General features: G+C 58.3%; 106 protein-coding genes and 3 pseudogenes (1 of these 109 only partly in view). 54 read left to right on the top strand and 55 right to left on the bottom strand.

Going from position 1 to position 115047, the window contains the following annotated elements; genetic code table 11:
- Window positions 1-206 precede the first annotated feature (206 nt).
- Both AC1DWM_RS10950 and AC1DWM_RS10955 read left to right on the top strand, forming a co-directional pair.
- Window positions 207-1181 carry a 2-hydroxyacid dehydrogenase gene (locus AC1DWM_RS10950; RefSeq protein WP_477795188.1) on the top strand — a complete coding sequence of 325 codons (975 nt, stop codon included), beginning with the start codon at window positions 207-209 and terminating at the stop codon, window positions 1179-1181.
- Window positions 1182-1325: 144 nt separating this feature from the next.
- Window positions 1326-1835 carry a DUF2165 family protein gene (locus AC1DWM_RS10955; RefSeq protein WP_223516634.1) on the top strand — a complete coding sequence of 170 codons (510 nt, stop codon included), beginning with the start codon at window positions 1326-1328 and terminating at the stop codon, window positions 1833-1835.
- Between the two features lie 27 nt (window positions 1836-1862).
- On the opposite strand, the gene AC1DWM_RS10960 is transcribed toward AC1DWM_RS10955, so the two are convergent.
- Together AC1DWM_RS10960 and AC1DWM_RS10965 are read right to left on the bottom strand one after the other, a co-directional pair.
- Window positions 1863-2765 (bottom strand): DMT family transporter, encoded by a 903-nt coding sequence (locus tag AC1DWM_RS10960; RefSeq protein WP_223516632.1) that lies wholly within the window; start codon window positions 2763-2765, stop codon window positions 1863-1865.
- A 182-nt stretch (window positions 2766-2947) separates the two neighbouring features.
- The gene (locus tag AC1DWM_RS10965) at window positions 2948-3460 is read right to left on the bottom strand and encodes a hypothetical protein (RefSeq protein WP_223516630.1); all 513 of its coding nucleotides are present in this window, start codon (window positions 3458-3460) and stop codon (window positions 2948-2950) included.
- 222 nt (window positions 3461-3682) lie between these two features.
- Between AC1DWM_RS10965 and AC1DWM_RS10970 the strand changes: the two genes are divergently transcribed.
- The gene (locus AC1DWM_RS10970) at window positions 3683-4558 is read left to right on the top strand and encodes a helix-turn-helix domain-containing protein (RefSeq protein WP_223516628.1); all 876 of its coding nucleotides are present in this window, start codon (window positions 3683-3685) and stop codon (window positions 4556-4558) included.
- A gap of 161 nt (window positions 4559-4719) precedes the next feature.
- Here the strand turns inward: AC1DWM_RS10970 and AC1DWM_RS10975 are convergent, their stop codons facing one another.
- Window positions 4720-5127 carry an HPF/RaiA family ribosome-associated protein gene (locus AC1DWM_RS10975; protein WP_223516626.1) on the bottom strand — a complete coding sequence of 136 codons (408 nt, stop codon included), beginning with the start codon at window positions 5125-5127 and terminating at the stop codon, window positions 4720-4722.
- Window positions 5128-5341: 214 nt separating this feature from the next.
- Window positions 5342-6289: a LysR substrate-binding domain-containing protein gene (locus tag AC1DWM_RS10980; RefSeq protein ID WP_223516624.1), complete on the bottom strand. Its 948-nt coding sequence runs from the start codon at window positions 6287-6289 to the stop codon at window positions 5342-5344.
- A 135-nt stretch (window positions 6290-6424) separates the two neighbouring features.
- On the opposite strand from AC1DWM_RS10980, the gene AC1DWM_RS10985 reads away from it, so the two are divergent.
- Window positions 6425-7801: an L-serine ammonia-lyase gene (locus tag AC1DWM_RS10985; protein ID WP_477795189.1), complete on the top strand. Its 1377-nt coding sequence runs from the start codon at window positions 6425-6427 to the stop codon at window positions 7799-7801.
- 42 nt (window positions 7802-7843) lie between these two features.
- Here AC1DWM_RS10985 and AC1DWM_RS10990 read toward each other — a convergent pair whose 3' ends face one another.
- Complete coding sequence (locus AC1DWM_RS10990) at window positions 7844-8035, bottom strand: hypothetical protein (protein WP_477795190.1); 192 nt, start codon at window positions 8033-8035, stop codon at window positions 7844-7846.
- Between the two features lie 42 nt (window positions 8036-8077).
- On the opposite strand from AC1DWM_RS10990, the gene AC1DWM_RS10995 reads away from it, so the two are divergent.
- Complete coding sequence (locus AC1DWM_RS10995; RefSeq protein ID WP_477795191.1) at window positions 8078-8395, top strand: DUF3509 domain-containing protein; 318 nt, start codon at window positions 8078-8080, stop codon at window positions 8393-8395.
- Here AC1DWM_RS10995 and AC1DWM_RS11000 read toward each other — a convergent pair.
- Window positions 8392-8892 (bottom strand): phosphate-starvation-inducible protein PsiE, encoded by a 501-nt coding sequence (locus tag AC1DWM_RS11000; RefSeq protein ID WP_223516618.1) that lies wholly within the window; start codon window positions 8890-8892, stop codon window positions 8392-8394. The genes AC1DWM_RS10995 and AC1DWM_RS11000 overlap by 4 nt on opposite strands.
- A 372-nt stretch (window positions 8893-9264) precedes the next feature.
- On the opposite strand from AC1DWM_RS11000, the pseudogene AC1DWM_RS11005 reads away from it, so the two are divergent.
- A pseudogene (locus tag AC1DWM_RS11005) lies at window positions 9265-9504 on the top strand (YebG family protein); the annotation flags it as partial.
- Window positions 9505-9679: 175 nt separating this feature from the next.
- Here the strand turns inward: AC1DWM_RS11005 and AC1DWM_RS11010 are convergent.
- Window positions 9680-10699 carry a Glu/Leu/Phe/Val dehydrogenase family protein gene (locus AC1DWM_RS11010; RefSeq protein WP_223516616.1) on the bottom strand — a complete coding sequence of 340 codons (1020 nt, stop codon included), beginning with the start codon at window positions 10697-10699 and terminating at the stop codon, window positions 9680-9682.
- 183 nt (window positions 10700-10882) lie between these two features.
- On the opposite strand from AC1DWM_RS11010, the gene AC1DWM_RS11015 reads away from it, so the two are divergent.
- Window positions 10883-11686: a SirB1 family protein gene (locus AC1DWM_RS11015; RefSeq protein ID WP_223516614.1), complete on the top strand. Its 804-nt coding sequence runs from the start codon at window positions 10883-10885 to the stop codon at window positions 11684-11686.
- A gap of 181 nt (window positions 11687-11867) precedes the next feature.
- On the opposite strand, the pseudogene maiA reads toward AC1DWM_RS11015, so the two are convergent.
- The 3 genes and pseudogenes from maiA to hmgA form a co-directional block, all read right to left on the bottom strand.
- Window positions 11868-12455 (bottom strand): annotated as a pseudogene (gene maiA, locus AC1DWM_RS11020) (maleylacetoacetate isomerase); the annotation flags it as partial.
- Between the two features lie 12 nt (window positions 12456-12467).
- Window positions 12468-13772 (bottom strand): fumarylacetoacetase, encoded by a 1305-nt coding sequence (gene fahA, locus AC1DWM_RS11025; protein WP_223516610.1) that lies wholly within the window; start codon window positions 13770-13772, stop codon window positions 12468-12470.
- Window positions 13773-13775: 3 nt separating this feature from the next.
- Entirely contained in the window at window positions 13776-15080 is a 1305-nt protein-coding gene (gene hmgA / locus AC1DWM_RS11030; protein ID WP_477795192.1) for a homogentisate 1,2-dioxygenase, read from the bottom strand.
- Between the two features lie 164 nt (window positions 15081-15244).
- Between hmgA and AC1DWM_RS11035 the strand changes: the two genes are divergently transcribed.
- Window positions 15245-16039: an IclR family transcriptional regulator gene (locus AC1DWM_RS11035; protein WP_477795193.1), complete on the top strand. Its 795-nt coding sequence runs from the start codon at window positions 15245-15247 to the stop codon at window positions 16037-16039.
- A 33-nt stretch (window positions 16040-16072) separates the two neighbouring features.
- Here AC1DWM_RS11035 and AC1DWM_RS11040 read toward each other — a convergent pair whose 3' ends face one another.
- The 4 genes from AC1DWM_RS11040 to AC1DWM_RS11055 form a co-directional block, all read right to left on the bottom strand.
- The gene (locus tag AC1DWM_RS11040; protein ID WP_477795194.1) at window positions 16073-18466 is read right to left on the bottom strand and encodes a dermonecrotic toxin domain-containing protein; all 2394 of its coding nucleotides are present in this window, start codon (window positions 18464-18466) and stop codon (window positions 16073-16075) included.
- A 172-nt stretch (window positions 18467-18638) separates the two neighbouring features.
- Window positions 18639-21200 carry a LuxR C-terminal-related transcriptional regulator gene (locus tag AC1DWM_RS11045; RefSeq protein ID WP_223516602.1) on the bottom strand — a complete coding sequence of 854 codons (2562 nt, stop codon included), beginning with the start codon at window positions 21198-21200 and terminating at the stop codon, window positions 18639-18641.
- Window positions 21201-21507: 307 nt separating this feature from the next.
- Window positions 21508-22875 (bottom strand): DUF1329 domain-containing protein, encoded by a 1368-nt coding sequence (locus AC1DWM_RS11050; RefSeq protein WP_477795195.1) that lies wholly within the window; start codon window positions 22873-22875, stop codon window positions 21508-21510.
- 23 nt (window positions 22876-22898) lie between these two features.
- A complete protein-coding gene (locus AC1DWM_RS11055; protein WP_477795196.1) occupies window positions 22899-24692 on the bottom strand; it encodes a DUF1302 domain-containing protein in 1794 nt (597 codons plus the stop codon).
- A 794-nt stretch (window positions 24693-25486) separates the two neighbouring features.
- Here AC1DWM_RS11055 and AC1DWM_RS11060 point away from each other — a divergent pair.
- From AC1DWM_RS11060 to AC1DWM_RS11070, 3 genes are all read left to right on the top strand, one after another.
- Window positions 25487-27781, top strand: a complete 2295-nt coding sequence (locus AC1DWM_RS11060) for an S-type pyocin domain-containing protein (RefSeq protein ID WP_477795197.1) — start codon at window positions 25487-25489, stop codon at window positions 27779-27781.
- Window positions 27782-27784: 3 nt separating this feature from the next.
- Window positions 27785-28048, top strand: a complete 264-nt coding sequence (locus AC1DWM_RS11065) for a bacteriocin immunity protein (protein WP_477795198.1) — start codon at window positions 27785-27787, stop codon at window positions 28046-28048.
- A 212-nt stretch (window positions 28049-28260) separates the two neighbouring features.
- A complete protein-coding gene (locus AC1DWM_RS11070; protein WP_477795199.1) occupies window positions 28261-29028 on the top strand; it encodes an N-acetylmuramoyl-L-alanine amidase in 768 nt (255 codons plus the stop codon).
- A gap of 73 nt (window positions 29029-29101) precedes the next feature.
- Here the strand turns inward: AC1DWM_RS11070 and AC1DWM_RS11075 are convergent, their stop codons facing one another.
- The 4 genes from AC1DWM_RS11075 to AC1DWM_RS11090 all read right to left on the bottom strand — a co-directional run bounded on the left by AC1DWM_RS11075 (window position 29102) and on the right by AC1DWM_RS11090 (window position 32456).
- Window positions 29102-30013, bottom strand: a complete 912-nt coding sequence (locus AC1DWM_RS11075; RefSeq protein WP_477795200.1) for an SDR family oxidoreductase — start codon at window positions 30011-30013, stop codon at window positions 29102-29104.
- Window positions 30014-30124: 111 nt separating this feature from the next.
- Window positions 30125-31027: an alpha/beta fold hydrolase gene (locus AC1DWM_RS11080; protein WP_223516559.1), complete on the bottom strand. Its 903-nt coding sequence runs from the start codon at window positions 31025-31027 to the stop codon at window positions 30125-30127.
- Window positions 31027-31809: a class II aldolase/adducin family protein gene (locus AC1DWM_RS11085; protein ID WP_477795201.1), complete on the bottom strand. Its 783-nt coding sequence runs from the start codon at window positions 31807-31809 to the stop codon at window positions 31027-31029. Before AC1DWM_RS11085 ends, AC1DWM_RS11080 begins: the two co-directional genes overlap by 1 nt.
- Before the next feature lie 194 nt (window positions 31810-32003).
- Entirely contained in the window at window positions 32004-32456 is a 453-nt protein-coding gene (locus AC1DWM_RS11090) for a flavodoxin (RefSeq protein ID WP_223516555.1), read from the bottom strand.
- A gap of 100 nt (window positions 32457-32556) precedes the next feature.
- On the opposite strand from AC1DWM_RS11090, the pseudogene AC1DWM_RS11095 reads away from it, so the two are divergent.
- Together AC1DWM_RS11095 and AC1DWM_RS11100 are read left to right on the top strand one after the other, a co-directional pair.
- A pseudogene (locus AC1DWM_RS11095) lies at window positions 32557-33032 on the top strand (PAS domain S-box protein).
- 54 nt (window positions 33033-33086) lie between these two features.
- Window positions 33087-33692 (top strand): hypothetical protein, encoded by a 606-nt coding sequence (locus AC1DWM_RS11100; RefSeq protein ID WP_223516554.1) that lies wholly within the window; start codon window positions 33087-33089, stop codon window positions 33690-33692.
- Between the two features lie 3 nt (window positions 33693-33695).
- Here AC1DWM_RS11100 and AC1DWM_RS11105 read toward each other — a convergent pair whose 3' ends face one another.
- Window positions 33696-34655, bottom strand: a complete 960-nt coding sequence (locus AC1DWM_RS11105) for a MerR family transcriptional regulator (protein ID WP_477795202.1) — start codon at window positions 34653-34655, stop codon at window positions 33696-33698.
- 207 nt (window positions 34656-34862) lie between these two features.
- On the opposite strand from AC1DWM_RS11105, the gene AC1DWM_RS11110 reads away from it, so the two are divergent.
- The 11 genes from AC1DWM_RS11110 to AC1DWM_RS11160 all read left to right on the top strand — a co-directional run bounded on the left by AC1DWM_RS11110 (window position 34863) and on the right by AC1DWM_RS11160 (window position 43577).
- On the top strand, window positions 34863-35432 hold the full coding sequence (locus AC1DWM_RS11110; RefSeq protein ID WP_477795203.1) for an antibiotic biosynthesis monooxygenase: 570 nt from the start codon (window positions 34863-34865) through the stop codon (window positions 35430-35432).
- A gap of 84 nt (window positions 35433-35516) precedes the next feature.
- On the top strand, window positions 35517-36227 hold the full coding sequence (gene folM / locus AC1DWM_RS11115; RefSeq protein WP_223516549.1) for a dihydromonapterin reductase: 711 nt from the start codon (window positions 35517-35519) through the stop codon (window positions 36225-36227).
- A gap of 21 nt (window positions 36228-36248) precedes the next feature.
- Window positions 36249-36827, top strand: a complete 579-nt coding sequence (gene folE / locus AC1DWM_RS11120) for a GTP cyclohydrolase I FolE (protein WP_477795204.1) — start codon at window positions 36249-36251, stop codon at window positions 36825-36827.
- Entirely contained in the window at window positions 36827-37198 is a 372-nt protein-coding gene (folX, locus tag AC1DWM_RS11125; RefSeq protein ID WP_008054404.1) for a dihydroneopterin triphosphate 2'-epimerase, read from the top strand. Before folE ends, folX begins: the two co-directional genes overlap by 1 nt.
- A gap of 68 nt (window positions 37199-37266) precedes the next feature.
- The gene (locus AC1DWM_RS11130) at window positions 37267-37563 is read left to right on the top strand and encodes a DUF1244 domain-containing protein (protein WP_007944633.1); all 297 of its coding nucleotides are present in this window, start codon (window positions 37267-37269) and stop codon (window positions 37561-37563) included.
- Window positions 37556-37894: a HopJ type III effector protein gene (locus AC1DWM_RS11135; RefSeq protein WP_223516545.1), complete on the top strand. Its 339-nt coding sequence runs from the start codon at window positions 37556-37558 to the stop codon at window positions 37892-37894. Before AC1DWM_RS11130 ends, AC1DWM_RS11135 begins: the two co-directional genes overlap by 8 nt.
- Window positions 37895-38101: 207 nt before the next feature.
- A complete protein-coding gene (locus tag AC1DWM_RS11140) occupies window positions 38102-39352 on the top strand; it encodes a 2-aminoadipate transaminase (RefSeq protein WP_477795205.1) in 1251 nt (416 codons plus the stop codon).
- Window positions 39353-39479: 127 nt separating this feature from the next.
- A complete protein-coding gene (locus AC1DWM_RS11145; protein WP_223516541.1) occupies window positions 39480-40454 on the top strand; it encodes an amino acid ABC transporter permease in 975 nt (324 codons plus the stop codon).
- Window positions 40455-40460: 6 nt separating this feature from the next.
- Window positions 40461-41252 (top strand): amino acid ABC transporter ATP-binding protein, encoded by a 792-nt coding sequence (locus tag AC1DWM_RS11150; RefSeq protein WP_477795206.1) that lies wholly within the window; start codon window positions 40461-40463, stop codon window positions 41250-41252.
- A 46-nt stretch (window positions 41253-41298) separates the two neighbouring features.
- The gene (locus AC1DWM_RS11155; protein ID WP_477795207.1) at window positions 41299-42132 is read left to right on the top strand and encodes a transporter substrate-binding domain-containing protein; all 834 of its coding nucleotides are present in this window, start codon (window positions 41299-41301) and stop codon (window positions 42130-42132) included.
- Window positions 42133-42293: 161 nt separating this feature from the next.
- Window positions 42294-43577 (top strand): NAD(P)/FAD-dependent oxidoreductase, encoded by a 1284-nt coding sequence (locus tag AC1DWM_RS11160; protein ID WP_477795208.1) that lies wholly within the window; start codon window positions 42294-42296, stop codon window positions 43575-43577.
- A gap of 150 nt (window positions 43578-43727) precedes the next feature.
- On the opposite strand, the gene trxB is transcribed toward AC1DWM_RS11160, so the two are convergent.
- Window positions 43728-44690 carry a thioredoxin-disulfide reductase gene (trxB, locus tag AC1DWM_RS11165; protein ID WP_223516535.1) on the bottom strand — a complete coding sequence of 321 codons (963 nt, stop codon included), beginning with the start codon at window positions 44688-44690 and terminating at the stop codon, window positions 43728-43730.
- A 313-nt stretch (window positions 44691-45003) separates the two neighbouring features.
- Between trxB and cysZ the strand changes: the two genes are divergently transcribed.
- From cysZ to AC1DWM_RS11180, 3 genes are all read left to right on the top strand, one after another.
- A complete protein-coding gene (gene cysZ, locus AC1DWM_RS11170; protein WP_223516533.1) occupies window positions 45004-45750 on the top strand; it encodes a sulfate transporter CysZ in 747 nt (248 codons plus the stop codon).
- Window positions 45751-45966: 216 nt separating this feature from the next.
- Window positions 45967-47556, top strand: coding sequence for a family 20 glycosylhydrolase (locus AC1DWM_RS11175; RefSeq protein WP_477795209.1), 1590 nt, complete (start codon window positions 45967-45969; stop codon window positions 47554-47556).
- A 47-nt stretch (window positions 47557-47603) separates the two neighbouring features.
- Entirely contained in the window at window positions 47604-48803 is a 1200-nt protein-coding gene (locus AC1DWM_RS11180) for a glycosyltransferase family 4 protein (protein WP_223516529.1), read from the top strand.
- A gap of 119 nt (window positions 48804-48922) precedes the next feature.
- Here the strand turns inward: AC1DWM_RS11180 and AC1DWM_RS11185 are convergent, their stop codons facing one another.
- From AC1DWM_RS11185 to AC1DWM_RS11195, 3 genes are all read right to left on the bottom strand, one after another.
- Window positions 48923-50026 carry an NADH:flavin oxidoreductase gene (locus tag AC1DWM_RS11185; RefSeq protein ID WP_223516528.1) on the bottom strand — a complete coding sequence of 368 codons (1104 nt, stop codon included), beginning with the start codon at window positions 50024-50026 and terminating at the stop codon, window positions 48923-48925.
- A gap of 195 nt (window positions 50027-50221) precedes the next feature.
- Window positions 50222-50704, bottom strand: a complete 483-nt coding sequence (locus tag AC1DWM_RS11190; protein WP_223516526.1) for a glutathione peroxidase — start codon at window positions 50702-50704, stop codon at window positions 50222-50224.
- A gap of 121 nt (window positions 50705-50825) precedes the next feature.
- Entirely contained in the window at window positions 50826-51311 is a 486-nt protein-coding gene (locus AC1DWM_RS11195; RefSeq protein WP_223516524.1) for an FKBP-type peptidyl-prolyl cis-trans isomerase, read from the bottom strand.
- On the opposite strand from AC1DWM_RS11195, the gene AC1DWM_RS11200 reads away from it, so the two are divergent.
- The 3 genes from AC1DWM_RS11200 to AC1DWM_RS11210 are packed head-to-tail and all read left to right on the top strand — an operon-like array spanning window position 51280 to window position 54684.
- Window positions 51280-51618, top strand: coding sequence for a DUF3565 domain-containing protein (locus tag AC1DWM_RS11200; protein ID WP_452624971.1), 339 nt, complete (start codon window positions 51280-51282; stop codon window positions 51616-51618). The two genes, AC1DWM_RS11195 and AC1DWM_RS11200, sit on opposite strands and share 32 nt — an antisense overlap.
- A gap of 60 nt (window positions 51619-51678) precedes the next feature.
- Complete coding sequence (gene pta, locus AC1DWM_RS11205; RefSeq protein WP_477795210.1) at window positions 51679-53778, top strand: phosphate acetyltransferase; 2100 nt, start codon at window positions 51679-51681, stop codon at window positions 53776-53778.
- On the top strand, window positions 53779-54684 hold the full coding sequence (locus AC1DWM_RS11210; RefSeq protein ID WP_223516519.1) for an acyltransferase: 906 nt from the start codon (window positions 53779-53781) through the stop codon (window positions 54682-54684).
- A 154-nt stretch (window positions 54685-54838) separates the two neighbouring features.
- On the opposite strand, the gene cysN is transcribed toward AC1DWM_RS11210, so the two are convergent.
- From cysN to AC1DWM_RS11225, 3 genes are all read right to left on the bottom strand, one after another.
- Window positions 54839-56737 carry a sulfate adenylyltransferase subunit CysN gene (gene cysN, locus AC1DWM_RS11215; protein WP_223516518.1) on the bottom strand — a complete coding sequence of 633 codons (1899 nt, stop codon included), beginning with the start codon at window positions 56735-56737 and terminating at the stop codon, window positions 54839-54841.
- 9 nt (window positions 56738-56746) lie between these two features.
- Window positions 56747-57664, bottom strand: coding sequence for a sulfate adenylyltransferase subunit CysD (cysD, locus tag AC1DWM_RS11220; RefSeq protein ID WP_007942729.1), 918 nt, complete (start codon window positions 57662-57664; stop codon window positions 56747-56749).
- 234 nt (window positions 57665-57898) lie between these two features.
- Entirely contained in the window at window positions 57899-58657 is a 759-nt protein-coding gene (locus AC1DWM_RS11225) for a Nif3-like dinuclear metal center hexameric protein (protein WP_477795211.1), read from the bottom strand.
- Window positions 58658-58759: 102 nt separating this feature from the next.
- On the opposite strand from AC1DWM_RS11225, the gene algW reads away from it, so the two are divergent.
- Entirely contained in the window at window positions 58760-59920 is a 1161-nt protein-coding gene (algW, locus tag AC1DWM_RS11230) for a Do family serine endopeptidase AlgW (RefSeq protein WP_223516516.1), read from the top strand.
- A 120-nt stretch (window positions 59921-60040) separates the two neighbouring features.
- On the opposite strand, the gene hisC is transcribed toward algW, so the two are convergent.
- The 10 genes from hisC to AC1DWM_RS11280 all read right to left on the bottom strand — a co-directional run bounded on the left by hisC (window position 60041) and on the right by AC1DWM_RS11280 (window position 68005).
- Entirely contained in the window at window positions 60041-61093 is a 1053-nt protein-coding gene (hisC, locus tag AC1DWM_RS11235; protein ID WP_477795212.1) for a histidinol-phosphate transaminase, read from the bottom strand.
- A 2-nt stretch (window positions 61094-61095) separates the two neighbouring features.
- The gene (gene hisD / locus AC1DWM_RS11240; RefSeq protein WP_477795213.1) at window positions 61096-62421 is read right to left on the bottom strand and encodes a histidinol dehydrogenase; all 1326 of its coding nucleotides are present in this window, start codon (window positions 62419-62421) and stop codon (window positions 61096-61098) included.
- Window positions 62422-62545: 124 nt separating this feature from the next.
- Window positions 62546-63181 (bottom strand): ATP phosphoribosyltransferase, encoded by a 636-nt coding sequence (gene hisG / locus AC1DWM_RS11245; RefSeq protein ID WP_007942738.1) that lies wholly within the window; start codon window positions 63179-63181, stop codon window positions 62546-62548.
- Window positions 63182-63323: 142 nt separating this feature from the next.
- Window positions 63324-64589 carry a UDP-N-acetylglucosamine 1-carboxyvinyltransferase gene (gene murA / locus AC1DWM_RS11250; protein WP_150782105.1) on the bottom strand — a complete coding sequence of 422 codons (1266 nt, stop codon included), beginning with the start codon at window positions 64587-64589 and terminating at the stop codon, window positions 63324-63326.
- Window positions 64590-64611: 22 nt separating this feature from the next.
- Complete coding sequence (locus AC1DWM_RS11255; RefSeq protein WP_007912386.1) at window positions 64612-64851, bottom strand: BolA family protein; 240 nt, start codon at window positions 64849-64851, stop codon at window positions 64612-64614.
- Between the two features lie 113 nt (window positions 64852-64964).
- Window positions 64965-65270: an STAS domain-containing protein gene (locus tag AC1DWM_RS11260; protein WP_223516512.1), complete on the bottom strand. Its 306-nt coding sequence runs from the start codon at window positions 65268-65270 to the stop codon at window positions 64965-64967.
- Window positions 65267-65920, bottom strand: coding sequence for an MlaC/ttg2D family ABC transporter substrate-binding protein (locus tag AC1DWM_RS11265; RefSeq protein WP_223516511.1), 654 nt, complete (start codon window positions 65918-65920; stop codon window positions 65267-65269). Before AC1DWM_RS11265 ends, AC1DWM_RS11260 begins: the two co-directional genes overlap by 4 nt.
- Before the next feature lie 11 nt (window positions 65921-65931).
- A complete protein-coding gene (mlaD, locus tag AC1DWM_RS11270) occupies window positions 65932-66399 on the bottom strand; it encodes an outer membrane lipid asymmetry maintenance protein MlaD (RefSeq protein ID WP_223516510.1) in 468 nt (155 codons plus the stop codon).
- The gene (gene mlaE, locus AC1DWM_RS11275; RefSeq protein ID WP_007942748.1) at window positions 66399-67196 is read right to left on the bottom strand and encodes a lipid asymmetry maintenance ABC transporter permease subunit MlaE; all 798 of its coding nucleotides are present in this window, start codon (window positions 67194-67196) and stop codon (window positions 66399-66401) included. Before mlaE ends, mlaD begins: the two co-directional genes overlap by 1 nt.
- Window positions 67196-68005: an ATP-binding cassette domain-containing protein gene (locus tag AC1DWM_RS11280; protein ID WP_007942749.1), complete on the bottom strand. Its 810-nt coding sequence runs from the start codon at window positions 68003-68005 to the stop codon at window positions 67196-67198. Before AC1DWM_RS11280 ends, mlaE begins: the two co-directional genes overlap by 1 nt.
- 276 nt (window positions 68006-68281) lie before the next feature.
- Between AC1DWM_RS11280 and AC1DWM_RS11285 the strand changes: the two genes are divergently transcribed.
- The 10 genes from AC1DWM_RS11285 to AC1DWM_RS11330 all read left to right on the top strand — a co-directional run bounded on the left by AC1DWM_RS11285 (window position 68282) and on the right by AC1DWM_RS11330 (window position 75305).
- Entirely contained in the window at window positions 68282-69256 is a 975-nt protein-coding gene (locus tag AC1DWM_RS11285; protein ID WP_223516509.1) for a KpsF/GutQ family sugar-phosphate isomerase, read from the top strand.
- Window positions 69256-69780: a KdsC family phosphatase gene (locus AC1DWM_RS11290; protein ID WP_452624958.1), complete on the top strand. Its 525-nt coding sequence runs from the start codon at window positions 69256-69258 to the stop codon at window positions 69778-69780. The genes AC1DWM_RS11285 and AC1DWM_RS11290 overlap by 1 nt, the downstream gene beginning before the upstream one ends.
- Before the next feature lie 7 nt (window positions 69781-69787).
- The gene (gene lptC / locus AC1DWM_RS11295; RefSeq protein WP_223516507.1) at window positions 69788-70360 is read left to right on the top strand and encodes an LPS export ABC transporter periplasmic protein LptC; all 573 of its coding nucleotides are present in this window, start codon (window positions 69788-69790) and stop codon (window positions 70358-70360) included.
- Window positions 70347-70895, top strand: a complete 549-nt coding sequence (gene lptA / locus AC1DWM_RS11300; RefSeq protein ID WP_477795214.1) for a lipopolysaccharide transport periplasmic protein LptA — start codon at window positions 70347-70349, stop codon at window positions 70893-70895. Before lptC ends, lptA begins: the two co-directional genes overlap by 14 nt.
- Window positions 70895-71620, top strand: coding sequence for an LPS export ABC transporter ATP-binding protein (lptB, locus tag AC1DWM_RS11305; protein WP_007942755.1), 726 nt, complete (start codon window positions 70895-70897; stop codon window positions 71618-71620). The genes lptA and lptB overlap by 1 nt, the downstream gene beginning before the upstream one ends.
- A gap of 183 nt (window positions 71621-71803) precedes the next feature.
- The gene (locus AC1DWM_RS11310) at window positions 71804-73297 is read left to right on the top strand and encodes an RNA polymerase factor sigma-54 (RefSeq protein ID WP_223516505.1); all 1494 of its coding nucleotides are present in this window, start codon (window positions 71804-71806) and stop codon (window positions 73295-73297) included.
- Window positions 73298-73371: 74 nt separating this feature from the next.
- The gene (gene hpf, locus AC1DWM_RS11315) at window positions 73372-73680 is read left to right on the top strand and encodes a ribosome hibernation-promoting factor, HPF/YfiA family (RefSeq protein ID WP_046026821.1); all 309 of its coding nucleotides are present in this window, start codon (window positions 73372-73374) and stop codon (window positions 73678-73680) included.
- 12 nt (window positions 73681-73692) lie between these two features.
- Window positions 73693-74157: a PTS IIA-like nitrogen regulatory protein PtsN gene (ptsN, locus tag AC1DWM_RS11320; protein ID WP_223516504.1), complete on the top strand. Its 465-nt coding sequence runs from the start codon at window positions 73693-73695 to the stop codon at window positions 74155-74157.
- A 2-nt stretch (window positions 74158-74159) separates the two neighbouring features.
- Window positions 74160-75017 carry an RNase adapter RapZ gene (gene rapZ, locus AC1DWM_RS11325; RefSeq protein ID WP_223516503.1) on the top strand — a complete coding sequence of 286 codons (858 nt, stop codon included), beginning with the start codon at window positions 74160-74162 and terminating at the stop codon, window positions 75015-75017.
- Between the two features lie 15 nt (window positions 75018-75032).
- Window positions 75033-75305: an HPr family phosphocarrier protein gene (locus AC1DWM_RS11330; protein ID WP_223516502.1), complete on the top strand. Its 273-nt coding sequence runs from the start codon at window positions 75033-75035 to the stop codon at window positions 75303-75305.
- A gap of 156 nt (window positions 75306-75461) precedes the next feature.
- On the opposite strand, the gene pmbA is transcribed toward AC1DWM_RS11330, so the two are convergent.
- A complete protein-coding gene (pmbA, locus tag AC1DWM_RS11335; RefSeq protein ID WP_027924526.1) occupies window positions 75462-76808 on the bottom strand; it encodes a metalloprotease PmbA in 1347 nt (448 codons plus the stop codon).
- Window positions 76809-76915: 107 nt separating this feature from the next.
- On the opposite strand from pmbA, the gene yjgA reads away from it, so the two are divergent.
- The gene (yjgA, locus tag AC1DWM_RS11340) at window positions 76916-77440 is read left to right on the top strand and encodes a ribosome biogenesis factor YjgA (RefSeq protein ID WP_007901505.1); all 525 of its coding nucleotides are present in this window, start codon (window positions 76916-76918) and stop codon (window positions 77438-77440) included.
- Between the two features lie 60 nt (window positions 77441-77500).
- On the opposite strand, the gene tldD is transcribed toward yjgA, so the two are convergent.
- From tldD to mreB, 8 genes are all read right to left on the bottom strand, one after another.
- The gene (gene tldD / locus AC1DWM_RS11345) at window positions 77501-78943 is read right to left on the bottom strand and encodes a metalloprotease TldD (RefSeq protein WP_223516501.1); all 1443 of its coding nucleotides are present in this window, start codon (window positions 78941-78943) and stop codon (window positions 77501-77503) included.
- Between the two features lie 18 nt (window positions 78944-78961).
- A complete protein-coding gene (locus AC1DWM_RS11350) occupies window positions 78962-79810 on the bottom strand; it encodes a carbon-nitrogen hydrolase family protein (RefSeq protein ID WP_477795215.1) in 849 nt (282 codons plus the stop codon).
- A gap of 221 nt (window positions 79811-80031) precedes the next feature.
- A complete protein-coding gene (locus AC1DWM_RS11355; RefSeq protein ID WP_477795216.1) occupies window positions 80032-83835 on the bottom strand; it encodes a YhdP family protein in 3804 nt (1267 codons plus the stop codon).
- 75 nt (window positions 83836-83910) lie between these two features.
- A complete protein-coding gene (gene rng, locus AC1DWM_RS11360; protein ID WP_223516498.1) occupies window positions 83911-85368 on the bottom strand; it encodes a ribonuclease G in 1458 nt (485 codons plus the stop codon).
- 57 nt (window positions 85369-85425) lie between these two features.
- Window positions 85426-86022 carry a Maf family protein gene (locus tag AC1DWM_RS11365; RefSeq protein WP_223516497.1) on the bottom strand — a complete coding sequence of 199 codons (597 nt, stop codon included), beginning with the start codon at window positions 86020-86022 and terminating at the stop codon, window positions 85426-85428.
- Between the two features lie 48 nt (window positions 86023-86070).
- Window positions 86071-86562 carry a rod shape-determining protein MreD gene (gene mreD / locus AC1DWM_RS11370; RefSeq protein WP_223516488.1) on the bottom strand — a complete coding sequence of 164 codons (492 nt, stop codon included), beginning with the start codon at window positions 86560-86562 and terminating at the stop codon, window positions 86071-86073.
- Window positions 86562-87716, bottom strand: a complete 1155-nt coding sequence (gene mreC, locus AC1DWM_RS11375; RefSeq protein ID WP_223516697.1) for a rod shape-determining protein MreC — start codon at window positions 87714-87716, stop codon at window positions 86562-86564. The genes mreD and mreC overlap by 1 nt, the downstream gene beginning before the upstream one ends.
- A gap of 142 nt (window positions 87717-87858) precedes the next feature.
- Window positions 87859-88896, bottom strand: a complete 1038-nt coding sequence (gene mreB, locus AC1DWM_RS11380; RefSeq protein WP_002555108.1) for a rod shape-determining protein MreB — start codon at window positions 88894-88896, stop codon at window positions 87859-87861.
- Window positions 88897-89107: 211 nt separating this feature from the next.
- Here mreB and gatC point away from each other — a divergent pair, with 211 nt between their 5' ends.
- From gatC to AC1DWM_RS11410, 6 genes are all read left to right on the top strand, one after another.
- Window positions 89108-89395, top strand: a complete 288-nt coding sequence (gatC, locus tag AC1DWM_RS11385; RefSeq protein ID WP_046026838.1) for an Asp-tRNA(Asn)/Glu-tRNA(Gln) amidotransferase subunit GatC — start codon at window positions 89108-89110, stop codon at window positions 89393-89395.
- 16 nt (window positions 89396-89411) lie between these two features.
- A complete protein-coding gene (gatA, locus tag AC1DWM_RS11390; RefSeq protein ID WP_223516486.1) occupies window positions 89412-90863 on the top strand; it encodes an Asp-tRNA(Asn)/Glu-tRNA(Gln) amidotransferase subunit GatA in 1452 nt (483 codons plus the stop codon).
- Window positions 90864-90873: 10 nt separating this feature from the next.
- Window positions 90874-92319 carry an Asp-tRNA(Asn)/Glu-tRNA(Gln) amidotransferase subunit GatB gene (gene gatB / locus AC1DWM_RS11395; RefSeq protein ID WP_150782085.1) on the top strand — a complete coding sequence of 482 codons (1446 nt, stop codon included), beginning with the start codon at window positions 90874-90876 and terminating at the stop codon, window positions 92317-92319.
- Between the two features lie 150 nt (window positions 92320-92469).
- Entirely contained in the window at window positions 92470-92844 is a 375-nt protein-coding gene (locus AC1DWM_RS11400) for a septal ring lytic transglycosylase RlpA family protein (protein ID WP_452624946.1), read from the top strand.
- A 50-nt stretch (window positions 92845-92894) separates the two neighbouring features.
- Complete coding sequence (locus AC1DWM_RS11405; RefSeq protein ID WP_223516482.1) at window positions 92895-93956, top strand: calcium/sodium antiporter; 1062 nt, start codon at window positions 92895-92897, stop codon at window positions 93954-93956.
- Window positions 93953-94333, top strand: coding sequence for a carboxymuconolactone decarboxylase family protein (locus AC1DWM_RS11410; protein ID WP_452624944.1), 381 nt, complete (start codon window positions 93953-93955; stop codon window positions 94331-94333). Before AC1DWM_RS11405 ends, AC1DWM_RS11410 begins: the two co-directional genes overlap by 4 nt.
- A gap of 158 nt (window positions 94334-94491) precedes the next feature.
- Here AC1DWM_RS11410 and AC1DWM_RS11415 read toward each other — a convergent pair whose 3' ends face one another.
- From AC1DWM_RS11415 to kdgD, 5 genes are all read right to left on the bottom strand, one after another.
- Complete coding sequence (locus tag AC1DWM_RS11415; protein WP_223516478.1) at window positions 94492-95433, bottom strand: AEC family transporter; 942 nt, start codon at window positions 95431-95433, stop codon at window positions 94492-94494.
- Between the two features lie 160 nt (window positions 95434-95593).
- Window positions 95594-97147 (bottom strand): galactarate dehydratase, encoded by a 1554-nt coding sequence (garD, locus tag AC1DWM_RS11420; protein ID WP_223516476.1) that lies wholly within the window; start codon window positions 97145-97147, stop codon window positions 95594-95596.
- 11 nt (window positions 97148-97158) lie between these two features.
- Window positions 97159-98538: an MFS transporter gene (locus AC1DWM_RS11425; RefSeq protein ID WP_223516467.1), complete on the bottom strand. Its 1380-nt coding sequence runs from the start codon at window positions 98536-98538 to the stop codon at window positions 97159-97161.
- 182 nt (window positions 98539-98720) lie between these two features.
- A complete protein-coding gene (locus AC1DWM_RS11430) occupies window positions 98721-100166 on the bottom strand; it encodes an aldehyde dehydrogenase family protein (RefSeq protein ID WP_223516465.1) in 1446 nt (481 codons plus the stop codon).
- Between the two features lie 61 nt (window positions 100167-100227).
- A complete protein-coding gene (gene kdgD, locus AC1DWM_RS11435) occupies window positions 100228-101139 on the bottom strand; it encodes a 5-dehydro-4-deoxyglucarate dehydratase (protein WP_223516463.1) in 912 nt (303 codons plus the stop codon).
- Window positions 101140-101375: 236 nt separating this feature from the next.
- Here kdgD and AC1DWM_RS11440 point away from each other — a divergent pair, with 236 nt between their 5' ends.
- Together AC1DWM_RS11440 and AC1DWM_RS11445 are read left to right on the top strand one after the other, a co-directional pair.
- Window positions 101376-102680 carry a phospholipase gene (locus AC1DWM_RS11440; protein WP_223516461.1) on the top strand — a complete coding sequence of 435 codons (1305 nt, stop codon included), beginning with the start codon at window positions 101376-101378 and terminating at the stop codon, window positions 102678-102680.
- A 14-nt stretch (window positions 102681-102694) separates the two neighbouring features.
- Window positions 102695-102886, top strand: a complete 192-nt coding sequence (locus AC1DWM_RS11445; protein ID WP_477795217.1) for a hypothetical protein — start codon at window positions 102695-102697, stop codon at window positions 102884-102886.
- A 631-nt stretch (window positions 102887-103517) separates the two neighbouring features.
- On the opposite strand, the gene AC1DWM_RS11450 is transcribed toward AC1DWM_RS11445, so the two are convergent.
- The 4 genes from AC1DWM_RS11450 to AC1DWM_RS11465 all read right to left on the bottom strand — a co-directional run bounded on the left by AC1DWM_RS11450 (window position 103518) and on the right by AC1DWM_RS11465 (window position 108081).
- The gene (locus tag AC1DWM_RS11450; protein WP_223516457.1) at window positions 103518-104267 is read right to left on the bottom strand and encodes a FadR/GntR family transcriptional regulator; all 750 of its coding nucleotides are present in this window, start codon (window positions 104265-104267) and stop codon (window positions 103518-103520) included.
- 174 nt (window positions 104268-104441) lie between these two features.
- The gene (locus tag AC1DWM_RS11455) at window positions 104442-106169 is read right to left on the bottom strand and encodes an ABC transporter ATP-binding protein/permease (protein WP_223516456.1); all 1728 of its coding nucleotides are present in this window, start codon (window positions 106167-106169) and stop codon (window positions 104442-104444) included.
- A gap of 96 nt (window positions 106170-106265) precedes the next feature.
- A complete protein-coding gene (locus AC1DWM_RS11460; RefSeq protein WP_007942792.1) occupies window positions 106266-106826 on the bottom strand; it encodes a response regulator transcription factor in 561 nt (186 codons plus the stop codon).
- Entirely contained in the window at window positions 106819-108081 is a 1263-nt protein-coding gene (locus AC1DWM_RS11465; RefSeq protein WP_223516454.1) for an ATP-binding protein, read from the bottom strand. The genes AC1DWM_RS11460 and AC1DWM_RS11465 overlap by 8 nt, the downstream gene beginning before the upstream one ends.
- Before the next feature lie 317 nt (window positions 108082-108398).
- Here AC1DWM_RS11465 and AC1DWM_RS11470 point away from each other — a divergent pair, with 317 nt between their 5' ends.
- Complete coding sequence (locus AC1DWM_RS11470; protein ID WP_223516452.1) at window positions 108399-109115, top strand: SIMPL domain-containing protein; 717 nt, start codon at window positions 108399-108401, stop codon at window positions 109113-109115.
- Window positions 109116-109339: 224 nt separating this feature from the next.
- On the opposite strand, the gene AC1DWM_RS11475 is transcribed toward AC1DWM_RS11470, so the two are convergent.
- The gene (locus tag AC1DWM_RS11475) at window positions 109340-109708 is read right to left on the bottom strand and encodes a DUF6124 family protein (RefSeq protein WP_223516450.1); all 369 of its coding nucleotides are present in this window, start codon (window positions 109706-109708) and stop codon (window positions 109340-109342) included.
- A 1348-nt stretch (window positions 109709-111056) separates the two neighbouring features.
- Between AC1DWM_RS11475 and AC1DWM_RS11480 the strand changes: the two genes are divergently transcribed.
- The 3 genes from AC1DWM_RS11480 to AC1DWM_RS11490 form a co-directional block, all read left to right on the top strand.
- Window positions 111057-112682 carry an ABC transporter substrate-binding protein gene (locus AC1DWM_RS11480; RefSeq protein WP_452624931.1) on the top strand — a complete coding sequence of 542 codons (1626 nt, stop codon included), beginning with the start codon at window positions 111057-111059 and terminating at the stop codon, window positions 112680-112682.
- 305 nt (window positions 112683-112987) lie between these two features.
- Complete coding sequence (locus AC1DWM_RS11485) at window positions 112988-114589, top strand: ABC transporter substrate-binding protein (RefSeq protein ID WP_223516446.1); 1602 nt, start codon at window positions 112988-112990, stop codon at window positions 114587-114589.
- Window positions 114590-114765: 176 nt separating this feature from the next.
- A protein-coding gene (locus AC1DWM_RS11490; RefSeq protein ID WP_223516444.1) for an OprD family outer membrane porin crosses the window boundary here: on the top strand, window positions 114766-115047 show its 5' end (the start). 1131 nt of this gene lie beyond the right edge of the window; the window shows 282 of its 1413 coding nt (coding positions 1-282); its start codon is at window positions 114766-114768; its stop codon lies off the right edge, out of view.

Genomic DNA, 115047 nt, shown 5'->3' on the forward strand with positions numbered 1-115047 from the left:
GGCGGAGTGTCAGTCGACATCAATATGAATGTCAGACCGCTATCGCGAGCAGGCTCACTCCTACAGTTTTGGACGGCGTACACCCCGGCAGAAGCTCACTCCCAAAGTTTTGAATGGGGTATGCCCGGTAATCCGGGGACTCGCACAATGTCGGGGAAGAATGTTAGCGTGCTTGGCATTCTCCACGCCCGACGAGCCCTCCTCCCATGAAAAAGACCGTCCTCGCCTTCAGCCGCGTCACCCCTGAAATGGTTGAGCGCCTGCAACAAGACTTCGACGTCATCGTGCCGAACCCGAAAAACGGCGACATCAATGCCCAATTCAACGAAGCCCTGCCCCACGCCCACGGCTTGATCGGTGTCGGTCGCAAACTCGGTCGCGCGCAACTGGAAAACGCCGCCAAACTGGAAGTGGTCTCCAGCGTCTCGGTCGGCTACGACAACTACGATGTTGCCTACTTCAACGAACGCGGGATCATGCTCACCAACACTCCCGACGTACTCACCGAAAGCACCGCCGACCTGGCTTTCTCCCTGCTGATGAGCAGCGCCCGACGCGTTGCCGAACTGGACGCCTGGACCAAGGCCGGCCAATGGCAAGCCACCGTCGGCGCACCGCTGTTCGGCACCGATGTGCATGGCAAAACCCTGGGCATTGTCGGCATGGGCAACATCGGCGCGGCCATTGCCCGTCGCGGTCGTTTGGGCTTCAACATGCCGATCATTTACAGCGGTAACAGCCACAAGACCGAGCTGGAACAAGAACTCGGCGCCCAGTTCCGCACGCTGGATCAACTGCTGGCCGAAGCCGACTTCGTCTGTCTGGTCGTGCCGCTCAGTGAAAAAACCAAACACCTGATCAGCCACCGCGAACTGGCGCTGATGAAGCCGAGCGCAATCCTGATCAACATTGCCCGCGGCCCGGTCGTCGACGAACCGGCCCTGATTGAAGCGCTGCAAAACAACCGCATTCGCGGCGCCGGCCTGGACGTCTACGAAAAAGAACCGCTGGCCGAGTCGCCGCTGTTCCAACTGAAAAACGCGGTGACATTGCCGCATATCGGTTCTGCCACTCACGAAACCCGTGAAGCCATGGCCAATCGCGCGTTGGCCAACCTGCGCAGCGCCTTGCTGGGCGAGCGACCGCAAGATCTGGTCAACCCGCAAGTCTGGAAAGGCTAACTAAAACGGGCAGATACTTTTAACGTATCTGCCCGTTTGTTACACAACTTGCAATTCAGTCCAGCGACGAAAAAAAGTTAAGCGCTATACACTCCAGACTTCTTATCCGACCCTACGGAAAAACAGCAATGGAGTACATAGATCTTGAACAACCTCACCACCGACAAAACCATCAGATACTGCAAGTTTTCACTAATGGCTTATATAAGCTTTTTTGGTCTTTTGGTTATGTACAGCAACTTCACCGACTACTCATCCAACTATGAATATGTCGGTCATATCCTGAGCATGGACACCACTCGGGAAAACCTGAACCTGAGCTACAGGGCTATCACCTCGCCCATGCTCCACCACCGGATCTACTGGTTCATTATTACCCTGGAAGTTATCTACACGGCTTTTTGTCTGGTAGGTGCCTATCACCTTTACCGAAACATAAGCGCCCCTGCCGAGGTTTTCCATGAGGCCAAAAAGTTTTCAATCATCGGATTACTGATCGCCATATTTGTCTATTACGTCTGTTTGCAAGTGATCGGTGTCGAATGGTTCAACATGGACGAATCACAAGTCTGGAACGCCAAGGACTGGGCTCGGCATATTGTCGATTTCATACTTCCGCTGATGATATTCGTAGCCCTCAGGACCGAGCGCTGAGTGGCCTCAACGCTCGTCCCAAGCCTTTCAAGCGAGCTTGCCAGTGCCTTGCGCCATCGGCGCCTTGGGCTTACGAAACACCAGCACGTTGCCCAACATCACCAACACCAAACCGACCAGTGCCGGTGCGGTCCATTGATAGCCTTCGACAAACGCCGAGACGTTCAGCGCCACCACCGGGAACAACACGGTGCAATACGCCGCGCGCTCTGGCCCCATGCGACCGACCAGTGTCAGGTAAGCGGTGAAACCAATCACTGAGCCCGGAATGACCAGGTACAGCAGTGAGCCGATGTAACGCGAACTCCATTCGATGTCGAACGGAATGCCTTTGACCAGGCACCACACCGACAACATTGCCGCACCATAGGCCATGCCCCAGGCGTTGGTGGTCAGCGGCTTCAGCCCGGCTTTCTGTTGCAGGCTCGACAACATGTTGCCCGCCGAGAAGCACAGGGTTCCGAGCAGCGCCAGGCCCAGGCCGAGCAAGGTTTGCGGGCTGGCGGTGTGTCCGGCCAGTTCAGGCCAGAACAACAAGCCAAGCCCGAACAAGCCCAGAGCGCCACCCATCAGCACGTTGCGGGCGATTTTCTGGCCGAAGAACACCCGCGCATTCAGTGCGTTCCACAGGGTGGCGGTAGAAAACACCACGGCGACCAAACCGCTGGGAATCCACTGGCTGGCGGTCAGGAAGCACATGAAGTTGACGCAGAACAGGCACAACCCTTGCGCCAGGCAGATCAAATGCCCGCGACGGTTCATCACTTGCAGGCGCCGACTCAACAGCAGCAGGGCAAACAGCACCAACGCCGCGAGACCGAAGCGATAGACAATCGATACCGGAATCGCCACTACGCCCAGCTGCCATTTCAAGGCAATCCAAGTGGTGCCCCAGATCAGCACAGTCAGCAAGTACAACGACAGGTTCATGGCAAACACTCCTCAATAGAGGTTCAGTGTCCTGCGCTGGCTTGTATCGCACTTGCATAAACTTGCGCTTTTTAGATTGGGGGGGGGCAGCGACATCGGAACGTCGTGTGGCGGTCAATGCCACAAATGAATGCCGTCAACAGTGAGCATCAAACGGCATCCATAGATTCCAGTGCCCAGACTCAATCCGTTGGGTCCCAGCCAAATCCTTCAACAGTATCCAAAAGCGGCCCTCCAAAGCTGGCTGTGTAATATATCGACACTCGCCCGATTTCATGTCTGGTAATATCAGGCACTGTAAAATCAACTATACCCGGCGTCGCATTGACCTCCCCCAGAAAACGATCATCTGTTTGAGAGAAAAACTGAACCACGGCCGTGTCCTTCAAGTAAAACCTAACTCGCAAGATACGCGACTTTAATTCTTTACGCTTTAGAGTAATCCGGAGCTCCAAATCCAGCCCTTCAGTAACAGGATCACCGGAAAAATCAATAACATTTCCCTTTACCCAGCCAGCGACAACTTCCTCCGACCTGGCTTCTCTGCATAAAAACGTACTTGTAATATTTTCCAATGTGGGACTTGCTTCGATCTTAAAATACTCCAACTCTTGTGAGTGATGAGATCCGGGTTCAATCCGATCAAAGCGCTCTGTCCAGAAACTAACAATTTCATTCACTGAGTCAGTCGACATTGTGCACACCCGATAAGTTATTAATAGAGCAGGCAAAATAAGTATTTCAGCCTCTTGAAACAACTGACACTTCTGACAGTTTTTAGATTAAAAAAAACAAATTACTCGAGGTACTGAAGAATCTGACATATCTGCGCACTTGCATAATCTTGCGCTTTTGTCAGCGCAGAGGCTGGCAGGCCAACGTCTACAGAGTAGGATGCAAGGCGTTGGAGAGCGATCATGCCCGCACTGGAAACCCTGCAAGTCTTTCAAGCCCTTAACCGTTCGCCCAATGCTCGCCTGGAGCACAGCGCCGAACTCGGTGACGGCATGGCTGCAGCCTTGTGGAGCAACCACCACGACGCCCAGGACTACGAAGCGCCGAGCCACCACACGCTGTCGTGTTACATCGCTGGCGGCACCGGCACCTTTCGCCGCGATCAGCCCGGCACCAAGGGCGGCCCGGACAAGCTGTGCATCCTGCCCGCCGAGCATCAATCGGGCTGGGTGATCAACGGCGACATTCGCCTGGCCCACCTGTATTTCAGCCCCGAACAATTCGCCCTCGGCTGCGTCACGCTGCTGGACCGCGAACCCCGCGAACTGCAATTGCGCGAAGGGACCTTTCTCGACGATCCGGCGCAGGCGCGACGCTTTCGGCACATGCTCACCCTCAACTGGGACGAACCCGGCGAACGCCTGCTCACGAGCAGCCTGGCCCACGAAATGCTCAGCCACGTTTTACTTGGCCAAGTGGGCATGCGCGAGGGATTGCGGCTCAAGGGTGGATTGGCGGCGCATCAACGGCGGCAGTTGGTGGACTTCATCGATAACCAGTTGGCCGAGGCCATCAGCCTTGGGCAACTAGCCGCGCTGTGCGCGTTGTCGGAATACCACTTTGCGCGGATGTTCAGGGAGAGTTTTGGCTTGCCGCCGCATCAATATGTACTGGCACGCAGACTGAGCCGGGCGCAGGAGTTATTGCGTTTGACGTCGCAGCCGTTGGGGGAGATTGCATTGGCGTGCGGGTTTGCCAGTGCCAGCCATTTCACCAATCGGTTTCGGCAGGCGTTGGGTGGGACGCCAGGGGAGTATCGGCAGGCGTTTTTGCGGTAATCCTGAAGATAGTCGGTGCCTGTCATGCCGCCATCGCGAGCAGGCTCGCTCCCACATTGAAATTCCTGCTCGCGATGAACGATGACGCTCCTCCTGAAACAAGAACGGGCCTGCATCAGCAGGCCCGTTGTCAGTGGTGGAAAGATAAAAGTGAATCGGCGTCAGCCGTTCTGTGCAGCCTGTTCGTTTTCGAGAAACTCGTCTTCCAGCAGCGCATCGGCTGCGGCTCGCTCGAACGGCACCACCGCGGCACGTGGTTTGCCCCGCAGTTTGCCGAACAGGTGTTCCAGTGCATGTTCGAGTTTTTCGGCCGCACCGTCGATCGCCAGTTCCAGATTGGCGGCTTTATGGGTGACAGAAATCGGTTGGTGGCCTTTTGGCCTCGCTTCCAATTGGCAGCGGATGTCATGCGGTCCGGGCTTGTCGCCGTTTTCGTCCCGCAGGTGAACCTCGACGCGGGTCAGGTCCTCTTCATAACGTTCGAGCGTGCTCTCAATGGTAGTACGTACCCACTCCTCCAGTCGGATGCTGCTTTGAATATGGTTATCGCTGTTGACTTGGATTTGCATAGTTCATCCCTTATTTCAGCTAGCTCGCGAGAGGCCGGTCAGCTAAGCCCTTGGGCGTCATCACCGTGACCTCTTAACTACACAATCGGTCTGTACGCTGAACAATTCAACCCCTTAAAAAAGATAAATATCTAATCGCAAAAAAAGCCGGACAACGGCTAAAAGCGCTGCTAAGGTCGGGAGTTGGGTCGCTTCACTTCTTTGTCACAATTACTCACATCTGCTGCTCTGCCAGCGGATGCAAACTTCGAAAGATCACCGCTTCCTCCACCAGCCAGTCATGCACCGCGCGCACGCCCGGATGGCTCAAAGCCCCCGGCGCATACAGCAACATGTAGCGCTTGTGATTGGGCACCGCCAACCCGAACGGCACGATCAATGCCCCCCGTTCCAGCTCATCGTTGAGCAACGTGCGGCGTGCAATCGCCACGCCCATCCCGGCAATGGCCGCTTCGATGGTCAGGTGATTGCGATTGAAGGTATGCCCGCGTCGCACGTCAGCACCCTCGAAGCCAATGGCATCGAGATAGAACTCCCATTCCGCGTATTCATAGCTGCCGCGCCAGGCGGTGATGTCGTGCAACAACGGGAAATGCATCAGGTCCGCCGGGCCATGTAGCGGCGGTCGGCCTCGTAGCAGGCTTGGGGCACAGACCGGGAAGATCTGCTCGTCGAGCAAGGCTGTGGATAACAGGCCGGGGTAACTGCCATCGTTCAGGTCAATGGCCAAATCGAAGTCGCCCTCGTGCAGCGGCACGCTGCTGTCCTCGGCCACCAGGCGCAACTGAATGTCCGGAAAGCGCTGCTGCAAGCGTGGCAGGCGCGGGGTCAGCCATTTGCTCAGGAATGACGGAATCGAGCGTACTCGCAAAATTCCGCTGATCATTCCGGCGTCCAGACGGCGCAACTCTGCATCGATACTGCCGTAAGCCTCGTTGACCGTAATGGCCAGGCGCTGGCCTTCAGCGCTCAGTTCCACACCCCGGGCACGACGGTGAAACAAGCGAAAGCCCAAACGCTCTTCCAGCTGCCGAATTTGCTGACTGACCGCCCCCGGCGTGATGTGCAGTTCTTCGGCGCAACGGGTGAACGACAAGTGCCGCGCGGCACAGGAAAACACGTGCAGCCAGACATAGGTCTGGGCATGCAATTGACGGCTCATCGTTTAGTCCTGCTAAAGGCTGTCTTAGGAAGTTTCGTTGGTCACGTAGGACCGAGGTTGTCAGTATCGCCGACATTGCGCTTGTCCTACAAAAATGGCAGCGATTTCTCTCCCATTGCGTGTATAGGCTTTAGCATGGCTATCAGTGTTTTCGATCTCTTCAAAGTTGGCATCGGTCCGTCTAGTTCCCACACCGTCGGCCCGATGCGCGCGGCTGCGACCTTCGCCCAGGCATTGATGGACCAAGGTTTGCTGGACGCCGTACGCCGGGTGGAAATCCGCTTGTATGGCTCGCTTTCCGCCACCGGCGTCGGCCACGCGACCGACCGTGCCTGTGTCATGGGCCTGATGGGCGAATGGCCGGACAGCATCGACCCCACGTCTATCGACAGCCGCATCCAGACCCTGCGTGAAACCGGCGAATTGTCCCTGGCCGGCAAAACGACCATCGCCTTCAACTGGCAGCGCGATCTCCTGCTGCTGGACGAGAGCCTGCCCTACCACCCCAACGCGATGTCTCTGACCGCCTTTGGCGAAACCGGCGAACTCTACGAGCAAACGTACTACTCGATCGGCGGCGGTTTCATCGTCGAAGCGGCGCAAGCCGAGTCCGGCATTGCGCCCAGCAGTGATGTGGTGCTGCCGTACGATTTCTCCAGCGCTGCCGAATTGCTGCGACTCTGCAATCAGCACGGCCTGCGGGTTTCTGAATTGATGATGGCCAACGAATTGGCCTGGCGCAGCGAAGCCGAGATCCGCCAGGGCTTGCTGCACATCTGGTCGGTGATGCGCGAGTGTGTCGAACAAGGTCTGCGCCACGAAGGCATCCTGCCGGGCGGCCTGAACGTTCCGCGTCGCGCCGCAAAACTGCACCGCAGCCTGTTGGAAATCGGCAAGCCGAATGTCATCACATCCACCCTGTCGGCCATGGAGTGGGTCAACCTGTTCGCCCTCGCGGTGAACGAGGAAAACGCGGCGGGCGGGCGTATGGTCACGGCACCGACCAACGGTGCGGCGGGGATCATTCCGGCGGTGCTGCATTACTACATGAAATTCAATCCGGACGCGTCGGACGATGACGTGGTTGCGTTCTTTCTGGGTGCGGCGGCGGTCGGCATTCTGTGCAAGAAAAACGCCTCGATCTCTGGCGCTGAAGTCGGTTGCCAGGGCGAAGTCGGTTCGGCCTGCGCGATGGCCGCCGCCGGTCTGGCCGACGTGCTCGGCGCTACCCCAGAGCAATTGGAAAACGCTGCCGAAATCGGCCTGGAGCACAACCTCGGCCTGACCTGCGACCCGGTCGGCGGCCTGGTGCAAGTGCCTTGCATCGAGCGTAATGCGATTGCCGCTGTGAAGGCGATCAACGCCACGCAAATGGCCCTGCGCGGCGACGGTAAACACTTCATTTCCCTGGACCGGGTGATCCGCACCATGCGCGATACCGGCGCCGACATGCATGACAAATACAAAGAGACTTCACGGGGCGGCCTGGCGGTGAGCTGGGTGGAGTGCTGATGTTTCGACGTTGATCGGTCTGATTGCACTGTCTGCGATCATCTATTCATTCATGCCCTGAAACGGGCCGGCAAAAAGAAGGCGGACCATCGTGCCCGCCGCTTTTTTGCCGTGATTATTGTTCGACAATTTTTCCGGCATGCCCCTTGCTACGTCACCGGTGAGGCAAAAGGACCGTTGAAACCTCAGCGAGCGATCTGCCGATGGTCTGGAGTTGCGAACCAACTCGATCATGGCCGGTCAATAACTGCACGTTCAATCAGGCGGTGACGCATCATGGACAACCCCTTCCAGGTTATTACCGATGCCTTTGCACCGGAATACCAGATCAACCTGAGCATTCAAGGTCTGGATGGCAGCATCATGCTGACCCTCTCCAACGGCGGCCGCGTGGTCGCCAAACGCATGATCAGCGCCGAGCAGCGCAATGACCCCAAACGCCTCAATCGGCTGGTGCAAAGCATTCAATTCGGCATCGCTATCGAGCAAGGCCGCTGCGCCATGGCCATCCTCGAAACCATGACCGACGGCGACAATCGCTCCCTGCCGCCGCCCCCGCTCAAAGGCCAGCACCGACCTGCCATCAGGCTTTAAAGCTCGCCTTTCTCCACTTCGGGATGTTCACTGGAACCCGCACCAACCTTGCGTTGCGGGTGTTCGATCTTCACCGAAGGAAATTGCGACGAGGCGTAACGCACCACCAGAATCGAAAACGCCAGCAGCAAAATCCCGCCGCACAGGTAGATGATCCCGACATCCGGCGGGTTGTGGTGCGAGACATTCGAGATCAGCAGCCGCGTCAATGCGGTGATCGCCACGTAAATCAGGAATCGCACCGGCATGTGATTGGTCTTGAAATAAATTCCGACCATCGCCCCCAATTCCAGGTAGATGAACAGCAGCAAGATGTCGTCGATCTTGATGTGTCCTGCCTCGATCATCCCCAGAAACTCCATCACCGCAGCCCACGCGGTCACTGCACCAATGGCGAACAGCGCCAGGTAGTGGAAAGTCTCGACGAACAGGTTGCCCAGGGACTCGGCCAGTTGATGCACGTTCTGCCGCAGGTTCTCGGCCCAGTTGATTTTCACGATGATGCTTCCTTAGCTCGGTTTGAGCGGATGATGCGGGATGGACGTGACGGTTGTTCTGCATGCAGAAAAAAGGCCAGAGGCTTTGGGTGAGATGGTGATGAGTTGTTGCTGGACACTTTTGTAGTGCTTTCACTGACGCCATCACGGGCAAGTCGAATCGTCGCACCGCCGGCTCCTACAGGTTATCGGTGATCCTTGTGGGAGCGAACCTGCTCGCGAAGGGAGCGCCGCGGTTTAGCTGACAAACGCCAATTTCGGTCTACATTAAAAAGCCACTACCCAAAACGCAGGGATTCGCTTATCCTTTTCGCTGTATATAAATACAGTAGTCGAAACAGACAACCAATGTGAAGGCATGTGAGGTGGTGAATGGCCGTCGAAGTGGTATACCGCAGCAGCCGAGATCTGGAGCGCTTGTTCATGGATAAAGCCGAAGCTGACCGTCATGACAAAATGCTCGAACTGGCCGAGTTGCTGGCTGAAGTGTTACAAAAAGCCGTTCCGTCCCTGACCGAGCAGCAAGTGGAAGAAGCCGGGATCTATATGGCGAAAAATCGCGATGTGTTCGCCAAGGCATTCAAGAGCCAGCCGGATGCGTTGTCCGAACTGCTGAATGCGCCGGTTGAAGTGGTTGAGCAGGCTGAACCTGTCGAGGCCATTGAAGCCGCTGAGCCGACCAAGCCAGCCAAAGCGGCCAAGACGCCGAAGTAAGCAGCGCCCGAATTGAATAGGCCCTGAGTCGACTGACTCAGGGCCTTTTTCATGTCTGGGATAACAGAACGACTCAGCGGTACAAGACCTTCTCTGCCAATTCGTCCGCCACCCGCGCAGGCGAACGTTTTTCCGCTTGGGCATGGGCGAAGACTTCGGTCAGGCGTGAGGCGATTTTCGACAGGTGAGCAGTGATGGTCGTGAGCTCTTCGCCGCGGTGTTTAAGCGAAACGTAGATCAGCCCGCCCGAATTGATCACGTAATCCGGTGCATACAGAATGCCCCGCCGTTCCAGTTGATCGGCGACTTCAAGGTGTGTCAGTTGATTGTTCGCCGAGCCGGCCACCGCCGAGCAGCGCAGCTGCGTCACGCTGTGGCTGTTGAGCACGCCCCCCAGTCCGCACGGCGCGAGGATGTCGCATGGAGTGCTGAGCAGTGCCTCGTTGGCAATCGGGTGAGCGCCCAGCTGCTCCATCGCCAGTTGCACTTTGCCGTGGTCAATATCGCTGACCAGCAGTTCCGCGCCCGCCGCGTGCAGTTGTTCGGCGAGTGCATAACCGACATTGCCCAAACCTTGAATAGCCACACGCAGGCCTTCCAGATTATCGCTACCCAGACGGGCCATCGCGGTCGCTCGAATGCCGGTGAACACGCCCATGGCGGCATGCGGCGCAGGGTCGCCCGCCGATGTGGTGCTGGTGACGTGTTGGGTCTGTTGGGCGATGCAATCCATATCGGCCACAGAAGTGCCGCTGTCGATGGCGGTGATATAGCGACCGTCGAGCTGGTTAATACAGCGCCCGAAGGCTTCGAACAGCGCGGCACGATTTTCCACATGAACCGGGCGAACAATCACCGCCACACCGCCGCCCTGGGCCAGCCCGGCGAGAGCAGCCTTGTAACTCATGCCTTGCGCAAGGCGTATGGCATCCTCGACCGCCGATTCGTCGCTGGGGTAGGCAAGGTAACGACAACCGCCCAGGGCAGGCCCAAGCCGGCTGTTATGAATGGCAATGACCGCCTTCAACCCGGTGACCGAGTCGACGCTTAGATGTAGCGATTCAAGGCGAGTGCTTTGCATGAGAGCGAACATCGTGGGGCTCCCGAATCACTTCTTGTAGTCGCCAGTATAGGCTTGCGCCTAAAAATTGCAGAAGCGCACCGGAATAAGCGACGTTAATTTGCAGCCTTTCGGACATAACCTGAAACCGCATGTGTGCAGCACTGGACGAATGCCGGAGACGGGGCTAAAACGAGGCATTCGCCGGAGATTTTGATGACGCCCCGCCAATGCTTCTTCGATTGCCTGCAACGTTCACCGCCCGCGCTGTTCGAAGCGGCGCTGTGGATGGCGGCCGAGCACGATACCAAGCTGAATCCCGAGGTGGTGCTGGCCGACTTCAACGACCTGACACAGAAGGTCAGCTTTGGCTTGCCGATGTTACCGGTCAGCGAACTGGCTCAGCCATTGTTGCGACGGATGAATGATCTGGGGTTCGCCCAGGACGACTTCACACCGCTACGCCCACAAGTGGCCTTGCTCAATAAAGTGCTGGAACTGCGACGCGGCCAGCCGCTGTCTCTTGGGCTGATTGCGCTGGAGTTGGCCAAGCGCCTGGAAATCCCGATGGTCGGGGTCAATTTCCCCGGGCATTTCCTGCTGCGGGTTCCGGGCGCCGACCACTTGCTCGACCCCTGTGGCGGGCGTCGGTTGTACCCCAACGACTGCCGGGAACTGCTGCAACGCCAGTACGGCCCGAACATGAAACTCAGCGCAGACCATTTACTGACGGCTGATCCGGTGCAGATGCTGCAACGCCTGTCGCGAAACTTGCGTCAACTGCACCTCTCCCACGATGACTACATTGGCGCCCTGATCGACGCCGAACGTGTGCTGGAACTGGGCAACGCCAACGCCGCCGATTACCTGGCCCGGGCCAGCCTTTATCAACGACTGGACTGCCCGAATGCCGAACGCTTCGACCTGGAGCATGCGCTGTTACTCAGCGACGACCCGATCCAGCGGATTCGCCTGACTGAGCGCCTGGGACACCTGCCACCCAACGCCATCGTTCACTGAAACCTGTGGGAGCGAGCCTGCTCGCGATGACGGCAGGACAGACATCTTTAAAGTGACAGTCAGACCGCTATCGCGAGCAGGCTCGCTCCCACATTTTGATTTCGGCATGCCCCGTATTTATGTCTGCCATCGCACCTTGTGGGAGCCGGGCTTGCCCGCGATTCAGGCGACGCGGTTTATCATGTGTGGCCGCCAGCGCCGCCACCCGGCGAATCCGTGGATACGCCTCAAGGGAGATGTTGAATCGCTCGGCCGCGTACAGCTGCGGGATCAGGTAGACATCCGCCAATCCCGGTTCGTCGCCAAAGCAATAACCGCACTCCCCGATCAACTGTTCCACCGTCGCCAGCCCCTGGCTGATCCAGTGCCCGATCCACTCGACCACTTGCGCTTCGTCATGACCCAGTTGGCGCAGCTTGTTGAGCACGCTGACGTTGTGCAGCGGATGCACGTCGCAACCAATCACCGCCGCCGCGCCGCGCTCGTGAGCGCGGGCGACAAGGTCTTTGGAGAGCAGCGGCACCTGTGGATAACGTTCTTCCAGGTACTCGATGATCGCCGGCGACTGAATCAACAGATCGCCTTCATCCGTGCGCAAGGCCGGCACTCGGCCTTGCGGGTTGATGCCCAGGTACGCCGGCTGGCGGTGTTCGCCACCTGGCGGCGCAATCAAGTTGACCGGCAGGGCCTGGTAATCCAGGCCTTTGAGCGCCAACGCGATACGCACCCGATAAGACGAGGTCGAACGGTAGTAGGTATAGAGTTCCATCACCCAATCCTCTTAACGCGCCGGCAGTACTTTGCCGCGGCATTCACCAAAGCCGATGGAGGCAAAACCCTCGCGGCTGCAACGGGCACGCAGGATGATTTCATCGCCGTCTTCCAGGAATTTACGCACCTCGCCCGACGCCAGCTCAATCGGCTTTTTACCGCCCTCGGTGATTTCCAGCAGGCTGCCGAACTGACCGTTTTCCGGCCCCGACAAGGTGCCCGAACCGAACAGGTCGCCGGCCTGCAACTGGCAGCCGTTGACGCTGTGGTGCGCAACCATTTGCGCCACGGTCCAGTACATGTGCTGGGTGTTGCTGAGCGTCAGGCGATGGGCCGGCAGGTTTTGCTCGCGCAGGCCTTCGGTAAGCAGCAGCACTTCCAGTTCGATGTCGAAACCGCCAGCGGCTTGATCGCGCTTGTCGAACAGGTACGGCAGCGGCTGCGGATCGCCTTCAGGACGTGCCGGTTGCGCACGACGGAACGGTTCCAGCGCTTCGGCGGTGACGACCCATGGCGAGATGCTGGTGATGAAACTTTTCGACAGGAACGGGCCAAGCGGCTGGTACTCCCAAGCCTGGATATCCCGCGCCGACCAGTCATTGAGCAGGCAGAAACCGGCGATGTGATCGGCGGCGTCACCGATGGCGATCGAGTCGCCCATCTCGTTGCCCTGACCTATCCAGATGCCCAGTTCCAGTTCGTAATCCAGACGTGCGCACGGACCAAATGTCGGCTCGGTCTGACCGGCCGGCAAGGTCTGCCCTTTAGGACGGCGAACGTCGGTGCCGGACGGACGGATGGTCGAGGCGCGACCGTGGTAACCGATGGGCACGTACTTGTAGTTCGGCAGCAGCGGGTTGTCGGGGCGGAACAGTTTGCCGACGTTTTGCGCGTGTTCGATGCCCACATAGAAGTCGGTGTAATCGTTGATTTTCGCTGGCAGATGCATCGCGCAATGGGCCGCCAACGGCAGCAGTTTTGCGCCCTGGGCTTCAATCTTGCCGTGCAGGGTGCTGCCTTCTTTGAACAGTTCGATCAAGCGCTCACGCAGGGCAACACGAGCATCGCGGCCCAACTCGAAGAACGCATTCAACTGACCGCCACGGGTCGCTTCAACAGCGGTACGAGCGGCGCCATCGAACAGGCCCGCTTCCAGCGCCGCTTCCAGATCAAAAATATGCTCGCCAATCGCCACGCCGCTGCGCGGGGCAGAGCCGTTTACGCTGAATACACCCAATGGCAGGTTTTGCAGCGGGAAATCGGCATGGCCGTTGGCGGAGGCAACCCAGCTACGAGTGATGGTTGTCTGAGTCATGGGTTATCTCCGGGTCGGGTCGAAAGTGGCGGGCAACGTGGCCCAGCAGGCATCGTAATTAGTTTGCAGTTGCAGGCAATCCAGTGCGAAACGGCTCGGGCGCAATACCTGGCTGGTCTCGAACATGAAAGCCATGGTGTTGTCGATTTTCGCCGGTGCCAGTTCCGCGTTGATCGCCTTGGTGCAGGTTTCGCCATCAGGGCCATGAGCGCTCATGCAACTGTGCAAGGACGCACCGCCGGGCACGAAGCCTTCGGCCTTGGCGTCGTACTCGCCTTTGATCAGCCCCATGAATTCGTTCATCAGGTTGCGGTGGAACCAAGGTGGACGGAAGGTTTTCTCGGCGACCATCCAGCGTGGCGGGAAGATCACGAAATCCAGATTGGCCAGGCCATGCACACTGGTTGGCGACGTGAGGACGGTGAAAATCGACGGGTCCGGATGATCGAAACTGACCGTGCCGATGGTGTTGAAACGGCGCAGGTCATATTTGTACGGCACGTTATTGCCGTGCCAGGCGACCACGTTGAGCGGTGAATGATCCAGCTCGCAGCCCCACAACTGGCCAAGGAATTTCTGCACCAGCGTGGTCGGTTGTTTGAGGTTTTCGTAGCGCGCAACCGGCGTCAGGAAGTCTCGCGGGTTGGCCAGGCCATTGCTGCCGATCGGCCCCAGGTCTGGCAGACGCAGCGGTGCACCGTGGTTCTCGGCGATGTAACCGCGGGCTTGCGGGTCGAGCAGTTCGACGCGAAATTTCAGCCCGCGCGGCAGCACGGCGATTTCCAGCGGCGCAAGCTCCAGCACACCGAGTTCGGTGGCGATGCGCAAACGGCCGAGCTCCGGCACCAGCAGCAGTTCGCCGTCGGCATTGAAGAACACACGCTCCATGGAGCGGTTGGCGCGATAGCTATGGATGCTGATTCCCGCCGGTTTTTCCGCACCCGAGTTGGCGGCCATACTTACCAGACCATCGATGAAATCGGTGGGCTCGCTCGGGATCTCCAACGGATTCCAGCGCAGACGGTTGGGGGTCACTTCACCCAAGGGGCCGCCGGCCAGTTGCCGATCCAGTTTGACGAACGCCGGGTGATTGGCCGATGGCTGAATGCGGTACATCCAGGTACGCCGCGCTTCACTGCGGGCCATGGTGAACGCAGTGCCGGAGAACAATTCGGTGTAGAGGCCATACGGGGCTTTTTGCGGGGAGTTCTGGCCGACGGGCAATGCGCCAGGCAACGCTTCACTGCTGAACTCGTTGCCGAAGCCAGACTGATAAGCCAGCGCTGACGCGGTTGAATCAGGGTTCATGGAGCCTCCTGAACAGGGAGAAGGCGATGACCTGTCACTCTGTTGCAGAGGTTCGGCACGCCCGGGTTATTTTTATCGTAATCTGATTACGCATAACGTAATTTGATTGGTATTGACCGTCAAGCTATAAAGACGCCCATTCGTCCCGGGATCAGACCGCCTCCATGGAAACGCCGCGCAACAACGACAAACAAAAAGTCCGCTCGGCCGAGGTCGGCACCGATATTCTCAAGGCTTTGGCCGAGTTGTCGCCCTCGACCTCGCTTTCGCGCCTGGCCGAACACGTGCAGATGCCGGCGAGCAAGGTTCACCGCTATTTGCAGGCGCTGATCGCCAGCGGTTTTGCCGAACAAAACACCGCCACCAACCATTACGGCCTGGGCCGTGAAGCGTTGCGCGTGGGGCTGGCGGCACTCAACAGTATGGACGTGCTGAAAGTCGGCGCCCTGCCCTTGGCCGAGTTGCGCGATGAACTGAACGAAACCTGCTTTCTGGCGGTGTGGGGCAATCAGGGTGCGACCGTGGTGCACATCGAACCCGCCGTGCGCGCGGTGACGGTGGTGACGCAATTGGGGTCGGTGTTGCCGTTGCTCAGTTCATCTACCGGTCTGGTGTTTGGTGCTTTTCTGCCGAAACGGGAAACCGTGGACTTGCGCGATCAGGAACTGCAAACCGCAACCGCCCATGCGCTGGCGGACGATCAAGCCTATTCGGCGTTATGCGAACAGATCCGCGAACGCGGTCTGCATCATGTGCATGGCTTGCTGATGCCGGGGGTCGACGCGTTGTCGGCACCGGTCTTCAATGCGGTCGGGAACGTGGCAGCGGTGATGACCATTGTCGGCCCGACCTCGTTGTTTCACGCCGACGAAAACGGCCCGGCGGCGCAACGACTGCTGGCGGCGACGCGGGCCGTGAGTTGGCGGATGGGGTATCAAGCCGACGATGTCAGTCGTTGAGTCAGACGCGACATCGGCGATCAGTCATTGCCACTAGCTGATGGTGGTTTTACTGGTGATGCTCTCAGGGTCGTCGAGAATTTCCTGAATGACCTCCAGCGCCCGCTCATGCAATCGCGGTTGCCCGGTTATATCAGAGAACAGTTTCTCGACGGTATACACATCACCCAGCAATCCGATCAGGTCTTTCTGCAATTTGGTAGCCTTCGACAGCCCATAACCTGCCTTGCCCAGGGTCGCCAACTCAATCACCGCCTTCGCGAAATGACTCAGGGCCTTGGACCGATTGCCCTCGGTATAGGCGTGAACACCTTGCACCAGATTCTGAGTCAGCAAGGCGACACTCAATGCGATACCGACGGGGGCGTAGACAATGGCGATGACGCTCACCGCCGATACCACGGCGTTGTACACCAGGCCGGTGATGATCTCTTCAAGGCTTTGCGTTTTCTCGTCGACATCAGAAATGACTTTGGTCAACACGTCGTAATAGCACCAGTACAAATCCGTGATCCGACTGTTACGCCCCAGTGTCGGCGCCTCGATAAAATTGGCAACCTGCTCGAGATCCGTCAGATAAGTACCAACCTGCGGCTGATATTTCCCAAACACCCGATCGTAGAAGTAGTCGCCGAGGCCGTGGGTTTTCACCGCTCCCACGAAGTCCTCGAACGGCCTCAGCTCGCGTCCATCCGGAGCATCCGGGGTATACAGATATTCCACAATCTTCCCGGCAACATGCAGCCTGAAGACGAATACCCCTACGACTAAACGTCCCCTCAGATGAAGTTTGTACAGCGCACTGTGGCGCACCTCGTCAGGCGCCTCGCCCTCCGGGCTGGTCGCTTGCGGATGATCGAACGCCGCAACAACCTTCATCAGTTCATCGACGTGTTCCTTCACCAACCGACCGGTGAACAGCGCCTGCGTGACTGCCACACGCATCTGGCGCTGCATGATCCCCATGTATAACTGCTGCTTGAAATAGCCATTGGAGCGGTCGATGTAGGTTGCACGCAACATGTCGATGTACTTCTCGCCCGGACGCAGCGTTCTCGACCATCCGGCAACTTGGTGAATAGAGAGTTGGTTAATGGGTGGATGGTCAGTCGCTACCGTGAAACGCGGGTAGCCGTCTCTATCGGCGTTATTAGAGTAAAAATGCACCTCGTCGGCAATCAGCCGGGTCAGTGTCATCTGTTGACCCCGTTCGATTTCCACAAAAATCCGGTGAGGGTCGACAGCGACTTGTTCACCTCTGGACAAGAGCACTTCTTCAATCTGTCGTTTGATCAACTGGTGGCAAAAACGCTCGTAGCTGACAAATCCGCCCTCACGCACTTCAATTGTTTTCAGTGCCCGAAGTTCGCAAGTCATCCGGGTAAAGTTCTGGCGCTGCTGGTCTGTAGCGGTCCGATAACCATAGGGCGTGTGGTGTTCTTCTTGAGCCACCAGCCAGGCCCGATGATTATAAACAAGGGTGTTCAGCACTTCGTCCCCCGTGTAAGGGGTAGGCGCGAGTGCCACGCCACGCCATAGATTGGGCAGTTTCAAGACTTGTTTCAGATAACCGCCGATTGCCTCGCGATCCAGTGAGTGGGAGCGCCACAACAAGTAGTCTCGCCCCTCGGATGTTTGCGTCCAACCGCCAATATCAACACTCACTTGTCTTAGCGTCGATAGCTTGTACCAGTCCTGCCCGCCAGGCGAATCCGGAGCATACAGAAGCCAGTCGTCCTGGCTGGGGCTGCGGCTGCCGACGGCAACCAGCCCCAGGAGTGGCCGGCTATCGTCACGCAACTGCAATGGCGCGATGATCAAGTTCGCATCCCCGTCCACAGCACGTTGAACCCGTTGGAGACTGTTGTCGTCGAGATGACCCTGGAGCTTCGCGGCAAATGCACTCAGCAGCAATTGATCCCGGGTGACACTGTTCATGGCGGTGAGCACCCCATTGCGCTGGAACAGATCCCGGAATGCGGCACCGTAGGCGGCGCGCACATCCTCGGCCAACGTCTGCTCCAGCCATTGCTGGTTCAATCCCGGAGGAAGGCCTTCACCCTCAAATGTGATGCTTCCCCGCTCACCTTCCTCGTGCAGCCCGCACGGGAGCAAATCCGTCAGGGAGCGTTTGTCCTCCTGCATGACTCGACGCCCGGCCACATTGAAGCTGTAACGGCTGGAGGTCATCAGGTCGTCGGGATCCAGCGTGCTGCCAAACTCCAGTTGCAGTACCTGACTGGCAATACTTTTTGCGTAGGTCTGCAGACTGGCGTGTGTTCCCAGTTGTTTATCCAGTTCGGCCTGACTTGTAATCAGCTGTTGTTCCAGTTCGACATAATTAAGTTGCTCGCTAACATCGGCACGTTCAAGCCACTGCGGACGACTGCCATTAGTTACGGGTATGTATTTGTTCATGACGTTCATATTGCTGCCCTTGGTTAATAAAAATGACGGAACGAAAAAATCGCACCGCCCAAATTAACCCAAGACCAAAAAACACCAAAACCACTTAGCAATACCAACTATTTACAATTCAAACCACATGTAAAAATCCAGATCTTGAACATCAAGCCCGGGACTTGATTGATCACCTGAATCAATCCCACAACCCCAACAACTTTGCCTTCGCCACCGCTTGCGTCCTGCGTTCAACCCGTAACTTTCCATGTATGCGCCGGCTATGGGTTTTAACGGTATGCAACGATATAAACAGTGCATCGGCAATTTCTTGATTTGAATGACCAAGCGCAATCAGCTTTAGAACTTGCAGCTCACGCTGACTTAATGTTTCCGTTGCATCTGCACGACTGCAAAGTTCATTGCAAGACAACAGCGAAGTCTGCTCATCGTGCAACCACAAGGGCTGACGCAGGTTTAACTCATTTAACGCCTGGAATGTTTGATACCGGGCCACGTTACGTACGCCCTCCTGCAACACGTCACTGGCCTTCGTGGTTTGACCGCCAAGCCAAAACACTTCGGCCAAAGCCAGTTCTAATTCGGTAGCGAGCGCCCACATTCCACGCGTCTGCGCTTGTCTCATCAATGATTCAATCTGTGCTGCTGCATCGATTGCATCCAGCTCTGAGCGAGTTCGGGCGAGGATCAACAAATACTCGATGCGCGGGATCAGCTCAAGTGTGGCCGGTGGCGCCTGCCGCGCCTGCGGCCCGCGATAGTGCTTGAGTACCCGGCTCAAGGCTTCGCACGCCAGTTCGGCGCGCCCCTGTTGCAACCAGAAATGGCTACTGACTTGCAGCAGCACGCCTCGATAAACCGTGTCTGGAACATGCCGTTGCTGCATCAGTCTCTCTGCGTCGCGCAGCAGGACGAACGCCTGGGCATAATCGCGCTGATTTGCCGCCACTTGTGCCAGACCAAGAAAGCCGTACAGCACGCGCTTGTCGTGACTGCGTAAGCACTGCTGCAGACCGACCTGAAAAAATGCCTCGGCGCGCTCATCGTGCCCTTGGCACAATGCAAGCCGGCCCCGACGTAACGCGATTCGACCGAGCAATGGCACCGGTCGCTCGACTGGCTGACTCAGTAATTCATGGATGATGGCGAGCAGGCTTTCCGCGCGCTGGGGAGCGCCGCGCTGTTCAAGCAATTGCGCATGATCGAGCTCCAGGAGCCCTTCGAACACCAGCGAGTCCTGCGCACGCGCCAGGCACAACGCCTCACGATTCAACGCTTGCGCCACATCAAGCTCGCCCCGCAACAATGCCTGCTGAGTCAACCCCGACAAGCACATCACGCGCACCGTCCAGAGCTCGGGGCCGAGGTCGTTCAACGCATCGAGAAAATGTGCGCGCGAACCGTCCATCCGCCCCTGCAAATGCAGGAGCCACCCCTGTTGCGCCTGCCACCGTGCAACCAGTTGCCGCTGCAGAATCGCCGAAGGCTGCGGAGTGAATCGCGACAACTGTTCGATGCATTCGGCAGCTTGCTCGAATCGCCCGGCAAACAACGAGGCCGCCGTGATCAAGCCGACCAGTTGCGGTGAGCCGAACATAAGCTCTTCGCCTTGATGCTCATACAAACGCAATAACAGCACGACGGTCTGTTCCTCGAACAAGTGCTCGAAACTGAAGTGCTGCAACAAGCTCACGGCGACTTCGAATTCTTCAGCCAGCAATGCCTGTTCAAACGCTGCTTTCCAGTCAAGTTCAGTGGCGAACCACTGGCAGGCACGACGATGCCAGGAGCGCCCGGCAGGCCATTGTTCATCGCGCATCAATTGCGTAAGCGGCGGGAAAACCCGTAGCCAGTCGGTGGAATCTTGCCAGGGTTCGATAAAGCACCCCAGTTCCTGCAAGGTCTTGAGGCATTGCGCGCCCTCACCCGCGCCAAACAGGTGATCGCACAGCCGTGCATTAAATCGTGGCAAATGCGCGAGCACCCGCCAGACCTCGGTCAATTCCGGGGTCAGGGAGGTGAACAGTTCATGTTCAAGGTAATCGAGCAACGTGTCCGGTCGACCGTGCAGTGAGTCGTTGCGTGACCAGTCGCACTTTTGCAGCAGCGCCACGCGAACCCCGGCGCACCAGCCGCCGCTGCGCTGGATGATCTTGCTGGCGGCGGTATTGGCATCGGCTGGCGTCAGGTGGTGCAACAGCGAGGCGATTTCAGCCTGATTGAAGGCCAGCGCGGAGCACTCACATTCGAACAGTTCGTCATCGAGCAACAATCGTGGCCAATTGCATTGCGGGCGACGGCGGGTCCCCATCCACCAGCTCAACATCGGGTTGCTGACGGCCAGCATGCGATCGAGCAGTTGATCGAGTCCCGGGTTCGGCACGCGGCAATAATCGTCAAGAAACAGCCAGGTCGGCGATTGCAAACGAGCCAGCGCGCGGAGCATCGCGGCCTCTTCCGATGACGCCAGCCCCAGTGACTCCGCCAGACGCTGACGAAAGTCCTCCACGCTCATGGCGACACCCGACAGTGGCAACCAGCACACCCGGCACTGCGGAGGTGCCTGCAACAGGCAGTCGGCGAGCAGCGCCGACTTGCCACTGCCGGCGGGAGCGCAAATTAATTTCACCCGCGCGGACGACGCCAGCAACGGCTCGCTCAAGCGATCACGCGACAGGTGATGCGAAGACAGACGGGGCAAAAATCCAGATCGGTCCAGACACGGAGTCATGGCGGTCATTACGGCGTGCCTTTTTATAATTGTGGGGCAACCCTAGACCTGTCTAACCCGCTTGTTGAGAAGTATTCAGCACGCTGATTGGTGCCCATAAAAAAAGGCGACCGTGCGGTCACTGTCGATCAGTCAAGGCGTTGAACGCCGCAATCCTTGTGGGAGTGAGCCTGCTCGCGATGACGGCGGTACAGTCAACACTTACGTTGCCTGACAGTCCGCCATCGCGAGCAGGCTCGCTCCCACAGGTTTTGCTCCTTGACTGATCGACATCGCCGCAGCGGTCGCCTTTTGCCCTGCGTCTGTATCAACCGTTTTACCGGACACCCTCGGCACGCAACGCCGATGGCGTGTAGTCGGCAGCCTTGGCTACGAAGCCAAACTCGAAACTGTGTTTCTCTTCGTTCTTCATTCCCAGCGCGATGTATCGGCCGGCAATAATGTCGTAGAGCGCTTCCAGCGTATAAGCCTGGGCCTGGTGATCGTAATAGTACTGAGCATGCCCCTCAGCCACTCGCCACAGTTGACCGCGACCGTCGTAGTGATCCACCAGCGCTGCTTGCCAGCTGTCTTCGTCGATGTACATGTGGCGCTTGGCGTAGATGTGGCGCTCGCTCGGCTTGACCGTGCCGATCACTTCCCAGACGCGGTGCAGTTCATAACGGGTCAGGTCCTGGTTGATGTGGCCGGCCTTGACGATGTCGTCGTATTTGAGGCTCGGCGAGTCGAGTTTGTAGCTGTTGTAGGGGATGTACATTTCCTTCTTGCCAACCAGTTTCCAGTCGTAGCGATCCGGTGCACCGGAGAACAGGTCAAAGTTGTCAGACGTGCGCAGACCGTCAGCGGCGGTGCCCGGTCCGTCATAGGCCACTTGCGGGGCGCGACGCACACGACGCTGACCGGCATTGTAGATCCACGCCAGACGCGGTTCCGTCACCTGATCGAGGGTTTCGTGCACCAGCAGCACGTTACCCGCCAGGCGCGCTGGCGCGGTGACCGACTGTTTGAAAAAGGTCAACACGTTGCCGGCTTTGTCCCCGTCCAGATCCTTGATCAGTTGCGGGACGGCAATTTCTTCCTCGAAGCGGATCGGCGTGTAGCTGCCGTTCGTTTGCGGGGTCACCTGGGTGATGATGCGTTTGACGTTGCCACCGTGGTAACGGGTGATGTGGTTCCACAGCACTTCGACACCGTTCTTGGGAATCGGGAACGCGTAGTAACGATTACCGGTAAAGCCAGCCAGGCCGTTACCGTCGTTGATGGTGGTCACATTCAGCGCACTGCGCTTGGCCGACTCGAAAATTTCCGGCGGCACAGCCACGGTGCGATGGGTCGGGTAAACCGGAATCCTGTAGGTTTCCGGATAACGCTTGAACATCGCCACCTGGCCTTCTGACAACTTGTCCTTGTACTTGTCGACGGTCGCGGCGGTGATGACAAACAGCGGTTTTTCGCTGGCGAACGGGTCAGACAGGAAGCCTTTGCTGTCAACGGCGCCAGCGTTTTTCGGGATGCCGCCGGTCCAGGCAGGGATCGAGCCGTCGGCGTTGCCAGCCTTCTCGGCGCCCAGCGGCGTAAGGCTGGTACCCAGTTTGTTGGCTTCTTCCGGCGAGACTGCCGCCATCACGTTGGCAGCCAGCAAGCTCAGGGCCAGGGCGCCGCATTGCAGAATCATCTTGTGCATTGAAATCATCCTTCTCAGCCAGATCAGAAGTTCACGCCGAAGCTCAGCGCCACGAAGTCGCGGTCTTCGAGGACGTTGAAGTCACCGCCAAAGAAGTCGGTGTAACTCAGGCTCGCGGTATAGGTGTTGCGGTAGTCGGCATCGACACCGACGCTGACCGCCTTGACGCCTTTGTTGAACAGCCCGTTGGGGCCATAGCCAGCGACGTCGTGCGCCCAAGACAAGTTGGGTTTGAGGTTGATCCCGCCGATCACGTTGGCGTAGTCAAGGATTGCCCGGGCGCGGTAGCCCCAAGAGGTCGAGGTCACGAAACCTTCGGTTTCACCGGCGAAGCCGTACTGGCCGTAGACCGAGTCGCGGCCATAACGCAGTTCGCTGCGCCGCTCCAGACCACCGACGAATACCGCTGCCGCTTCACCGACCACGGTCAGTCGTTGCGCACCCAGTACCTGGTCGAAGAACTGCGTCATGGTGCTCTGGATTTGCGTGACTTCCTTGCGGCGGTAGCCTTTGTTGTCGCCGCCAGGCGTCGTGGCGATGGGCGATGCAGCACCGCCGGCAATCGGGTTAAGCAAGGCCAGGGTCAGGTCGTTGGTGTTGACCTGTACCGGAGCGTTCGGGCGATAGCTGATCTCGCCGCTCCATGCGGTGCCGGTCGGTAATGTCGTAGCGAAGCTCGCGCCATAGAGACGAATGTCTTCCGGGTAATCGAGGTAATACTGACCGCGACCCAGCATCACACTTTGGGCCAGACCCGCGCCGCTCCCCGGTGCCAGACGGTTGGCGACGGCGACCATGCCCGGCAGGCTGGCCAGTGTCGATGCGCCGGCCGTGACGGTACCGACCGTTGGTGTGCGGCTGTGGTAGTTGATGAAATACAGGCCGTACTCGGTGTCATCGCCGAGCCAGCGCAAGGCCATGCCCCACTGCCCGGAATCCCTCGCATCGCGGTCGCCGCCACGGGGAACGACCACACCTTCGCGGGTCACTAGAATCGGCTGGCCAAACGCGGCTGCCACCGGCGCCAACGGCGCAATCGCGGGGCTGCCGACGGTGTAGTTGTTGTTGCAACCATCCGCCGCTACGTCGACAGCGAAGAACGTGCCGCAGTTGTCGAGAACGGTCTGGTCCCACTCCAGTTGGTAGAACCCGTCGACCGAGAGCTGATCCGTCAGGCCTTGGGAGACGTACAGCATGTTCACCGGAATCAGGCCTTCCTTGATCTCGGCACCCGGACGACGAAACGCAGAAACGTCAACCGGGTTGATGCTGTTGATCGAGTTGCCGATGAAGGTACTTTCACCCCAGCTCACCACTTGCTTACCGGCGCGCACGCTGCCCGGAAGTTCGGCGATGGAGTAGTTGTGATAAACGAAGGCGTCGAGGATTTGCGAGCCTGCGGACTTGGCGCCTTCCTTGCGGCCGTGGTCGCTGATTGGCTTGAACGGGCGAGTTTCGTCCTCCAACTCGAAGTCGTACCAGTACTTGCCACGGACGAATACACCGGTGTCGCCATACTTCAGTTCGAGGTCGTGAATGCCTTTGAAGATTTTGGAAAAGGTTTCGCCTTTCGAGAAGTTCTGCCGCCCGTCATCACCGGTCGATGACTGTCCGGTCCCGCCGTTGACAATGCCCACCAAAGAATCATCGGCATCGCGCATGCCCCAACTCGCGCCGACGGACAGTGAGGAGTCAAACGTCCCCTCGATCTCCCCGATATTGAATGAAACAGCCTGCGCCTGGGCACAGCAACCCAAGGCAACCGTAGCGGCCAGCGCTTGCGGTGTGAAGATGGCGCGCATTGTTGTTTTTGTCATGCGTCTTCCCCGGTGAGTGACAGAAGGCCCCACCCTACTGCCGCAACCCGGGAGCGATAAGCGCACCAAGGAGGTATTCGTGGTGTACCTCTAAAGGATGAATGGCCAGACGGGACGCGGGTTTGCGCGGGGCATGGATGGGCTGGATGGAGGGTTATCAGCCAGATGCATGGGTGAGGTGAATGCCGACTTGTAGCAGCTGCCGAGCAACGCGAGGCTGCGTCCGGCTGCGCAGCAGTCGTCAATTGACCCTTGCGAATCTCAGGTGATTTCATAGGGAATGTTTACGACTGCTACGCAGGCGGACGTCCGAACGCGGCCCGAACCTTCGGCAGCTGCTACAGGTCATGACAACACGGGACTGTTGCTCAGACTGCAACACTGCATGTCGCGAATCGCTATTTTTCCTTTGGGCTCAGCGACTTATTCTTGCCGGGCTTTCACGGTGAACAGCCGGATAGCACGAAGCGATGGTGTGAGATCAGTCCACTCCATTGGTGACAGATTTCAGATGAATCGACGCTCTATCGATTGATCGCCCTGTGTTCACTGACGTTGATTTGTAGCTCCTGATCCAACGTCTTACTTTGGCCGCTGCGTTTGCAGCGGCCTTTTTTATGGGCAAGACACAAAAATTTCTGAATTTAACGCGGGAAAAATCTTTCGATCTGGATAGAAGCAGCAACTACTTACTATCCAAAAAGAAAACGCCTACACGTTTCACAGACCCAACATTTTCACCCCTGACATAAGCTTTTTCTTCAGCGAGCGACAACCACTCATGGAAGAACGATATGTCAGAGAAACAAGCTCCCCCGCCGACCTCACATGTTGCCGGAGAACATGGGAAAATTGAATTACCGACAACTTATGTTGGTAAACAACCAAAGCCTGGAACAAACCCAATAGGAGGTGGATTTCGCGTCCCGCCGACTCGCCCCGGAGGAATTGGCTCCGGCCTCACACTAAACGAACAACTTCGGCGCGAAACCCGGGATAATATTAAAGTTACGGAGAGCTCCGTAAAAGCCGAACACAGTGCAAAACTTCAGAACTTACCAGGATCGACAGAAATTGATCTGGCAAACCTGAGAGCTCAACATCCGATATCAATAACGAGCCCAACACAAGCGTATCAACACGAACTCAACATCAGAAATCTATTAATCCAACAAAAAACAGCTGAACTACACACTCAAATCTCAGTAGCTAATTCCTTCTATGGACACAGCCCAATCGGCAAAACAATTGGTGATTATTTAGCCAAAGCTCAAACGCTTGAAAGACCTGTAACACCTTACGGGCCCGTTTATGCAAGGTGGGTGGCCTCCTATAAAGCCGCTTACTCTGCAAACTTCCTAACAGAGCAGATTCAACTTTTACATACCCAACAAATACATGTGCAGAACCTTCTTGTCGCTACTCAAGCGCAAGAACAACGACAACTAGAAGCGGAGCGCGAAGCTCATCGAGTGGCGGCTGAACTGGCGCGCATAAACGAGGAGGCTGCGGCAAGAGCTCGTGAGCAAGCGCGACTTGCTGCGCTGGAAAGTGCGCGCCGAGTGGCAGAGGAACAGGCTCAAGAGCAAGCACGACTTGCCGCATTGGAAAGCGCACGGCAATTGGCAGCCGAACAGGCTCGAGAGCAAGCAAGACTTGCCGCTTTGGAAAGCGCACGGCAATTGGCGGTTGAGCAGGCGCGGATTGCAGCAGAAGCGGCAGCTCGGCAGGTCGCTGCGGAACGGGCTCTTCTCGAAGCACAAGCCGAGGTCAAACGGCAGGAAGAAAAGGCGCGCGAAGAACAGGAGGAAAAAGAAAGGAAGGAGGCCGAAGCCAAAAAACATGCGCAAGAGCTCGCACGATTCAGAGCGATGGTTGCGATGTTCAAAGCGTGGGAAGCCGCCAAAGCCAGTCGGCCGTTTCCCATATCAGGACAGTCTGCCGCAGCGGGTCCGGTATTCACCTTGGCAGCGGGTCGTCTCGCCATTGGTGTAGCGACAACCCAAGCCGTCAGGTCCGCACTGCACACCGCAGTTGCCGCAGTAACAACAGCGAGCACCGCAGCGGCAAGCGCTGTACTAGTCGGATTTGCGGCGCTTCTGTTTCCTTCTCCGCTGGCTGACGGTGAAAGCCGTCAACTGAGCACCCCGCTTTCGGATCTCGTCCCGGACGACTTCCATGCCTGGAGCCTTGCGCTTTCGGAGTACCAGCCCAACGACCTCCAAGCCTTGAGTATCCCGCTCTCGGATTTCGTACAGGGCAATCTTGACGACTTGTATGCAATTGCCCAAGTCAATGGAGAAGTCAGGCTGCCGGTAGCAATTGGCTCCAAAACAGTGGGGAACACAACCGAGTTCTTTGTTGCTGCCACTAACGACACAACGATACCTGGCAACGTCCCGGTGCGACTCGCCACTTTCGATCCAGCCGTTAATACATATAGGTCTTACGACCCGGACGCCCCGTCCATAGGCATGACCTGGACGCCAATCGTCAAGCCGAACAACCGGTCAACCACCCTCCCCGCAAGCGAGCCGAACATTGCCGTTTATGACGGCACAACCCTAACCGCCTTGGAAGGAAGGCTCGATGAATTTCCAGAGCTGGATTTGTACAGCTTTGGTGGCTTTATCACCGTCTTCCCGGCTGAATCGGGTATCCCCCCGATTTTTACAATGTTCAGGGATCGACGGAACGAACCGGGTGTTGCAGGTGGTTCCGGACAGTCGGTTTCGGGAAATTGGATAGGGACGGCCTCGACGCAGGAAGGAGCACCGATTCCTATGCAGGTCGCGGATAAACTTCGAGGGAGGGAGTTTTCAAGTTTCAAAGCATTTCGCAGAGAATTCTGGAAGGCTGTCGCAAACGAACAACTTCTATTTGATCAATTCACACAACTCAACAAAACTGATGTGAGAGATGGTTTATCGCCGAGTGCATTGCCCTCAGAACAAGTGGGCGGACGGAAAAAATTTGAGATACATCATGTCAAACCGATCAGTGAGGGCGGCGCGGTCTACGATCTAGATAATCTGCGTGTGCTGACACCAAAGCAACACATCGAAACCCACTCGAAAAAGGAGAAATAAAGCATGATACTTAAAAGCAAATTTGAAGACTATTCAGAATCCGAATACGCAACCCTTATTAATCGCCTTTTCCAAGGAGGGTTTTCTTCGGAAGAAGAACATGACGCAATTGTTGACAACATCGTAAGCACTTCAGAACATCCAAACGGAACAGGCATCCTGTACTACCCCGAACCGGGTGTCGAAGACAGCCCTGCCGGCGTATTAGAAGCTATAAAGCAATGGCGAGCCGCCAACGGAAAACCTGGCTTTAAAATAGAAGAATAGCGATAAAACAGTGGAGCAGGCAGACGTGCCTGGCTCCACTTTCAAAGCTGCCACTCCTCAACCCAGACTTCTACTGCCTACGCATTCTTCGGAAAGCGACTACAGGCTTCTGTAAACACGCGAAGCGCCCCCGCCATTAATGTTAATTACAGGTCATTCATCCACGCCTAGGGTGCGCTGACTTTAACTTAACTATTAACGAGCAATCTTTCATGAAACCTATCATCTACAACAAACTTCATTCTACTCAGAGTTCCAACAGCCGCGTACGCTTTCTGATTTTCCACTACACGGCCGGTAACTTCTCCAGTTCAGTCAATGCATTGACCGGCCCGAATGTCAGCGCACACTATCTGGTTCCGGACATCACCGATCCGAGCTACTTGAACGCAGGCCACACCACGCAGGAAGTCTTCAGTCTTGTCGACGAAACCCGGCGCGCCTGGCATGCGGGCGTCAGTCAGTGGGGTAACCGAAGCAATCTGAACGATACGTCTATTGGCGTTGAAATCGTTAACCTGGCGACGTTCAGCCAAGGGGTATTCAATTTCCCGCCGTATCAGCCAGACCAAATTGCCGCCATTGAGGAGTTGGCGCTGAACATTCTTCAACGCTACCCGGATATCAGCCCGACCCAAGTCCTGGGCCACTCTGATGTTGCGGTCGGTCGCAAGAGTGACCCAGGGCCGAAATTCCCTTGGCATGCACTTTATTTGAAAGGCGTTGGCGCCTGGTTCGACGATGCCACCCGCGACACCTATTTGCAGCAATACAACGAAACCGGCATTCCTGCCCGAGCCGAATTGCTGAAACTGTTCAGAACCTATGGCTATGACGTTTCAAATGCATCAACCGATCAAGGTTTCGCACAACTTGTTCGAGCCTTTCAGTTGCACTTCCGCCCTGAAAATTACGACGGGATCATGGATGCGCAAACGGCAGCAAGTCTGGCGGCATTGGTTCGCAAATATTTTCCTTGATAGCCACAGCAAACTAAAACGCTCTGAACATTAACAACCAGCAAGGTCAGAACGGTGACCTTGCTGGCTTCCATTAAAGCGAATACTTCTGCAGATTCCCCATCATTTCCTTCAGCGCTTCAATATTGTCCTTCGGATGCGCTGCCCCCTCAAAATCACAAATCTGCTCCCACTGCGCCGCCACGTCTTCCGGTGAGAACCCCACCCGCGGATCAAACCCGGCACCCAGGCTGCGCTCCCAACGCACCTTGCCCATCCAGCCGCCGCCAACTTCAAACAACCCGGAAGTCTCTTTGCAATTTTCACTGGCCAAATACACCACCAGCGGGCTGACCAGTTCCGGTTTGAGTTGCTCGAATACTTGCGGCGGGATCAGGCCTTCGGTCATGCGAGTGCCGCCGGTAGGCGCGATGGCGTTGACCTGGATGTTGTTCTTGCGGCCTTCGATGGCGAGTGTGCGAGTCAGGCCGTAGAGGCCGAGTTTGGCCATACCATAGTTGGACTGGCCGAAGTTGCCGTAAATGCCCGATGTCGACGCAGTGAAGATCACGCGGCCGTAGTTTTGCTCACGCATGTGCGGCCAGGCGGCACGGGTGACTTTGTAGGCGCCTTCGACGTGGACGCGGTAAACCAGATCCCAGTCGGCATCCTCCATTTTGTGGAAAGTCTTGTCGCGCAGGATCCCGGCGTTGTTGACCACTACATCGATACGACCGAAAACATCGAGCGCGTGCTGGACGATTTTATCGCCGTCAGTGACGGAGTCGTGGTTGGCCTCGGCAGTCCCGCCGGCCTCGCGAATTTCGGCCACTACGCGGTCTGCTGCCGACGCGTTGGCGCCCTCACCTTGCGCTGAGCCGCCGAGGTCGTTGACCAACACTTTGGCGCCCTGTTTGGCGAACAGCAGCGCATGTGCCCGCCCCAGGCCGCCGCCTGCACCGGTGACGATCACGACTTTATCTTCGAAGCGCACAGACTCATTCATGGGGGAACTCCAGCAGGCCAAGGGACGATGAACCCGAGTGTCAGGCACGGCGCTGCTGGTCACAATGAACAAGGGTCGGGCTGAATGGTGCCCGATAAGGCTGGGGGATAATCAGGAACAGGCAGCCCTGCGCGGGGGTAATGCCTGCCGATCACGAAACTCCAGATAGTGCTTGAGTACCTGCCCCGGCGCTTCGATCTGGGGGTAATGGCCAATTTCGGCCAGCAGGATCGTGTCCGGATTGGGGATCAGTTCGCGATAGCGCGCGACCATATGTGCACCGGAAATCGGATCGACCTCGCCATCAATGACGCGCAGCGGCACTTCACCGCGCTGCATGGCGCCGACCCAACGCTCGCGCTGGACACGCCGCTCTGGAATATACGTGATGAGCTTGTGCATGATCCGCGAACCTTGATTGCTGTTGATCAGCCCCCAGAAATCATCCATCTCACTTTCGGTCGGCCGGGTCATCCGCCCGAAAATCCGCCGAAAACTCTTCACCAGCGCGTCACGCGTGAAAGCGCGGCCAATCATCCAGCCCAAGGGGCTGAGCAACAATTTTTGCGCCAGCAGCGGACGATGGGTTTCCGGAAACAGGCCACCATTGAGGAACACACAACTGGCGATGTGAATGCAGGTTTCGTAATGTCGGGCCAACAGTTCCTGCGCCACGCTGTCGCCATAATCGTGGGCCAATACGTGCACCGGTTGCGTGACACTCAAATGCGCCAGCAACGCCTGTTGCAAGTCGGCCTGTTCGATCAGGCTGTATTCATGGTTCACCGGTTTGGCCGAATCGCCGAAGCCAAGCATGTCGCAAGCAATTACTCGATAGCGCTGGGCCAGTGGTTGCCACAGGTAATGCCAATCCCAACTGGCGGTCGGGAAGCCGTGGATGAGCAACAGCGGCTCACCCTGCCCGGCCGTCCAATAGCGGATAGTCTGGCCATGGAATACAAACGTCTGGCCGCGTTTGCGCCAGACACACAGGGGGATCTCGGCGAGTGGCATTAGAGTTTATAACCCGGGTTTTGTTGATCGAGTTTACGTAGCAGCGCTGGCCAGGCCAACGCGCCACCCATCCCTTGAGTACTTTTGGTCACGCCGGCGATCATCGCCTTGGCGCCGTCCAGAATCTGCGGTTCGATAGCGATCAGTTCGGCGCCGCCGTTCTGTGCCAGCACCTGAATATCGCAGGCGCGCTGGAAGGTGAACATCATCAGGAACGTGTCGGCGATGGTGCTGCCACAGGTCAGCAAACCGTGGTTGTGCAGCATCAGGAAATTGTTTTCACCGAGGTCGGCTTGCAGGCGCGCCTTCTCTTCATGGTTCAGCGCAACGCCTTCATACGCGTGGTAAGCCAGGCTGGACAGGACAAACAAGGATTGCTGACTGATTGGCAGAATGCCCTGCTTTTGCGCCGAGACCGCAACGCCGGCAGCAGTATGAGTGTGCAGCACGCAAACCACATCGTGGCGAACTTCATGCACGGCGCTGTGAATGGTGTAACCCGCCGGGTTGATGTCGTATGGACTGTCCATCAACTTGTTGCCGGCCTGATCAACCTTGACCAGGCTCGATGCCGTGATCTCATGAAACATCAGCCCAAACGGGTTGATCAGAAAATCTTCGGTACCGGGCACTTTGGCCGAGATGTGCGTAAAGATCAGATCGTCCCAGCCATGCGCGGCGACCAGACGATAGCAGGCCGCCAAATCGACTCGGGTCTGCCACTCGGCGGCACTGACTTTACCTTTGACACTGTGGGGCGACTGGACGGGGGCAACATTCACGGCATGACCTCCTATTCTTATTGTTCTGCTGTCGTCACAGCAGTCTAGTCAGCCCCCGGTCTTCGTGTAGTTGCATTGGCAGCCAGCTTGATGGCCTAGCGAGTCAGTGGCGCAATGAGTCTGGATCCATGTCAAAGGACCGACGCCAATAACCATATTCAGCAATTTCATCAGAACCATGACGAACCCGATTTTCACTGCAATGCGCTGACCAAATCTGCCAGCCAGGGCTCGGCATCGGTTTCGGGGGTCACAGTTTCGCTGGCGTCCAGGCGCAGCATGGGCAGCACTTCACGCAGACCCAGTTCACTGAACAATTCACGCATCTGCTCGCCGCCGCCACAGAAGGTATCGCCATAGCTCGCATCGCCCAGGCCGATGACCGCTCCCGGCAGACCGCGCCAGGCAGCGGGCAACTGATCACGAATCATCGAATACAAGGGTTGCAGGTTGTCCGGCAATTCACCCATGCCGGTGGTCGACGTCACCGCCAGAAACGCTTGCGGTTCGAAAGCCAGGACATCGGCCAGCGACGCGCGTGGGTTGTGCATTGTTTCGAAACCGGCGGTCTTCAAAATACTCGCGGCGTGACGGGCGACTTCTTCGGCCGTGCCGTAAACCGAGCCGGAAAGGATGGCGACTTTCATCTATCTGATCCTGAAACTGAGTGAAAACCGGATATTAACAGCAGGACCTGCATTGTTCTTTTAGAATGCAGCACTCAATCACTGCGGAAAGGATTCTCCGATGATCAATGCTCAGCTGCTGCAAATGGTGATCAATGCTTCTAACGACGGCATCGTGATTGCCGAAAAGGAAGGCGAGCAGGACAACATCCTGATTTACGTCAACCCGGCATTCGAACGTCTGACGGGGTACACCAATGAAGAAATCCTCTATCAGGATTGCCGCTTCTTACAGGCCGGCGACCGGGATCAGGCAGCGCTTGCCACCATTCGCGAAGCGTTGAACAGGGAAGGATACTGCAGGGAAATCCTCAGGAACTACCGCAAGGACGGCACCCCATTCTGGAATGAACTCTCGCTGTCGACGGTGAAAAACCCGAACGACGGGCAGACTTACTTCGTCGGTGTACAGAAGGACGTCACGGCCCAAGTCAAAGCGCAACAACGTGTGGTGCAACTGGAAGCCCAGTTGGCCGAAGCACACGCCGAACTTTCTGCGCTGAAGCGACGAACGGCAAAAACAAAACGGTGAATTAATGGTCATTAACTACAATCACCAATGACTTTGTATCTATACCTTTCGAGCATGCCATGCAGCGCGACGCACTCCTGACTCAGGACGAACTGGATTTCATCCAGACAATGCAACATAACCCACAGCTCAATGTGCGGGATGCGACGTCGAGCCTGCTCGTTAATAGTGGTTCGCAGATACGTGATTTGCTCACGCGCCTCGCGGCTCATGAGCAAGTCACCATTCATGCCAACTTCGAAAATCAGCAAATGACCTTTCCGCTGCACCTGGTGGAAGACGAGTTTCATGCGCTGCATTTGCGTTTGGGCGTGCCAAGCATTTACGAGGACGGGCCAATGGTTCGTCCTTGGCGCCTGGCACTTGAAGAACCGGTGGCGCTGGAGAATGCCAAAGGCCAGCCAGGCACAATGTATGTGCACGAAATCTCGTTCAAAGGAGTTTTGCTGGAAGTCCGCAACAAGACCAAGCCACCCAAACACTTCGCCTTGTGGTTCAGCCCGTCAGGCTACGAACGGATTGCTTTGCGCGGTACCTTTGAGCGTGAAACCGAGCAAGGTTTCTTCGCCTACGAATTGAGTCAGTCTGACAAGGACGAAACCGAGCGTCTGCGCCAGTACATCCTTCAGCAACATCGCCTGACACACCCCGCGCTGCACATCTGAATTTCAGGTTTCAAGGTTTCCCGCCAGGAACTGTTTCAGACGCTGGCGCATTACCCTTCCGTCGTTCCCCAGACACCCGATCGATGATCCGGCCAGGCTTTCCTGAGCCAGTTCCGACTTATCCCCGGCAAGCATCAACTGACAATCCAGGCTCATCGCCAGACGATTGAGCCGTCGTGGTAATTCAGGGGCCGGCGAATTATTGGACACCAAAACCAAAGCATTGGGTTTGACCCGCTCGCAGACCAGGGTCAACTCGTCGAAAGGCTGTCCAATCGCCAATAACTGAATAGCCGAGTCAACACTGCTCAGGAACAGCGCCGTGAGCAGCACGTCGAGTTCACGGCATTGATCGGCCATCGCACAGACAATGATCCGACGCGGTTGCATGACCCGCGCCATCATCAGCCGTTGCAACACGCGAGAACGTAGAAAGGCGTCCAGAAACAGCCACTCGCTGGTCTGGCCGAATGCTTCATGGCGATGCAACAGTTGTTTCCAGAGCGGAAGAAAAATGTCCTGAAACACTACCGACAGCGGATAACTGGAGAAAATCTGCCCATAGATTTGATCCAGTTGAACTTCATCAAAGGCCTTCACCGCAACCTGGACCTGTTGCTGCCACTGAGCGTAGTCGGCGTGCACGAGTTCGGTGGGAATGATCTGCGCCAGCACTTTGAGTGGCTCGGTCTTGGCCAGGATCTTGCCGACTTTGCTGACCGCAACGCCGCGGTCGATCCAGTCGAGGATGCTACGAACCTTCTCGATATCGTGCATTGAGTACAGACGATGCCCACTTTCGGTGCGAGTAGGCTGGATCAAACCATGACGCCGCTCCCAGGCGCGCAGCGTAACCGGGTTGATGCCCGTCAGACGCGCTACCTCACGAATAGGAAAGAGCTCTTCCCGATCCAGGGACAGATCCGATTGCGGGGTAGAAGTAACGTCAGTCAGGACAGGCATCGGATAGTCGACGTCCACGGATGAAATTGGATCCCATTCTAACTCTCCCGCCGACTATTCAACACCTTGATAATCGACGCTCATGCTGGTGTATTGGCCAAAATCAGGAATAATCCTTGCTTGTCTCAAAGCGCAGCCCACCACCCCGGTGTTGCGCCTGGCGAAACTCCTACCCGGAGTAACGCAACTGTCATATGGAGATACACAATGTCTACCTCACCCGTCACGCTGATGGTTGCGCGTCGCGTTGCCGAAGGGCGCTATCAGGACCTGATGGTCTGGTTGCGCGAAGGCGAACAATTGGCCACCGATTTTCCCGGCTATCTCGGCTCTGGCGTGCTCGCTCCGCCGCCGGACGATGACGAATTTCAGATTATTTTCCGCTTTGCCGACGAGCAGACCCTGCACGCTTGGGAACACTCTGCGTCGCGCACGGCCTGGCTGGCGCGCGGCAGCGACCTGTTTGGCCACAACACGGAACATCGCGTCAGCGGAATTGAGGGCTGGTTCGGCGCGGTCGGTCAGCGCCCGCCACGCTGGAAACAGGCGGTGGCAATCTGGTTGGCATTCTTTCCGGTGTCCCTGTTGTTCAATTTTGTCCTCGGGCCTTTGCTGAGCGAAATGAGCCTGCTGCCACGGGTGTTCATCAGCACGCTGTGCCTGACGCCGTTGATGGTCTACTTCTTCATTCCATTGTCGACCCGTCTGCTGGCCAACTGGCTGAACAGCGCGGTACCACGGCCGCTGCCCTCCGAGCCCCTCCCACGAAATCAATGATCCCAATGTTGGGGTGAGCCCCACGGTAGGTGAATGCCGCCGCGCGCTGGTATAGTTTTGCTCTTACCGCGACGCGAGCCATTCATGACTTCTTCCGCAGCCCCCATCCTCATCACCGGTGCCGGCCAGCGTGTTGGCCTGCATTGTGCGCAGCGTTTGATTGAAGACGGCCAGCGGGTAATCTTCAGCTACCGCAGCGAACGTCCCGGTGTCCAGACGTTGCGCGATCTGGGCGCCACCGCGGTGTTTGCCGACTTCTCCACTGAAGCCGGGATCCTCGCATTCATCACCGCCCTGAAAACCCACACTAATAGCCTGCGGGCGATTGTCCATAACGCCTCCGAATGGCTGACCGAAACGCCGGACACCGACGCCGCCGCCTTCACCCGCATGTTCAGCGTGCACATGCTTGCGCCTTACCTGATCAACCTGCACTGTGGGGACTTGCTGCAACGCTCACACCCTGCGGACATTGTGCACATCAGCGATGACGTGACCCGCAAAGGCAGCAGCCAGCACATTGGCTACTGCGCCAGCAAAGCCGGGCTCGACAGCCTCACCCTATCCTTCGCTGCGAAATACGCGCCAACAATCAAGGTCAACGGAATCGCGCCCGCCCTGCTAATGTTCAACCCCGAGGATGACGCGGTTTACCGCGCCAAGGCGCTGGCCAAATCCGCGCTGGGCATCGAACCCGGCAGCGAAGTGATCTACCAGAGCCTGCGCTATTTGCTCGACAACCCTTATGTCACCGGCACCACCCTGACCGTCAACGGCGGACGGCACATCAAATAAGATGCCCCGCGAGGATGCTCCATGACGCTAACCCTGCCCCAGAACGCCCTGTCCCAGAGCTACCGCGAGATTCTCATCGGTCTCGGTGAGAACCCGGATCGCGAAGGCCTGATCGACACCCCGGTGCGGGCGGCCAAAGCCATGCAGTACCTCTGTCATGGCTACGAACAAAGTGTCGAAGAGATCGTCAACGGCGCGCTGTTCGCCTCCGACAACGATGAAATGATCATTGTCGACAACATCGAGTTGTACTCGCTCTGTGAACATCACCTGCTGCCCTTCATCGGCAAGGCCCATGTGGCTTATATTCCAACGGGCAAGGTGCTGGGCCTGTCGAAAATTGCGCGGCTGGTGGACATGTTCGCCCGTCGCCTGCAAATCCAGGAAAACCTCACCCGGCAAATCGCCGAGGCGGTGCAACAGGTGACCAATGCCGCCGGCGTCGCGGTGGTCATCGAAGCCCGGCACATGTGCATGATGATGCGCGGTGTCGAGAAACAGAATTCGACCATGAACACCTCGGTGATGCTCGGCGCCTTCCGCGAGTCTAGCAACACCCGCCAGGAGTTCCTGCAATTGATTGGACGGAGCACGTCGTAATGCCACAACTTCAACCAGGAATGGCACGCATCCGGGTCAAGGACCTGTGCCTGCGGACCTACATCGGAATCAACGAGGATGAAATCCTCAACAAACAGGATGTGCTGATCAACCTGACCATCCTGTATGCGGCCCAGGAAGCGGTGCGTGACAACGACATTGATCACGCGCTGAACTACCGCACCATCACCAAGGCAATCATCGCCCACGTAGAGGGCAATCGTTTCGCCCTGCTCGAACGGTTGACTCAGGAGTTGCTGGACTTGGTGATGGCCAACGAGTCGGTGCTGTACGCCGAGGTTGAGGTCGACAAACCTCACGCGCTGCGATTCGCCGAATCGGTGTCGATTACGCTCGCGGCAAGCCGCTGACCGCGTCTGGCGCATTGTTCGCCAGACTTTTATCATCCGCGCCACGAAATGACCGAACAGAGGCCCCCATGACCGATCAACAACGCCTGGAACTTGAAGCCGCCGCCTTTCGCCGGCTGGTGGCCCACCTGGACAGCCGCAAGGATGTACAGAACATCGACCTGATGAACCTCTCCGGTTTCTGCCGCAACTGCCTGTCCAAGTGGTACAAGGCCGCCGCAGACGAACGCCAGATCGACGTCAGCCTCGATGACGCCCGCGAAGTGGTTTACGGCATGCCGTACGCCGAATGGAAAGCCCAATACCAGCAAGAAGCCAGCGCCGAACAACAAGCGGCGTTTGCCAAAGGAAAACCCAATGAGTGATTTGAATACCCTGCGCGCCAGCCTCAAGAGCGGCGAACACGTCTTTGCCGATACCCTGGCCTTCATCGCCGCCGGTTACGACTATCAACCGCAGGCTTTCAACAACGGTGGCGTGGAAAACGCGGCCGGTCAGAACGAAGGTTCGTGCAAGACCCTGGGTCTGGCGCTGCTGGAAGGTCTGAGCGATGAAGAAGCGCTGCTGGCGTTTGGCGAGCATTACCGTTCGGTGGTCGCAACGCCTGATGGCAGCGACCACGGCAATATCCGCGCTTTGATTGCCAATGGCCTGGCCGGGGTGAAGTTCACTCAGAAACCACTGACTCACCGCTGAATAAAATGCAGGAGCACGGCTTGCCGGCGATAACGATCTCAAGGACGCCATCGCCGGCAAGTCGGAACGCCGCCCGCGTGCTCCTACAGTCGCGGCACACCACATCCCGACTTTTAAGATTGACCCGGCAACTTTATTTCGTTTGCCGGGTAACGCTGCTCACGGCTTAGATAAAAAGAAGCATCCCTTCTTCAGAGTCGGTCATCCATGAGCAGCGAATCCATCAGCCAGTCGATCAACATCGTTCATCCTGTCACGCTCAGCCACGGCAAAAATGCCGAGGTCTGGGACACCGATGGCAAGCGTTACATCGACTTCGTCGGCGGCATCGGCGTACTGAACCTCGGCCATTGCCACCCGCGCATCGTCGAAGCCATTCGCGAACAAGCCACGCGACTGACCCACTACGCATTCAACGCCGCCCCGCATGTGCCTTACATCGAGCTGATGGATCGCCTGACTGCGTTCATTCCGGTGGACTACCCGGTCAGCGGCATACTCACCAACAGCGGCGCGGAAGCGGCGGAAAATGCCCTGAAGATCGTCCGTGGTGCAACCGGCCGCACCGCCGTGATCGCCTTCGACGGTGCCTTCCACGGCCGTACCCTCGCCACCCTCAACCTCAACGGCAAGGTCGCCCCCTACAAACAGAAAGTCGGCGTGCTGCCGGGCCCGGTGTTTCACTTGCCGTATCCGAGCAAAGACAACGGCGTAACTTGCGCCGACGCCTTGAAGGCCATGGACCGACTGTTCAGCGTCGAGATCGACGTCGATGACGTGGCGTGTTTTATCGTCGAACCGGTGCAAGGCGAAGCGGGCTTCCTGACGATGGACGTGGAATTTGCCCAAGCGCTGCGAAAGTTCTGCGATGAAAAGAACATCCTGTTGATCGCTGATGAAATCCAGTCCGGTTTCGGCCGCACCGGCCAGCGTTTTGCGTTCTCGCGACTGGGCATCGAGCCAGACTTGATCCTGCTGGGCAAAAGCATTGCCGGCGGCGTGCCACTCGGTGCGGTGGTCGGGCGTAAAGCGTTGCTCGACACCTTGCCCAAGGGCGGTCTGGGCGGGACTTATTCGGGCAATCCCATCGCCTGCGCCGCCGCGCTGGCGACGCTGGATGAAATGACGGATGCCAACTTGCAAGCCTGGGGCGCGCAGCAGGAAGAAGCGATTGTCAGCCGTTACGAAGCCTGGCGCGACAGCAAACTTTCACCGTATCTGGGTCGTTTGACCGGCGTGGGTGCGATGCGCGGCATCGAGCTGATCAATGCCGATGGCACGCCGGCGTCGGCCCAGTTGACGCAACTATTGGCATTGGCACGAGACGCCGGTTTGCTGTTGATGCCCAGCGGCAAGTCGCGCCACATCATCCGACTGTTGGCGCCATTGACCACCGAAGCGGCGGTGCTGGAGGAAGGGATGGACATCCTTGAGGCATGCCTCGCCAAACTGTCTTGATAGCAAATGAGTTCAGGGACTGACATAGCGAATTAAGTTCGCTTGTTGTCCCCGAATCCGCACCGCAATACTGACTAAAACCCCCTTTACTTAGCGAGATCATCACCACCTACACATTGAGGCAGTCATGTATCACGACAATATAATTTATAAGAAAAAGTCCAACGATCCTCAATTCCTGCTCGCCGTCGCCGTGGTGCTGTTCCTCGGCTCCTACCTGATGAACCTGGGCAACAGCGCCCTAAGCCATTTTCTGCAACCGCTGCTAGGCAATGCCCCGGACAGCCTCACCGCTCGCAACATCGCCATCGGCCTTGGTATTGCGGCACTGGGCACGCTGAACTTCCATGTCCTCGGGCGCTTGAAGTTCAAGGTGCAAACCACCGTGGTGTGGGTCGAGCTGCTGATCCTGTTTCTCGCTTTCTTCGATACCTTCGACCTCTCCTACAGTTTCATTCTCGACAAAGTCGGCTTCCTGATCCTCCAGGGCGCTGCCACCACCTTGTACATCTCCGCCTTGGCCATTGTGATCGCGTTTGTGCTGGCGTTGATCGGCGCAGTGGCCAAGTTGTCGAACAATGGCTTGGCCAATGCCCTCGCCTCGTTCTACACCTCGTTCTTTCGCGGCGTGCCGCTGCTGATTCAGATCTACCTGATTTACCTGGGCCTGCCGCAACTCGGCTATGTGGTTGACGCGGTGCCGGCCGGCATCCTTGCGCTGTCGCTGTGCTATGGCGCCTACATGACCGAAATTTTCCGTGCCGGTATCCAGAGCATTCCGGTCGGCCAGTGGGAAGCTTCGCGTGCCCTGAACATCAGCCCGTTCAAAACCCTCAGCCGCGTGATCATGCCCCAGGCCTTGCGGGTGATTATTCCGCCGACCGGCAATCAGTTTATCGCCATGCTAAAGGACAGTTCGCTGGTGTCGGTGATCGGCGTCTGGGAACTGATGTACCTGGCCAAGACCCAGGGTCGGGCAGACTTCCGCCACCTGGAGATGTTGATCACTGCGGCGATGATCTACTGGGCGCTGTCGTTCATTCTCGAACGGGTGCAGGCGCGAATCGAAAAACGGGTCAACCGTTCCACGGCAAGGGGCTGATACGCGATGACTCGAACCAATACCGCTGAACAACTCGACCTGGTCGCGGCTGTAAAACCTGGCCCCGCGATGATTTCGATCACTGGCCTGAACAAGTGGTACGGCAATTTTCACGCCTTGCGCGATGTCGACCTGAACGTCGCCACCGGCGAAATTCTGGTGGTGTGCGGGCCGTCAGGCTCGGGTAAATCGACGATGATTCGTTGCATCAATCACCTGGAAAATTTTCAGAAAGGCCACATACAAGTCAACGGCATCACCCTCACCAGCGAAGCGGAAAGTGTCAGCGCCGTACGCAGCGAAATCGGCATGGTGTTTCAGAGCTTCAACCTGTTCCCGCACTTGAGTGTGATGGACAACCTGACGCTGGCCCCGCAACTGGTACAGGGCGTGGCATCCGCCGAAGCAAAAAAACGCGCGCAGGTTTATCTCGAACGCGTACGAATTGCCGAGCATGCCGACAAGTACCCCTCGCAACTGTCCGGCGGTCAGCAGCAGCGCGTGGCGATTGCCCGGGCGCTGTGCATGAATCCCAAAGTGATGCTGTTCGACGAACCGACCTCCGCGCTGGACCCGGAAATGGTCCACGAAGTGCTGGACGTCATGAGCGAGTTGGCCACCGACGGCATGACCATGATCTGCGTGACCCACGAAATGGGTTTTGCCAGCAAGGTAGCCGACCGGGTGCTGTTCATGGATCAGGGACAGGTCATCGAACAAGCCACCCCTGCCGAGTTTTTCAACAACCCGCAGACCGAACGCGCGCAGAAATTTCTGTCGCAAATCATCGGTCACTGAGAAGCGCTTTACCCCCGCATAACAATAACGAGAAGTGGAGATGGACATGCTCAGTAAGAAACACGCAATCACCCTCGCAGCCTCCTTGTCACTGTTGTTTGTCGGCGTCGCCAATGCCGGTGCCGTGCTAGACAAAATCCAGAGCAGCAAGACGTTGACCGTTGCCACGTCGGCGACCTGGCCACCGCAGGGATTCATCAACGACAAGAATGAAATCGACGGTTTTGATATCGATGTGTCCAAGGAAATTGCCAAGCGTCTCGGCGTCGAGGCCAAATTCATCACACCCGACTGGGATGTGATTACCGCAGGCAAGTGGAATGGCCGCTGGGATGTTTCTGTGGGCTCGATGACCGCGACGAAGAGTCGTGCGCGGATTCTCGATTTCCCCGGGACTTATTACTACGTGCCTTATGTGTTTGCGGTGCACAACAAATCCACGGTCTCCGACCACAAAGCACTCAATGGCAAAACCATCGGCGTCGAAGGCGGCACTACGTCAGAAGACTATTTCAGCCAGGCGCTGGCCATCGAAACCACTGACGTACCGCCAGTTGTCTACGACGTAAAAACCGAAAAAATGAAGACCTACGCCGGCTCCGTCGGCCCGCTCGACGATCTGCGCCTGGGCGATGGCACCCGGCTGGACGCAATCCTCACGCAACGCAGCACCCTGGATGCCGCTGTCAAGAAAGGCTACCCACTGCGCGCCGTCGACAACTCGGTGGTGTTTTTCGAACCGCTGGCCGTTGCCACCGACAAGGGTGACCCGGAGCTAAAAGCCAAGCTGGGTGAAATCATCGGCGACATGCACAAGGACGGCACGCTGACCAAGCTGTCGGACAAGTGGTACGGCGTGGATTACTCGACTCTCAAGTAGTACGCCTGTCCACTGTGGGAGCGAGCCTGCTCGCGATGGACGTCAACGATGACACGGCTTTGCTGAATGCCCGCGTCGCCCTTGCGTTTTTTCGCGAGCAGGCTCGCTCCCACAATGTTTGACGTACGCATAATTTACTGGCCATTTCTCAAGGATTGACTATGTCCTTCCCCAACACCTGGTATTCCCAAACCTCGCTGCCACGCGCAGCCAGGCCAGAATTGAACACCAACGAAACCTGCGATGTGTGCATCATCGGTGCCGGTATCGCCGGTCTCACTGCTGCCCTAGAGCTGACCCGTCGCGGCAAGCACGTGATCATCCTTGAAGCCAATCAGGTGGCCTGGGGCGCGTCCGGCCGCAATGGCGGCGTGGTCTCACCGGGTTGGGCTGAGGGGTCTGGAGCGATTCGCAAGAAACTTGGGCTGGAACACGCCAGGGCGCTATTCCAGATGTCGGCCGAAGGTGTGGAGATCGTCCGCCGCAATATTATCGAACTGGCTTTGCCCGGTTGCGCGCCATCCGCTGGCACGATTCGGGTCAAGCGCTACGACGACGGCGCTGGTGTGAAAAACCACATCGAAACCATGCGCCGCGACTTCGGTTATGAACTCAACTACCTCGATACCGCCCAGGTCCGCGAACGGGCTCACACCTTGCGCTATTTCCAAGGCGTCGAAGATCCGAACGCCATGCACTTCCACCCGCTCAATTATTGCCTGGGCCTGGCCCATGCCATTGAAACGGCTGGTGGCAGAATTTTCGAGCAATCGAAAATGCTCGCCTGGCATCGGGAAGGTAACGACAAAATCGTCAAGACCGCGCGTGGCACCGTAAGCTGCAAAGATCTGGTGTTTTGCGCGGGCGGTTATGGCGGCCCTGAGCTGCAAAAACTCAGCCGCGCTTACCTGCCCATCGCCACCTACGTGGTGTTGACCGAACACTTGGGCGACTCGATCAAAAACGTCCTCGACTCCGGTGCGGCCTTCTCCGATGACCGTCGAGCTTCGGACTACTATCGCATCGTCGAAGGTGATCGCCTGCTTTGGGGCGGACGCATTACCACCCGCAACGAACAGAATGAGCAAGCCCTGGCAGCGATGCTCAAGGCCGACATGGTGTCGGTTTATCCGCAACTGGCTCCGGCAAAAATCGAATTGGCCTGGTCCGGCCTGATGGGTTACTCCACCAATAAAATGCCCAACCTCGGGCTACTGGAACCGGGCGTCTGGGCCTGCACTTCTTTTGGTGGTCACGGTTTGAATACCGGCTCAATCGGCGGCAGGGTGATTGCCGAAGCCGTGTGCGGAGAAAGTACGCGCCATGAGTTGTTCAAGCCTTACCTGTTGGACTGGAATGGCGGGCCGTTTGGTCGAGTGGCGGCCAATGCGATCTATAAATCGCTGAAGGTGATGGACTATGTCCAAGAGCGGCTCAAGGGCTGAAGGTCCCACACTTCCCCTGTGGGAGCGAGCCGGCTCCGGGCGGCGTTCCGACGATGGCAATTTATCATTCAACATTGATGTCGATTGATACACCGCTATCGCGAGCACAAAAAAACCGGCTGAAAGCCGGTTTTTTTCATTTCAACGATCTCAGAACTTGGCGTTCTGCAGGTCGTCCAGGTAACGCTCAGTGTCCAGTGCTGCCATGCAACCAGCGCCAGCCGAGGTGATGGCTTGACGGTAAACGTGGTCAGCCACGTCACCGGCGGCAAAGATACCTTCGACGCTGGTCGCCGTCGCATTGCCTTCACGGCCGCCTTGCACCACCAGGTAGCCGTCTTTCAACGTCAGCTGACCTTCGAACAACGAGGTGTTCGGGGTGTGGCCGATGGCGATGAACACGCCGTCGACTTTCAGCTCGTCGAAGCTGCCGTCGTTGTTCTTCAGGCGAGCACCGGTCACGCCCATGTTGTCGCCCAGTACTTCGTCCAGGTTCGAGTTCAATTTCAGCTCGATCTTGCCTTCGGCAACCCGGGCATTGAGCTTGTCGATCAGGATCTTCTCGGCGCGGAAGGTTTCGCGACGGTGGATCAGGGTCACCTTGCTGGCGATGTTGGCCAGGTACAGGGCTTCTTCAACAGCGGTGTTGCCGCCGCCGACCACAGCCACAGGCTTGTTGCGATAGAAGAAACCGTCGCAGGTCGCGCAGGCCGAAACGCCTTTGCCCATGAACGCTTCTTCGGACGGCAGGCCCAGGTAACGAGCGCTGGCGCCGGTCGCGATGATCAGAGCATCGCAGGTGTACGTCGCGCTGTCGCCGACCAGGGTGTACGGCTTGGAAGCGAAGTCCACGGCATTGATGTGATCGAAAACGATCTCGGTTTCAAAGCGCTCGGCGTGTTCTTTCATGCGCTCCATCAACGCCGGGCCGGTCAGACCGTGGACGTCGCCCGGCCAGTTGTCGACTTCGGTGGTGGTGGTCAGTTGACCGCCGGCTTGCATGCCGGTGATCAGCAGTGGCTTGAGGTTGGCACGGGCGGCATAGACCGCAGCGCTGTAACCGGCAGGGCCGGAACCGAGAATAATCACTCGCGAATGACGGGCTTCAGACATGACCTGCTCCTGTTGACCGGCCCTGAACACCGGGCGCGGAACGCCGGGTTGCCGGCGGGAATAAAAAAGGACCGTGGTTGACCTTGGGGAAGGTTTGAGAACGACAGTCCTGCAAAAAGATTGGGTGCAGCGTATCGAGGGGGCGAAGATTAAGGAAATACGGTTTAACAATCCAGCTCATAGGTGGTCTCTATCCCACTGCCGAGACTATAAAGACGTCTTTGTTACAGTGAATGTCGATTCCACTGCCGCGCTTTCCCCCTTCTGGCAAAGCCGGTAAGGTCGGCGCGATTACCTCTGCCCGGAGCACGTTATGCCCGCACCTGTCCTGTCCGGACCGCAATACCTGCGCGAAGGCCTCAAGCTGGTTCTGAGCCCCAGCCTGCGTTTATTCGTGTTATTGCCGCTGGCAATCAACCTGGTGCTGTTCGTCGGATTGATTTATCTGGCCGGCCATCAATTCAGCCTGTGGGTCGATACGCTGATGCCGACCCTGCCCGACTGGCTGAGTTTTCTCAACTACATCCTCTGGCCGATTTTTGTGGTGCTGGTGGTGTTGATGGTGTTTTTTACCTTCACCATGCTCGCCAACGTCATCGCCGCGCCTTTCAACGGCTTCCTCGCGGAAAAAGTCGAAGTGGTGGTGCGTGGCACCGACGATTTCCCGGCCTTCAGCTGGGGCGAGCTGACCGCCATGATCCCGCGCACCCTGGCCCGGGAGATGCGCAAACTCGGCTATTTCCTGCCACGGGCAATCGGGCTGTTCATCCTGTCCTTTATCCCGGTGGTGAACATCATTGCCGCACCGCTGTGGCTGCTGTTCGGGGTGTGGATGATGGCGATCCAGTACATCGACTATCCGGCGGACAACCACAAGCTGGGCTGGAACGAAATGCTCGCCTGGCTGCGGCAGAAACGCTGGCAGAGCATGAGCTTTGGCGGCAGCGTGTATCTGGTGCTGCTGATCCCGGTGGTGAACATCCTGATGATGCCGGCCGCCGTGGCCGGGGCGACGTTGTTCTGGGTGCGTGAGCGCGGCGCGGAAGCGTTGGAAAAGTGACCGATCGCCATTGCAGCATTGAAAATTGCACCAGTTCTCTCGGGGCCGTTTGATGGGTCACTGCCATGTTTTTTCATGAGTGAGTCTTCCGACCTGTTATTTCTGACAGTAGTCAGCAAACTGATTTCTATAGCTAATAGAACGTTGGCTCACCCGCGTTGAGAATATCCAAGTTGTCCGGGTCGAATCCTTCCTTGTCACTTGGAGATCAGACCAATGAATAACAAATCAAGACGACTTCCCCCCACCCTCGACGATAAGCGCTTTCCATGGACCAGCTTCAGCCCTGCTGTCCTGAATGCTGCGGACGAAGTAAACGGCGTTCCATTTACTATCAGTGCGAGCACGATAATTTTTATCCAAAGCGAAAACCTGCGGCCCTTGGCAACGCGTTTAGCTTTCGGGTTCGCAGGGGCAGCCGGACTTGAAAAACCGCCCACCATTCTTCTCAAGTCCGAAAGAACTCAGCATGCTGGTGATGTAGACCTGACACTGACGGCGCCAATCACGGGGAGCGTACCGATCCCTCCCAATGGGCAAAGTGAGTGTTACCGGATCGATATCCTGGAAACTGTTCAAGTCTACGCAGCAACGCTAAAGGCCATGGCCCGGGCATTGACGACCCTGACTAAAGCAGCCTGGGTTTCTTCGACACTCACTGCAGCGGTAATCATCGATGCCCCGGTCTACGCCGAACGCTCGGTAATGATTGATGTGGGACGCAAGTATTACAGTGTCGAATGGATGAAAAACCTGTTACGCGAGATGGCCTGGAACCAACTCAATACGCTGCATTTGCACCTGACGGATAACGAGGGGGTACGGGTAAACTTCCCTTCCTTCTGCGACATCGCCAGCCCCGAAGCCTGGACTGCAGCGCAACTCACGGACATTCTCGACACCGCTGCCTCTTATCACATTGACGTCATCCCTGAGATTGAAACACCCGGGCATATGAATTGGATTCTGCGTAACAGGCCAGAGTTTCAACTTGAGCTCTCGAACGGCACGATTGTTTCGAAGGCGCTCGACTTCAGCATCCAAGCTGCTCGAGACTTTCTCAAAACTCTGGTCAGCGATCTGCTCAACATGTTCCCGAACAGCCGCTATCTGCATTTGGGGGCTGACGAGTATTTTCTCAGTCCAATCAGCCACAACAACACGCCACAATTAGCGCAGTATGCGCGTCAAGAATCCGGCAATCCCAACGCGACCTCAGAGGATGCCGTGAGATTCTTCGTCAACGACCTTGCCAAGCTTGTCCAGGAAAACGGCAAAATCGCGCGGGTCTGGAACGACGGAGCCGTCAATCGAAATGCGGCTATCAATCTGGACAAAACAGTAGAAATCGAATGCTGGAGCCTGTGGGGTTCGATTGGCGGTCGTAACGAGATGAGTGCGAAGGAATTAGTTGATGCCGGCTACACCGTGAAGAACTCTCACGGCGACTTTTACTTCATCATTCGCAAGGATTGGGAGAATGTAATCCACCCCAAACATTCGCCTCATGGAATCTATGATGTTTGGCGTCCCAACTACTTCATCGCCGAGGCAGGAAGGGAAATAACGGTGATTCCTCCGAATATTCCAACTATGGCGGGTGCGGGCATTCAGGTCTGGGCAGACGAACCTGACTACCTCCCTCCTGAAGCGGTCTGGTCAGATCTGATTAAGTGGATACTGCCTCTGGGTCAGCGAACCTGGGACTCGCCGCATGCAGCTCCTGATTATAAATCTCTGTCGGAAATCGCGCGTTCTGTTGCTCATCCTCCACCTGAACCAGCCGACAAAAATACGTCGACGTAAAGCCGGCGATCGTCACAAATCCATCATCGCTCTGAAATAACCAAGACATGGCCTCAGCCGACACTGAGGTCATGACGACAGCTCTGCATATCACCCTGATCACTGAAACATTCCCACCGGAAATCAACGGCGTGGCCAATACCCTTGGTCGCTTGTGCGATGGCTTGCGCGCGCGTGGGCATCAGGTGGAATTGGTGCGGCCACGTCAGGTGTGTGATCAGCTGTTGAGCAGTGACGATGATTTGCTGTTGTGTCGCGGCTGGCCGCTGCCAGGTTATCCCGGTTTGCAATGGGGCCAGTCGTCTATGCACAAGCTGCTAAGGCGCTGGACGCGGCATCGCCCGGACGTGCTGTACATCGCCACCGAAGGGCCACTGGGCTTGTCGGCGTTACGCGCAGCACGGCGGCTGGGGATCTCGGTGGTCAGCGGTTTTCACACCAACTTTCAGCAATACTCCAGCCAATACGGGCTGGGGGTCCTGACCCGATTGCTGACTCACTACCTGCGCTGGTTCCACAACCGCTCGACCCTGACACTGGTGCCGAGCCCCAGCCAGCGGATGGAGCTTGAGCGTCGGCAATTCGAGCGTTTGGCATTGCTCTCTCGGGGTGTCGACAGCCAATTGTTTCATCCGAGCAAAAGGCTGATATCGCTGCGCGAACAGTGGGGATTGGCCGAAGATGACATTGCAGTCATTCATGTCGGGCGCTTGGCACCCGAGAAAAACCTGGGCTTGCTCAAGCGCAGTTTCGACGTGCTGAAATCCACTTATCCACAGCGCAACCTACGCTTGATCGTGATCGGCGACGGCCCGCAACGAACGGCGCTGGAGCAGGAACTGCCCGAGGCGGTTTTCTGCGGTTCACAACGGGGCGAAGCGTTGGCCAGTCACTATGCGTCAGGCGATGTATTTTTGTTTCCGAGCATGACCGAAACCTTTGGCAACGTGGTGCTTGAAGCACTGGCGTCGGGATTGGGTGTGGTCGCGTACGACCAGGCGGCTGCGGCCCAGCATATTCGCCATGGCTACAGCGGCGTGCTGGCAATGCCGGGGGATGAAGAGGCGTTCTGCGAGGCGGCAGTGTGGCTGCTGGAAGAGCGCGAGACGTTGCGTTGCGTGCGGTTGAATGCGCGCCAACATGCGAGCAGGCAGGGTTGGGCGGCGATTATCGAGCAGTTTGAGGGGCAGTTGCGGGGGGCTTGTGTCCGGGAAGTGGTGGTACCTGAGGCACAGACCTTATCCTGACTCTTCGGTGACATTGTGTCCGTCTTCGCGAGCAGGCTCGCTCCCACATTGGATTTGTGAACGACACAGAACCACTGTGGGAGCGAGCCTGCTCGCGAAGAGGCCCTTCCAGGCGCCGCTTAAACCAAGCTCATCAATGCCTCGCGGCTGAATGGCAGGATGTCTTCTTCACGCCCGTCGCGCACTTTCTGCGCCCAGTCCGGATCGACCAACAACGCACGACCCACAGCCACCAGGTCAAACTCCTCGTTGTTCAAACGCTCCAGCAGTTTTTCCAGGCTGGCCGGTTGGGCGATCTTGTCGGTGTTGACCATGAATTGCAGGAACTCGCCATCCAGGCCAACGCTGCCCACGGTGATGGTCGGTTTGCCAGTGAGTTTGCGGGTCCAGCCCGCCAGATTCAGCTCGGAGCCGTCGAATTCAGGCTCCCAGAAACGGCGTGTCGAGCAGTGGAAAATGTCCACGCCGGCATCGGACAACGGCTTGAGGAATTCACCCAGTGCTTGCGGGGTTTGCACCAGACGCGCGGTGTAATCCTGCTGCTTCCATTGGGAGAAGCGGAAGATGATCGGGAAACCTTCGCCGACCGCCGCGCGCACGGCTTGAATCAGCTCGATCGCGAACCGTGAACGGTTCGCCAGATCGCCACCGTACTCGTCGGTGCGCTGGTTGCTGCCTTCCCAGAAGAACTGGTCGACCAGATAACCGTGGGCGCCGTGGATTTCCACGCCGTCCATGCCAATGCTCTGGGCATCTTTGGCGGCTTGGGCGAACGCGGCGATCACGTCCTGGATGTCTTGCCTGGTCATGCCGTGAACCACGACCTGACCGTCTTTCAATTTTTCCGACGGGCCGTAACCCGGAACGCTGGCGTCCGGTTCGGTGCCGATACGGCGCACACTGCCGACATGCCACAGTTGTGGAACGATCTTGCCGCCTTCGGCATGTACGGCGTCGACGACTTTCTTCCAGCCGGCCAGCGCCGCTTCTCCGTAGAAGTGCGGTACGTTCGGGTAGCCGTTCGAGGCCTTGTGACCGACGGTCGTGCCTTCGGTGATGATCAAACCCACACCGGCAGCAGCGCGACGACGGTAGTACTCGATCACTTTGGAGTTGGGCACGCCACCCGGCGAAAACGAACGGGTCATCGGCGCCATGACGACACGGGTCGGCAGTTCAAGGGTGCCGAGATGGAACGGTTTGAACAGGGCTTTGACGGGCATGGGACGCTCCACGGGGAATGATTTTATGACGACGATAATATGGGGAGCGCAGCGTATTGAATAGCACTATTGATTGCAGTGATTAAGGCCTAAAAGTTCGTAAATATTGTAGGAGCCGGCTTGCTGGCGAATCAGGCGATGCGGTGTGTCAGATACGCCGCGTTCGCTGGCAAGCCAGCTCCTACAAGGAGGATGTCAGCTCAGTGCTTTTTCGATGGCATGAACGACGGTCGGATCATCCGGCGACGTTCGAGGCGAGAACCGCGCCAGCACACGACCGTCCTTGCCCAGCAGGAATTTTTCGAAGTTCCAGGTAATGTCACCCGGGAATTCCGCACCCTCGCCCGCCAGCAGGCGATACAACTGATGACGCTCATGACCGTTGACTTCCAGCTTGCTGGACAACGGAAAGGTCACGCCATAGTTGAGGCTGCAAAACTCCTGAATCTCCTTCTCGGAACCTGGCTCCTGCCCGGCAAACTGGTTGCAAGGCAAGCCCAGCACGCTGAAACCTTTACCTTTGTATTGCTGGTAAAGGTTCTCCAGCGCCGCGTACTGTGGGGTCAAGCCACATTTGGAGGCGACATTGACCACCAGCACGACTTGCCCCTTGAAGGGCGCCAGCGGTAGTTCCTGTCCATCCAAGGCTGTCAACTTAAGGTCGTGAAAAGCACTCATGACGAACTCCAAATTCCCGTGTTCTTCTCGAAACAGCCACTTGGTATGCCACCAAGGACAGCCGCGGACTAAAAAGGCGCCCTCGGGCGCCTCTCCAGTTCTCTGAGCTTAGCGCAGAAAATCAGTGGTGATGGCCACCTTCGCCATGGACGTGACCATGAGCGATTTCTTCCTGGCTAGCATCACGGATGTCGATGATCTTGACCTGGAAATTCAGGCGCTGACCGGCCAATGGGTGGTTGCCGTCAACGGTGACTTCGTCGCCGTCCAGATCGCGAATGGTGACGATCTGCATCTGGCCGTCCGGAGCGGAAGCGTGGAACTGCATGCCCACTTCCAGTTCATCGACGCCTTCGAACATGCTGCGGCTCAGGGTGCTGACCAGTTCGGCAGCGTATTCGCCGTAGGCATCTTCAGGTTCAACGGCTACGGTCAACTCGTCGCCGACGGTTTTGCCTTCCAGTGCCTTTTCCAGGCCCGGGATGATGTTACCTGCGCCTTGCAGGTAGACCAGCGGCGCGCCACCGGCGGAGCTGTCGATGACCTCACCAGCGTCGTTGGTCAGGGTATAGTCGATGGAGACAGCCTTATTGGCGGCGATCAGCATGGGGCGAGACCTTTTGCATAAGAATGAAGAAAGGCCAAGTTTAGCGAAGCAATCGTCCGAAAGCGAACACAACCCGGACAGAAGGTTCGAGGCGCCTGGCGTAACGGTCACCGGATTCCATCAGGATGAGGACGGGCATTGGGTGGCCGAGCTTTCCTGCGGCCACACCCAGCACCTGCGCCACCAGCCACCGTGGCAATCGCGCGCCTGGGTCCTGGACCCCGCGCAACGTATTGAAAAAATAGGCCAGCCCTTTGAATGCGGTTGGTGCGCACAAGGCCCGGTTAGCGATAACCTTGACGACTGAATTTCGGTAGACGACCAGACATAGATCGTCACCATTGCCATGCACCTTTAGAGAATCCGCATGCAAACTTTTTTTATTGCACCCACCGACTTTGGTGTGGGTCTGACCTCCATCAGCCTCGGGCTGGTACGCACGCTTGAGCGTGCGGGCCTCAAGGTCGGTTTTTTCAAACCGATTGCCCAGCCACATCCGGGTGACACCGGACCGGAACGCTCCACCGAACTGGTGGCCCGCACCCACGGCTTGAAGCCGCCTCAGCCGCTGGGCCTGGCACATGTCGAGCGCATGCTCGGCGATGGTCAGCTGGATGAGCTGCTCGAAGAAATCATCACGCTTTATCAGCAAGCCGCCGTCGGCAAGGATGTGCTGGTCGTCGAAGGCATGGTCCCGACCCGCAGCGCCAGCTACGCCGCGCGGGTCAATCTGCATTTGGCCAAGAGCCTGGATGCCGACGTGATTCTGGTCTCCGCACCGGAAAGCGAAGCCCTGACCGAACTCTCCGGTCGCGTGGAATTGCAGGCGCAATTGTTCGGCGGGCCGAAAGACCCGAAAGTCCTCGGCGTGATCCTTAACAAGGTCAAGACCGACGAAAGCATGGACGTCTTCGCCACGCGCTTGAAGGAACACTCGCCATTGCTGCGCAGCGGTGATTTCCGACTGCTGGGCTGCATTCCGTTCCGGCCGGAATTGAACGCCCCGCGCACTCGCGATGTTGCGGATTTGATGGGCGCACAAATCCTTAATGCCGGAGATTACGAAACCCGGCGCATGACCAACATCATCATATGCGCCCGCACCATGCGTAACACCGTGGAGCTGCTCAAGCCCGGCGTGCTGGTGGTGACGCCCGGTGATCGCGACGACATCATCCTCGCCGTCAGCCTCGCCGCCATGAACGGCGTACCCCTGGCCGGGCTGCTGCTGACCAGCGACACCCTGCCCGACCCGCGCATCATGGACCTGTGCCGTGGCGCGTTGCAGGCGGGTTTGCCGGTGCTGTCGGTGAGCACCGGCTCCTACGACACCGCCAATCAGTTGAACGGTTTGAACAAGGAAATCCCGATCGACGACCGCGAACGCGCGGAGATCATCACCGATTTCGTCGCCAGCCACCTCGATGCCAACTGGCTGCACCAGCGCTGCGGCACCCCGCGTGAGATGCGCCTGTCGCCCGCCGTATTCCGCTACCAATTGATCCAGCGCGCCCAGGCGGCCAACAAACGCATTGTGCTGCCAGAAGGCAGCGAGCCGCTGACCGTGCAAGCGGCGGCGATTTGTCAGGCGCGTGGCATTGCCCGTTGCGTGCTGCTGGCCAAACCGGCGGACGTCGAAGCCGTGGCTCGCGCTCAGGGTATCGAGTTGCCACCGGGGCTGGAGATTCTTGACCCGGACTTGGTCCGCGAACGCTACATCGAGCCGATGGTTGCGCTACGCAAGAGCAAAAGCCTCAACGCGCCAATGGCTGAGCAGCAACTGGAAGACACCGTGGTGATCGGCACCATGATGCTGGCGCTGGATGAAGTCGACGGCCTCGTGTCCGGCGTCATTCACTCCACCGCCAACACCATTCGCCCGGCCCTGCAATTGATCAAGACCGCGCCGGGCTGCACCCTGGTGTCGTCCGTGTTCTTCATGCTGTTTCCGGAAGAAGTACTGGTCTACGGCGACTGCGTGATGAACCCGCATCCGAGTGCCAGCGAACTGGCCGAAATCGCCCTGCAAAGCGCCGACTCGGCCGCCGCGTTCGGCATCACCCCGCGTGTGGCGATGATCAGCTATTCCAGCGGTGAGTCCGCCAGTGGCGAAGAAGTCGAGAAAGTGCGCGAAGCAACGTTGCTCGCCCACGAACAGCAAAACTCGCTGTTGATTGACGGCCCGTTGCAATACGACGCCGCTGCCAACGAAACCGTGGCCCGGCAATTGGCACCCAACAGCCAGGTCGCCGGTCGCGCCACGGTGTTCGTGTTCCCCGATCTGAACACCGGCAACACCACCCACAAAGCCGTGCAGCGCAGTGCCGATTGCGTGAGCCTCGGCCCGATGCTGCAAGGCCTGCGCAAACCGGTGAACGACTTGCCGCGCGGTGCGCAAGTCGATGACATCGTCTACACGATCGCATTGACCGCGATCCAGGCAGCCAACCGACCTATGGATGTTTAAATGCTGGATCTCCTGCCTGCCGCCGCGCGCGGCGTGATTGCATCGTTGTTGCTGGTCCTCAATACCATTGTGCTGTGCTCGTTTCTGTTCTGCGTGGCGATTTTCAAGGCGCTGCCGTTCGCCATTACCCAACGCTTCACACTCTGGCTGATGAACCACACCCATGAGGCCTGGATCAGCAACAACAAAGCCTGGATGAACCTGGTTTGCCGCACCCGCTGGCACCTCAGCGGCCTGGAAGGTCTGGACTATCAGCACTCGTACCTGATCACCAGCAACCACCAGAGCTGGGTCGACATCATGGTGCTGCAATACGTGCTCAACCGACGCATCCAGCCGCTGAAGTTTTTCCTCAAGCAAGAACTGATCTGGGTGCCGGTGATTGGTCTGGCGTGGTGGACGCTGGGCTTTCCGTTCATGAAGCGCTACTCCAAGGCGTATCTGGAAAAGCACCCGGAGAAAAAAGGCAAAGACCTGGAAACCACCCGCAAGACCTGCGCAAAGTTTCGCAACAACCCGGTGGGGATTTTCAACTTCGTTGAGGGCACCCGCTTCACCGAAGGCAAACATGCGCAGCAGAAATCACCGTTCAAGTATTTGCTCAAACCCAAGGCTGGCGGCATTGCGTTTGTGCTGGATGCGATGGGTGAGCAGCTGGAGTCCATCGTCAACGTAACGATTCACTATCCGGGCGGGCGTCCGGGGTATTGGGATTTGCTCTGCGGGAATGTGAAGGATGTTGTCGTGCATTTTCAGGAACTGAAGATTCCGCCGCAGTTTATAGGCAAGAACTACGACCAGGATGGGGAGTATCGATTGCAGTTTCAGGGGTGGATCAACCAGTTGTGGCTGGACAAGGATGCGTTGCTGGAGCAGATGCATCGCGAGTATCCACCTAAGCAATAGAGTGCCTGTTCGGGCCTCTTCGCTGGCAAGCCAGCTCCTACAAGGGAAATACGCTCAACTGTAGGAGCTGGCTTGCCAGCGAAAACGATTCCAAGGGCACAAAAAAACCCGCCGATGATCACTCATCGGCGGGTTTTTTATGACCGGCTAACGCTTAGATCGCGCCGCGACTACGCAGCAGATCCAGCACCTGCTTGACGCTTTCTTCCAGCGACAGCGATTGGGTGTCGACCACAAGGTCAGCGTCCAGCGGCACATCGTACGGGAAGGAGTCGCCCGGGATGTTGTCGCCACCAGCGGCGTACAACCCTTGCGGATCACGTTCAGCACAAACGGTCGGCGAGGCCTGGACGTAAACAGTCAGCAAACGCTCCTTGCCGATCAGCTCCCTGGCCTGCTCACGACCTTCAGCATTTGGCGCAACGAATGCAGCCAGGGTCAACAGACCGGCTTCGTTGAACTGACGCGCAACGTGCGCCGCACGACGCCAGTTCTCGGTACGCCCGGCGCGATCCTGTGGCAGACCTTTGTTCAGGTCATGACGCAGGTTCTGGCCATCCAGCACAAACACCGCACGGCCCATGTCGAACAGTTTGCGTTCAACCGCGTAAGCCAGGGTGCTTTTGCCAGCGCCCGACAGGCCGCTGAACAACACGGTGGCCGGTTGCTGGCCGAAGCGCTGCGCGCGTTCTTCGGTGGCGACGTGAGCGAGTTTGCCATGGTGCGTGCTGCTGCCATGCGCCACTGGCTGAGCGATGATCATCCCGGCGGCGACGGTGCCATTGGTCAAACGATCAATGACGATGAACGAACCGGTGGTGCGGTTACTCGCGTAACCATCCAGCGCGATGGCCGCATCGAGGCTGATCTTGACCCGACCGATCTCGTTCAGCTGCAAGGCGCTGGCCGGACCTTCTTCCAGGGTGTTCACGTCAACGCGGTTGACGATGCTGGTGATCGAACCCGGCACGTACGTCGTGGCGCGTTTGATGTCGTATTTCTTGCCCGGTAGCATCGGTTCTTCGGCCATCCACACCAGCATGGCGTCGAAGGCGTCAGTCACTTGCGGCTGGTTGTCGGCGTGCACCAACAGATCGCCGCGGGAGATGTCGATTTCGTCTTCCATGGTCAGTGTCACTGCCTGACCCGGACCTGCATGCTCCAGCTCACCTTCGAAGGTGACGATGGATTTCACGCGGCTGCTCTTGCCCGACGGCAGCACAACGACTTCGTCGCCCTTGTGCACGACGCCGCTGGCCAGGGTGCCTGCAAAGCCACGGAAGTTCAGGTTCGGACGGTTGACGTACTGCACTGGGAAACGCAGGTCGGTGTAGTTGCGGTCGCTGGCGATTTCGACGGTTTCAAGAATTTCCATCAACGACTGGCCGGTGTACCACGGCGAGCGCTCGGACTTGTTCACCACGTTGTCGCCCTTGAGCGCCGACATCGGCACGAAGGCCATGGTGGTCGGCTTGAAGGCGATGCCTTCGGCGAACTTCAGGTAATCGGCCTTGATCGACTCGAAGACTTTTTCGTCGAAGCCATTGAGGTCCATCTTGTTGATGGCAACCACGATGTGTTTGATGCCCAGCAACGAAGCAATAAAGCTGTGGCGACGGGTCTGGGTCTGCACGCCGTAACGGGCGTCGACCAGGATGATCGCCAGGTCACAGGTGGACGCACCGGTTGCCATGTTGCGGGTGTACTGCTCATGGCCGGGGGTGTCGGCGATGATGAATTTGCGTTTGGCGGTGGAGAAGTAACGGTAAGCGACATCGATGGTGATGCCCTGCTCACGCTCGGCCTGCAGGCCGTCGACCAGCAAGGCCAGGTCGATGTCATCGCCGGTGGTGCCGACTTTTTTCGAGTCGCGGGTAATGGCTTCCAGGTGATCTTCGTAGATCATCTTGGAGTCGTGCAGCAGGCGCCCGATCAGGGTGCTCTTGCCGTCATCGACGTTGCCACAGGTCAGAAAGCGCAGCATTTCCTTGCGTTCGTGCTGGCCCAGGTAGGCGAGGATGTCCTCGCTGATCAAATCAGATACGTGCGACATGACAACCCCTTAGAAATAACCCTGACGTTTCTTTTCTTCCATCGAGCCTGCGCCATCGTGGTCGATGACCCGGCCCTGACGTTCGGAAGTTCGCGTCAGGAGCATTTCCTGAATGATGTCGGTCAGGCTGGTCGCCTCGGACTCGACCGCACCGGTCAGCGGGTAGTCGCCGAGCGTACGGAAACGGACCTTCTTCTTGACGATGCGCGCCTTGTCTTCATCGCTCAGGTGATTGAGCAGGCGTTCGTCGTCGATCATGATCCAGGTGCCGTTCATCTCGATAACGTCGCGCTCGGCGGCGAAATACAGCGGCACAATCGGGATGCCTTCGAGGTAGATGTACTGCCAGATGTCCAGTTCGGTCCAGTTCGACAACGGGAACACGCGGATCGATTCGCCCTTGTTGACGTTGCCGTTGTAGACGTTCCACAGCTCCGGACGCTGGTTTTTCGGGTCCCAGCGGTGCTTGGTGTCGCGGAAGGAATACACGCGCTCTTTGGCACGGGATTTCTCTTCGTCACGACGGGCACCACCGAAAGCGGCATCGAAACCGTACTTGTCGAGGGCCTGCTTGAGACCTTCGGTTTTCATGATGTCGGTGTGCTTGGCACTGCCGTGGGTCAGCGGGTTGATGCCCTGCGCAACCCCGTCAGGGTTGACGTGCACCAGCAGGTCAAGGCCGAGTTCTTCAACCATGCGGTCGCGGAACGCGTACATTTCCTTGAACTTCCACTGGGTGTCGACGTGCATCACCGGAAACGGAAGTTTGCCCGGGAAGAATGCCTTGCGCGCAAGGTGCAGCATCACGGCGGAGTCTTTACCGACGGAGTACAGCATCACCGGGTTATCGAACTCGGCGGCGACCTCGCGGATGATGTGGATGCTTTCGGCCTCCAGCTGTTTCAGATGCGTCAGTTTGTCGACCATGGCTACTCACGAAAACGATCTTATGGACGGCCAGCGGGCCGTGTTCGAGCGAGGAATCCTAGCACAGCGACCTCTTCTAATCAGGACGCCAGCTAGATCGAAAGGGTATATGAATATACCCCCTCGTTTGGGCCGTTGAATGGCTATCCCCCGTAGGAGCAAGGCTTGCCCGCGATGGCATCCTTGAGATCGCTATCGCGGGCAAGCCTTGCTCCTATCAAGGGAGGTCGGTCATCAGATCGGGTTCGGGCAATCGATGAAGATGTGTTCGAGGGCAAACCGGCGCGCCAGATAATCGCCCAGCGCCTGTACGCCATAACGCTCGGTGGCGTGGTGGCCGGCGGCGATGAAGCTGATGTCGTTTTCCCGGGCGCTATGGAAAGTCTGCTCGGAGACCTCGCCACTGAGGTACAGATCGACACCGGCCAAAATCGCCTGGTCGATGTAACCCTGGCCGCCACCGGTGCACCAGCCTACCCGGCGAATCGTCGCACTGCCTTCGATCAGCAGCGGCTCGCGGCCCATGACTTCCTGGACACGACGGGCGAAATCACGCGCCGTCATCGGCTCGCTCAACGAACCGACCAGGCCGACGACTTTAAGGTTGTCTGGATCCAGTGGGCCTTCAACCGTGATATCCAACTGCCGGGCCAACTGCACGTTGTTACCGACTTCCGGGTGCAGATCCAGCGGCAAATGGTAGGACAGCAGGCTGATGTCGTGCTTGAGCAAGGTTTTCAACCGACGCTGCTTCATGCCGGTAATACACGGGTTTTCGCCCTTCCAGAAATAACCGTGATGCACCAGCACCAGATCGGCCTGGGCTTCGACGGCAGCGTCCAGCAGCGCCTGGCTGGCGGTGACGCCACTGACAATGCGCATCACTTGCGGTCGGCCTTCGACCTGCAGGCCGTTAGGGCAGTAATCGGCAATTTTGGCGCTGGCGAGGTAACGGTCGGCTTCTTCGACCAGGGTGCTCAGGGCGACGGCCATAAAAGACTCCTAAATATCCCGTTCAGAGGCGCGCGTGGCCTCGTATAATGCGCGACATTATGGGCGGTCTCATACCGCCTGCAACCTTTCAGGACGTGCTTAATGCTCAAGGCGCTGCGTTTTTCTGGCTGGCCGCTGTTGGCCGGCGTGCTTATCGCTCTTTTGATAATTCAGCGTTACCCGCAGTGGGTCGGGCTTCCAAGCCTTGACGTGAATTTGCAGCAAGCACCGCAAACGACCAGCGTGCAACAGGGGCCGGTGTCTTACGCCGACGCCGTCACCACGGCCGCACCGTCGGTGGTCAACCTGTACACCACCAAAGTCATCAACAAACCGAGCCATCCGCTGTTTGAAGACCCGCAGTTCCGCCGCTTCTTCGGCGACAATTCGCCCAAGCAGAAGCGCATGGAATCGAGCCTCGGTTCCGGTGTGATCATGAGCCCGGAAGGCTATTTGCTGACCAACAACCATGTGACCATGGGTGCCGACCAGATCGTGGTGGCGCTCAAGGATGGCCGCGAAACCCTGGCCCGTGTGATTGGCAGCGACCCGGAGACCGACCTCGCGGTCCTGAAGATTGATCTGAAGAACCTTCCTTCCATCACTGTCGGCCGTTCCGACAACATCCGCATCGGCGACGTGGCGCTGGCCATCGGCAACCCGTTCGGTGTCGGCCAGACCGTGACCATGGGCATCATCAGTGCCACTGGGCGTAACCAGTTGGGCCTGAACAACTACGAAGACTTCATCCAGACCGACGCCGCGATCAACCCCGGCAACTCCGGCGGTGCGCTGGTGGACGCCAGTGGCAACCTGACTGGCATCAACACCGCGATTTTCTCCAAGTCCGGCGGTTCGCAAGGCATCGGGTTTGCGATCCCGGTCAAACTGGCCATGGAAGTGATGAAGTCGATCATCGAACACGGCCAGGTGATTCGCGGTTGGCTAGGCATTGAAGTACAGCCGTTGAGCCAGGAACTGGCGGAGTCGTTTGGTCTGTCGGGACGTCCGGGGATTGTGGTCGCGGGGATTTTCCGGGATGGTCCCGCGCAGAAGGCTGGCCTGCAATTGGGCGATGTGATTCTCTCCATCGACGGTGAGCCAGCGGGTGATGGGCGCCGCTCGATGAACCAGGTCGCACGGATCAAACCGATGGACAAGGTCACGATTCAGGTGATGCGCAATGGCAAAGAGCTGAAGCTCACGGCCGAGATCGGCCTGCGTCCGCCGCCGGCGCCGGTCAAAGAGAAAGAAGAAGAGTAAACCAACCCAGAGCCCTTGTGGGAGCGAGCCTGCTCGCGAAGGCGGTCTGACATTCAACATAGATATTGAATGTTATGGCCTCTTCGCGAGCAGGCTCGCTCCCACAGGGTCGGGGATGACTTAAAGGTCGCCGAGGCCGTCGATCAGCGCCTGATTCTGCTCAGGTGTGCCGATGGAGATCCGTAGGAACTGGGCAATCCGCTCCTGCTTGAAGTGCCGAACGATCACACCCTGCTCCCGCAACTTCGCCGCCAACCCGGCCGCATCGTGCTTTGGATGACGGGCAAAAATAAAGTTCGCCGCCGACGGCAATACCTCAAAGCCCTTCGCCTCCAACTGCCCGATGACCTTGTCACGGCTATCGATGACCAACCGGCAGGTCTTGTCGAAGTACTCGCGATCCTCAAACGCCGCCGCAGCCCCCACTATCGCCAGACGATCCAGCGGATAAGAGTTGAAGCTGTTCTTGATCCGCTCCAGCGCTTCGATCAAATCCGGATGCCCCACCGCCAGGCCAACCCGCAGCCCGGCCAGCGACCGGGACTTGGACAGGGTCTGCGTCACCAGCAGGTTTGGATAACGGTCGACCAGGCTGATGGCTGTCTCACCGCCAAAGTCGATGTAAGCCTCATCGACCACGACCACCGAATCCGGGCTGGCGTTGAGGATTTGCTCGACGGCGTCCAGCGCCAGCAGGCAACCCGTGGGGGCGTTCGGGTTCGGGAAGATGATCCCGCCGTTCGGTCTGGCATAGTCGGCCGGGTTGATCTGGAATTGCTCGTCCAGCGGCACGGCGTCGAACTTGATGCCATATAACCCGCAATAAACCGGATAGAAGCTGTAGCTGATGTCCGGGAACAGCAGCGGCTGATCGTGTTGCAGCAAACCGTGAAAGATGTGCGCCAGGACTTCATCGGAACCGTTGCCGAGGAACACCTGATTGCCCTGGACGCCGTAGTACCTGGCAACAGCCTGCTTGAGCACATCGCTGTTCGGGTCCGGGTACAAACGCAGGTTATCGTTCAGTTCGGTCTGCATGGCGGCCAACGCTTTGGGCGATGGACCGTATGGATTTTCGTTGGTGTTGAGCTTCACCAGTTTCGTCAGTTTCGGCTGCTCGCCCGGCACGTAAGGCACCAGGCTCTTGACGAAGGGGCTCCAGAATTTACTCATCTTCAGTTCCCCTGCTTGTCGTCAATGATGCGGAATTCGGCGCTGCGGGCGTGGGCGGTCAGCGACTCGCCACGGGCCAGTACGGAAGCGGTCTTGCCCAGTTCGGACGCACCCTGCTCGGAGCAGAAGATGATCGACGAGCGTTTCTGGAAGTCGTACACACCCAGCGGCGACGAGAAACGCGCGGTGCCGGAAGTCGGCAACACGTGGTTCGGACCGGCGCAGTAGTCGCCCAGCGCTTCGGATGTGTGGCGACCCATGAAGATCGCGCCTGCGTGACGGATGTGCGGCAACCAGGCTTGCGGATCAGAGACCGACAGCTCCAGATGTTCCGGGGCAATGCGATTGGCCACTTCGATGGCTTGTTCCATGTCACGGACCTTGATCAGCGCGCCACGGCCATTCATCGAAGTTGCAATGATCTCGGCACGTTCCATGGTCGGCATCAATTTGTTGATGCTCGCGGCAACCTTGTCGAGGAACTCGGCATCCGGACTGACCAGAATCGCCTGGGCGTCTTCATCGTGTTCGGCCTGGGAGAACAGGTCCATGGCGATCCAGTCCGGATCGGTCTGGCCGTCGCACACCACGAGAATCTCGGACGGGCCGGCGATCATGTCGATACCGACCTGACCAAATACGTGACGCTTGGCGGTGGCGACATAAATGTTGCCCGGGCCAACCACTTTGTCGACCTTCGGCACGCTTTCGGTGCCGTAGGCCAACGCGGCAACCGCTTGCGCGCCGCCGATGGTGAATACGCGGTCGACGCCGGCGATGCAGGCCGCGGCCAGTACCAGTTCGTTGATTTCACCGCGCGGGGTCGGTACCACCATGACCACTTCGGTCACACCAGCCACTTTGGCCGGGATCGCGTTCATCAACACCGAGGACGGGTACGACGCCTTGCCGCCCGGTACATACAGACCGGCGCGGTCCAGCGGCGTGACCTTCTGGCCGAGCACCGTGCCGTCGGCTTCGGTGTAGGTCCAGGAATCCTGTTTCTGTTTTTCGTGGTAGCTGCGCACGCGGGCTGCGGCTTTTTCCAGGGCTTCGCGCTGAGGCACGGTGATCCTGGTCAGCGCCAGTTCCAGACGTTCGCGCGGCAGGATCAGGTCGGCCATCGAGGCGACTTCCAGGCCATCGAACTTCTGGGTGAATTCCACCAGCGCCGCATCGCCACGCTCGCGCACGGCTTTGATGATGTCCAGCACCCGCTGATTGACCGAGTCGTCAGACACACTTTCCCAGCTCAGCAGATGATCCAGATGATGTGCGAAATCCGGGTCAGCAGCGTTGAGTCGGCGAATTGCAGTCGGTGCGGTCATAGCGAGAGCCTCATAGGAATGGCAAAAACTCAGGCGCCCGAAGCTACCATCGATCCGCTTGGGCACCTGAGAATTCTGGCTATGAGGCGGATAGACGGGCGCGACTTAACGTCGCGCAGGTAAATCAGCCGCGGTGTCGAGACTCCACTGCCTTGCGCAGGGTGTCGATCAACGCCTGGATTCGGGCGTGCTGCATTTTCATCGAAGCTTTGTTGACGATCAGCCGGGAGCTGATGTCGGCAATGAAATCCTGGGGTTCCAGGCCATTGGCGCGCAGGGTGTTGCCGGTGTCGACCACGTCAATGATCTTGTCCGCCAGACCAATCAGCGGCGCCAGCTCCATCGAGCCGTAAAGCTTGATGATGTCGACCTGGCGACCCTGCTCGGCGTAGTAACGCTTGGCAACGTTGACGAACTTGGTCGCCACCCGCAGGCGGCCCTTAGGCTCGACATCGCCGACACGGCCGGCAGTCATCAGCTTGCAGAGGGCAATTCGCAGGTCCAAAGGCTCGTACAAGCCCTGGCCGCCATATTCCATCAGCACATCTTTACCGGCGACGCCGAGGTCCGCGGCACCATGTTCGACGTAGGTCGGCACATCGGTGGCGCGCACGATCAGCAGACGTACGTCAGGCTGGGTCGTGGGAATGATCAGCTTGCGACTCTTGTCCGGATTCTCGGTCGGCACGATACCCGCTTCAGCCAGAAGCGGCAGGGTGTCGTCAAGGATGCGGCCCTTGGACAGTGCGATGGTCAACATGGGAAACGTCAGTCCTTATCAAGGTACTCATGCCCGGTCGCAAACGGCGCCGGACATACTTCGAGGCTTTCTCAACAATGAAAAGACTGCCTCGATTTGAAACGAATTCAACGGGCACGTCCATGTGCCCATGCAGCAGAAACTAGCCCGGTACGCGGCGGATCTTGGCGCCGAGCATTTGCAGTTTCTCTTCGATGCACTCGTAACCACGGTCGATGTGGTAGATGCGGTCGATCAGGGTGTCGCCTTCAGCGATCAGCGCCGAGATGACCAGGCTGGCCGAAGCACGCAGGTCGGTGGCCATGACTGGCGCGCCCTTGAGCTTTTCGATGCCGGTGACGATGGCGGTGTTGCCTTCGACCTGGATATGAGCGCCCATGCGGTGCAGTTCGTATACGTGCATGAAGCGGTTTTCGAAGATCGTCTCGATCACTGCGCCCGTGCCTTCGGCAATGGCGTTCAGGGAGATGAACTGCGCTTGCATGTCAGTCGGGAACGCCGGGTATGGGGCAGTCCGCACGTTGACGGCTTTTGGCCGCTTGCCGTGCATGTTCAGCTCGATCCAGTCTTCGCCGCAGGTGATTTCAGCGCCCGATTCCTTGAGTTTCTCAAGCACGGCTTCGAGGATGGTCGGATCGGTATCCTTGACCTTTACACGGCCGCCGGTCACGGCAGCAGCGACCAGGTAAGTACCGGTTTCGATTCGGTCGGGCATCACCTTGTAAGTGGTGGTGTGCAGACGCTCGACGCCATCGATGGTGATGGTGTCGGTGCCCGCGCCGGAAACCTTGGCACCCATGGCGTTCAGGAAGTTGGCCAGGTCGACCACTTCTGGCTCGCGTGCGGCGTTTGCCAACACACTGCGACCCTTGGCCAGGGCAGCGGCCATCATGATGTTTTCGGTACCGGTCACGCTGACGGTATCGAAGAAGAAGTTCGCGCCGCGCAAGCCGCCTTCTGGCGCCTTGGCCTTGATGTAGCCGCCTTCGACGTCGATGACCGCGCCCATGGCTTCAAGGCCACGGATGTGCAGGTCAACCGGACGCGAACCGATGGCGCAACCGCCAGGCAGTGCGACTTCGGCTTCGCCGAAACGGGCAACCATCGGGCCGAGTACCAGGATCGACGCACGCATGGTTTTAACCAGTTCGTACGGTGCGATCAGGGTCTTGATGGTGCGTGGGTCGATTTCGACGCTGAGCTTCTCGTCGATCACCGGCTCAATGCCCATGCGACCGAACAGCTCGATCATCGTGGTGATGTCGTGCAGGTGCGGCAGGTTGGCCACTGTAACCGGGCCATCACACAGCAGGGTGGCAGCCAGGATCGGCAGGGCAGAGTTCTTTGCCCCGGAGATGCGGATTTCGCCATCAAGACGAACGCCACCGGTAATAATCAATTTATCCATAAGAATCTCGACGCCCTTGGGCTCAGGTGCGCTCGGCCCAGGCCGCGCTGCTGAAAAATTTCATAGTGACCGCATGGATGCTGCCATCGGTGATCCATGGGTTCAAATGGGCATAGATCTGCTGCTGACGCTTCACCGGGCTCAATGCCGCCAGTTCATCGCTAATCACGTTCAGCTGGAAATTGCAGCCTTCGCCCTCAACTTCTACCAACGTTCCGGGCAGCTTTCCTTCAAGGAAGCTCTTCACTTCTACGGCCTGCATGCTCAACCTCAATCGGCGCCCTGTGCGCACGGGTCGGACATCATACAAAAAAGCCCCGCGCCTGCGAACCCCGCTAAGCAGGACTCTGACGGGGGGCTTCTTTATAGATGCGGTCAGGGGTGCGCCAACAGCTCGGTCAATTCGCTGACCTGAGCGATTTCACGCATGTCTTCGGGCATCGCGCGAATGCTCAGCGCCTTACCGGCCGCCTCTGCATCACGCATGAAGCACAGCAGCAGCGACAAGCCGACGCTGCTGGATTTCAACACTGCCGAACAATCAACCACCAGTTCAGTAGCCGTGCTGGACTTGATCAACGCCTGCCCCTGCTTGCGCAGATCCGGGCCGGTGCGATAGTCCAGCATGCCACTCAACTGCAGCTCGCCGGTTTCGCTGATGCGAATGGCCGACACACTCATTGGGGTTTTTTCTCGGGGGATTTTTCAGTGGCTTCCTTGGCTTTGGCGACTTCCCCGGCCCAGCTGTTGATGGTCTGGTCCAGGTTGTTGCCATTGCGCTGCATCGCATCAGCGAATTGATCACGGAACAGCTTGCCGATGTTGATCCCGTTGATGATCACGTTGCGCAGCTTCCACTCGCCATTGATCTTTTCCAGTGTGTAAGACACAGGATAGATCGCGCCGTTACTGCCTTTGACGGTCATGCCAACACTGGTGCGATTGCCGGACTCGTCTTTGGCGGGATCAACGGTGATGCCCTGGTTGTTGTATTCAAGCAAAGCATTGCCATAAAACTGGAACAGACCCTTTTTGAAGTTTTCTTCAAAGGTTTTCATCTGCGCCGGCGTGGCTTTCTTTGAATACTTGACCGTCATGATGCTCTTGGAAATACCCTCGGCATCCACCACAGGTCCGACGATCGTGTTCAGCGCCGTATAAAAGTCCTGCGGGTCCTGCTTGTACTTCTCTTTATTGGCCTTCAGATCGGCCAGCATACGGTTGGTGGTGTCTTGTACCAGTTCGTGCGCGGAAGGCGCCGCCACGGCGTGGGACACCAACGGAAACACCGCGAGCATTACCAACAGGCCACGTCGCAAGGTAGAGATCATTTAACAGTTCCTCATTTAGCTTCTTTGCTAACGGTATTGAGCAGGAATTTACCGATCAGGTCTTCGAGCACCAGCGATGACTGCGTGTCATGGATGGTTCCACCATCCTTGAGCAAGGCTTCTTCGCCGCCCACGCTGATACCGATGTACTTCTCGCCCAACAGGCCAGCGGTCAGAATAGATGCAGTGGAGTCAGTCGGCAGGTTATCTACTCGCTTTTCCAGTTGCATGGTCACCCGACCGGTGAAGCTGTCGCGGTCCAGATCGATCGCTGTGACCTTGCCGATGGTCACACCGGCCATGGTCACTTTGGCTCTGACAGTCAAACCGGCGATATTGTCGAAGTAGGCATAAAGTTTATAGGTGTCGGTGCTCGGGCTCGGGGACAGTCCACTGACCCGCAAAGCCAGCAACAGCAAAGCCAGGATGCCAGCCAGCAAGAAAAGGCCGACACCGATTTCCAGGGTGCGGTTTTGCATCAGAAATCTCCAAACATCAAAGCGGTCAGAATAAAGTCCAGGCCGAGAACAGCCAAAGAGGCATACACCACGGTCTTGGTAGTGGCACGACTGATCCCCTCGGAAGTGGGCTCACAGTCATAGCCTTGGAATACGGCGATCCAGGTCACGACGAACGCGAAGACGATGCTTTTGATGATGCCATTGAGCACATCATCAGTGAACGTCACGCTGTTTTGCATGTTCGACCAATAGGAGCCTTCGTACACACCCAGCCAGTCGACAGCCACCCACGAGCCGCCCCAGATACCCACCACGCTGAAGATCATCGCCAGCACCGGCAGGGAAATGAAGCCGGCCCACAGGCGCGGGGCAACAATGTATTTGAGCGGGTCGACACCAATCATTTCCAGACTGGACAACTGTTCGGTGGATTTCATGTTGCCGATTTCGGCCGTCAGCGCCGAACCGGCACGCCCGGCGAACAACAGCGCTGTCACAACGGGACCCAGTTCACGCAGCAGCGTGAGCGCAACCATCTGCCCGACCGCCTGCTCCGAGCCGTAGCTCGACAGAATGTTGAAGCCTTGCAGCGCCAGCACCATCCCGATGAACACCCCGGAGACCACAATGATCACCAGGGACATGACGCCCACTGAATGCAGTTGCTTGATCAGCAGACCAAAACCGCCCCCGATGCCACCGCGACCGAGCAAGGCATGAAACAGGAATATCGTCGAACGACCGAACACCGCCAGCACATCGATGCCGGCGTGGCCAAACCGGCGCACGCGTTCTATTAATGAAATCTTGCGCATCAACGCTTCCCCAGAAGATCTGCGCGGTAATCCGTCGCTGGAAAGTGGTATGCGACCGGACCGTCGGGTTCGCCGGTCATGAATTGACGGATCCGTGGCTCCTGCGAGTTCATCAACTCCTCGGGAGTCCCCTGCCCCAATACCTGGCCTTCGCCGACGACATAGATGTAGTCGGCGATGCTCGCGGTTTCGGCCAGATCGTGGGAGACCACGATACTGGTGATGCCCAGCGCATCGTTGAGCAAGCGGATCAGGCGCACCAGCACGCCCATGGCGATGGGGTCCTGGCCGACAAAGGGCTCGTCGTACATGAGGATCTGCGGGTCGAGGGCAATCGCCCGGGCCAGCGCAACACGACGCTTCATGCCGCCGGACAATTCGTCAGGCATCAGGTCGATAGCACCACGCAAGCCCACGGCCTGCAATTTAAGCAGGACGATGTCACGGATCATTTCTTCCGGCAGCTCGGTATGAACGCGCAGCGGGAAGGCGACGTTCTCGAACACGTCAAGGTCGGTAAACAGGGCGCCGCTCTGGAACAGCACTCCCATGTGCTTGCGCGCATCGAACAGATCACTGCGCGACAATTTCGGCAGGTTCTGACCGTTGACCCAGACTTCGCCCTTTGTTGGACGCAATTGTGCACCCATCAATCGTAACAGCGTGGTTTTGCCACACCCGGACGGTCCCATGATGCCGGTGACCTTGCCACGCGGGATACGGATATCGACGTTATTGAAAATGCTGCGCGTACCGCGCTTGAAGGACAGTCCCTTCAGCTCGACCGCGTAGGCGTTATCGGCACTCATCTAATCTCCTTGCGATGCAGCCTCTCACTCGGACGCCTGACTCTCTGACGAAAGCACATACCTCCCCGGGCAGGCCGAACTGGCCGCGAACTATATCACTGCAAAGGCCCGGCGCCCAAGGCCAAAGCCAGCCCATCTTCAGTAACATCATCGGCAAAAAGCCTTGTTTAGAGGGGATTGCGTCATCGGGAATGACAAAGCGCAACGAACTTGCGTGAGGGTTTTGATCATTACCGCTATAATCGCCGCCTTTCATCAGGCTATACGATTTCCGACATGAGCCAATCCAGTGACCTGATTCAATCAGCACAACGCACCATCCGCCTCGAACTGGAAGCCGTAGAAGGCTTGCTGCCCCACATCGACGCAGATTTCGTACGCGCTTGCGAGATGATTCTGGCCAGCAAAGGCCGCGTGGTTGTGGTCGGCATGGGTAAATCAGGACACATCGGCAGCAAGATCGCCGCGACCCTGGCCAGCACCGGCACCACGGCTTTTTTCGTCCACCCCGCCGAAGCCAGCCACGGCGACATGGGCATGATCACGCGGGATGACATCATCCTGGCCCTGTCGAACTCCGGCTCCACCAATGAAATCCTGACCTTGCTGCCCCTGATCAAGCGTCTGGGCATTCAATTGATCAGCGTGACCGGCAACCCGGAATCCCCGCTGGCCAAGGCCGCCGAGGTCAACCTCAACGTTCACGTCGAACACGAGGCCTGCCCGCTGAACCTGGCACCCACCTCCTCCACCACGGCCGCCCTGGTGATGGGCGATGCCCTGGCCGTCGCGCTGCTGGAAGCTCGTGGCTTTACCGCTGAAGACTTCGCCTTTTCCCACCCCGGTGGCGCGCTTGGCCGACGCCTGCTGTTGAAAGTGGAGAATGTCATGCACGCCGGTCAAGATTTGCCACAGGTTCAGCGTGGCACCCTGCTTAAAGACGCATTGATGGAAATGACCCGCAAGGGCTTGGGCATGACCGTCATTCTGGAAGCTGATGGCAAACTGGCCGGGATCTTCACCGACGGTGACTTGCGTCGCACACTGGATCGCAGCATCGACATCCACAGCGCCACCATCGAACAGGTCATGACCGCTCATGGCAAGACCGCCCGCGCCGAAATGCTCGCCGCCGAGGCCCTGAAAATCATGGAAGACCACAAAATCAACGCGCTGGTGGTGGTCGACAGCGAAGACCGTCCGGTCGGCGCCCTGAACATGCACGACTTGCTGCGTGCGGGAGTAATGTAATGAACACGGACCTGCTGCAACGCGGCCAACAGATCAAACTCGCGGTGTTCGACGTCGATGGCGTGCTGACCGACGGGCGCCTGTACTTTCTCGAAGACGGCAGTGAATTCAAGACATTCAATACGCTCGACGGCCAAGGCATCAAGATGCTGATGGCAGCGGGCGTGCAGACCGCTATCATCAGTGGCCGCAAAACCCCGGTGGTCGAACGACGAGCGAAAAACCTCGGCATCCCCCACCTTTATCAGGGGCGCGAAGACAAACTGGTGGTGCTTGACGAGCTTCTGGCTCAACTCAACCTAAGCTATGAACAAGTTGCCTATCTCGGTGACGACTTGCCGGACCTGCCGGTGATTCGCCGCGTCGGCCTGGGCATGGCGGTAGCCAACGCCGCCAGCTTCGTGCGTGAAAACGCCCATGGCATTACCGTTGCCCGGGGTGGCGAGGGTGCCGCTCGCGAATTCTGCGAATTGATCCTGCGCGCCCAGGGCCGCCTCGATGCGGCCAACGCTGCGTACCTGTGAGCCGACTATGCTGAGCAAAAAGTTTCGTAACATCCTGTTATTCAGTTGCATCGCCGCGCTGTTCGCTGCGGTCGGCTACTGGAACATCAGCCCGGAACGCTTCCTCGACAAACCTGTGGTCAAGGTCGATGAAAGCACGATCGACTATTACGCGACCAACGCCCACAGCGTGCAGTTCCTGCCGGACGGCAAATTGCAGTACGAAATGACGTCCGACAAGGTCGAACACCTGAAAGCGTCCGAGGTCACATTGCTGACCAATCCGGACCTGAACATGTTTCGCGGCACCGAGTTTCCCTGGCACGTCCAGAGTGAACACGGGGAAGTCAACCCGGACGGCACCCAGGTCGAGCTGATCGATTCGGTACGCATCACCCGTTTCGACGAAAAAAACCGCAGGACCCTGATTACCACCACCCGTATGACTGTGTTCCCGCAGCAGCAATATGCGCAGACCGATCAACCCGTTAGTATCGACGGCGCTGGCGGTGTATCGACAGGCATCGGAATGAAAGCGTACTTGAAAGAAAGCAGGATACACCTGCTATCTAACGTAAGAGGACAGTATGAGGCTCGTTAAAACCCTCCCTATTTTGCTCAGTCTGGGCGCAGCACTGGGAAGCGTGAGCGCCTGGGCTCTGCCGAACGATCAAGAGCAGCCTATCCGCATACAAGCCGACGACGCCCAGCTGGACGACAAGAACGGCGTTGCTACCTATACGGGCGACGTGATCATCACCCAGGGTTCGATGAAGGTTACCGGCAATAAAGTGACCATGACCCGCACCCCGACTGGCGACATTGACGTGGTGACCTCGGTGGGCAATCTGGCCTACTTCGAGCAACTGCAAACTGCAGGCGACCCCAAGCCTGTCCAGGGTTGGGGTGTGACCATCCAGTACCACGCCGCGCAAAATCGCGTAGTACTGATCGACAAGGCAAAAGTTGTCGACAAGGACAACAACATCACCCTAGGCGAGAAAATCGTCTACGACACCCAGAAAAAGCTTGCCAGCGCCGGTCGCGCTACCGGCAGCAAGGTGACCGAGTCGCGTCCGCGTATCGACATGGTGATCCAGCCGAAGAAGAAAACCGACGAGCAAAAGGCCCCGTAATGGCAACTCTGAAAGCTCAGCATCTGGCCAAGAGCTACAAGAGCCGCCAGGTCGTGCGTGACGTCAGCCTGTCGATCGACAGCGGTCAAATCGTCGGCCTGCTTGGTCCCAACGGCGCCGGCAAGACCACCTGCTTCTACATGATTGTCGGCCTGGTGCAGGCCGATCAGGGCCGTGTGCTGATCGACGATCTGGACGTCAGCCACCAGCCAATGCACGGTCGTGCAAAGGCCGGTATCGGCTATCTGCCGCAAGAAGCGTCGATCTTCCGCAAACTCTCGGTCGCCGACAACATCATGGCGATCCTCGAGACGCGCAAGGAACTCGACAAGGCCGGACGTCGCAAAGAGCTGGAAAGCCTGCTGCAGGAATTCCACATCAGCCACATCCGCGACAACCTCGGCATGAGCCTGTCGGGCGGTGAACGCCGCCGCGTGGAAATCGCCCGGGCATTGGCTACCAACCCGAAATTCATCCTGCTCGACGAACCCTTCGCCGGCGTGGACCCGATTTCGGTCGGCGACATCAAACAGATCATCTACCATCTCAAGGCCAAGGGCATTGGCGTGCTGATCACTGACCACAACGTCCGTGAAACCCTGGATATCTGCGAAACCGCCTACATCGTCAACGATGGCCAGCTGATCGCCGAAGGCGATGCCGCCACTATCCTGGCCAACGACCTGGTTAAAGAAGTCTATCTGGGCCATGAGTTCCGCCTGTAAGCGTTGATGTGTCTGGCTAGTCGACTGAGCGCTTATCACAGTAAAAATCAACAGGTTTTTATTGTTACAGCGCTCTAGGCAAACACTTCAGTTTCAGGCATATAATTTGCTTATGTTTGGCGCTCCGGCGCCCTGTAGTGGATGGCGCATGTGCGCCGGCGAATAAGGTGTTAAGCCCCTGCCATGAAACCATCGCTAGTCTTGAGAATGGGCCAGCAGCTGACGATGACACCGCAGCTGCAACAGGCCATCCGCCTGCTCCAATTGTCGACCCTGGACCTGCAACAGGAAATCCAGGAGGCCCTGGAGTCCAATCCGATGCTCGAACGCCAGGAAGAAGGCGACGACTTCGACAACGTCGACCCCTTGGCCGACAAAGCCGAGCAGCAACCCAACGCCGACATTCAGGAACCCTCCTACCAGGAAACCGCCCCCACGGTGGACAACCTCGAGGAAGGCGACTGGAACGAGCGCATTCCCAATGAACTGCCGGTCGATACCGCATGGGAAGACGTTTACCAGACCAGCGCCAGCAGCCTGCCGAGCAACGATGACGACGAATGGGATTTCACTACTCGCACATCGGCCGGCGAGAGCCTGCAAAGCCACCTGTTGTGGCAACTGAACCTGGCACCGATGTCCGACACCGATCGCCTGATCGCCGTGACTCTGATCGACTGCATCAACAATCAGGGCTATCTGGATGAAACTCTCGAGGAAATCCTCGAAGCCTTCGATCCGGAACTGGACATCGAACTGGACGAAATCGAAGCCGTCCTGCACCGCATCCAGCAATTCGAGCCGGCCGGTATCGGCGCTCGTAACCTGGGCGAATGCCTGCTGCTGCAATTGCGCCAATTGCCAGCCAATACGCCTTGGCTCGCCGAAGCCAAACGCCTGGTCAGCGACTACATCGATCTGCTCGGCAGCCGCGACTACTCCCAGCTGATGCGCCGGATGAAGATCAAGGAAGATGAACTGCGACAGATCATCGAGCTGGTCCAGAGTCTCAACCCGCGCCCCGGCTCGCAGATCGAATCCAGCGAAGCCGAATACGTCGTTCCCGACGTTATCGTGCGCAAGGACAACGAACGCTGGCTGGTGGAACTGAATCAGGAATCAGTACCACGACTGCGGGTCAACGCCCAATACGCCGGGTTTGTCCGTCGCGCCGACACCAGCGCCGACAACACCTTCATGCGCAATCAGTTGCAAGAGGCCCGCTGGTTCATCAAGAGCCTGCAAAGCCGTAACGAAACACTGATGAAAGTCGCCACCCAGATCGTCGAGCATCAGCGCGGCTTCCTGGAATACGGCGACGAAGCCATGAAACCACTGGTCCTGCATGACATTGCCGAAGCCGTGGGCATGCACGAGTCGACGATTTCACGGGTGACCACGCAAAAATTCATGCATACCCCACGGGGTATTTATGAGCTGAAATACTTTTTCTCCAGCCACGTCAGCACCTCCGAAGGCGGTGAATGCTCGTCCACAGCGATCCGCGCGATCATCAAAAAGCTGGTTGCCGCGGAAAATCAGAAAAAGCCGTTGAGTGACAGCAAGATCGCTGGTTTACTGGAGGCACAAGGCATTCAGGTGGCTCGCCGCACCGTCGCCAAGTACCGCGAGTCCCTCGGGATCGCGCCTTCGAGCGAACGCAAGCGGTTGATGTAGAGCCACGCCACAGCGTTCCAGTGGTAGATCATTTGATCTACCGCTTTATGCACTGGCAACGAAGGAGAAGCTGTATGCAAGTCAACATCAGTGGACACCAACTGGAAGTGACCGAACCTCTTCGCACCTACATCGGCGAAAAACTCGAACGATTAGAGCGGCATTTCGACAAGATCACCAACGTGCAGGTCACGATGACGGTCGAGAAGCTGAAGCAGAAAATCGAAGCCACCCTGCATATTCCCGGCAATGAAGTGGTCGCAAACGCGGAACATACCGATATGTACGCGGCGATCGACTCACTGACCGACAAGCTGGATAAACAACTCAAAAAGCATAAGGAAAAGACCCAGAGCCTCCTCCAGGGTGCGACCGGTCGTTAACACTCCCAACCCATGATCCGACTTGAAAACATCCTGACCCCCGGCCGTTCCCTCGTGAACGTGCCGGGCGGCAGTAAAAAGAAAGCCCTCGAGCAAATTGCCAACCTGATCGCCCGGGAAGTGCCGGATCTGGAGATGCAAGATGTCTTCGAGGCATTGATTGCCCGTGAAAAACTCGGCTCGACCGGTTTTGGCAACGGCATCGCCATCCCCCACTGTCGCCTGAAGGGCTGCGAGTCACCCATCAGCGCCTTGATGCACCTTGACGCCCCCATTGATTTCGACGCCATCGACGGCGCCCCGGTTGACCTGCTGTTTGTACTGCTGGTCCCGCAAGCGGCTACCGATGCGCACCTGGAACTGCTCCGCCAGATCGCCAGCATGCTCGATCGCAAGGAAGTCCGTGATCGTCTTCGCAGCGCTCCGAGCAACGAAGCCTTGTATCAGGTTGTCCTGGACGAGCAAAACGGTCAGTAATCATGCGCTTGATCATAGTCAGCGGCCGCTCCGGCTCAGGTAAAAGCACCGTCCTCGATGTTCTCGAGGACAACGGCTACTACTGCATCGACAACCTGCCCGCCGGCCTGCTGCCGGAGTTGGCGGAACGCGCACTGATTCATACCGAACTGGCACAACCGCTGGTCGCCGTATCCATTGATGCGCGTAACTTGCCGAGTCACCTTTCGCGGTTTCCCGAACTGCTGGATGAAGTCCGGAGCCGGCATATCAAGTGCGATGTGCTGTACCTGGACGCCGACGTAGAAACCCTGCTCAAGCGCTTTTCCGAAACCCGCCGTCGTCACCCGCTGAGCAACGCCAACCGTTCGTTGGCAGAAGCCATCGAGGACGAAAGTAATCTGCTGGGTCCGATCGCCGATCTGGCAGATCTCAAAATCAATACCACCCACCTGAACCTGTATCAGCTGCGCGATACCATCAAGCTGCGCCTGTTGAACCAGCCGGAAGCCGGTACTGCGTTCCTGGTCGAGTCTTTCGGATTCAAGCGCGGCATGCCGGTCGACGCAGACCTGGTGTTCGACGTGCGCTGCCTGCCCAACCCTTATTGGAAGCCGGAATTGCGCGCTCAGTCCGGGCTTGATCAACCGGTGGCCGAGTACCTGGCAGCCCAACCGGACGTCGAAGAGATGTTCCAGGACATATCATCGTATTTGCTCAAGTGGCTGCCGCGCTTTGCCGCGAGCAACCGCGCTTATGTCACCATCGCCATTGGCTGCACCGGAGGACATCATCGCTCCGTCTACCTGACCGAACGTCTGGGCCAGGTCCTGCAACAATCCCTGAAGAACGTCCAGGTCCGCCACCGCGACCTCAGCTAAAGGATTCACATCGCGATGCCTGCTCTGGAAATCGAAATCATCAACAAGCTGGGCCTGCATGCCCGTGCTTCTGCAAAATTTGTTGGAGTGGCGGGTAAGTATCCGTGTCAGATCAGGGCAGGGAAGACGCCAGAATCAATGGTTGACGGGAAAAGTATCATGGCCATGATGATGCTCGCCGCCGGCAAAGGCACCAGAATTCACTTGAGTACCGAAGGCGAGCAAGAACAGGAAGCGCTGGATGCGCTGGTGGCGTTGATCAATAACTTTTTCGAAGAAGGCGAGTAAAAACTGCCCTCTGTAGCAGCTGCCGCAAGCTGCGTCAGGCTTCGCCAGCTGCTACAACGTCCGCATAGGCGGCTGACTCCCACAGGGGACGGTGCAAGGCGCATAAAAAAGGCGCGCCACCCAATTGGGTGGCGCGCCTTTTTTAAGCGGTAAGGGTTAGCTACCCGCCACCGTCATCCGCTCGATCAGCACCGACCCCGTGCGAATGTTGCTGCGCAACTCCAGGTCATTACCGACCGCAACGATCTGCTTGAACATGTCACGCATGTTGCCGGCGATGGTGACTTCCTGCACCGCGAACTGGATCTCACCGTTCTCGACCCAGAAACCCGCCGCGCCTCGGGAGTAATCGCCGGTGACCATGTTCAGGCCCTGGCCCATCAGTTCCGTGACCAACAAGCCACGACCCATGCGGCGCAACAACGCGGCCTGATCTTCGTCCCCATGGGTGACGAACAGGTTGTGCACGCCGCCAGCGTTGGCGGTGCTTGGCATGCCGAGCTTGCGCCCGGAGTACGTGCCGAGGATGTAGGAGACCAACTCACCCTTTTCGACGAACGGTTTGGCGTAAGTCGCCAGGCCATCGCCATCGAATGCGGAACTGCCCAAGGCGCGCATCAAGTGCGGACGCTCGTCGATGGTCAACCATTCCGGGAACAGCTTCTGACCCAGCGTGCCTTCCAGGAACGATGATTTTCGATACAGACTTCCGCCGGAAATGGCCGAGAGGAAGCTGCCAAACAAACCACCGGCCAACTCAGCGGAAAACAGCACCGGCACTTCGCAGGTCGGCACCGGACGCGCACCCAGACGGCTCGCCGCCCGTTGCGCGGCACGCTGACCAATGCTCACCGGGTCGGCCAGCAAATTGCCCTGACGGTTTACGTCGTACCAGTAATCGCGCTGCATCTGACCGTCGGCCTCGGCGATCATCACGCAGCTCAAGCTGTGGCGCGTCGACGCGTAGCCGCCGATAAATCCGTGGCTGTTGCCGTACACGCGGCAACCCTGATGGGTGCTGAGCGTGGTGCCGTCAGCGTTCTTGATCCGGCTGTCGGTGGCAAACGCGGCGGCTTCGCAGGCCAACGCTTGTTCGATGGCTTGCTCCGGCGTGATATCCCATTGGTGGAACAGGTCGAAATCCTGCAGATCGCGAGCCATCAGCGCGGCATCAGCCAGGCCCGAGGCTTCGTCTTCGGAAGTGTGTTTGGCGATGGCCAGCGCCGCAGCGACGGTCTCGCGAATCGCCTCAGGACCGCTCGCCGAGGTGCTGGCCGAACCTTTGCGCTGGCCGACGTACAAGGTGATGCCAAAACCCTGATCGCGGTTGAATTCGACAGTTTCGACCTCACGCTGACGCACCGACGTTGACAGGCCCTGCTCCAGGGACACGGCAACTTCACAGGCGCTGGCGCCCTGACGCTTGGCTTCAGCGATGATCTGCTCGACTTGTTCTTGCAGTGCCGGCAACGCTTGTGGGCCGACGCTTTCAACTGCACTCATGCTGTTCTCCACTCAAATTCTGCTTTCGGTATGGCCTTCGAGCGACCGGGCCGGACAAGCGGCCCCCGACTGGTTATCATGGCGGCGTTTCTTTGCGGACGGCCACCATGGTTGATTCTTACGACGACTCCCTCGATACGGGAGAAAAAAGCAAATCCCAGGTTAAACGCGAGCTTCATGCTCTGGTTGACCTTGGCGAGCGCCTTACAACACTCAAGCCTGACTTGCTGGCAAAACTGCCGTTGACCGACGCTATGCGCCGGGCCCTGGCCGATGCGCCCAAGCACACCGCGAATATCGCGCGTAAACGGCACCTTATGTTCATCGGCAAACTGATGCGCGATCAGGACACTGACGCCATTCTGACTTTGCTCGATCAACTCGATGCCTCCACCCGGCAGTACAACGAACGTTTCCATGGCCTGGAACGCTGGCGCGATCGCTTGATCGCGGGCGACGATGCAGTCCTGGAGAAGTTCGTGCTCGACTACCCGGAGGCTGATCGTCAGCAATTGCGCTCCCTGATCCGTCAGGCCCAGCACGAATTGGCGACCAACAAGCCACCGGCATCGAGCCGTAAAATCTTCAAGTACATCCGTGAGCTGGACGAGACTCAACGCGGTCTGCGTTAAGTCCCTTCCGGGGTGAGCCGCCAAGCGGCTCACCCGAAGCTTCACTTTTTCAAAAGCCACTTATGCGCCTGTGCCACCCACAGTGATCGCATCGATTTTCAGCGTTGGCTGGCCGACACCCACCGGCACCGACTGCCCATCCTTGCCGCACGTCCCAACGCCGCTGTCCAGCGCCAGATCGTTACCGACCATCGACACCTTGCTCATGGCTTCCGGACCGTTGCCGATCAATGTCGCGCCTTTGACCGGCGCAGTAATCTTGCCGTCTTCGATCAGATACGCTTCGCTGGTGGAGAACACAAACTTGCCGCTGGTGATGTCCACCTGTCCACCACCGAGGTTGGCGCAGTAAATGCCGCGCTTCACCGAGGCGATGATTTCTGCCGGATCGCTTTCGCCCGCCAGCATGTAGGTGTTGGTCATGCGCGGCATTGGCAGGTGGGCGTAGGACTCACGACGACCGTTGCCGGTACGGGCCACGCCCATCAGGCGGGCGTTGAGCTTGTCCTGCATGTAGCCTTTGAGTACGCCATTTTCGATCAGCGTAGTGCACTCGGTCGGGGTGCCTTCGTCATCGACGCTCAGGGAGCCGCGACGGCCTGCCAACGTGCCGTCATCAACGATGGTGCACAGTTTGGACGCAACCATTTCGCCCATGCGCCCGCTGTAGGCAGAGCTACCCTTGCGGTTGAAGTCGCCTTCCAGACCGTGGCCGACCGCTTCGTGCAGCAGCACGCCGGACCAGCCGGAACCCAACACCACCGGCAGCGTACCGGCCGGTGCCGGAATGGCTTCAAGGTTGACGAGTGCCTGACGCAACGCTTCACGGGCGTAGCCCATGGCGCGGTCGTCACCGAGGAAATAGCGGTAATCGGTACGCCCGCCGCCACCATGTCCACCGCGCTCGCGGCGACCGTTTTGCTCGACGATCACGCTCACATTGAAGCGCACCAGCGGTCGTACATCGGCGGCCAGGCTGCCATCAGTGGACGCGATGAGGATACGTTCCCAGACACCGGCCATGCTCACGGTCACTTGCTGGATACGTGGGTCGAGGGCGCGAGTGGCTGCATCGATGCGTTTGAGGAGTTCGACTTTTTCGGCACGGGTCATCACTTCCAGCGGGTTATCGGGCCCGTACAACTGGGCGACGTCCTGCGTGGTGAACGCCTGCACCGTACCATTCTGCCCGGCGCGGGAGATCGAACGCGCGGCACGGGCCGCCGCACCGAGGGCTTCCAGAGTGATGGCATTGCTGTAGGCAAAACCGGTTTTTTCACCCGATTGCGCACGCACGCCGACGCCTTGGTCGAGGTTAAAGCTGCCTTCCTTGACGATCCCGTCCTCCAGCGCCCAGGACTCGGAAATCTGCCCCTGGAAATACAGGTCGGCGGCATCGATGCCCGGGCCGGCCAGATCGCCGAGCACGCCTTGCAGGCTCTCGATCGTTACGCCGCCGGGCGCCAGGAGGTGTTCACTGACTGAGGACAACAACTCGCTCATATGCTTTACGCCTTAAATTCATCGTTCTGAGGCAGGTCGCTGAGCGCCCTGCGAGAAAAAGCGCCGGTGACTGGACACCGGCATCCGCGCCCTGATGGACGCCTGTTCGCTGCTATCGCGTTCGGCCAGCAGCACGGCCTCGCCTTGATCCTGTTGCGCCAGCACCCGCCCCCAGGGGTCGATGATTGCGGCATGCCCCCAGGTTTCTCGCGGCCCTGGATGAGTCCCACCCTGAGCGGCCGCCAGCACATAACATTGCGTCTCGATGGCGCGGGCGCGAATCAGCACATCCCAATGCGCAGCACCGGTCACCGCCGTGAACGCCGACGGCGCAGTAATCAGCTCCGCTCCGGCGGCGCGTAATTCGCTGTACAGCTCCGGGAAGCGCAGGTCATAACACACCGTCAGCCCGACTCGACCGACCGGTGTATCCGCAACCACCACCCCACTGCCATAAGCATAGTCATCGGACTCGCGGTAACGCCCACGATTGTCCGCCACGTCCACGTCGAACAAATGCAGCTTGTCGTAGCGCGCCACCGTCTCGCCATGATCATTCACCAACAGCGAGCAGGCATGCACTTTCGCCGTCGGCTGATCCACCGGCGGCAACGGCAACGTGCCGGCCACTATCCATAACTTGAGGTCGAGGGCGGTCTGTTTCAACCATGGCAGGATAGGGCCGTCGCCCAACGCTTCGGCACGGCCGATGTCGGCGATGTCGCGACGGCCCATCGCGGCGAAGTTTTCCGGCAATACGGCGAGTTGCGCACCGCCGGCCGCCGCCTGTTCGAGCAGCCGGCGTGCCTGAGTCAGGTTGGCCAGCACGTCGCTCTGGCTGACCATTTGAATCACCGCTACCGACATGGTCTTTCCTTACTTGAGAAGTGTCAGCCTGTAGCAGCTGGCGGAGCCTGCGTCCGGCTGCGCAGCAGTCGTAAAATCGGTCGACATGGTCTTTCAGATAAACCGTGCAATCCGGATTTACGACTGCTGCGCAGCCGGACGCAGGCTTCGCCAGCTGCTACACGACCTGCGTTTAACCATGCTACTCCATCGGCCCGGGACATGGCTTTTGAAAAAGAGCGTCAAAAAGGCTTGTCGAAAGTGATTTTCGGATCTTTCCACGGGCCTTTGACCGTGTATTGGACACTGGCAAAACGGGCCATGCGGTCACCGATCAGTTTGTCGATCAGGAACAGCGCGCCGCCGACAGCCGGAGCGCCGACAAGCAACGCCGCGATCGGCAAGTTATTGGTCACCGGCAACGTCACCAGCATCTTGGCGTCGATCCGGTCACCCACCAGGTTCAAGGTGCCATCAAGTTCAAGGTTGGTGGACGGACCGGTCATCCGGATCGGTTCACGGGTGACGTAGACGCCATTGGTCCCGACCAGCACACCTTTGACCCGGTCATAACTCAGGCCTTTTCCGAACAAGTCGGAAAAGTCCAGGCGCAAGCGTCGACCGATGGAGTTGAAATTAAGCAGGCCGAAGACTTTCAGGGCCTGGGCACTGGCGTCGACCTCAACAATCTGGCCCTTGGTAATCGTCGCATCAAGGGTGCCGGAGAAACGCTTGGTGGCCAGCCAGGCCGGCGAACCGGGCCAGCGACCGTCAACGTCTGTATGAAATTTTTCACTGGTGACACTCGGCGCAAAGCCCCAGGCTTTGAGCACATCGGCAAGATTCTTGCCGCTGATCCGCCCCTTGTACCAACTGCTGGAGTTACCGGGCACGCCTTCCCAGCCGCCACTGCCTTGCAACAGAATCCCTTTGAGGCCCATGTCCAGCGCATTGAGCGCAATACCCTTCCCGGTCGGACGGATTTTCATTGACCAGCCGCCCACCAGATCCTGCCCCAGGAACAGCTGGTTGATGGTGATGTCCAGCGCCGGAATTTTTGTCGGGTCCACCGTGACCAATGGATCGGGCGCGTTCTCGTCGGTCACTACCTTGGGATCCGCTGCGGGCAGGCGCACGTATTGCAGATTGACCGTGATCGGTGCGCCTTTCGCATCCGGAACTCCGACGGTGCCTTTGACCTGCTGACTGTCGAGTTGCAGAGCCCAATTGGCGGGCTTTCGGTTCAGCTGCACAGAAGCCTGATCGAGGGTAGCGCCCAGCGCACTGAGCTTGCCAACCTTGAAGTCCGCACTGCTGAGCAACTGTTTGGCACTGTCGCCCGAAACCTGGCCGGCGTACTTGTCGACCAAATCCTTCCACGGGCCGACATCCAGCTCCGACAGCACGCCCCGCACCCGCAGACCTTTGGCACCGGGCAATACGGCATCGCCACCACCGAGGAACAGCTCACCACGCCCCTCGGAAAAATTGCCGTTCGGTGCTGCAAACGTAAAGTTTGCCAACTGACCATAGTTGACCCAGTAGCGCCGATCTGGCCCTTGCAAGGTCATGCGAAACGACGTATCGCGGCCAGCATCGGCCGTCATGCCGAACGGAGCCGGTAAATCGACTGTCACACCTTTGAGGTTGGAATTGACTATCAACTGACTGTTAGCGCCGTCCAGGTTCAGTTGCAGCCGATATGGGATCACCCCGAAAACCGGTACCGGCTGAGTCACGTGCAACCAGTCAGTGAGTTTTTTGACTTCGACCTGACCGGAAGCCGTGACGCGTGTCTTGAGTTGACTCGCATTGCCATCGGCGAAAATCTGCGCAGTGACCGGCTTATCAAAGGCGCGGGCGCTGATGTGCTGCCCGCTCAACCCCTTGGTGCTGTCAAAGCGGAAATCGCCCTTGAGTTGAGTCAATTCCAGCACTGGTTCAGCCAGTTTCAGTCGCGCCTTGGCGGTCTTGAAGTCGACGATAATCTTCGGCTGCTCGCCTTTGGCCAGCGGGATATCCAATTTCACTTTACCCTGTAGATCCCCCTCACCTTCCCAACCGGCGAAGGTTGCAGCAGTGCCTATCGGCGCTTCCTGAAGAATTTTCAAGCCATCGCGCAAGTCGCCGGCGAATCCACCGTCGAGGAATAGATGGACGTTTTTTCCATCAGGGACATGGGGAATATCGACGTAAATATCGCGAACCTGCGTGTCGAGCAACTGGCCCTTGCTGGCCAGAACCCGCACGCCACTGTCTTCAACAAACACATCACCTGTGACCTTGCTGACATGCGGCCAGCCCGGCTGGAAAGCCAGCTCGGCATCGTGCACCTTGAAGAACAGGCTGATGCTGCGGTCGGTATCGCCGGCGCCAGGTTTCAGCGACCCCTGATACTGGAAGAAACCTTCGTCCACAGCGCCCTTGATAATGGCCGTACGCAGCCATTCGTCCAGCGCCGGGCTGAGCATTGTCGGCAGGTACTTGGCGGTGTAACTGCCATCCCCATCGACCATGCCGACCCGCAGATCCATGTAGTCATCCTGAGTGGGATCGAAATGCAGGCGAATCAGGAAGTCGCCGGCAATCTTGCCCTCTTCACCGAGCACCTTGAGGTACGGCGCGATCAAGGTGAAGCCTTCTTTGTCGAGCTTCCAGGTCAGCGTCGCGTTGGCCTGAAGGTATTGCCATGGCTTGGCGAAAATGGGGGTCAGGTGCAGGACAAAGTCCTTGCTGTCCATGCGCAGCTCGCCCTTGCCGAGGTCACCGCTGATGCTGCCGCTGACATTTCGCGCCGCCGGAGCGCCGTAATAGGCATCAAAACCTACCCGGTCGAGGTTCGCGGCAAAGCTGAACTTGCTGTCGTCAGTGGCATTGGGTCTAAAGTCGATCAGCACATTGCGCAGCCCGCCGGTCACCTTGAGCTTTTCGACCGCCGTGGCAACACCTTCGGGCAGTGGACCCAAGGCGTTCAGCAGCGGCGTAAGCGGGGTGAGGTCGAGGCGGTCGGCTTGCAAGTGCCAGAGCTCTTCGACCTTGTCGGTCGCTGAAGTTTGTTTGAGTTGCAGATGCGATTCCCAGCGCGTCTCGCCGAAGCTCATGGCCAGGGGATCCAGGGTCACCACGACGCCTTCGGCGCTGCGCTGGAAATAGCCTGTGAGCGCCAGATTGTTGATCTGGATCGGCTTGCGTTCGGCGTAAGCCCCTTTGAGCTGCAGTGCGTTCAAGCGGATTGCAGCGCTTTGCAGTGTGCCCTGGCCCCAATTGATCCAGAGCTCGCCACCGGCCTTGATCTCGGAAAAATTCCATTGCTGGGTAAGGCGTTCGGGCAGCCACTTCGACCAATCACTTTGCGGCAGGCTCAGGTAAGCCTCGGCTTCACCATCGCGCCATTCACTGGCGCGGATATGGGTGCGAAGGCTCATGGCCACTGGTTGGCCGTCTGGCAAGGTCAACCGGGCATCAAGGCGCTGGCGGGCAGCACCGACTTTCAAATTAAGGCCGACGTAGGTCAGGGTCAGCGGCGGATGATCCAGTGGTTGCAAGGTCACCTGACTGTCAATCACCGACAACTGCTGGACCATCTGCAGACGGTTGAGCAGTTGTTCAGGGTCAAGCGGCTGATCCTTCTGCACCGGTAGACCTTCAAGCGCCCACTTCCCGTCGTCACCTTCCTTGAGGCTGATCTTCAGGCCGTTGAGTTCCAGGTGAGCGATGCGCAGCTGGCGAGCCAACAAACTTTCCACCAGGTCCGGCACCGCACGCACCTGGTCCAGGCGCAGGGCATTTGCGCCCTCTCCGACTGTCACATCATGAGCCAGCAAGATCGGCGCAAAACCACTCCAGTTACCTTCCAGCTTGCCGATTTTCAGCGGCATGCCCAAGGCTTCGCTGGCTTTGGTTTCGGCTTCTGTACGGTATTCGGCCACCAGAGGCGTCAGYTCMCGGCCAAGGCTGACGTACAACGCCATCAACACCAATAACAACGCGCACAGGCCCAGCCCCCAGCGGGTCAGTGCGACCAATATGCGTGTCAGACGCTCCATGTCAGGTGGCTCCCATGGCAAAAATGCTGCAAAAAGCTGAGGCCAGCCGTTCTAGTAAGGATGAAACACAGCGATTCAGAGCAACACCACGTCGTATTGTTCCTGGGAATACATGGTTTCCACCTGGAATCGAATCGTGCGTCCGATAAATCCTTCCAGTTCGGCAACATTACCTGACTCTTCATCGAGCAATCGGTCGACTACTTTCTGGTTCGCCAATACACGATAGCCTTCCGCTTGATAGGCGCGCGCCTCGCGGAGGATTTCTCGAAAAATTTCGTAGCAGACCGTTTCCGGCGTCTTCAGTTTGCCTCGCCCCTGGCAGCTGCTGCACGGTTCGCACAGTACTTGTTCAAGACTTTCGCGGGTGCGCTTGCGGGTCATCTGCACCAGGCCCAATTCGGTAATGCCGATGATGTTGGTTTTGGCGTGGTCGCGTTCCAGTTGCTTCTCGAGCGTGCGCAATACCTGGCGCTGGTGTTCCTCGTCTTCCATGTCGATGAAGTCGATGATGATGATCCCGCCCAGATTGCGCAGGCGCAGCTGTCGGGCAATGGCGGTGGCGGCTTCAAGGTTGGTCTTGAAGATGGTTTCTTCAAGATTGCGATGGCCGACAAAAGCCCCGGTGTTGACGTCAATGGTGCTCATGGCTTCCGCCGGATCGACCACCAGGTAACCGCCCGACTTGAGCGGGACTTTGCGTTCCAGGGCTTTCTGGATTTCGTCTTCAACGCCATACAAATCGAAAATAGGCCGCTCGCCCGGATAGTGTTCAAGACGATCGGCGATTTCCGGCATCAGTTCGGCGACGAACTGTGTGGTTTTCTGGAAGGTTTCTCGGGAGTCGATGCGGATCTTCTCGATCTTCGGGCTCACCAGGTCACGCAAGGTCCGCAACGCCAGGCCGAGGTCTTCGTAGATCACACTCGGTGCGCTGATGGTTTTGATCTGCTCGTTGATCTGATCCCAGAGCCGGCGCAGGTAGCGGATGTCCATGAGGATCTCATCGGCGCCAGCCCCTTCGGCAGCGGTGCGCAAAATGAAGCCGCCAGCCTCTATGATGCCTTCTTTGGCCACGCAATCGGTGACCACCTGCTTGAGGCGCTCGCGCTCGGCCTCGTCTTCGATCTTCAGCGAAATACCGACGTGAGCGGTGCGCGGCATGTACACCAGATAACGCGATGGAATCGACAGCTGTGTCGTCAGGCGTGCGCCTTTGGAGCCGATCGGGTCTTTGGTGACCTGGACCACCAGGCTCTGGCCTTCATGGACCAAGGCACTGATGCTTTCGACCGCCGGGCCTTCGCGCAGGGAAATTTCCGAGGCGTGAATGAACGCCGCGCGGTCCAGACCGATGTCGACGAACGCCGCCTGCATGCCTGGTAATACCCGTACGACCTTGCCTTTATAGATGTTGCCGACGATCCCGCGCTTTTGCGTTCGCTCGACGTGGACCTCTTGCAGAACACCGTTTTCGACCACCGCCACGCGCGATTCCATCGGCGTGATGTTGATCAGAATCTCTTCACTCATGGCAGGGTCTCGTTCAGGCGTATTCACGATAATGGCTGCATCTTGTCAGTACGACGCTCAGCGCGCGTTAAGTGTTTGCCAACAGGGTATGCCGAAATGGCTGAGAAGTTCTGCGGTTTCGCACAGCGGCAATCCGACCACAGCCGAGTAACTGCCGTTGAGCCCGGCAACAAATACCGCCCCCAGTCCCTGAATTCCGTAGCCACCCGCCTTGTCGCGAGGCTCATGACTGGCCCAATAGGCTGCCGCTTCTTCGCGACTGATGTTGCGAAACCGCACCAGACTGCGCACCACCCGAGACTCGCAGCGCTCTGCGTCGAGTACGGCGATGGCGGTGAGCACTTCATGCTCACGGCCGGCCAACAGCATAAGCATGGCGCACGCTTCGGCTTCGTCCACCGGTTTACCAAGAATTTTGCCGTCCAGCACCACAGCGGTGTCAGCTCCCAGCACGCAAAAATCGGCATCGGACACGACGGTTCCGTGCCCGGCCTCGGCCTTGCCGCGCGCCAGGCGCTCGACATAAGCCGACGGGGATTCTTGAGGTAATGGGGTTTCATCGATGTCCGCGCTGATGGCGGAGAATGGCACGCCGATCTGCGTGAGCAGTTCACGCCGACGCGACGAGCCAGAGGCGAGGTATAGCTGTTTCATCAAGACATCTCCCTGTCTGGTGCAGGTGCGGGCAAATGCCTGACCGAATTAATTGATTTTGTAGCGCCGACGCAGACCACGCAAACCGTAGCTGACCCATGGCCACAGCAACGCACTGACCAGGGCCGGCAGTACCAGCGCCAGCGTTGGTTGACGATTACCGGTCAAGGCACTCAGCCATAGTTGAACAAGCTGTGCGAGGCCGAAGATCACCAGAATCACCAGGCTCTGCTGCCACATCGGGAACATGCGCAAGCGCTGTTGCAGCGACAGTACCAGGAAGGTGATCAACGTCAGGATCAGCGCATTCTGGCCAAGCAACGTGCCATAAAGCACGTCTTCAGCCAGTCCCAGGCACCAGGCGGTGAGCATGCCGACTTTTTGCGGCATGGCCAACGCCCAGAATGCGAGCAGCAACGCCAACCACAGCGGGCGGAGAATTTCCATGAATTGCGGCAACGGCGAGACGCTGAGCAACAGGCCGACGGCAAACGTTACCCAGACCATCCAGCCGTTTCGGGAGGCTTTGACACCGACCATTATTCTTGTCTCCCAGTGGTAGCCGGCGCGGGGACAGGCGGTTTGGCAGCAGGCTTCACGACGGTGGGTGGCGTTGCCGGCGGTTTAGCGGCTGCAGGTGCTGCCTCTGGCGGCTTTTTAGCGCCCGGTTTCGCAGCAGCAGGCTTGGCCGGAGTTGCAGTAGCCGGGGCAGCGGGCGCGACAGGTGCGGCCGGCGCGGCAGCAGGTGCAACCGTTGCAGCAGGTGCCACAGGAACCGGTTTGGGTACAGTCGCCGGAATGATCGGGCCACCGCCGTGCTGGTCCAGTGCTTCCTGCGCCTGGGCCGCTTCGTTGGCGCGCTCCTCGGCCGTGCGGCCGTCACTGTACACCAGCAGCAAATAACGGCTGCGGTTCAACGCGGCGGTCGGTACGGCGCGAACGATGGCAAACGGCTGTCCGGAGTCGTGAATCACTTCCTTGACCGTCGCCACCGGGTAACCCGCCGGGAACCGCTGACCAAGGCCGGAGCTGACCAGCAAATCACCTTCCTTGATGTCGGCGGTATCGGCTACGTGACGCAACTCGAGGCGTTCCGGGTTGCCGGTGCCGCTGGCAATCGCCCGCAGACCGTTACGGTTCACCTGCACGGGAATACTGTGGGTAGTGTCAGTCAGCAGCAATACGCGGGAGGTGTAGGGCATCAACTCGACCACCTGCCCCATCAGGCCACGCGCATCGAGCACCGGCTGACCGAGGATCACACCGTCGCGCTCACCTTTGTTGATGATGATGCGATGGGTGAAAGGGTTAGGGTCCATGCCGATCAACTCGGCCACTTCGACCTTCTCGTTAACCAACGCGGAGGAGTTGAGCAACTCGCGCAGCCGAACGTTCTGCTCGGTGAGGGCGGCAAGCTTCTGCATGCGGCCTTGCAACAGCAGGTTTTCGGTTTTGAGTTTTTCGTTTTCGGCGACGAGTTCGGTACGGCTGCCAAATTGGCTGGCCACACCCTGCCATAGCCGCTGCGGCAGGTCGGTGATCCAGTAAGACTGCATCAGCACCAGCGACATTTGGCTACGCACTGGCTTGAGCAGTGTGAAGCGGGCATCGACCACCATCAGCGCGACCGATAGCACGACCAGCACCAACAAGCGCACGCCCAGTGAAGGCCCTTTGGTGAAAAGCGGTTTAATAAGCCGCTCCTCCCAGGCAAATGTTCTCTTTATTCATACGGCATCAAACCGGCCTGGATGCAGACTGACAGAAGATAAACGCCAACAGGCAGCACTGCAAAGTGCTGCCTGCGCGCCAACAGCATAGATGCAACCGGCGAAATCACTCGCTGGAAAGCAGGTCCATGGTGTGTTTATCCATCATTTCCAACGCACGGCCACCGCCGCGAGCAACGCAGGTCAGCGGGTCTTCGGCGACGATCACCGGCAGACCTGTTTCCTGGGCCAGCAACTTGTCGAGGTCACGCAGCAAGGCGCCACCACCGGTCAGTACCAGACCGCGCTCGGCGATGTCGGACGCCAGCTCGGGAGGCGATTGCTCCAGTGCACTTTTCACAGCCTGAACGATGGTGGCCAGGGACTCTTGCAGAGCTTCCAGCACTTCATTGGAGTTCAGGGTGAAAGCACGTGGAACGCCTTCGGCCAGGTTACGACCACGAACGTCGACTTCACGCACTTCGCCGCCCGGGTAGGCCGTACCGATTTCCTGCTTGATGCGCTCGGCGGTGGACTCGCCGATCAGGCTGCCGTAGTTGCGACGCACGTAAGTGATGATCGCTTCGTCGAAGCGGTCGCCGCCAACCCGTACGGATTCGGCGTAAACCACACCGTTCAGGGAGATCAGTGCGATTTCGGTAGTACCACCACCGATATCGACCACCATCGAACCGCGTGCTTCTTCAACCGGCAGACCGGCACCGATCGCGGCAGCCATTGGTTCTTCGATCAGGAACACTTCACGAGCACCGGCACCAAGGGCCGATTCACGGATGGCACGACGCTCAACCTGAGTGGATTTGCACGGAACGCAGATCAGCACACGAGGGCTAGGCTGCAGAAAGCTGTTTTCGTGAACCTTGTTGATAAAATATTGCAGCATCTTTTCGCAGACGCTGAAATCGGCAATCACGCCGTCCTTCATCGGACGAATGGCAGCAATGTTGCCCGGCGTTCGGCCGAGCATGCGCTTCGCTTCGGTGCCGACAGCAACGACACTTTTCTGGTTACCGTGTGTCCGAATAGCCACAACCGATGGCTCATTCAGGACGATACCGCGCTCGCGCACGTAAATAAGGGTGTTGGCAGTGCCCAGGTCAATGGAAAGATCGCTGGAAAACATGCCACGCAGTTTCTTGAACATGGGAAAGGGACCCTAGGCAACGCGTGGGTAAAAAAGTGCGGCAAACTCTAACAACGACAGGGATTTTGGGCAAGGCGCCAATATGTTAAATTGGCCGCTTTTCTGTGCACCAACCCCCACAATCGCGGCCTTATGACCGTAGAAATGCGGTAGTGTTCAGACAATCTAACACACGGACGCCGTCCGTTCTGTTTTCCACTGGAGAATCGCAATGGCGCTTGAACGCTCCGACGTGGAAAAAATCGCTCATTTGGCCTGCCTTGGCCTCAATGATGCCGATCTTCCACAAATCACCTCAGCCCTGAACAGCATTCTGGGTCTGGTCGACGAAATGCAGGCGGTCAATACCGACGGTATCGAGCCGCTGGCCCACCCACTGGAAGCCAGCCAGCGCCTGCGTGCAGACGTCGTGACCGAGACCAATCATCGCGAGGCCTATCAGTCCATCGCACCAGCGGTCGAAAACGGCCTGTACCTGGTTCCGAAAGTCATCGACTAAAGGGAAAGAGCCTGCAATGCATCAATTGACTCTGGCCGAGATCGCCCGCGGACTCGCCGATAAAAAGTTTTCTTCCGAAGAGCTGACCAAGACCCTGCTGGCGCGTATCGCCCTGCTCGATCCCCAGCTCAACAGCTTCATCAGCCTCACCGAAGACCTGGCGCTCCAGCAGGCGAAAGCCGCTGACGCACGCCGGGCCAATGGCGAGAGCGGCGCCCTGCTCGGCGCGCCGATTGCGCACAAAGACCTGTTCTGCACCCAGGGCATCCGCACCAGCTGCGGCTCGAAGATGCTCGACAATTTTAAAGCACCATACGACGCCACCGTCGTTGCGAAGCTGGCCGCTGCCGGGACCGTAACCCTGGGCAAGACCAACATGGACGAATTCGCCATGGGGTCGGCCAACGAGTCGAGCTACTACGGCCCGGTAAAAAACCCGTGGAACCTGGAACACGTGCCTGGCGGTTCGTCCGGCGGTTCGGCGGCTGCGGTTGCCGCGCGCCTGCTGCCTGCGGCCACAGGTACCGATACCGGCGGCTCCATTCGCCAGCCCGCTGCGCTGACTAACCTCACTGGCCTGAAACCGACGTACGGTCGCGTTTCGCGCTGGGGCATGATTGCCTACGCCTCCAGCCTCGATCAGGGCGGGCCGATGGCGCGCACCGCCGAAGACTGTGCAATTTTGTTGCAAGGTATGGCCGGCTTCGATCCCAATGACTCCACCAGCATCGACGAGCCTGTGCCTGATTACAGCGCCAGCCTGAACGGTTCGCTGCAAGGCCTGCGCATCGGCGTGCCGAAAGAATATTTCAGCGCCGGTCTCGACCCGCGCATTGCCGAGCTGATCCACAACAGCGTCAAGGAGCTGGAAAAGCTCGGTGCCGTGATCAAGGAAATCAGCCTGCCGAACATGCAGCATGCGATTCCTGCGTACTACGTGATCGCTCCGGCAGAAGCCTCGTCCAACCTGTCGCGTTTCGACGGCGTGCGTTTCGGCCATCGCTGCGAAAACCCGAAAGACCTGATCGATCTGTACAAGCGCTCCCGTGGCGAAGGTTTCGGCCCGGAAGTGCAGCGCCGGATCATGGTCGGTGCCTACGCGCTGTCGGCCGGTTACTACGACGCCTACTACCTCAAGGCGCAGAAGATTCGTCGCTTGATCAAGAACGACTTCATGGCAGCCTTTAATGAGGTCGACATCATCCTCGGCCCAACCACGCCGAACCCGGCCTGGAAGCTGGGCGCCAAGAACAGCGACCCGGTCGCTGCGTACCTGGAAGACGTCTACACCATCACCGCCAACCTCGCCGGCCTGCCAGGCTTGTCCATGCCAGCCGGTTTCGTCGATGGCCTGCCGGTGGGCGTGCAACTGCTCGCCCCGTATTTCCAGGAAGGTCGCCTGTTGAACGTTGCCCACCAGTATCAGCTCAACACTGACTGGCACACCCGCACCCCAACCGGCTTCTGAGGAGACACACATGCAATGGGAAGTCGTGATCGGGCTGGAGATTCACACCCAGCTCACCACCCGGTCGAAAATCTTTTCCGGTAGTTCGACCACGTTCGGTTCCGAGCCGAACACCCAGGCCAGCCTGGTCGACCTGGGCATGCCCGGCGTACTGCCGGTGCTGAACCAGGAAGCAGTGCGCATGGCGGTGATGTTCGGTCTGGCGATTGACGCCGAGATCGGCCAGCACAACGTGTTCGCCCGTAAAAACTATTTCTACCCGGACTTGCCGAAGGGCTACCAGATCAGCCAGATGGAATTGCCGATCGTTGGCAAGGGCCACCTGGACATCGCCATGGAAGACGGCACGATCAAACGTGTCGGCGTGACCCGTGCGCACCTGGAAGAAGACGCCGGTAAAAGCCTGCACGAAGAGTTCAACGGCGCCACCGGCATCGACCTGAACCGTGCCGGCACACCGCTGTTGGAAATCGTGTCCGAGCCGGACATGCGTAGCGCCAAGGAAGCCGTGGCTTACGTCAAGACCATCCACGCACTGGTGCGCTACCTGGGCATCTGCGACGGCAACATGGCCGAAGGCTCGCTACGTTGCGACTGCAACGTGTCGATCCGTCCGAAAGGCCAGGTTGAATTCGGCACTCGCTGCGAGATCAAGAACGTCAACTCGTTCCGCTTCATCGAGAAGGCGATCAACAGCGAAGTCCAGCGTCAGATCGAGCTGATCGAAGACGGCGGCAAAGTGATCCAGCAGACCCGTCTGTACGATCCGAACAAGGACGAAACCCGTCCGATGCGCAGCAAAGAGGAAGCCAACGACTACCGTTACTTCCCTGATCCGGACCTGCTGCCGGTGGTCATCGAAGACTCGTTCCTCGACGACGTACGCGCGACCCTGCCGGAATTGCCGCCGCAAAAACGCGAGCGTTTCCAGGAGCAATTCGGTCTGTCGGTCTATGACGCCAGCGTGCTGGCGACCAGCCGCGAGCAAGCCGATTACTTCGAGAAAGTCGCGAGCATCGGCGGCGACGCCAAACTGGCGGCTAACTGGGTGATGGTCGAGTTGGGCAGCCTGCTCAACAAGCAAGGCCTGGACATCGAACAGTCGCCGGTTTCCGCCGAGCAACTGGGCGGCATGCTGTTGCGCATCAAGGACAACACCATCTCCGGCAAGATCGCCAAGGTGGTGTTTGAAGCGATGGCCAACGGCGAAGGCAGCGCGGACGAAATCATCGACAAGCGCGGCCTCAAGCAAGTGACCGACAGCGGCGCGATCTCGGCGGTGCTGGACGAGATGCTTGCGGCCAATGCCGAACAGGTTGAACAGTACCGCGCGGCAGACGAAGCCAAACGCGGCAAAATGTTCGGCTTCTTCGTCGGCCAGGCCATGAAAGCCTCCAAAGGCAAGGCCAACCCGCAACAAGTGAACGAATTGCTCAAAAGCAAGCTCGAAGGCTGATGACAATGGAGCCAGCCTTAACTACTGGCGCCATTCCCTGTGGGAGCGAGCCTGCTCGCGAAAGCGGTGTGACAGTCGATAGAAATGTTGAATGTGACGCCCCCCTTCGCGAGCAGGCTCGCTCCCACATTTGTATGTGGAAACCTTTGAATGAAGCGTCTACTTAGCGCCTGCGCCCTGCTCGCTCTGCTGGCCGGTTGTGCCAGTAACGATGTCGTCGATCCACACGGTTACGACAAAACCGGCACGGCGTCCTATTACGGTGCCAAACACCAAGGCAAACGCACCGCCAGTGGCGAGCGTTTCGACAAGAACTCCATGACCGCCGCCCATCGCCAGTTGCCCTTCGGCACGCGGGTGAAGGTCACCAATCTGAACAACGACAAGTCCTGCGTGGTCCGCATCAACGATCGCGGGCCGCATACCCGCGGACGTCTGATCGATCTGTCCCATGAAGCCGCCGAGCGCTTGGGCATGATCAAAAGCGGCACCGCCAAGGTTCGTGTGCAAGCCCTCGACGACTGACAGACGGAGCACCAACCATTTTCGGACTTGCCGATTTACCCCTGATCAGTGTGATTGAACTGCTCAGCGGCCTGGTTTTACTGATCGCAGGCGCGGAGCTGATGGTGCGTGCCGCCGTGCGCCTCGCGGCGCGGTGGCATGTGCGGCCGCTGATCATCGGCTTGACCATCGTCGCTCTCGGCAGCAGCGCACCGCAGATGGCGGTCAGCCTGCAAGCCACCCTCGCGGAAAATGCCGACATCGCCGTCGGCAGCGTGATCGGCAGCAGTATCTTCAACATTCTCGTCACCCTCGGGCTCTCGGCGCTGATCATTCCGCTGCGCGTTTCGCGGCAACTGGTGCGCCTGGATATTCCGCTGATGATCGGCGCCAGCCTGCTGGTGTTCGTCCTGGCCTGGAATGAAGAACTGACCCGAACGGATGGCGTAATACTGCTGGCCGCACTGGCGCTATACCTGAGCTTGCTGCTGCGCCAGTCTCGGCACTCGGCTCGTCCGACATCGAGCGATCCGCTAAGCCGTCCGCCCCCTTGGTTCGTCAGCCTGCTGATGATCGTGGCCGGGCTGGCGATGCTGATCTACGCCGGGCATCTGCTGTTGGGGGCTGCAGTAGAGGTGGCGACCGACCTGGGGTTGTCGGAACGGATCATCGGCCTGACCATTGTTGCCGTCAGCACGTCCCTGCCAGAGCTGGCCACCTCATTGATCGCAGCCCTGCGGGGTGAGCGGGAGATTGCCGTGGGCAACGTGATCGGCAGCAACCTGTTCAACCTTCTGGGTGTACTGGGCGTGACGGCACTGATCGCGCCGTCGCCCCTGTCGGTCTCACCCAATGCCCTGGATTTCGACTTGCCGGTGATGCTCGGTGTCGCGGTGTTCTGTCTGCCGCTGTTCTACACCGGCTACCGGGTGACCCGGGCCGAAGGTTTGCTGTGTCTGGGTTTGTACCTGGCTTACGGGCTGCACGTGGTGTCGTTCACTACCGGCATGCCACTGGCCGCCAAGCTTGAACACCTGATGCTGTTTTTCGTTCTGCCGGCGCTGGTGGCGTTTCTGCTGTTCACGTCCCTGCTCGCCTGGCGTCGCCAACACCACAAGAGGGATGTGCCATGACCGACAATAAAAAACCTGGCGTTGAAGTCCGCCGCCAAGTGATGGGCGACGCCTTCGTCGACCGCGCACTGGGCAATGCCACTGAGTTCACCCAACCGTTGCAGGATTTCGTCAATGAACACGCCTGGGGCGCTGTCTGGAACCGAGATGGCCTGGCGCTGAAAACCCGCAGCCTGATCACCCTCGCCGCGCTGACCGCGCTCAAATGCCCGCAAGAATTGAAAGGCCACGTGCGCGGTGCACTGAACAACGGCTGCACGGTGGAGGAGATTCGTGAAACGCTGCTGCATTGTGCAGTGTATGCCGGCGCCCCGGCGGCGATTGATGCGTTTCGGGCGGCGCAGGAAGTGATAGAGAGTTATCAGAAGCCGGAGTAAAAATCCGAAAATTGTGGTGAAAGGTCTGCCGCCATCGCGAGCAGGCTCACTCCTACAGGGGGATCTCCTTTGTTCCACAAGTTGTGTGAACACCGAAGATCACTGTGGGAGCGAGCCTGCTCGCGATGAGGCCCTCTAAAACACAGCAGATCCTGCAGTCAGATCCACCCACCCCACTGCAACAAAAAGATCCCGATGTTGGTGGTCACCGCCGCCATCAACGTGGTGATCACAATGATCGCCGCCGCCAGTTCGTGATTGCCATTGGCCTGCCGCGCCATGACAAAACTGGCGGCAGCGGTCGGGCTGCCGAAGTACAGAAACAGTATCCCCAGCTCCGCCCCACGAAAGCCCCAGAGCCACGCCCCAAGGGTCGTCAGCACCGGCAGGCCGATCATCTTCACCAGGCTTGAGCTGAACGCCATGTTGCCGCTCTTGCGCAACGCTGCCAGCGACAGCGTCCCACCGATGCAGATCAGCGCCAACGGCAACGTGGTCTGCGCCAGGTACTGCCCGGATTTCTCCAGCCAGCCCGGCAAGCCAATATTGAAATAGGCAAACGGCGCCGCCGCAAACACGCTGATGATCAACGGATTGCCGCTCACGCTTTTGCAGATGCTCCACGGATCGGACTTGATCACCGGGCTGTACACCGCCAGCACAATGGTCGAGAGCGTGTTGTAGAACAGAATCACCAGCGCCGCGAGAATCGCGCCGAGGGATATCCCGTAATCACCGTACATACTCGCGGCCAGCGCCAGGCCGATCACCCCGTTGTTGCCGCGAAATGCACCTTGGGTGTAGATCCCCCGATCTTCACGCGGGCACTTCCAGATCGCCCACCCCCAGGCAATGGCGAAACTCACCAGCGTTGCAATCGAGAAGTAGATCAGCAGCGCCGGTTGTAGCGCGGCGTGGAGGTCGGCATGCAGGATGCCCAGAAACAACAACGCCGGCATGGTGACGTTGAACACCAGGGCCGACGCGGTGTGGATGAAGTTGTCGTTGATCCAGTTGATGCGCTTGAGCAACGCCCCCAGAAACAGCATGGCAAACACCGGCGCGGTGATGTTCAGGGTTTCGAGGAAGATAGCCAGCATGCCGGGGGGAACCTTGGGTGAGCGTCGTTAGGGGGCTAATGATAAGCCACTCAGTCCTTCGGCGTCTGGTAGACCGCTATCTCGAGCAAGCTTTGCTCCTACAGGTCTGCGTCGTACGCACGTAGGAGCAAGGCTTGCCCGCGATGCAGGCGACTCGGTCCTATGTGATCGGCGCCGGGTTGAACAGGGTGATGTCGTTATGCAGCTTGTGCTGCTCGGCCCACGTCTGTTTCTTGCCGCTGGCCACGTCCAGGTAGTAGTGGAACAACTCCCAGCCGAGGTCTTCAATCGAAGCGCGCCCGGTCGCAATCCGCCCGGCATCGATGTCGATCAAATCCGGCCAGCGCTGCGCCAGCTCGGTACGGGTCGAGACCTTCACCACCGGTGCCATCGCCAAACCATACGGTGTGCCGCGTCCGGTCGTGAACACATGCAGGTTCATCCCTGCCGCCAATTGCAACGTCCCGCAGACAAAGTCACTGGCCGGGGTCGCGCAGAAGATCAGCCCTTTGCGCTTGAAACGCTCGCCAGGGCCAAGCACCCCATTGATCGCGCTGCTGCCGGACTTGACGATCGAGCCCAGGGACTTCTCGACAATGTTCGACAACCCGCCCTTCTTGTTGCCCGGCGTGGTGTTGGCGCTGCGATCCGCTTCGCCCTTGGCCAGGTAACGGTCGTACCAGTCCATTTCCCGCACCAGCTCCCGAGCGACTTCCTCGGTCTCCGCGCGGGAAGTCAGCAAGTAGATGGCGTCGCGCACTTCAGTGACTTCGGAAAACATCACCGTCGCACCGGCACGCAGCAACAGGTCCGAGGCATAACCCAGCGCCGGGTTGGCGGTGATCCCGGAAAACGCATCACTGCCACCGCACTGCATGCCCAGAATCAGCTCGGACGCCGGCACGGTTTCCCGGCGACGCTGATCGAGCTTCTTCAGACGGGTTTCGGCCAGCGCCATGATCTGCTCGATCATCTCGGTGAAACCGTGACTCGAATCCTGCAAGCGGTACAACCACGGCTCGCTCAGATCCACCGAACTGTCGTTCTCGTGCATCACCTGTCCGGCCTGCAACTTCTCGCAGCCCAGGCTGATCACCAACGCTTCGCCGCCCAGGTTCGGGTTGCGCGCCAGGTTGCGCACGGTGCGGATCGGGATATACGCGTCGGCCGCCGTAATCGCCACACCACAGCCGTAACTGTGGGTCAGCGCCACCACGTCATCGACATTCGGGTACTTGGGCAGCAACTCGTCCTTGATGCGTTTGACCGCATGATCGAGCACGCCGGTGACGCACTGAACAGTCGTGGTAATCCCAAGAATATTGCGCGTGCCGACGGTGCCATCGGCGTTGCGATATCCCTCGAACGTAAAGCCTTCCAGCGGTGCCTGCGCCGCCGGCACTTCGGTGGACAGCGGCAAGCTGTCCAGCGGTGGCGCGGTGGGCATGCGCAGTTGATCTTCCTTGACCCAGCTGCCGCGCGGAATCGGCTGCAACGCGTAGCCAATGGTCTGGCCGTAACGAATCACCTGGCCGCCTTCGGGAATGTCTTCCAGCGTGACTTTGTGGCTCTGTGGCACGAAGTCCACAGTCACCAGGCCATCCGGAAACTCAGTGCCGGCTGGCACGCCTTGGTCATTGACCACGATCACTACGTTGTCCCGCTCGTGCAGGCGGATGTAGCGCGGCGAGTCGGAATGTTCAATCAACTGCATGACGCCGCTCCTCAGGAATGCGCTTGTGACAATTTGTTGTTTGTTTCAGGACCGCTGACAGGCGGCTCCTTGAGTACTACACGTTTGATCGGACCGACGATCACCAGGTAGCTGAACACCGCAACCAGTGCGTTGCAACCGACAAACACCAGCGCCCATTTGAACGAACCGGTGGAGCTGATGATGTAGCCGATCACGATTGGCGTGGTGATCGACGCGATGTTGCCGAACATGTTGAACAGGCCGCCACTCAAACCGGCGATCTGTTTCGGCGACGTGTCGGAAACCACCGCCCAGCCCAGTGCACCAACGCCTTTGCCGAAGAATGCCAAAGCCATGAAGCCCACGACCATCCATTCGATGTCGACGTAGTTACAGGCCACGATGCTGCTGGACACCAGCAAGCCAGCGATGATCGGCGCCTTGCGGGCGAAGGTCAGGGAATGGCCTTTGCGCAGCAGGTAATCGGAAATCACACCGCCCAACACACCACCGATAAAACCGCAGATCGCCGGCAACGAGGCAATAAAACCGGCCTTGAGGATGGTCATGCCGCGTTCTTGCACCAGGTACACCGGAAACCAGGTCAGGAAAAAATAGGTGATTGCGTTGATGCAGTACTGGCTCAAGTACACGCCCAGCATCATGCGATTGGTCAGCAGCTGACGCACGTAGTCCCACTTCGGACCTTCAGCAGGTTTGTCGACCGCTTTCCCTTTGCCTTTGTCCTGGTCCAGGTCGACCATGCCGCCGTTCTCGGCGATGTGCTTGAACTCGGCCTCGTTGATCTTCGGGTGCTGACGCGGGCTGTGGATAACTTTCAGCCAGATGCCCGAGAAGATGATGCCGACGACACCCATGACGATGAACACGTGCTGCCAGCCGAAGCTGTAGACGATCCAGCCCATCAGCGGTGCAAACAACACGGTGGCAAAGTATTGCGCCGAGTTGAAGATCGCCGAAGCCGTACCGCGTTCAGCAGTCGGGAACCAGGCCGCCACAATGCGTGCGTTGCCAGGGAAGGATGGCGCTTCAGCCAGACCGACCAGGAAGCGCAGCATGAACAGCGCTACCACCGCGGTGGACATGCCGAACTCGCCGACATAACCCTGCAACACAGTGAACAGCGACCAGGTGAAGATGCTCAGTGCATACACTTTTTTCGAGCCGAAACGGTCCAGCAGCCAGCCACCGGGAATTTGCCCGGCCACGTAGGCCCAACCGAATGCAGAGAAAATATAACCGAGGGTGACCGCGTCGATACCGAGGTCTTTTTGCAGGCTGGAGCCCGCGATGGCGATAGTGGCCCGGTCGGCGTAGTTGATCGTGGTCACCAGAAAAAGCATGAGCAGGATCAAATAGCGGACGTGGGTCGGCTTGGTCGCTTGCATGTAGATGTACTCCCACTGATTATTTTTATGCGGGTACTAACGGTGTTCTGCAGGCGCTGGCTTTTTGTAGGAGCCGGGCTTGCCCGCGATACAGACACCGCGCAGTGTCAGTCACAACGCGGTGATGCTATCGCTGGCAAGCCAGCTCCTACACAGGCCGGCTCCTACGGGTATTGCGTGTATCAGGAACCGATGTAAGAGGTCTTCACCACGGTGTAGAACTCTTGCGCATAGCGACCTTGCTCGCGGGATCCATAGGATGAACCTTTACGCCCGCCGAATGGAACGTGGTAATCCACGCCAGCGGTCGGCAGGTTGACCATAACCATCCCGGCCTGGGAGTGGCGTTTGAAGTGGTTGGCGTACTTCAGCGACGTAGTGGCGATACCCGCCGACAGACCGAATTCGGTGTCGTTGGCCATGGCCAGTGCTGCTTCGTAATCGGCAACGCGAACCACGTTGGCTACCGGGCCAAAGATTTCTTCGCGGCTGATGCGCATCTCGGCTTCGCTGTCGGCAAACAGCGTTGGCGCCAGGTAGTAGCCTTCGGTGTCACACGTCACCAGACCGCCGCCGCTGACCAGACGAGCACCTTCGGACTGGCCGATGTCGATGTACTTCATGTCTTGTTCAAGCTGAGCTTGCGAGACGACCGGACCAATGTCGGTGCCGGCTTTCAGCGCGTGGCCGACCTTGATCGACTTCATGCGTTCGGCCACGGCTTCGACGAACTTGTCGTGGATGCCGGCGGTAACGATGAAGCGGCTCGAAGCGGTGCAACGCTGGCCAGTGGAGTAGAACGCGCTCTGTACCGACAGCTCGACCGCTTGCTTGAGATCAGCATCGTCGAGAATGATCTGTGGGTTCTTGCCACCCATTTCCAGCTGAACCTTGGCCTGACGCGAGACGCAGCTGACCGCGATCTGACGACCAACGCCCACGGAGCCGGTGAAGCTGATGCCGTCGACTTTCGGGCTCTGCACCATCGCATCGCCAACCACACGACCGCTGCCCATCACCAGGTTGAACACGCCGGCCGGGAAGCCTGCGCGGGAGATGATTTCAGCCAGGGCCCAGGCGCAACCCGGCACCAGATCGGCGGGTTTCAGCACGACGCAGTTACCGTAAGCCAGGGCCGGGGCGATTTTCCACGCGGGGATTGCGATCGGGAAGTTCCACGGCGTGATCAGGCCAACCACGCCCAATGCTTCGCGGGTCACTTCAACGTTCACACCCGGGCGTACCGACGGCAGGTAGTCGCCGGACAGACGCAGGGTTTCACCGGCGAAGAACTTGAAAATGTTACCGGCGCGGGTCACTTCGCCGATGGCTTCAGGCAAGGTCTTGCCTTCTTCACGGGCCAGCAAGGTGCCGAGTTCTTCGCGACGGGCGAGGATTTCAGTGCCGACTTTGTCCAGCGAGTCGTGACGAGCCTGAATGCCCGAGGTCGACCAGGCCGGGAACGCGGCGCGAGCGGCGTCGATGGCGGCGTGGACCTGAGCCAGATCGGCTTTGGCGTAGTGGCCAATGGTGTCGGTCAGTTCGGACGGGTTGATGTTGGCGCAGTATTCACTGCCCGCAACCCATTCACCATTGATGTAGTTATCGAAACGCTTTGCATCTGCCACGAGATGTTCTCCTCACGCAAATGGCCGCTGAACAATCAGCGGCCTTGCTTAATCGAAAGTGTTACTGCGCACCCTGCTTGTCGATCAGCGCGGCAAGCATTTCGTACTCTTCGCGGGTCAGATCGGTCAGCGGTGCACGCACAGGGCCTGCGTCATAGCCGGCAATTTTTGCCCCGGCCTTGACGATGCTCACTGCGTAACCGGCTTTGCGGTTACGGATGTCCAGGTACGGCAGGAAGAAGTCGTCGATGATCTTGCCGACGGTGGCGTGATCTTCGCGAGCGATGGCGTGGTAGAAATCCATCGCGGTTTTCGGGATGAAGTTGAACACTGCCGAGGAGTAAACCGGCACGCCCAGAGCCTTGTAAGCCGCTGCGTAAACTTCGGCGGTCGGCAAACCACCCAGGTAGCTGAAACGATCACCGAGGCGGCGACGGATCGACACCATCAGCTCGATATCGCCCAGGCCATCCTTGTAGCCGATCAGGTTCGGGCAGCGCTCGGCCAGACGTTCCAGCAAAGGTGCGGTCAGGCGGCAGACGTTACGGTTGTATACCACCACGCCGATTTTTACCGATTTGCACACGGCTTCAACGTGGGCGGCAACGCCGTCCTGGCTGGCTTCGGTCAGGTAGTGCGGCAGCAGCAACAGGCCTTTGGCGCCCAGGCGCTCGGCTTCCTGAGCGTATTCGATGGCTTGACGGGTCGAACCGCCCACGCCTGCCAGAATCGGCACGCTGGTTTCGCAGGTGTCGACGGCAGTCTTGATGATTTCCGAATATTCGCTGGCCGCCAGAGAGAAGAACTCACCGGTGCCGCCCGCGGCGAACAATGCCGAGGCGCCGTATGGGGCCAGCCATTCGAGACGCTTGATGTAGCCCGCGCGATTGAAATCGCCCTGAGCATTGAAATCGGTAACCGGGAAAGACAACAGACCGGAAGAGAGGATGGACTTCAGTTCTTGTGGATTCATTATTCGAACACCCTGGGTAGCAACGTTTGTGTGTGAGGAAACCGTTCAGCTTTCGCCGAGTTGTAGGTCATCGTACAACTTAAATAATAACCGTCAACTGCATTTCATCGCCGTCTGCTGATTTTTTGTGGGACGAGTATTTTCTTGACGTAGGAAATTTCTCATCTATGATCGAAATGACTGTATATGCATACAGCTAAATAAGTTCGTACCGATGACATATCAAGGAGAAAGAAATGTCAGGTCTACACACAAAACCGCAGGAAACCCCCAATCAGGTCATTGCCAATCTGGATGATCTTTTTACCGAGGACGGCATTACCATCCGCGCCAACGAACACTTGGTTCTGCGCCTTGGCGAGCAACACAATTCGGCATCTTTACCGACCGCATCAGCATCCGTGTATGCCCTGAAAGGCCAGCCTCAGCTGCGTTTCGAGGGGGGTGAGCACACCGCAATCGGCGACACCACGCTGCTGCGTTTCGTCAAGGATGCCCCCGCCATTCCAGCGGCACAGGTTGAGCTGCATCTGCCCAACGGCCTGGCGCTGACCTATGGCCAGGTCGTTGCGTTGGGGGGTGATTTTTATGGCATTCCCGATCAGCCCATCAGTGATGGCGCGACGCCTGTAGATCGCATCCAGCGTTTCGCCAGCGCCTTTAACTCCCTCGCCGTTCTGCCGGCCTCCAATGCCGAGGCGAAGCAGATCCTCGCCGTCATGCAAAAGGAAATCGCCGCGGTTAACCAGGCGATCCAGGACGGCAAACAACCTCACGAGGCGTATGACGCCCTCGGAGATACGTTGTCGGAAGAGTGGAACAAGATTACCGGTGGCGGCAGTTTTGTCTCGGCTCTGTTCCCTTTCGGGCGTTATCTGAAACTGGCCGCGAACAATTCCGACCACTTTGCCGAAGGGGCACTGGCGGCCTATATCGCAGGCCACACAGCGGCCGTGCAGCAAGCCGTGCTGGCGAAAAACAGTGGTGATGAAAAACAGCTGGAAATCGCCTACGCGATGAATGCTTTTGCTGATCACTACCTGACCGACCTGTTTTCCGCCGGGCACTTGCGCGTCCCCCGCAAGCAATTGGCCGCGGTGGTCACACCCAGCGACCTGGGCTCGCTGATCACCCGCTTCATGCACGATGAAGACAGCAAGTTCGGCCTCAATGTGCGCAACGGCAACGGCGACCAATGGCGAGCCTACGGCGACAAGCGTTATTTCGATGCGATCGACAGCGCCAACCGTCTCCAGGTTAATCAAGCGGTACAGCTTTCTGCGGATGAAATCTTCGCGGCGTATCTCAGCGGCGTCGCACCGCTGCCCGGCAATTTCAGCGCCTTGAAAAAGTTGCCGGACCTGCAAGCCGTGCTGAACCCTGCTGGCAATTTCTCGCCACTGTTCAAGGTCGAGGGCAACAAAGTGCTGCGACGCAAGGACGTCAACAACCTGAACGACACCGCCACCATCGACGACTGGTGGGGCTGGAGCACTTACTTGCTGCTCAAGGACTACACACCCACTGGCAACGTTGCCTGATAAGGAGATCGATGATGACTATCAAATTGAAATTGGAACTGGCTTCGGGGCAATCGCTTAAGGGGGCGCCGCTGGAGTTGTTGTCCAAGGGCGTGGTGATTGGGCGGGCGGTGGTGGATGAGCGTGGGAATGTGGCGTTCGATACCAAGGCCGGGGAGGCTGAATTGGCTGTGAGGGTAGATCGCTCGATCTTGCGCACTGGCTGACGTTTTCACCAGGGCTGCCGGCCCTATCGCGAGCAGGCTCGCTCCCACATTTGATCGAGAGTGAACAACACTAGTGTGCTCACTGAAGATCCCTGTGGGAGCGAGCCTGCTCGCGATTCTGCTGGACACTGCGATAGCTGGAAATAAACGCTGACCGCTCATCGAAACTGTAATTTCTGACAGTAGCTAAGCACTGGAATACATAACAAAAATTGCGGGGTATCCAGCAAAGGAAAACTGATCATGACAACGCAAGTACCCAGCCCAAAAGTTGTAGATGTTAATTTCATTGATCTTGGTAATGAACTTTCCAGGAGCAAAAACAGCGTCTGCGTGTAAATCCAAGTCGATACCACGGGCTTAGCTCCCGACACCAAAGTAACTTGCCATTTCAACGTATTGCCATCTACGGACTGGTCTCTCAGCGGAACTGTTGAGACTGGACAGCCACTCAGAATCCGTGTCGAACCCAGTCAGTACAATAGTCACGTAGGTAAATTGGCAAAGGTCAGATGCTCGATTGCAGGAGACTCTTCTCAGGAGCTTTCGGTGGCGATTGTCGAATAATCAAGGAAACCGGGCTGAACGCCTTTGCGGCAAAAAGGCGTAGGCCCACCTATCGAATTGCCTCTTAACCCCGCTGCGCCTCAGCCTCTTCATGCGCATGGCGCAGGCGCTCGCGGCTGTTGGTCAGGTGCAAGCGCATCGCCGCCCGCGCTGCATCCGAATCCTGGCGGGCGATGGCGTCGTAAATTTCTTCGTGTTCACGGCTCAGACGATTCATGTAGTGCTGCTGGTCGTCATGGGCCAGGCGTGCCGAATTCAGCCGCGTGCGCGGAATGATGCTGGTGCCCAGGTGGGTCATGATGTCGGTGAAGTAGCGGTTACCGGTCGCCAGCGCAATTTGCAGGTGGAACTGGAAGTCCGAGGCGACCGCATCGCTGGCATGGGAAGCGCTTTCGTTGAGGGCGTCCAGTGCTGAACGCATCAGCGCCAGCTGCTCGGCGCTACGGCGTTGCGCAGCGAGACCGGCGGATTCCACTTCGAGGCTGATGCGCAATTCCAGAATGGCCAACACGTCACGCAGGGTGACCACCGTCGCCGGGTCGATACGGAAACCGCTTGGGCTCGGGGTATCGAGCACGAAGGTACCGATGCCGTGACGGGTTTCAACCTGCCCGGCTGCCTGTAAGCGGGAAATCGCTTCGCGCACCACGGTGCGGCTGACGCCATGGGCGTCCATGATCGCCGACTCGGTGGGCAATTTGTCGCCGCGCTTGAGGTGACCGTCGCGGATCTGCTCGGACAGCACCGTCACCAATTCCTGTGCGAGGCTGCGGCGCTTGCGAGGGAGGCGTGGTGCGTCGTTCGGGTTTTCCATGGTGAACTTCTGTCTCGAAAATTCGGCTGAAACCGCATCATAGCTCAACGCGGTTGTACGATCACCGTCGGTGTAGGAGCAAGGGTTGCCCGCGATGAACGATAACGCGGTCGTTCGGATAGACCGAGTTGTGGCCATCGCGGGCAAGCCTTGCTCCTACAGGGATTGCGGTGTTTATGCGGTCACGGTCTGGTCCACCAAATGGCCGTTCTCGATACGAACATGCCGTGGGTGGAAACGTTTCAGGCTGCTGCGATGCCCGACGCTGACAATGCTCAAGCCCGGTATTTCATCGATCAACGCCTGATATAGCGACGCTTCGTCCTCTTCATCCATCGCCGAGGTCGCTTCGTCCATGTACAGCCATTTCGGTGCATACAGCAGCGCACGGGCAAACGCCAAACGTTGCTGCTCACCCGGCGAGAGCATGCGCTGCCAGTGGTTCGCTTCATCCAGACGTGAAACGAGGTGCGGCAAACGACAGGTTTCCAGTACGTGAACGTAGCGTTCCTGCGGATAGGTATCGCCAGCCTGTGGATAACTCAGCACTTCACGCAGGCTGCCAATCGGCAAGTACGGCTTTTGCGGCAGGAACAGGTAGCGCGCCGACGGCAGACGAATACTGCCGTGACCCGCCGGCCACAGATGCCCCATCGCGCGCAACAAGGTCGACTTACCGCTGCCGGAACGACCGCTGAGCATGACACGCTCGCCCTCTTCCACCGCCATGTCGGCGTTGGTCAGCAGATGACGGCCGTCCGCCAGATCAAGGCCGAGGTTGTGGATCTTCAGTTCATCACCCTGATTCTGTACATCGATGGCCGGCTGGCGCTCTTCGTTGTCAGTCATGGCCTGACGAAAACTCAGCAGACGATCACAGGTGGCGCGCCATGAAGCGAGGTTCTGGTACGCACTGATAAACCAGCTGAAACTCTCTTGAACGTTGCCGAACGCCGAACTGATTTGCATCAGTTCACCGAGCTCGATCTTGCCGGCGAGGTAACGCGGCGAGGCAACGATGAACGGGAAGATGATGGCCGCCTGGCTGTAACCGGCGGTGAAGAATGTCAGGCGCTTGGAGACTTTCATGATGTCCCAGAAGTTATGCCAGACCATCCCGAAGCGGCCACTCAACCGACGATTTTCGTTCGGTTCTCCGTTGTACAACGCGATGCTTTCGGCATTCTCGCGAATCCGCACCATGGAGAAACGCAGGTCGGCTTCAAAGCGTTGTTGTTGGTTGTTCAGACCGATCAAGCGACGACCGATCAAATGCGTCAACCAGCTACCTACCACCGCGTAAACCAGTACGCACCAGAACATGTAGCCGGGAATAGTGATACCGAAGACTTCAATACTGCCCGACACCCCCCACAGAATGATCGAGAACGACACCAGGCTGACGATATTGCGCAGCAGCCCGATACCCAGCTCAAGGGTGTTGGATGTGAAGTTGTTAAGGTCTTCAGAAATCCGCTGGTCCGGGTTATCGGTGTAGCCGCCCTGCTCCAGCTGATAGTAGTTTTTGTTGCCAAGCCAACGGGCAAAGTGTTTCTCGGTCAGCCAGGCTCGCCAGCGGATGGTCAGCATCTGCGTCAGATAAAGCCGGTACACCGCACCGACAATCGCCACGGCCGCAATCGCGCAGAAATACAGAATCAGCTGCCAGAAGGCCGCTTCATCTTTCTTTTGTAAGGCGTTGTAAAAGTCCTTGTACCAGGTGTTGAACCACACCGAGATGCCCACGCTGATCAGCGACAACGCAATCACCGCGATCAGCAGGGTCCAGGCCTTGACCTTCTCTTCACTTCGCCAATAGGGCGTGATGATCGCCCAGACCTTGCGGAAAAACTGCCCGCGCACGGCATCGTTGACCGCGGAATATTCAGCGTTCTGATTCATGGATAAGGCTCGATAGGGAAAAGAACACACACGAACCGATCATAGTTGATCGGTTCGGGTTATCGCGAGAGCTGGCGATGATCGTTCAGCGTCCGTTCAGCGGCGGACCGGACGTTTCTGCAGTTTGCGCTGCAGGGTTCGGCGGTGCATGCCCAGCGCGCGGGCCGTGGCCGAGATGTTGCCTTCGTGCTCGGTCAGCACGCGCTGAATGTGTTCCCACTGCAAACGGTCCACCGACATCGGGTTTTCCGGTACCAGGGTATCGAGGTCGGCGTGTTCGGACAGCAGCGCGGCCAAAACGTCGTCGGCGTCGGCCGGTTTGCACAGGTAATTGCAGGCGCCGCGCTTGATCGCCTCGACGGCGGTGGCGATGCTCGAATAACCGGTGAGGATCACCACGCGCATTTCCGGGTCCAGCTCAAGCAACTTGGGCAACAAGACCAAACCCGAGTCACCGTCCATTTTCAGGTCCAGCGCGGCGTAATCCGGCAGATCGGCCTGGGCGATGGTCAGGCCTTCTTCGGCAGAGCCAGCAGTGCTGACGCGAAAACCACGGCGGGCCATGGCACGGGCCATCACGCGGGTGAAGGTTGCATCGTCGTCGACCAACAGCAAATGCGGCAGTTCTTCGCCTTCTACTTGGATCTCGTCACTCATGTTCGTCTCCTCGGGCGACACGGGGCAGGCGCAGCTCGGTGAGCGTGCCGCCTTCCTCATGACTGTAGAGTTTCACTGAGCCGCCGGCGCGTGTCACGCTGGCCTTGCTCAAAAACAGGCCCAGGCCGAAACCTTTGCCCTTGGTGGTAAAAAATGGTTTGCCGATCTGTTCGGCGATGGCCAGTGGCACACCGGCGCCGTGGTCGCGAATGCTGATGGTCAAGTCTTCGGCGTTCCAGTCCAGCGTCACTTGCAGCCCTTCCGGGCACGCATCGGCGGCGTTGTTCAGCAAATTCAGCAGCGCTTGAGTCAAGTCCGGCGGCGGCGCCATGCGCGGCACGGTGCCCTGACCCAGACGCTGGAAGCGGTAACTGGCTTCCGGGCGCATCAGGTGCCAGCGGTTCAGCGCTTCGTCGAGCCAATCGGTGACATCCTGCATCTCCACCGCCAAGCGGCGATTGGCCTCGGCGGCACGCACCAGTTGCTGCAAGGTCTCTTTGCAGAGTTTGACCTGATCCTGCAACACGCTCAAATCGTCCTGCAACAACGGGTCGTGATGGTCCTGGCGCATCTCCTTGAGCAACACGCTCATGGTCGCCAGCGGCGTGCCCAGTTCATGAGCCGCGCCTGCCGCTTGCGTCGCTACAGCCAGCAATTGCTGATCACGCAGGCCTTCTTCACGACGAATGGCGCGCAGTTCTTCCTGACGACGCAGCTCTTCAGCCATACGCGCGGCGAAAAATGTAATCACCGCCGCGGCCAGCGCGAAACTCAGCCACATCCCGTAGACCTGCAGGTTTTCCCGAGCGATCGGGAAGGTTTGCAGTGGATAGAACCGCACGAGCAGCAAGGTGTACATCGTCAACGCGATACCGGACAGAATCACCGAATAGCGCCATGGCAACGTCACCGCGGCGATGGTCAGCGGCACCAGGTAATAAGAGACGAACGGGTTGGTCGAGCCACCGGAGAAATACAGCAGGGCACTGTGGATAAACAAGTCGCAGGCCAGTTGCAGCGCGTATTCGAGCTCGGTTACTGGCCATGACGTACGCAGTCGAACAGCCGTGAACACGCACAGCAGCATCGAACACCCGAGGGTCATCGCCAGCTGCACCCACGGCAGCGGCAGCAGGTCGAACCAGTAGGCCAATCCCACGGAACCGGCCTGAGCGGCGAGTACTAAAGTGCGGATGAACGTCAGCCGCCAGAGGTTCTGGCGAGTGGCAGAAGTGATTTGAACGGGGGCGAGCATGAGCTCTCCTGATGAGCGCTCCAGGCGGATCGCACGGAGTATAACCAAGCGCGGGGGCTGACAGGCAAAAGTGCGGCAAAGCGCCACATGGCAAAAAGGGTTGTGGCGTCTATAAGGGCGCCTTCGCGGGCAAGCTCGCTCCCACATTGAATGCGTCCCCCTGTGGGAGCGAGCCTGCTCGCGATTGACCGCGAAGCGGTCACCTGCATTCCATCTGTATAGAAGTTGTAACTGTGCGAACCGGATCATCAAAGCTAGAGTCTGATGGTTTCACGCAGGCTCGGACCCAACACCTGCGCACCGCCCAAGGAGCTTTCATGCACACATTGCGCCGCTGCACCGCCCTTCTCGCCCTGAGTGTCGGCACCCTCGCCAGCCTCCCGGCCCTGGCCGTCGACGAGTTGCACTACAACCAGATTTCCCTGCGTGCCGAAGTCAGCCAGGAAGTGGCGCGCGACCTGATGATCGTGACCCTCTACACCGAAGACCAAAACACCGACCCGGCCAAACTCGCCGCCGACGTCAGCACCACCATGAACAAAGCGCTGGCCCAGGCCAAACAGGTCAAAGACATCACCCTGCGCCAAGGCAGCCGCAACAGCTACCCGATCTACGACACCAAGGGCCAGAAAATCACCGGCTGGCGTGAACGCGCCGAACTGCGCCTGGAAAGCTCGGACTTCGCCGCCCTGTCGAAACTGACCGGCGAACTGCTCACCGACCTGAAAATGGGCGGCATGGACTTCGCCATCGCCACGCCGACGCGCAAGGCCAGTGAAGACGCGCTGCTGAAAGATGCCGTGACGGCCTTCAAGGCCCGCGCGCAACTGGCAACGGATGCGTTGGGCGGCAAGAGCTACAAAATCGTTAACCTGAACTTGAACAGCAATGGTTATCCACAGCCGTACATGCGCGGGCCGATGATGATGAAAGCCGCCGCGATGGATGCAGCGCCGGTGACACCGGATGTTGAGGCGGGCACGAGTCAGGTCAGCATGACGGCGGATGGGGCGATTGAAGTGTTGATGCCTTGATTCTTTAACACGTACAAAAAAACGGCGATCACTGGAGTGATCGCCGTTTTTTGTTGCCTGCCAGAAGCCAGGTTGAACCAGCAATTTCTGCTGTGGTAAATCCGACGCCATCGCGAGCAGGCTCGCTCCCACAGTTGATCTCCGGTGTTCACACAATTTGTGCAACAAAGAAGATTCCCTGTGGGAGCGAGCCTGCTCGCGAAGAACGATAACGCGGTCTCCGATCAGCCTTGCGGATCAACGTTATCCAGCGCCCGATTCACTGCCAACTCCGCCAGCATGATGATCTGCTGAATCGCCAACACCGTATTACGCTGCGGGCCGATCAGGTTGGCGGCGAAATCACTGGTCATGACACTCGCGGAAGCCAACGACTCGCAGGCTTGGGCCAAGAGGCTTTCGGTGTCCATGTTCGGGGCGATCATGTACATCGTGCTGGGGCGGCGGGGTTTTTCGGTGTATTGCGAGGGGGGATCGAGGTAGTAGTCGAGGGCGCGTTTGATGGCTTCGCGGTCTTTGAGTAACGTTTCGACGCGTAAGTCTTCGGCTTCAGCTTCGGGGGTGGTGGGTGGATCGGGGATTAACTTATCCATGGAATACTCCTACTTAAAAATGGGAGCCATCCAATGTCGTTTCCACACGACAAATAGGTGGCGGCTGCACGCAGGGTGGAAATACCGGTTAGTAGGACCCGGCCAGACCGAAGTCTGCCCACGCACAGCCGCCATGACGCAGTTTGCAGACGAAAGACGACGTCGGCAACGATTACGATGGTCCAGCTATGCGGCTACTAAGAGTTCCAGGTTTCCACACCCGGTCGCTGAAATCGCAGCGACGGCCAAAGGTTAGAAGGACCGCTTCCTACCCGGCAACCTGAAAAATGCGTGGGAAAGCTCTGTGTTTTTTACACATTGCTAAACACATAAAAGCAGGATGAATATAAATCGGGGATAGCAGAAAGGGCTGGTTGGCTGTCAGGTCGTCATCGCGAGCAGGCTCGCCACAGGGAACGGTGTACACCTGCTGGAGATTGGTCGGCTGTCTGGCCGCCTTCGCTGGCAAGCCAGCTCCTACAGGGGAATGGTGTACATCTGTTGGAGATTGGTCGGCTGTCTGGCCGCCTTCGCTGGCAAGCCAGCTCCTACAGTAGATCGGTGTACACCCGCCGCTCTTCACCACTCATCAGGCCGAGCGTTAGCTCGCCTGCAGCTCTTGATCTTGATCCACCCGCCCCTTCGGGAGGCTGAGTGGAGGTGTTCATCCGGGGAGTGGCGCGCAGCGCCGTTCGACGCAGTCGAACACGCTGCATGTAGGTCGTCGCGAAGCAGACCGGAGGGCAGTGTCCCCGGATGGATACCGGAGCGAAGGAACGCCGAGCCCAGGCGAGGGGCCGGACGCTCGGGGCGAGCCTTTTTGGTTCCTTTTGTGGCGTTTGACAAAAGGGACTCGCTGTAAGAGCGAAACCGCCGGCGGCCGTTGCCGCAGGAATGGATATGTACACCTGCAAGAGACTGGTCGGCTGTCAGGCCGCCATCGCAGCGATGCGGCGACCCAACAAACCAGCTCCCACCTTTTGGATGTGGACACAAACAAATACGGGGTAACAGTCCTGTTCTATCATCCCTAAGGCGCTACCGAAAGCACCGGCGGTTGCCCCCCCAAACCGAGGGTATAAATAAGTAACACCGCGCGCCATCCGAGTGCGCAACACGAAGCAATTGCCCTGCATCGGTGCGCCCGGTTGCACCGAAAAAAACCTGCGCAAACGGTCAATTGCGCCTGAATTTATACATATGCGACATTAAGGTACGTACGTGCCACTGTTTAACGCCTATGCTCGATCAGGATCTTGCATTGGGTATGGCCCCTGCATAAGTATCCGCAGGGTCGACTCACGAGGTCGTCCTATAATTCCAAAAAAGCCACAATCATGAGGCCACCATGCTTAAACACGCGGTCATTCCGTTTTTAGTCGGCGCCAGCTTATTAGCCAGCGCACCCTTCGCCCAAGCCGCGACTAACCTGGTGTTCTGCTCCGAAGGGAGCCCGGCCGGTTTCGATCCAGGTCAATACACCACCGGAACCGACTTCGACGCCTCTGCAGAAACCATGTTTAACCGTCTGACCCAGTTTGAGCGTGGCGGCACCGCCGTGATTCCTGGTCTGGCGACCAGTTGGGACATCTCCCCGGACGGCCTGACGTACACCTTCCACCTGCGCGACGGCGTCAAGTTCCACACCACCCCGTACTTCAAGCCGACTCGTGATTTCAACGCCGACGACGTGCTGTTCACCTTTAATCGCATGATTAACAAGGATGACCCGTTCCGCAAAGCGTACCCGACCGAATTCCCGTACTTCACCGACATGGGGATGGACACCAACATCACCAAGATCGATAAAGTCGACGACAAAACCGTCAAGTTCACCCTGAAAGAAGTTGATGCCGCGTTCATCCAGAACATGGCCATGAGCTTCGCCTCGCTCCAGTCCGCCGAGTACGCAGCCCAGCTGCTGAAAGAAGGCAAAGCCGCCGACATCAACCAGAAGCCAGTCGGCACTGGTCCGTTCGTGTTCAAGAGCTACCAGAAAGACTCCAACATCCGCTACACCGGGAACAAGGACTACTGGAAGCCGGACGACGTGAAGATCGACAACCTGATCTTCGCCATCACGACCGACCCGTCGGTGCGTATTCAGAAGCTGAAGAAGGGCGAGTGCCAGATCACTCTGTTCCCGCGCCCGGCCGACCTGAAAGCGCTGCAGGAAGACAAGACTCTGAAGGTGCCTAACCAGGCCGGTTTCAACCTGGGTTACATCGCCTACAACGTGATGCCTAAGGTCAAGGGTCAAACCGATGCAAACCCGCTGGCCGAGCTGAAAGTTCGCCAGGCACTGGACATGGCCGTCAACAAGCAACAAATCATCGACTCCGTGTACCAGGGCGCCGGCCAACTGGCCGTCAACGCCATGCCTCCGACCCAGTGGTCCTACGACACCACCATCAAGGATGCGCCGTACAACCCTGAGAAAGCCAAAGAGCTGCTCAAGGAAGCCGGCGTGAAAGAAGGCACCGAAATCGTTCTCTGGGCGATGCCGGTACAGCGTCCATACAACCCGAACGCCAAGCTGATGGCAGAAATGCTGCAGTCCGACTGGTCCAAGATCGGTCTCAAGGTCAAGATCCAGAGCTACGAGTGGGGCGAGTACATCAAGCGCTCCAAAGGTGGTGAAAACCAGGCGATGCTGATTGGCTGGAGCGGTGACAATGGTGATCCGGACAACTGGCTGAACGTGCTGTTCGGCTGCGATTCGCTGGAAGGCAACAACTTCTCCAAGTGGTGCGACAAAAAGTTCGACGGCATCGTCAAGGAAGCCAAGCGCACGACCGATCAGGCCAAGCGCACCGAACTGTACAAACAGGCGCAACACGTCCTCAAAGACGCAACGCCAATGACACCTATCGCTCACTCGACGGTGTTCCAACCTATGCGCAACGAAGTGCAGGATTTCAAGATCAGCCCGTTTGGCTTGAACTCCTTCTACGGCGTCAGCGTCAGCAAATAAGGTGTTGCAACGGCGACGTTTCTGACGTCGCCGTTGTTTTACCTGCCGAGAAAGTAGGAAAACTCTTACATCCAATTCCACTGCGCACTACTGCAGTGGCGTCGGACGCGTTGCCTTTTCCTACGAGTCTTTAGGACTCTACGCATTTACTGCCAGATCCACGGCTCATACCGTCGGGTTCTGACCAGCTCATGCGTGGGCTCTCGGTTTTGCTGCAAGCAGGGTTTGAAATCAATGATCCTCCACGTTCCAGGACGGAACGGCGGCTCATTGTCAAAACACTCGTGAATATAAGAGGGAGCGTCATGCGCCATACCTTGGTTTTATCCGCATTGCTGGGCACCGGCCTGTTGGCCGCCACCTCCATCAGCCAGGCCGCCAGTAACAGCCTGGTGTTCTGCTCCGAAGGCAGCCCCGCCGGTTTCGACACGGCGCAGTACACCACTGCGACCGATAACGACGCCGCCGAGCCGCTGTACAACCGTTTGGCAGAGTTTGAAAAAGGCGCGACCAACGTCGTACCGGGCCTGGCCACGAGCTGGGATATTTCCGGGGACGGCCTTACGTACACCTTCCATCTGCGCGAAGGGGTGAAATTTCATACCACCCCATACTTCACGCCGACCCGCGACTTCAACGCCGATGACGTGCTGTTCACGTTTAATCGCATGCTCGACCCGCAACAACCTTTCCGTAAGGCTTATCCGACCGAGTTCCCGTACTTCAACGGGATGAGCTTGAACAAGAACATCGCCAAGGTCGAAAAGACCGGGCCGCTGACCGTGGTCATGACGCTCAACAGCGTCGACGCCGCGTTCATCCAGAACATTGCCATGAGCTTCGCTGCCATCCTGTCCGCCGAATACGCAGACAAGCTGCTGGCAGACGGCAAGCCGAGCGACATCAACCAGAAGCCGATCGGCACTGGCCCATTCGTATTCAAGAGTTACCAGAAAGACTCCAACATCCGTTACACCGGCAACAAGCAGTACTGGGACCTGAGCCGAGTCAAACTCGACAACCTGATTTTCGCCATCAACACCGACGCTTCGGTGCGGGTGCAGAAACTCAAGGCCAACGAGTGCCAGATCACCCTGCATCCGCGCCCTGCCGATGTGACTGCGCTGAAGAACGACAGCAAACTTCAGCTCATCGAGAAGCCTGGCTTCAACCTCGGTTACATCGCCTACAACGTTCGACACAAGCCTTTCGACCAGCTCGAAGTGCGTCAGGCGCTGGACATGGCGGTGAACAAGCAAAGCATTCTCAACGCCGTCTACCAAGGTGCCGGGCAATTGGCCGTCAACGCCATGCCGCCGACCCAATGGTCTTACGACGAAACGATTAAAGACACCGCCTACAACCCGGAAAAAGCCAAGGAATTGCTCAAGGCCGCCGGCGTGAAAGAAGGCACCGAAATCACCCTATGGGCAATGCCGGTTCAGCGCCCTTACAACCCGAACGCCAAGTTGATGGCCGAAATGCTCCAAGCTGACTGGGCAAAAATCGGCCTCAAAGTGAAGATCGTCAGCTACGAATGGGGCGAGTACATCAAGCGCACCAAGAATGGCGAACACGACATCAGCCTGATCGGCTGGACCGGTGACAATGGGGACCCGGACAACTGGCTCGGCACGCTTTACAGCTGCGACGCCATTGGTGGCAACAACTACTCCATGTGGTGCGATCCGGCTTACGACAAGCTGATCAAGCAGGCCAAGGTCGTCACCGACCGGGACCAGCGCACCGTGCTCTACAAACAGGCGCAGCAGTACCTCAAACAGCAGGTACCGATCACGCCAGTCGCCCACTCGACGGTTAACCAGCCGTTAAGCACCAAAGTCGAAGGGTTCAAAGTCAGCCCCTTCGGCCGCAACGTGTTCTCGGGCGTCAGTATCGACCAATAACCGATTAGCCAGAACGCTGGGGGCGCATTGCGCCCTCACGCAAGCGTATTGCCGAAATTCGCCAGTCCGGCGTACAGCAAACGTTTGCGAAGCCTTGTTTGCGTTCTAAACCAAATAGCCGGATCACCCAATAAGACCGGCATTAATAAAAAAAAAGAAACCGAGGAGCTTCACCCATGAAACTGAGCAGCAGTGCGATATTGGCCCTGGCCATCAGCAGCGTAACCGCCACGGCATACGCAGAAACCCAGAGCCAGGAATTCACCCCGGTGACGGTCAACACCAAAAGCGCACAAGCCGACGCAACCGGCTTTGTCGAAGGCCAGTCGATTTCCGGCACTACGCGTAACTGGTACGCCAACGAACAATTGCATCGCGGCAGCAAGTTCACTTACCTCAAAAACGGTGTACCCACCCCGACGGATCGCCGGATCAACTGGGTTCAAGGCACCATCGTC

This window comes from Pseudomonas sp. P4_C8 (assembly GCF_056401975.1).

Coding starts and splice junctions, on each gene's coding strand:
- AC1DWM_RS10950 (WP_477795188.1), top strand. CDS start 207: ATGAAAAAGACCGTCCTCGCCTTCAGCCGCGTCACCCCTGAAATGGTT.
- AC1DWM_RS10960 (WP_223516632.1), bottom strand. CDS start 2,765: ATGAACCTGTCGTTGTACTTGCTGACTGTGCTGATCTGGGGCACCACT.
- AC1DWM_RS10965 (WP_223516630.1), bottom strand. CDS start 3,460: ATGTCGACTGACTCAGTGAATGAAATTGTTAGTTTCTGGACAGAGCGC.
- AC1DWM_RS10970 (WP_223516628.1), top strand. CDS start 3,683: ATGCCCGCACTGGAAACCCTGCAAGTCTTTCAAGCCCTTAACCGTTCG.
- AC1DWM_RS10975 (WP_223516626.1), bottom strand. CDS start 5,127: ATGCAAATCCAAGTCAACAGCGATAACCATATTCAAAGCAGCATCCGA.
- AC1DWM_RS10980 (WP_223516624.1), bottom strand. CDS start 6,289: ATGAGCCGTCAATTGCATGCCCAGACCTATGTCTGGCTGCACGTGTTT.
- AC1DWM_RS10985 (WP_477795189.1), top strand. CDS start 6,425: ATGGCTATCAGTGTTTTCGATCTCTTCAAAGTTGGCATCGGTCCGTCT.
- AC1DWM_RS10990 (WP_477795190.1), bottom strand. CDS start 8,035: ATGATCGAGTTGGTTCGCAACTCCAGACCATCGGCAGATCGCTCGCTG.
- AC1DWM_RS10995 (WP_477795191.1), top strand. CDS start 8,078: ATGGACAACCCCTTCCAGGTTATTACCGATGCCTTTGCACCGGAATAC.
- AC1DWM_RS11010 (WP_223516616.1), bottom strand. CDS start 10,699: ATGTTCGCTCTCATGCAAAGCACTCGCCTTGAATCGCTACATCTAAGC.
- AC1DWM_RS11015 (WP_223516614.1), top strand. CDS start 10,883: ATGACGCCCCGCCAATGCTTCTTCGATTGCCTGCAACGTTCACCGCCC.
- fahA (WP_223516610.1), bottom strand. CDS start 13,772: ATGACTCAGACAACCATCACTCGTAGCTGGGTTGCCTCCGCCAACGGC.
- hmgA (WP_477795192.1), bottom strand. CDS start 15,080: ATGAACCCTGATTCAACCGCGTCAGCGCTGGCTTATCAGTCTGGCTTC.
- AC1DWM_RS11035 (WP_477795193.1), top strand. CDS start 15,245: ATGGAAACGCCGCGCAACAACGACAAACAAAAAGTCCGCTCGGCCGAG.
- AC1DWM_RS11040 (WP_477795194.1), bottom strand. CDS start 18,466: ATGAACGTCATGAACAAATACATACCCGTAACTAATGGCAGTCGTCCG.
- AC1DWM_RS11045 (WP_223516602.1), bottom strand. CDS start 21,200: ATGACCGCCATGACTCCGTGTCTGGACCGATCTGGATTTTTGCCCCGT.
- AC1DWM_RS11050 (WP_477795195.1), bottom strand. CDS start 22,875: ATGCACAAGATGATTCTGCAATGCGGCGCCCTGGCCCTGAGCTTGCTG.
- AC1DWM_RS11055 (WP_477795196.1), bottom strand. CDS start 24,692: ATGACAAAAACAACAATGCGCGCCATCTTCACACCGCAAGCGCTGGCC.
- AC1DWM_RS11060 (WP_477795197.1), top strand. CDS start 25,487: ATGTCAGAGAAACAAGCTCCCCCGCCGACCTCACATGTTGCCGGAGAA.
- AC1DWM_RS11065 (WP_477795198.1), top strand. CDS start 27,785: ATGATACTTAAAAGCAAATTTGAAGACTATTCAGAATCCGAATACGCA.
- AC1DWM_RS11070 (WP_477795199.1), top strand. CDS start 28,261: ATGAAACCTATCATCTACAACAAACTTCATTCTACTCAGAGTTCCAAC.
- AC1DWM_RS11075 (WP_477795200.1), bottom strand. CDS start 30,013: ATGAATGAGTCTGTGCGCTTCGAAGATAAAGTCGTGATCGTCACCGGT.
- AC1DWM_RS11080 (WP_223516559.1), bottom strand. CDS start 31,027: ATGCCACTCGCCGAGATCCCCCTGTGTGTCTGGCGCAAACGCGGCCAG.
- AC1DWM_RS11090 (WP_223516555.1), bottom strand. CDS start 32,456: ATGAAAGTCGCCATCCTTTCCGGCTCGGTTTACGGCACGGCCGAAGAA.
- AC1DWM_RS11100 (WP_223516554.1), top strand. CDS start 33,087: ATGCAGCGCGACGCACTCCTGACTCAGGACGAACTGGATTTCATCCAG.
- AC1DWM_RS11105 (WP_477795202.1), bottom strand. CDS start 34,655: ATGCCTGTCCTGACTGACGTTACTTCTACCCCGCAATCGGATCTGTCC.
- AC1DWM_RS11110 (WP_477795203.1), top strand. CDS start 34,863: ATGTCTACCTCACCCGTCACGCTGATGGTTGCGCGTCGCGTTGCCGAA.
- folM (WP_223516549.1), top strand. CDS start 35,517: ATGACTTCTTCCGCAGCCCCCATCCTCATCACCGGTGCCGGCCAGCGT.
- folE (WP_477795204.1), top strand. CDS start 36,249: ATGACGCTAACCCTGCCCCAGAACGCCCTGTCCCAGAGCTACCGCGAG.
- folX (WP_008054404.1), top strand. CDS start 36,827: ATGCCACAACTTCAACCAGGAATGGCACGCATCCGGGTCAAGGACCTG.
- AC1DWM_RS11130 (WP_007944633.1), top strand. CDS start 37,267: ATGACCGATCAACAACGCCTGGAACTTGAAGCCGCCGCCTTTCGCCGG.
- AC1DWM_RS11135 (WP_223516545.1), top strand. CDS start 37,556: ATGAGTGATTTGAATACCCTGCGCGCCAGCCTCAAGAGCGGCGAACAC.
- AC1DWM_RS11140 (WP_477795205.1), top strand. CDS start 38,102: ATGAGCAGCGAATCCATCAGCCAGTCGATCAACATCGTTCATCCTGTC.
- AC1DWM_RS11145 (WP_223516541.1), top strand. CDS start 39,480: ATGTATCACGACAATATAATTTATAAGAAAAAGTCCAACGATCCTCAA.
- AC1DWM_RS11150 (WP_477795206.1), top strand. CDS start 40,461: ATGACTCGAACCAATACCGCTGAACAACTCGACCTGGTCGCGGCTGTA.
- AC1DWM_RS11155 (WP_477795207.1), top strand. CDS start 41,299: ATGCTCAGTAAGAAACACGCAATCACCCTCGCAGCCTCCTTGTCACTG.
- AC1DWM_RS11160 (WP_477795208.1), top strand. CDS start 42,294: ATGTCCTTCCCCAACACCTGGTATTCCCAAACCTCGCTGCCACGCGCA.
- trxB (WP_223516535.1), bottom strand. CDS start 44,690: ATGTCTGAAGCCCGTCATTCGCGAGTGATTATTCTCGGTTCCGGCCCT.
- cysZ (WP_223516533.1), top strand. CDS start 45,004: ATGCCCGCACCTGTCCTGTCCGGACCGCAATACCTGCGCGAAGGCCTC.
- AC1DWM_RS11175 (WP_477795209.1), top strand. CDS start 45,967: ATGAATAACAAATCAAGACGACTTCCCCCCACCCTCGACGATAAGCGC.
- AC1DWM_RS11180 (WP_223516529.1), top strand. CDS start 47,604: ATGGCCTCAGCCGACACTGAGGTCATGACGACAGCTCTGCATATCACC.
- AC1DWM_RS11185 (WP_223516528.1), bottom strand. CDS start 50,026: ATGCCCGTCAAAGCCCTGTTCAAACCGTTCCATCTCGGCACCCTTGAA.
- AC1DWM_RS11190 (WP_223516526.1), bottom strand. CDS start 50,704: ATGAGTGCTTTTCACGACCTTAAGTTGACAGCCTTGGATGGACAGGAA.
- AC1DWM_RS11200 (WP_452624971.1), top strand. CDS start 51,280: ATGGAGACAGCCTTATTGGCGGCGATCAGCATGGGGCGAGACCTTTTG.
- AC1DWM_RS11195 (WP_223516524.1), bottom strand. CDS start 51,311: ATGCTGATCGCCGCCAATAAGGCTGTCTCCATCGACTATACCCTGACC.
- pta (WP_477795210.1), top strand. CDS start 51,679: ATGCAAACTTTTTTTATTGCACCCACCGACTTTGGTGTGGGTCTGACC.
- AC1DWM_RS11210 (WP_223516519.1), top strand. CDS start 53,779: ATGCTGGATCTCCTGCCTGCCGCCGCGCGCGGCGTGATTGCATCGTTG.
- cysN (WP_223516518.1), bottom strand. CDS start 56,737: ATGTCGCACGTATCTGATTTGATCAGCGAGGACATCCTCGCCTACCTG.
- cysD (WP_007942729.1), bottom strand. CDS start 57,664: ATGGTCGACAAACTGACGCATCTGAAACAGCTGGAGGCCGAAAGCATC.
- AC1DWM_RS11225 (WP_477795211.1), bottom strand. CDS start 58,657: ATGGCCGTCGCCCTGAGCACCCTGGTCGAAGAAGCCGACCGTTACCTC.
- algW (WP_223516516.1), top strand. CDS start 58,760: ATGCTCAAGGCGCTGCGTTTTTCTGGCTGGCCGCTGTTGGCCGGCGTG.
- hisC (WP_477795212.1), bottom strand. CDS start 61,093: ATGAGTAAATTCTGGAGCCCCTTCGTCAAGAGCCTGGTGCCTTACGTG.
- hisD (WP_477795213.1), bottom strand. CDS start 62,421: ATGACCGCACCGACTGCAATTCGCCGACTCAACGCTGCTGACCCGGAT.
- hisG (WP_007942738.1), bottom strand. CDS start 63,181: ATGTTGACCATCGCACTGTCCAAGGGCCGCATCCTTGACGACACCCTG.
- murA (WP_150782105.1), bottom strand. CDS start 64,589: ATGGATAAATTGATTATTACCGGTGGCGTTCGTCTTGATGGCGAAATC.
- AC1DWM_RS11255 (WP_007912386.1), bottom strand. CDS start 64,851: ATGCAGGCCGTAGAAGTGAAGAGCTTCCTTGAAGGAAAGCTGCCCGGA.
- AC1DWM_RS11260 (WP_223516512.1), bottom strand. CDS start 65,270: ATGAGTGTGTCGGCCATTCGCATCAGCGAAACCGGCGAGCTGCAGTTG.
- AC1DWM_RS11265 (WP_223516511.1), bottom strand. CDS start 65,920: ATGATCTCTACCTTGCGACGTGGCCTGTTGGTAATGCTCGCGGTGTTT.
- mlaD (WP_223516510.1), bottom strand. CDS start 66,399: ATGCAAAACCGCACCCTGGAAATCGGTGTCGGCCTTTTCTTGCTGGCT.
- mlaE (WP_007942748.1), bottom strand. CDS start 67,196: ATGCGCAAGATTTCATTAATAGAACGCGTGCGCCGGTTTGGCCACGCC.
- AC1DWM_RS11280 (WP_007942749.1), bottom strand. CDS start 68,005: ATGAGTGCCGATAACGCCTACGCGGTCGAGCTGAAGGGACTGTCCTTC.
- AC1DWM_RS11285 (WP_223516509.1), top strand. CDS start 68,282: ATGAGCCAATCCAGTGACCTGATTCAATCAGCACAACGCACCATCCGC.
- AC1DWM_RS11290 (WP_452624958.1), top strand. CDS start 69,256: ATGAACACGGACCTGCTGCAACGCGGCCAACAGATCAAACTCGCGGTG.
- lptC (WP_223516507.1), top strand. CDS start 69,788: ATGCTGAGCAAAAAGTTTCGTAACATCCTGTTATTCAGTTGCATCGCC.
- lptA (WP_477795214.1), top strand. CDS start 70,347: ATGAGGCTCGTTAAAACCCTCCCTATTTTGCTCAGTCTGGGCGCAGCA.
- lptB (WP_007942755.1), top strand. CDS start 70,895: ATGGCAACTCTGAAAGCTCAGCATCTGGCCAAGAGCTACAAGAGCCGC.
- AC1DWM_RS11310 (WP_223516505.1), top strand. CDS start 71,804: ATGAAACCATCGCTAGTCTTGAGAATGGGCCAGCAGCTGACGATGACA.
- hpf (WP_046026821.1), top strand. CDS start 73,372: ATGCAAGTCAACATCAGTGGACACCAACTGGAAGTGACCGAACCTCTT.
- ptsN (WP_223516504.1), top strand. CDS start 73,693: ATGATCCGACTTGAAAACATCCTGACCCCCGGCCGTTCCCTCGTGAAC.
- rapZ (WP_223516503.1), top strand. CDS start 74,160: ATGCGCTTGATCATAGTCAGCGGCCGCTCCGGCTCAGGTAAAAGCACC.
- AC1DWM_RS11330 (WP_223516502.1), top strand. CDS start 75,033: ATGCCTGCTCTGGAAATCGAAATCATCAACAAGCTGGGCCTGCATGCC.
- pmbA (WP_027924526.1), bottom strand. CDS start 76,808: ATGAGTGCAGTTGAAAGCGTCGGCCCACAAGCGTTGCCGGCACTGCAA.
- yjgA (WP_007901505.1), top strand. CDS start 76,916: ATGGTTGATTCTTACGACGACTCCCTCGATACGGGAGAAAAAAGCAAA.
- tldD (WP_223516501.1), bottom strand. CDS start 78,943: ATGAGCGAGTTGTTGTCCTCAGTCAGTGAACACCTCCTGGCGCCCGGC.
- AC1DWM_RS11350 (WP_477795215.1), bottom strand. CDS start 79,810: ATGTCGGTAGCGGTGATTCAAATGGTCAGCCAGAGCGACGTGCTGGCC.
- rng (WP_223516498.1), bottom strand. CDS start 85,368: ATGAGTGAAGAGATTCTGATCAACATCACGCCGATGGAATCGCGCGTG.
- AC1DWM_RS11365 (WP_223516497.1), bottom strand. CDS start 86,022: ATGAAACAGCTATACCTCGCCTCTGGCTCGTCGCGTCGGCGTGAACTG.
- mreD (WP_223516488.1), bottom strand. CDS start 86,562: ATGGTCGGTGTCAAAGCCTCCCGAAACGGCTGGATGGTCTGGGTAACG.
- mreB (WP_002555108.1), bottom strand. CDS start 88,896: ATGTTCAAGAAACTGCGTGGCATGTTTTCCAGCGATCTTTCCATTGAC.
- gatC (WP_046026838.1), top strand. CDS start 89,108: ATGGCGCTTGAACGCTCCGACGTGGAAAAAATCGCTCATTTGGCCTGC.
- gatA (WP_223516486.1), top strand. CDS start 89,412: ATGCATCAATTGACTCTGGCCGAGATCGCCCGCGGACTCGCCGATAAA.
- gatB (WP_150782085.1), top strand. CDS start 90,874: ATGCAATGGGAAGTCGTGATCGGGCTGGAGATTCACACCCAGCTCACC.
- AC1DWM_RS11400 (WP_452624946.1), top strand. CDS start 92,470: ATGAAGCGTCTACTTAGCGCCTGCGCCCTGCTCGCTCTGCTGGCCGGT.
- AC1DWM_RS11410 (WP_452624944.1), top strand. CDS start 93,953: ATGACCGACAATAAAAAACCTGGCGTTGAAGTCCGCCGCCAAGTGATG.
- AC1DWM_RS11415 (WP_223516478.1), bottom strand. CDS start 95,433: ATGCTGGCTATCTTCCTCGAAACCCTGAACATCACCGCGCCGGTGTTT.
- garD (WP_223516476.1), bottom strand. CDS start 97,147: ATGCAGTTGATTGAACATTCCGACTCGCCGCGCTACATCCGCCTGCAC.
- AC1DWM_RS11425 (WP_223516467.1), bottom strand. CDS start 98,538: ATGCAAGCGACCAAGCCGACCCACGTCCGCTATTTGATCCTGCTCATG.
- kdgD (WP_223516463.1), bottom strand. CDS start 101,139: ATGAATCCACAAGAACTGAAGTCCATCCTCTCTTCCGGTCTGTTGTCT.
- AC1DWM_RS11440 (WP_223516461.1), top strand. CDS start 101,376: ATGTCAGGTCTACACACAAAACCGCAGGAAACCCCCAATCAGGTCATT.
- AC1DWM_RS11445 (WP_477795217.1), top strand. CDS start 102,695: ATGACTATCAAATTGAAATTGGAACTGGCTTCGGGGCAATCGCTTAAG.
- AC1DWM_RS11450 (WP_223516457.1), bottom strand. CDS start 104,267: ATGGAAAACCCGAACGACGCACCACGCCTCCCTCGCAAGCGCCGCAGC.
- AC1DWM_RS11455 (WP_223516456.1), bottom strand. CDS start 106,169: ATGAATCAGAACGCTGAATATTCCGCGGTCAACGATGCCGTGCGCGGG.
- AC1DWM_RS11460 (WP_007942792.1), bottom strand. CDS start 106,826: ATGAGTGACGAGATCCAAGTAGAAGGCGAAGAACTGCCGCATTTGCTG.
- AC1DWM_RS11465 (WP_223516454.1), bottom strand. CDS start 108,081: ATGCTCGCCCCCGTTCAAATCACTTCTGCCACTCGCCAGAACCTCTGG.
- AC1DWM_RS11470 (WP_223516452.1), top strand. CDS start 108,399: ATGCACACATTGCGCCGCTGCACCGCCCTTCTCGCCCTGAGTGTCGGC.
- AC1DWM_RS11475 (WP_223516450.1), bottom strand. CDS start 109,708: ATGGATAAGTTAATCCCCGATCCACCCACCACCCCCGAAGCTGAAGCC.
- AC1DWM_RS11480 (WP_452624931.1), top strand. CDS start 111,057: ATGCTTAAACACGCGGTCATTCCGTTTTTAGTCGGCGCCAGCTTATTA.
- AC1DWM_RS11485 (WP_223516446.1), top strand. CDS start 112,988: ATGCGCCATACCTTGGTTTTATCCGCATTGCTGGGCACCGGCCTGTTG.